Source organism: Microbacterium sp. OVT16B (assembly GCF_019969705.1).
In the GTDB taxonomy this organism is placed as follows: domain Bacteria; phylum Actinomycetota; class Actinomycetes; order Actinomycetales; family Microbacteriaceae; genus Microbacterium; species Microbacterium natoriense.
In genome coordinates, this window is sequence record NZ_JAHXZA010000001.1 from 451,588 (window position 1) to 564,628 (window position 113,041).

Consider the following 113,041-nt stretch of genomic DNA (forward strand, 5'->3'; position numbering starts at 1 on the left):
GGGGTCAGAGAATGCCGCTGCGGGGATGCCCGTGGCGGCACTCTCTGGCACCTCACCTTTGTGCGGCGGGGGCGTTTCGTCTCGCTGCGCTCGCTCAACGACCGGGGGCGAAGCGGTCGGCGATCCAGGCGGCGGCCTGCGAGGGGGCGTGCTGCGGATGCATCGTGCCGGAGTGGTGGGTCGGCCACCACGCGGAGGTCAGCGCCACGCCCGTCGCGCGGTACCGGCGCAGCAGGCGCGCGGTCAGGGGCGCGGGGGCGACCTCGTCGAATCGCGCGGCGTCGATCCGCACCGGCGCGCGCAGCCTCGTGAGCGACGCGACCTCGTTCGCACGGAAGCTCGCGGCGAGACGTGCGAACAGCTCGTCTCCCTCGCGTCCTCCGATGCGGCCGGGGGCGATGCCTCCCCATGACGTCCGGGCCGCGAGCTCCGTCAGGCACAGCTCGTCGAGGTCGGGCCAGAGCTCTGCGGCGCGAGGGCTGAGGCCGTCGGAGGCGATCAGCCCCTGCATCCGCTCGTCCGTCGTCGCGGCGCCGCGGAGCATCAGGGCGATCAGCGCCGACACCACCCCCGAGCCCGCGAAGCGCGCGCCGATCCTGCGGGACAGGCCGATGCTGAGGTCCATCCGGGTGACGGGGGCGAACGCCGCCGTGCCGACCAGCCGCGCTCCCGCGACGGGCGCGACCGAGGCGTGCAGCGCGGCCACGGCGCCCTCGGAGTGACCGGCCGCCACCCACGCGTCACCGAGGTCGGCGTCGAACGACGCGCGCGCCCGCACCATCGCGTGCATCGACTCCGCCAGGGACGCGCCGATCAGGTACGGATGGATGCCGGGTCCGCCGATGCCCTCGTAGTCGGGACGCAGCACGGCGATGCCCCGCGCGACGAGCATCCGGCACAGGGCGTCTCCCTGCGACATCCGCCGCCACTCCGGATGCTCGGGGCTTCCGATGCTCGGCGCCGACCGCGGCGAGCCGCCCGTCGTCATGTGCCCGTAGACGACGACGGGTCGGCCTCCGGCGGGCGCAGGCCCGTCTGGAACGTGTAGCAGCCCGGTCTGCTCCTGCACCGAGCCGTCGATCCCCGCGGCGGGGAAGGCGACGACGCGACCAGGGATCACCAGCGCCCCCGCGGCAGCCTCCGCCGCAGCGCCGCGGGCATGGTGCCCAGCATCCGTCCGTTCCGCCTGTCGGCGTCGTCGACGAGGTCGGCGAAGAAGCGGGCGACCGGCACCAGCTGCCCGCGGTCGATGCGCTCGATCGTGTCGGCGTCGTCGTAGAGGTAGAGGGGGCCGGAGATGAGGCTGATCGTCGGCACCCCCGAGACGAACGTGAACGAGGCGTCGGTGGGGATTCCGCCGGCGAAGAACTCCAGCATCCCCGCGCCCATGAGGCTCGTGCCGTGCAGGCGATGGCGCCGGAGGCTGCGGGCGATCCGCCACGTGAAGGCCGGGTTCACGTTCACGAAGATACCGCGCGGCTCGGTCTCGCCCGTGCTCTCGAAGCCGCCGTCGCGGCCCTCGACGGCGCGCAGCCCGATGTGCTCGATCGTGGCGTTGAGCACGATGTTCCACGGGGAGTCCGGCGACAGGACGTACCGCCGGGCGAACTCGCGGTGCGCCTGATACCCGGTGAAGTGCGTGTCGAAGGTGACGAACAGCAGCGTCTTCTCACGCACGACTCCGGATGCCGCGGCGGCGCCGTAGTGCTCGGCGAGCGCGATGACCTCGGCGGTGCCCGAGGCGTCTTCGACCGCGCCGGGGCCGATCGAGTCGTGGTGCGACTGGATCATCACGGCGTCCGACGTGTGTCCGGGGAGGACGCCGATCACGGTGCGCGACACGACCTCCTCTCGGGTGATGTCGAGGGTGAGCCGTGCCGCGGGGTGCACGGCGAGGAGCCGCCGCAGCCGCGCCCCCTCGGCGCGCGTGACCCAGGCGCCGGGGAGCGTGAACAGCGTCCGCCGGTAGTACTCATTGTGGTAATTGCGGGAGTCAGGGTAGTCGCGCAGCACCCCGATCACGCCCACGGCGCCCTCCGCGGCCGCGTCGGTGATCGTGCGGGCGAGGGACGTGACGTAGGGATTGCGGCTGCCGAGCACCTCGCGGCGCATCACCCGACGGCCGGGGTCGTGCAGGTACATGGTCAGCGGCAGCGAGTGCGCCACCGTCATGTCGAACGTGAGGTCGAACAGCACGATCGCCCCGCGCACGTCGTGGCGCCGCACCCGGTCGGCGCCGATGTCGACCACGCGGGCGTCGATGCGGTGCTCGGCCGTACCGGTCCAGTCGTGCGCGGCGAGTCCGGAGTGCAGGATCGGCGAGCAGGCCAGATCCTCGTCGCCCACGCGGATGCTGCAGGCGTCGGCCCTCCACGAGAACGAGGGCACCTCCATCACCTGCGTCTCGAGACCCGCCCCCGTGAAGCGCTCCGAGACGTACGCGGCAGCGGACTCGCCGCCCGAGGTCCCGGTGGCGCGCGGTGCCATCGCGACGAGATCCTCGATGCTCGCCATGATCGACTCTTCGCTCATACCCATGAGGTGAGGCTAGGGAGAACGACGCGATACGGGAACAGTCATGCTGAATCCTTCACTTCTCATGGGGAGATGCTTACGATTCGTCACATGGACAGTCTCCGCGACCTCGGCGAGCTCGACCTCGCCATCGTGCACGCCCTGCAGATCGACGCCAGGGCGCCCTGGACGCGCGTCGCAGCAGCGGTGGGAGCGGATGCCGCGACCGTCGCCCGGCACTGGCAGGCCCTGCGCGAGGAGTCGCTCGCGTGGCTCACGGCCTGGCCGACGCCGGAGCGCTTCTCGTCGACCACCGACGTCGCGATGGTGCTGCTCGACCCCCGCACGAGCGCCGACGCGGTCGACGGCATCGCGCGGCTCCCGTGGGTGCTGAGCGCCGACGACACCTCGGCCGGCGTGCTCGTGCTGGTCGCGGGAGCAGGAGGCCTCGCCGTGCTGGGCGACCGCGTGCGCGCCGTCGCGGAGCGGGGGGCGCGCGTGCGACGGATGGACGTGGCCGCGGCGATCGTGGCCGAGGACTCGACGTGGCGGCTGCGCGTGCTCTCGCGACAGCAGCAGCGGGCGCTGCGGGATCCGTCGCGGCCCGACGAGGCCCGCCCGCCGAGGGCGGAGATCGTCGCGGAGGTCGCCGAGGCCCTCGACGAGGACCCGCGGATGCCGGCGGCATCCGTCGCGAAGATCCTCGGCGTCTCCGAGGCCACCGCCCGCCGCACGGTCGACAGGGCGGTCGCCGCCGGGCTGCTGCGACTCGGCTGCGACCTCGCGATGCCGGCCGCCGGGTACCGTCGGGGTGCGATCCTCTGGGCGCGTTCCGCCGACGCCGAGGGGGCCGCCGCACGAGCCGCACGCCTGCCGGAGGCGCATCGCGTCGGCATCCTCGTCGGGCGCGCTCCGCTGTTCGTGGGGGTGCGCGCGCGATCGCTGACGAGCCTGCAGCAGATCGAACAGGCCTGGGGAGACGACATCGACGTCGTCGACCGCTGGACCGTGCTGCGCGGCATCAAGCGCAACGGCCACCTGCTCGACGCCTCCGGCCGATCACGTGAGCGCGTGCCGCTGCGCTGGTGACACGGAGGGGCTGTGGGGGTGCTGGGGGTGCTGGGGGTGCCGGGGGAGCCGCGTGGGGTGCGTGCGCTCGGGAGGAGAAAGCTGGTTCGGGAGGAGGGTTGAGCCGGATTGCTCCTCCCGAGCGTGAGATCTCCTCCCGAGCGGGTGGGCGTGCGGGGGTTCGTGGGAGCCGCGGGTGCCGCAGGAGCCGCGCGGGGGTGCGTGGGGCCGCGGGTGCCGCGCGGGGGTGCATACGTTCGGGAGGAGAAAGCAGGTTCGGGAGGAGAGTTCAACCCGATTGCTCCCCCGAGCATGAGATCTCCTCCCGAGCGGGTGGGCGTGCGTGGGAGCCGCGGGTGCCGCAGGAGCCGCGTGGGGTGCGTGCGTTCGGGAGGAGAAAGCAGGTTCGGGAGGAGGGTTGAGCCGGATTGCTCCTCCCGAGCGTGAGATCTCCTCCCGAGCGGGTGGGGGCTTCCGGAGTGGGACGAGCGGATGCCGCGGCGCGGGCAGGCCGTGTCAGTCAGCGTGCGGCGCGGTCAGCCTGCAGCGCAGGCAACCACGTCACGGGAAGCCCACGGCACAGGCAACCCCGGCGCGGTCAGGCGTCGGCGCGGGCCTCGGCGCGCAGGCGGGCGTCGAGGCGGTAACGCGAGAGCGGCACCAGGCTCGCGGCGCACAGGGCCGCGGGGATCACCGACACTCCCAGCACGATCGCCCACTGCGCGGCATCAGACTGGACGACCTCGTCTCCCGTTGTGGCGACGTAGCCGCCGACGCTCAGGACGAGCCCGAGCAGCGCAGGTCCGAGGGCGTAGCCGAGCAGCTCGAACCCCGACCAGACGCCCGAGATCATGCCGATGCGGTTGGTGCCGCTGCGTCTGGCGTCTTCCGCCGCGACGTCGGGCAGCATCGCGAGCGGGAAGAGCTGCGCCCCGGCGTAGCCGACGCCGACGATGCCCGAGGCGATCAGCAGAGGCAGCGGCTCACCTGATCGCGCCGTGAGCAGGGCGAGGAGCCCGACGGTCATCACGACCGTGGCGACGGCGAACCCGCCCTTCTTGCCGATCCTCCGCCCGAGCAGCGACCACGCAGGGGTCAGCACGACGGCGGGGCCCACGAAGCACACGAACGCGATCGTGGCGACGCCCGGATCGTGCACGACGTGCCGCGCGACGTAGACGACGCCGCCGAGCACCATGCCGATGGCGACCGCCTGCAGCACGTACGAGACGATCAGCGTGCGCGAGTCCTTCTCGCGCAGCACGATCGCGAGCTGTTCGAGCAGCCGCCCGCCGGCGACCTCATCGCGCGTCAGGGCGACGCGCCTCGTGCCCCACCACACCCCGATCGTGCCGACCAGGATCAGCACGGCCATCGCGCCGGCCATGATCCGGTACCCGGCGACGCCCCCGACGGCCTCGACGAGCAGGGGCGCCGTCGCGCCGGAGACGAGGATCGCGAGGGTGAACACGATCACCCGCCACGTGATGAGCCGCGTCCGCTCGGAGTAGTCGTCGGTGATCTCGGCCGACATCGCGAGGTACGGCACCTGGAAGAACGCGTACACGGTGGCCGTGGCGAGGAACAGCACGAGCACCCAGAGCGCGGCCGCGACCGGCGGTGCGGTCGGTCCGAAGAACATGGCGAGGAACGCGAGCGCGAGGAGGATGCCAGCGCGGAGGATGAACGGCCGACGTCGGTCGTGCGGATGCCGCGAGCGGTCGCTGATGCGCCCCGCGATCGGGTTGAGGAAGAAGTCCCACGCCTTCGGGGCGAACACGATCATCCCGGCGATCGCCGCCTCCACGCCGAGCAGGTCCGTGAGGAAGGGCATCAGGATGAGCCCCGGCACCGTGCCGTAGGTGCCGGAGGCGATCCCGCCGAGGGCGTAACCGGCTCTGGTCCGCCGCGAGAGGGCTGTCATGCTGCCGATCGTAGGACCGGTCGCTCATTCCGGTCCGTGTTCTGCCGTCGTTCCGTCATCCGATCCGGTCTCGCGCACGGGATCGATCAGAAGTGCATCCCGGATGCCGACGGCGGACGCGTCCGGTCCGATCGGCGCGGTCAGCGGAGAGCAGGCAGCGGACAGCGTGCCCCGGCAGCCGGCAGCCGGCAGCCGGCAGCCGGCAGCGGGCAACGGAGCGCGGAGAGCCGTGCCCCGGCAGCGCGCAGCCGGCAGCGGGCAACGGAGCGCGGAGAGCCGGGAGCCGGCACCGGGGAACGGCGAGCGCGATGCGCGCGAGCCGAGGCCAGGGGAGGGTCAGAGGTGCGGCCAGGCGGCGGGGCCGGACGAACCGGCGGGGTACTCCTCCAGCGGGGTCTCGCCCCGGGCCCACGCGTCGCGCACCGGCTGGATGATGCGCCAGCACTCCTCGGCCTCGTCGGCTCGCACCGACAGGGCGACCTCGCCGTCGAGCAGCTCGTCGAGGACCTCCTCGTAGGAGCGTCGCTGGCCCTCGCCGAGGTCGGCCGTGAGGTCTTCGTCGCGGAGGGCGAACGGGTCGTCGCCGCCGGTCATGTGCAGTCGCAGCGCCAGGGTGTCTGGACCGAGCGAGAACGTGAGGCGGCCGCCGTCCTCCGGTGTGCCGTGGAGTCCGGCCGGGATGTGCCGCACGCGCTTGAAGGTGATGACGACCTCCGACTTCTTGGCCTCCAGCGCCTTGCCGGAGCGCAGCACGAACGGCACGCCCTCCCAGCGGTCGTTCGCGACCTCGAAGGTCACCTCCGCCAGGGTCTCGGTGCCGCGCGCGGCATCCACGCCCTCCTCATCCGCGTACGCCGGCAGGTCGCGGTCCCCGACCCGCCCCGCGGTGTACCTGGCGCGGCGGGCGGCGTCGGCGATGTCCCCGCGCACGCGAGTGGCGCGCAGCACCGCGGCCTTGGCGTCGCGCAGGTCGCGCTCGCCGAGGGTCGCGGGAGGGTCCATCGCGAGCAGCGCCAGCACCTGGAGCAGGTGGCTCTGGATCATGTCGACCATCGCGCCGGCGCTGTCGTAGTACCGGGCGCGGCCCTCGAGCGCGAGCGACTCGTCGAAGCGGATGTGCACGGACTCGATGTGCTCGGCCGACCACACCGGCTCCCACATGCGGTTCGCGAGCCGCACGCCGAGCAGATTGAGCAGCGTCGACCGGCCGAGGAAGTGGTCGACCCGGAACACCTGCTGCTCGGGGACGAGCGTGGCCAGCTGCTCGTTGAGCTCTCTGGCGCTGGCCTCGTCGTCGCCGAAGGGCTTCTCCATCGCGAGGAGCGTGCCCTCGGGCAGCGACATGCCCTGCATCGCGTCGATCGCCCTGCGGGTGACGGCGGGCGGCAGGGCGAAGTAGAGGACAGTCCCCGGCTGCATTGACTCGACGATCCGGCCGACGGCGTCGCGATCGGTCACGTCGGCGGCGGCGTAGTCGCCGACCGTGACGCGATCGAGCGCGCCGGGGGAGTCGGCGAACGCGGTCGCGACGACCTGCTGCCACTTCGCAGCATCCCAGTCCTCCGTGCCCGCGCCGCGCAGGGTGATCTTCCGCTGCGGCTGGCGGGCCAGCAGGGCGGCCAGCGACGGCAGCAGCAGCCGGGAGGTCAGGTCGCCGGATGCGCCGAGGATGAACAGGGTCGTGGGAGTGCTGGCCATGGGCGCGAGGCTACCGGGCATTGCCGGGGATTCCCAGCCTGCGGCTTGACTTTCGCATCTTGGAATTAAGCGTCCGAGATGTGAGATTAGTTCTTGACGGGCGTGCGGCGCGGCTGATAGACCTGAAGAGTCCCGAAGAGGGGGCTCCTGGATCAGCAGACAGGACACAACTGAGCTGGCCCTGTGGGGCCGGCACGCGGCTCCACCGTACGGAAGGAGTCCACCATGTCGCAGCATCCGGCCAGCACCTGGCTCAAGAACCCGCTCGGCGTCCACACGGGCACGGACGCCGACGCCTCGGGCGGAATCGTCGTCGAGGGCTCGCGCATCCGCGAGCTCGTACCTGCGGGGGGAGCGCCGAGCGCCCCCGTCGACGAGGTGCTCGACGCGTCGCGGCACGTCGTGATCCCCGGCCTCATCAACACGCACCACCACTTCTACCAGACGCTCACCCGCGCCTGGACGCCCGTCGTGAGCGCCGAGCTCTTCCCCTGGCTGAAGGGGCTGTACGGGGTGTGGGCCGGGCTCACGCCGCGCGACCTGGAGCTCGCGACCACCGTGGCGCTCGCCGAGCTGCTGCTGTCGGGGTGCACCACAGCGGCCGACCACCACTACCTGTTCCCGAACGGCCTGGAGGACGGCATCGACGTGCAGGTCGACGTCGTCAAGAGGCTCGGCATGCGTGCCACGCTCACCCGCGGCTCGATGTCGCTCGGCGAGGACGACGGCGGACTCCCGCCGCAGCGCACGGTGCAGGATGCCGAGACCATCCTCGCCGACAGCGAGCGGCTCGTCGGCGCCTACCACGAGCGCGGCGACGGGGCCTTCGTGCAGATCGGACTCGCCCCGTGCTCGCCGTTCTCGGTGACCACGGGCGTGATGCGCGATACCGCCGACCTCGCCGAGCGCCTCGACGTGCGCCTGCACACGCACCTCGCCGAGACCCTCGACGAGGAGGACTTCTGCCGCGAGACGTTCGGCCTGCGCACTGTCGACTACCTGGAGAGCGTCGGCTGGCTGTCTGACCGCACCTGGCTGGCGCACGGCATCCACTTCGACGACGCCGAGATCGCGCGTCTCGGCGCAGCGGGGACCGCCGTGTCGCACTGCGCGACCTCGAACATGCGCCTCGCCTCCGGCATCGCCCGCACCCTCGAGCTCGAGGAGGCCGGCGCTCCCGTCGGACTCGGCGTCGACGGCTCCGCCTCGAACGACGGCTCGAACATGATCCAGGAGGTGCGTCAGGCGCTGTACCTGCAGCGCCTCCGCTACGGCGCGGCCGCCATCACCCCGGAGCGCGCGCTCGGCTGGGCGACCTCAGGATCCGCCCGTGCGCTCGGACGCAGCGACATCGGAGCCCTCGCCCCGGGGATGCAGGCCGACCTCGCCATGTTCACGCTCGACGAACTGCGCTTCTCCGGCAGCCACGACCCCGTCGCCGCCCTGCTCCTGTGCGGAGCCGAGCGCGCCGACCGGGTCATGGTCGGCGGGCGCTGGCGGGTGATCGACGGCCTCATCGACGGCCTCGACATCCCCCGGCTCATCGCGCAGCACAGCGAGGCGGCGCGCGGCCTCCTCGCACGGCACTCCTGACCCACCATCCGCACGACGACAGACAACCGGCAACAGACGACGAAGAGGTCGACATGAACACCACGAAGACGGCATCCCTCCGCCCGGAGGACGAGCGCCTGCCGCTCGGCTCCACCATCGCCTACGGCATCCAGCACGTGCTCACGATGTACGGCGGCATCATCGCCCCTCCGCTCATCATCGGCTCGATGGCGGGTCTCGACGGCGCCGAGATCGGCGTGCTGATCACGGCCTGCCTCTTCATGGGCGGGCTCGCCACGGTGCTGCAGACCGTCGGCATCCCGTTCTTCGGCTCGCAGCTGCCGCTCGTGCAGGGCGTCTCGTTCGCGGGAGTGGCGACGATGGGCGCGATCGTGACGAGCGGCGGCGGGCTCCCCGCCGTGTTCGGGGCGGTGATCGTGGCCTCGGTCATCGGCCTCCTCATCGCGCCGGTGTTCGCGACGATCATCCGGTTCTTCCCGCCCGTGGTGACCGGCGTCGTCATCACGACCATCGGCCTCACGCTGCTGCCGGTCGCGGCGGGGTGGGCGATGGGCGGCAACAGGGAGGCGGAGGACTTCGGCTCACCGCAGAACCTGCTCCTCGCGGCGATCACCCTGGTCATCGTGCTGGTGCTGAGCAAGGTGCCGGTGGGGGCGATCTCGCGACTGGCGATCCTGCTCGCGATCGTGATCGGCACGATCGTCGCGGCCCTCCTCGGCCGGGTCGACTTCGGCGCGGTCGGCGACGGCCCCATCTTCGCCCTGCCGAGCGTGTTCGGATTCGGGATGCCGACGTTCGAGATCGCCGGCATCATCTCGATGTTCATCGTGATCCTCGTGACGCTCACCGAGACGACCGCCGACATCCTCGCCGTCGGCGAGATCGTGGGCACGAAGGTCGACTCGAAGCGCATCGCCGCGGGACTCCGCGCCGACATGCTGTCCAGCGCCGTGTCGCCCGTGTTCGGCTCGTTCACGCAGTCGGCCTTCGCGCAGAACGTCGGCCTCGTCGCGATCACGGGAGTCAAGAGCCGTTTCGTCGTCACCGCGGGCGGCGTCGTGCTGGTCGTGCTCGGCCTCCTCCCCGTGCTCGGCAGGGTCGTGGCCGCCGTGCCGAGCCCGGTGCTGGGCGGCGCGGGCATCGTGCTCTTCGGGTCCGTCGCGGCCAGCGGCATCCGCACGCTCGCGAAGGTCGACTACCGCGGCAACATGAACCTCGTCATCGTCGCCACCGCGATCGGCATCGGCATGCTGCCCATCGCCGCGCCGACGATCTACGACCAGATGCCGGCGTGGTTCGTCACGATCTTCCACTCCGGGATCAGCTCGGCCGCGGTCGCGGCGATCCTGCTGAACCTCGTGTTCAACCACCTCGGCGCGCGTCCGAACACGGATGCGTCCGTGCTCGCTGCGGCGCCGACGCGCAGCATCCCCGTCGCGTACCTCGACGCGCTCGAAGACGGCGACTCCGTCGTCGACGGCAGGATCGTGGATCGTGAGGGCAAAGAGGTCGAGGTGGATCGCACCGACCACTGACCCGCGAGCCTCCGCGCCCGTCCCGTTCGCGCGGGGCGGGCGCGGTGGCGTTCGCGGGCGCGTCGTGACAGGCTCGGGACGTGGCTGCGCGCATCGAGGACTACGCCCTTCTGAGCAATTGCCGGACCGCGGCGCTGGTGTCGGATCAGGGGAGCATCGACTGGCTGTGCCTGCCGCGCCTCGACTCGGCGTCGGCGTTCGGCGCGATCCTCGGCGACGAGGCCCAGGGCAGGTGGGGACTGCGCCCCGCCGACCCGGATGCCGTGAGCTCCCGCCGATACGACGGCGACACGTTCGTGCTCATCACCCGCTGGGAGACCGCGGATGCCGTGGCCGAGGTGCACGACTTCATGCCGATCGGCCTCGACCCCGACGTGACCGTGGGGCGCACCGATCTCGTGCGCCGCATCGTCGGGGTACGCGGCGAGATGACGTTCGCGCAGCGGCTGAGCATCCGCCTCGACTACGCGCGCGTCATACCGTGGGTGCGTCAGACCGGCACCGAGGAGGAGCCGTGCCTGGTGGCGATCGGGGGACCGGATGCCGTCGCCCTCCGCGGTGCGCAGCTGACGGCATCCGATCACCGTCACGAGGGTGAGGTGACCGTGACGGCGGGGGAGGTGCGCGATCTGCAGCTGACGTGGTTCCCCTCGCACCGCGATCTCCCGCCCGCGCTCGACGCCGACGAGGAGGTCGAGCGCACGAAGAGCTGGTGGCAGGAGTGGGCCGACCGGATCTCGCACGACGGTGCCCGCCGGGGCGACGTCGTGCGGTCGCTGCTGATCCTGCGCGCGCTCACGAACCACGAGACCGGGGGCATCGCCGCCGCGGCGACCATGTCGCTCCCGGAGGAGATCGGCGGCGTGCGCAACTGGGACTACCGGTACGTGTGGCTGCGCGACGCGGCCCTCACCCTCGAGGCCCTGTTGGATCACGGCTTCGTCGCGGTCGCCGGGCGCTGGCGGGAGTGGCTGCTGCGCGCCGTGGCCGGAGACCCCGGAGATCTGCAGATCATGTACGGGCTCGCCGGCGAGCGCGACCTCCCCGAGCGGGTGCTGCCCGAGTTCCCCGGATACGAGGGGTCGGCGCCCGTGCGCATCGGCAACGGCGCCTCTGCCCAGTACCAGGCGGATGTCGTCGGCGAGGTGCTGGTGACGCTGTCGGCCGCCCGCGCCGCGGGCCTCGGCGAGTCGGAGTTCTCGTGGCCGCTGGAGCGCCAGCTCGTGCGCTTCGCCTCGGAGCAGATCGAGCGGCCGGACCAGGGCCTCTGGGAGATCAGGGGTGAGCCGCACCGCTTCACCCACTCGCGCGTGATGATCTGGGCGGCGTTCGACCGGGCGGTGCGCGCCGTGGAGGAGTTCGGCCTCGACGGACCGGTGGAGCGCTGGCGCGGGCTGCGCGACCGCATGAGGGAGGAGATCGACCGTGACGGTGTCGTCGACGGATGCTTCGTGCAGTACTACGGCACGACCGAGGTCGACGCGTCGCTGCTTCTCCTGCCCCAGGTCGGCTACTGCCGTCCTGACGACCCGCGGATGCTGGCCACGGTCACGCGCATCGAGCAGACGCTGATGCCCGACGGCCTGGTCCGCCGCTACCGCACGGGCACCGGGGTCGACGGGCTGACGGGCTCGGAGGGCGCGTTCCTCGCGTGCTCGTTCTGGCTGGTGGAGCAGTACGCCGTCACCGGCCGGCACGAGGAGGCCCACGACCTCATGGACCGGCTGTGCGGGATCGCGAACGACGTGGGGATGCTGTCGGAGGAGTACGACCCGGTGTCGGGTCGCCAGCTCGGCAACACCCCGCAGGCCTTCTCGCATCTCGCGCTCGTGCGCGCCGCCGACGCGCTGGCCCGTGCGGAGCACCGCCCCCGCTGACTGCTGTGCCGCGGCATCCCGTGCGCCGGTATCCCCGGCTGCAGCATCCTGGGCCCTGGCGCCCCCGGCATCCCGTGCAACGCCGACGCCCCACCTGGCTGCCGACGCCCCCTCGCAGGCGGCTGCGAGGTGGGGCGTCGACGCGCAGATGGGGCGTCGGGCGGGGTGAGCGGATGCTCAGGCGCTGAGGATGACCGTCTCGGCGATCGGGCGGCGCACGCGCGGAGCGACCTCGCGCTCCTGCAGGACCTCGGGAAGGGCCTCGACGTCGCCGAACTCGCCGACGGCGATGGCGGTGATGGCCGAGAAGCGCGGAGCCAGGTCGGCGACCTCGCGGACGACCTCGGGGTCGAAGCCGCTCATCTGGTGCACGTAGAGGCCGTCGTTGTGCGCCTGCACGGAGAAGTGCGCCACGGCCTGGCCGAGGTCGTACACGGCGTGGGTGATCGGGGTGCCGTCTTCGGTGGCGGTCTCGGCGACGGCGATGATCAGCACCGCGGCGTTGCCGGCCCAGGCCTGGTTGAAGCCCATGAGCGCGTCGACGATCTGCGCGTGCAGGGCGGTGCCGCGGCGGGCGACGATGAAGCGCCACGGCTGCGTGTTGTTGGCGGAGGGGGTCCAGCGGGCGGCCTCGAGGGCGGCGGACAGCTTGGACTCGTCGATCGCGGTCTCGGCGTCGAAGGCGCGGGGGCTCCAGCGGCCGGCGAGCACGTCGAGGACGGGGTGCTCGGTGGGGGCGGTGCGGTCGATCACGGGAGTGCTCATGGAAGTGCCTTTCAGAAGGAGCGGATCGGACTCCTTCGTCCGGGTACACGGGGGTGAACGCATGTATGTGCATGCATATTCCCCGCCGATCTCGAGAAGTCGTTGCGTGTCCGTTCGTCCTCTGTTCATCTCCGCAGGCGCCTCCGACGGAACATCCGCGGCGTCCTGTCCGTTGCCCCGAGAGAGAGGAAGAGGTCGAACATGGAGACACGAGAGCGGATGGCGCTCGAGCACCGCAATGCAGAGGGCGAGGCCGTCGGGGGAGCGCTCCTTCGAGCATCCGGACTGCTGTGGATGCTCGCCCCTCTCTGGTACGTGCTGAGCGAGGCGATCGCCGCGGCGGGATTCCGCGGGTACAGCTACGCCCAGAACTACATCAGCGACCTCGGGGTCCCCGGCACCGGTCAGCTCGACGGTCGCGACCTCGACTCGACGATGTCCGCGGTCATGAACGCGGGGTTCATCGGCGAGGGGCTCCTCGTGGTGCTCGCGGCGGTGCTGCTCTACGCGGCGCTCCCGCCGCTGCGCGGGCGCTCCGTGCTCCTCGTGCTCGTGTTCGTGCATGCGGTCGGCATCAGCATCGTCGGACTCGTGCACGGGTCTCCCGCCAACCTGGAGAACGGCCTCATGGCCGTGCACGGCCTCGGAGCCGTTCTCGCGATCGGCGCGGGCAATCTCGGGGCCATTGTCGCCGGAGCCTTCGCGCTGCGAGACGTGCTCCCGCTGCGCCTGCGCATCGCGGGCATCGTGCTGGGCGGACTGGGGTTCCTCAGCGCCTTCCTCCTGACGGCGCACCTCTTCTTCCCCGACGGCGTGACCGAGCGGGTGGCCGTGTACACCGTGATGCTGTGGCACCTGGCGCTCGGCATCGCCCTGCTCGCCCGCACTCGCACACGCCCGCTCGCGCGCCCCTGAGCGCGCGAGGGGTCAGAGAGCGCGGGGTGCGGAGGGGCGTTTCGTCTCGCGGGCGCGCGTCCTCGGTCGTCGAGCGAGGAGCGCAGCGACGAGACGAAACGGGGTCCCTGGCGTGAGGCGTCAGCCGGGGAGGATCACAGATGCCGCATCCGCCGGCTTCGGGTGATAGACGGACTGCGCTTCGACCGGGAACAGGGCGAAGTCGCCGTCGCCGTTGATCACCGTGCCGGTATCCAGGGTGATCCCTTTCGCGCGACCCCGCCCTTTCAGCACTGCGCCCCGTGCGTCGGGGTCGGGGTCGGCGTAGCTGTCGCCGCCCGCAAGGGACACATCGACAGCGGTGATGTCGCCCAGGATCTGCGAGCCGTCTTCCAGCCGGGTCGTGCCCAGGACGTCGATCCGGCCGCGAAGGCGAATGCGGTGGCCGATGGAGATCGCGGCCCCTGGCGTGTTTGCCAGGACGGCGACGGCGTGCGGTCCGAACTCGTTTTCGTCTCCGATCTCGATCGATCCGTCGTCCGCGGCATCCATGCGCGTTCCCTCGAAGAAGCGGTTCCGGTCTCCGATCGTGAGCACGCCGGCGCCGACGTCGATGCGCACGTGCGGATAGAAGATGTTGCCTGAACCGATTCGCGCCTGGCGGGAGACGAGCGCCGAGAACGGATCGATGAACACGTTCTCGGCGTCTGCGAGGAGATCGCTGACGGGCCTGTATCCGAGCGTGCTCCTGATCCGGTCCATGTGAGCGAGGAGGTCTTCGTGCATGGCGGCTCCGCTTCCGTCGTCGATCCGAAGCTCCATCCTCACCCGTCGTCGGCCTGGCCCGTCGCCGAGACCCGCGACTCGCGCCGAATCCCTCGCGGCCGGACCCACTGATCTCGCGCGGAGGGTCGTTTCGTCTCGCTGCGCTCGCGCAACGACCGGGCGCGCGTCCTCGGTCGTCGAGCGAGGAGCGCAGCGACGAGACGAAACGGGTTCCCTGGCGTGAGACGTCAGCCGGGGAGGATCACGGATGCCGCATCCGCGAGCGCGCGACGCACGGCCCTGATCGACGGCGCGTCGGCCGACACGCGCCGTGCGGACGAGAAGATCTCGCGCCGCGGCGAGCCGGGGAGCGCGCTGAGCGCCACGGTCGGGGCGTCGCCCGCCCAGACGAGCTCCGGAAGGAGACCGACGGCGAGCCCGGCCCTGATCAGCCGGATGTGCGTCGTGAGGTCGGCGACCTCGAAGTGCACGTCGGGTTCGAATCCGGCGGTGCGGCAGAGCTGCTCCGCCCATGCGCGAGACGCCGTGCCCGCCGGCTCCAGCACCCAGGGGTCATCGCGCATCGCCCACAGGGATGCCGCGGCATCCGCCCCCGACGGCTCGGAGGCCGCGTCCGCGCCTCCTGCCCGCCCGGCCAGGGCGATCGTGTCGTGGGCGAGGACGACGCGGTCGAGCTCGGCGACGATGGGCCGCGTGCGCCCCGGATACTGCTCGGCGAGCATGAGGTCGAAGTCGCGTCCCGCGACGCCCACGAGTCCGGTCTCGGGGTCGCACTCGGTGACGTCGACGCGGAGCGACGGATGCTGCGCCTGCAGTGCGAGCAGCGCCGGAGGCAGCAGCGCGTGGGCCGCGGTCTGGAACACCGCGATCCGCACGGTCCCGGTGACCTCGGCGAGGGATTCGGCCACGGCGACCTGAGCGTGTTCCAGCTGGTCGAGGATGCCGATCGCCTCGGCCACGAGCACGTCGCCCTGCGGTGTCAGCTGCACGCCGCGGCCCACCCGGCGGAGGAGCGGTACGCCGACGTCGCGCTCCAGCGCCGCGAGCTGCTGCGACACCGACGCCTTGCTGTACGAGAGGGCATCGGCGACCGCGGAGAGCGTGCCGCGGCGGCTGAACTCGACCAGCATCCGCAGTCGATGGACGTCGAGCATCCGGCCCTCCCTATTGTTCACTCTGGCTGAACGGAAATCACGCAAATCGGTTGATAGACGTAGCCTACCCGCGAGCCCGAGAATGTTCCGAGCCGCACATGATCCCGGGTGTGCGCTCCCCCTGGAAGGTTCCCCGCCAATGTCTGTCGTCGACACCACCACCCCGCGCACCGAAGAGGTCGCCGCCCTCGTGCAGCGCTGGCTCGCCGAGAGCGAGACCCACCCCGTCGAGCCCGCCGCCCAGCGCCTCTCCGAGGTGCTCAAGGACCCCAACGGCCTCGCCTTCACCGTCGGCTTCGTCGACGGCGTGATGCGTCCGGAAGACCTCAGCGTCGCCGGCCGCAAGCTCGCCGACCTGGCCGACATCACCCCGACCCTCCTGCCCGGCTACCTGCGCGCGGCGATCAAGACCGGCGGCTTCTGGGCGCCCAAGCTGCCCGGCGTCGTCGTGCCGATCTCCCGCCGCGTGCTGCGCGCCATGGTCGGCCACCTCGTGCTCGACGCGACGCCGTCGAAGCTCGGCCCCGCGATCGCGAAGCTGCGCAAGAGCGGCAACCGACTGAACCTCAACCTGCTCGGCGAGGCCGTGCTGGGCGACCGCGAGGCGGGTCGCCGCCTGAAGGGCACCTACGACTTCCTGGCCCGCGACGACGTCGACTACGTGTCGATCAAGGTGTCGAGCGTCGTCAGCCAGCTCTCGATGTGGTCGTTCGACGAGGCCGTCGCCGACGTGGTCGAGAAGCTCACCCCGCTGTACCGGCTCGCGGCCGACGCCGAGGCCAAGGGCACGGCGAAGTTCATCAACCTCGACATGGAGGAGTACCGCGACCTCGACCTCACGATCGCGGCCTTCACGAGCATCCTCGACCAGCCGGGGCTGGAGAACCTCGAGGCCGGCATCGTGCTGCAGGCCTACCTGCCCGACGCGCTCGGCGCCATGCAGCACCTGCAGGAGTGGGCGTCCGCCCGCCGCGCGAAGGGCGGCGCCCCCATCAAGGTGCGCGTCGTGAAGGGCGCGAACCTCGCGATGGAGGAGGTCGACTCGAAGATCCACGACTGGCCCCTCGCGACCTACGGCACCAAGCAGGACTCCGACACCAACTACAAGCGCGTGCTCGACTGGGCCATGACCCCCGAGCGCCTCGACGCCGTGCGCATCGGCGTCGCCGGCCACAACCTGTTCGACATCGCGTACACCTGGCTGCTCGCCACCGCCCGCGGAGTGACGGATGCCGTCGAATACGAGATGCTCCTGGGCATGGCCACCGGCCAGGCAGAGGCCGTCCGCAAGGACGTCGGCCGCCTGCTCCTCTACACGCCGGTCGTGAACCCGGCCGAGTTCGACGTCGCGATCGCCTACCTCGTGCGTCGCCTCGAAGAGAACGCGAGCCCCGAGAACTTCATGTCGGCCGTGTTCGAGCTCGCCTCCAACCCGCAGCTGCTGACGCGCGAGCGGGAGCGCTTCGAGCGCTCGCTCGCCGCCCTCGAAGCCGACCGCAGCGTGCCGGCATCCCACCGCGTCCAGGACCGCACGCGGGAGCAGGCGGATGCCGTCACCACCGGCTTCCACAACCAGCCCGACACCGACCCCGCGCTCGCCGCCAACCGCGCCTGGGGCCGCGACATCCTGCAGCGCTCCGTGTCGACCACGCTGGGCGAGGGGGCCATCTCCGCCGCCCGCATCGACACGGCCGAACAGCTCGACGACGTGTTCGCCGCCGCGACCGCCGCCGCCGCGAAGTGGGCCGCTCTCCCGGCAGCCGACCGGGCAGCCGTGCTGCACCGCGCCGGCGACGAGCTCGCCGCCCGTCGCGGCCAGCTGCTGGAGATCATGGCTCACGAGGCCGGAAAGACGATCGCCGAGGCCGACCCCGAAGTCTCCGAGGCCATCGACTTCGCGCACTACTACGCCGAGCGCGCCCTCGACCTCGAGGCCGTCGCGGGCGCCGAGTTCGTGCCGTCGAAGGTCACCGTCGTCACCCCGCCGTGGAACTTCCCGGTCGCGATCCCCGCCGGTGGCGTGCTCGCGGGCCTCGCCTCCGGTTCCGGCGTCATCATCAAGCCGGCCAAGCTCACGCAGCGCTGCGGCGCGGTGATGGTCGAGGCGCTGTGGGCCGCCGGCGTGCCGCGCGACCTGCTCGCCCTCGTCGACCTCGCTTCCCGCGACCTCGGCACGCAGCTCGTCTCGAGCCCGTCGGTCGACCGGGTCATCCTCACCGGCGCCTACGAGACGGCCCAGCTGTTCCGCTCCTTCCGCTCCGACCTGCCGCTGCTCGCCGAGACCAGCGGCAAGAACGCGATCATCGTGACGCCGTCGGCCGACCTCGATCTCGCGGCCGCCGACGTCGCCCGCAGCGCCTTCGGCCACGCGGGGCAGAAGTGCTCCGCGGCATCCCTCGTGATCCTCGTCGGATCGGTCGCCGAGTCGAAGCGGTTCGAGCGTCAGCTCGTGGATGCCGTGCGCTCCATGCGCGTGGGCCTTCCCGACGACCCCGCCACGCAGATGGGGCCGATCATCGAGCCCGCATCCGGCAAGCTGCTGAAGGCGCTCACCACGCTCGACAAGGGCGAGCGCTGGCTCGTCGAGCCGAAGAAGCTGGACGCCGACGGAAAGCAGTGGACGCCCGGTGTGAAGACCGGTGTCGCCGCCGGATCGACGACCCACCTGACGGAGTTCTTCGGCCCCGTGCTCGGCATCATGCGCGCGAAGGACCTCGACGAGGCCATCCGCCTGCAGAACGCCGTCGACTACGGCCTCACCGCCGGCCTTCACTCCCTCGACTCCGACGAGGTCGCCACCTGGCTCGACCGGGTCGAGGCGGGCAACCTCTACGTGAACCGCGGCATCACCGGCGCGATCGTGCAGCGTCAGCCGTTCGGCGGCTGGAAGCGCTCCGCGGTGGGCGCGGGCGCAAAGGCCGGCGGGCCGAACTACCTGTTCGGTCTGGGCGAGTGGGCCTCGGCCGAGCTCCCGGCCGCCGCCGCGGGCGCCGCGGTGACCCCGGCCGTCGAGGCGCTGCTGAAGGCGGCATCCGCCGACCTCGACGCCGTCGAGATCGAGTGGCTGCACCGTGCGGCCGCATCCGATGAGCAGGCGTGGACCGGCGAGTTCGGCATCGTGACCGACAAGTCCGGCCTCGGCGTCGAGCGCAACGTCTTCCGCTACCGCCCGGTCTCGGTCGACGTGCGCATCGCCGAGCAGGCTCCTCTGGTCGACGGCATCCGCGTGCTCGCGGCCGCGCTGCGCAGCGGCAGCCCGTTCACGGTGTCCGCCCCCGCGCTCCCGTCCTCGGTCGAGAAGGCGCTGCGCGCCCACGGCGTGACGGTGAAGCACGAGAAGGACGCCGCCTGGGTCAAGGGCTACGCGAAGGCGCAGGCCAAGGCCGAGCACAGCTGGAACCGCGTCCGTCTCGTCGGCGGAGACGCCTCGGCGCTGTTCGAGGCTCTCGGCGGCACCCCCGACGTCGCGGTCTGGTCGCACGCGGTGACCGGCGCCGGCCGCGTCGAGATCCTGCCGTTCCTGCACGAGCAGGCCGTGTCGATCACGAACCACCGCTTCGGCAACCCCACCACCCTCTCCGAGGGTGTGATCTGACCCCCACGACACCCGGTCCCCACGGGTTCCCCGGATAGCGCCGAGTCTCCCCGCTCGGCGCAGAAGACCCCGCCTGCTGGTATCCGCAGGCGGGGTCTTGTTCTTCGCCCTTCGGGAGCACGGGCACCGGTTCGGAGCGGAGCCGCGGGCACAGGTTCGGAGCGGCGAGGATGACACGCCGCAGGAACGACGGATGCCGCGGCCTGTCGGCCGCGGCATCCGAAGCTGTGCCCGATCGAAGGGCAGGGGTCCGATTCGAGGAGTCGGGACGCGGGGTCAGCCGCGCAGCGCCTCCGCGAGCTTGACGCGCGTGCCCATGCGCAGCAGCGAGTTCTCGTAGATCTTCGCGCCGATCAGGATCGCCGCCACGCACGAGGCGAGCAGGATCACCAGGCTCACCAGCGGCTCCCACCACTGGGCCTCTCCGACGAACAGGCGCATCGGCATCCCGACCGGGGCCGAGAACGGCACGTACGACATGATCGTCAGCACCAGCGGGTTGTCGTTGAAGAAGATGACCAGGAAGTACGGGGCCATCACGAGCAGCATGATCGGCGTGGTGGTCGAGCCGATGTCCTCCATGCGCGAGACCATCGACGCGGCCGCGGCGTACAGCGCCGCCAGCAGCACGAACCCGAACAGGAAGAACACCGCGAACCAGATGATCGGGGCGCCGAGGCTCGACAGCACCTCCTTCTGACCCGTCACGATGAGTCCGACCGTGGCTATCGCGGCGAGGGCGATGATCTGCGCCATCGCGAGCACCGTGTTGCCGATCACCTTGCCGGCGAGGAGGGTGCGCGGCGAGATCGACGACAGCAGCACCTCGACCACACGCGTCTGCTTCTCTTCGACGACGCTCTGCGCGATGGTGGCGCCGAACGTCGACGCGGCCATGAAGAACACCAGTCCGAAGCCGATCGCGATGAAGTACCGCAGCAGCGGGTTCGTCGTCGCCGGGTCCAGGATCTCGACGGACGGCGACACCGACAGGCCGCTCACGATCGAGCCCGGCGCGTCCTTGAGAGCGACGACCGTGTACCCGGTGGGGCCGTCGCCGGGCAGCACGGCCGCCTCGACCTTCTCGGAGCGCAGCAGCTCCTCGGCCTCGTCACGGCCGGTCACCTCGGTGACCTTGACGTTCGGCAGGGCCTCGACGACGGATGCCGTCTCGCTGGTCACCGCGACGGTCGTGGCCTCGGGGTTCTTGCTGGTGAAGCCGCCGATGAGGATGCCGACGAGCGCGAGCAGCAGCAGGATGCCCGTCGAGATCATGAAGGCCTTGCTGCGCAGCTTCGAGGAGATCTCGCGTTCGGCGACGAGCCAGATGCCGTTGGTCGCGCGGGCGGTGGCTGACGTGCTCACTGGATGACCTCCTTGAAGATCTGTGCGAGGGACGGATGCTTCGGGGCGAAGCTCGCGACGTCGCCGCGCTCCACGGCGGCGCGCAGCACACGCTGCGCGGTCTCGGGACCGTCGGCGTCGAACAGGGCGTAGCCGCCCTCGAAGTCGAGCACCGTGACGCCGGGCTCGGTGCGCAGCCAGCCGGCGTCGCCGGCGGAGACGAGCTCGTAGCGATCGCTCGCGTGCTCGGCGCGCAGCGCGTCGCGGGACCCGGAGGCGCGGATGGTGCCCCCGGCGAGGATGACGAGGTCGTCGCAGAGACGCTCGACCACGTCGAGCTGGTGCGAGGAGAACAGGATCGATGCGCCCTTCGCGGCGCTCGACTGCAGCACCCCCGCGACCACATCGACCGCGAGCGGGTCGAGGCCGGAGAACGGCTCGTCGAGGATCAGCACCTCGGGGTCGTGCACGAGCGACGCGGCGATCTGCGCGCGCTGCTGGTTGCCGAGCGACAGCGACTCGATCGTGTCGCCGAGGCGGGCCTCGAGCCCGAGCTCGGTGAGGAGCGCGGTGGCACGGGCCGTGGCATCCGCCTTGCTGAAGCCGTGCAGCCGGGCGAGGTAGACGATCTGCTCGAGCACCTTCATCTTCGGGTACAGTCCGCGCTCCTCCGGCATGTAGCCGAAGTGACGGCGGTCGTCGGCGGTGAGGAGGGAGCCGTTGAGCTCCACGCGACCTCCATCGGCCGAGAGCAGCCCCAGCACGATCCGCATGGTCGTGGTCTTCCCCGCGCCGTTGCCGCCGACGAAGCCCGTGAGGCGCCCGGGGGCGACCTCGAAGGACACGTCGTCGAGCACACGCCGCGAGCCGTAGCTCTTGGTGATGCCGCTCAGTTCGAGCTTTCCTGTCGTCACTTCGCCTTACTCCGTTCGCTCAGCACATCGCATGCCTCTCACGCTACGGACGGCGGCGGCCCGGGGCATCCCCCGCGCGGCGGACTCGGCCGGGTCCACCGCGGGGAGGACCGGGGAGTGCGCGCCGTCGCTGCTCCAGAACTCCGGGAATCCGGGCTGGTCCGTCGCCGAGGGTCCCGGGACAGGCGGATCCCCGCGCACAACTCCTCAAGAACTCCGGACTTCTGGCGGCTGCGGCCCCTGTTCGGCGCTCAGGGGCCGATTCTTGAGGAGTTGTGAACCGCGACGGCGAGCGCGGGAGACGGGTCAGCGTCGGGCGTGCAGCACCGTCCGCACCAGGAGGCCGGCGACGAGCGCCCAGAACGCGGCGCTCACGCCGAGCACGGAGATCCCGGATGCGGCGACCAGGAAAGTCACCACCGCGGGGAGGCGCTCGCCCGGGTCGTCGATCGCCTGCTGCACGGCCGACCCGAACGCCGCGAACAGGGCGAGGCCGGCGACCGCGGGGATGACGGCATCCGGCGCGAGGAGGACGAGCGTCGCGAAAGCGGCCGAGGCGCCGCCGAGCACGAGGTAGGACGCGCCCGTCGAGACCCCGGCGACCCAGCGCCGTGCCGGGTTCGGGTCGGCGTCGGGAGAGGCCGCCAGCGCCGCGCTGATCGCGGCGAGGTTGATCGCGTGTCCTCCGGCCGGAGCGCCCAGTGCGGTGCCGATGCCCGTCACCAGCATCGCCGGACGCCAGGGCACCTCGTAGCCGAAGCTGCGCATGATCGCGATGCCCGGCACGTTCTGCGAGGCCATCGTCACGATGAACAGCGGCAGGGCGATGCCGACCGCCGCGCCGAGGGTGAAGGTCGGGGCGGTGAGCTCGATCCGCGGCAGCAGCAGGGCAGGATCCACCGGCGCCCCGTCCTGCACGAGCGAGACGGCGACGACGATCGATGCCGTGACGAAGGCCAGCGGCACGGCCCACCGCGGCGCGAACCGCGCGCACACCAGCCACGTGAGGACGACGGGGACGACGCCCCACGGGTTCGCGACGAGCCCGGTGATCGGCGCGAGACACAGCGGCAGCAGGACGCCGGCGAGCATCGCCTGGGCGATCGACGGAGGGATGCGGGCGATCAGCGCGCCGAGCGCCGGCCACAGCGCGGTCAGCAGGATCAGCGCGGATGCCAGGAGGAAGGCGCCCACCGCGGCGGGCCAGCCGCCGTCGACGGCGCCGGTCGCGGCGAGCAGCGCCGCCCCCGGGGTGGACCAGGCTGCGGTGATCGGCATCCGGTACCGCCACGCGAGGACGATGCACGCGAGCCCCATCGTCAGGCTCACCGCGAGCAGGCCGCTCGCCGCCTGGGCGGGGTTCGCGCCGACCGCGGCGAGTCCGGTCAGCACGACCGCGAACGAGCTCGTGAAGCCGACGAGGGCCGTGACGACGCCCGCGAGGATCGGTCGGGAGAGCGGTGCGGCCTCGGGCATGACTCAGAGGCTATCGTGCGGGCGGCGCGTGCCCGGTGTCAGGCGAGGCCTCTCCGGTGGGCGATCACGACGGCCTGCACGCGGTCGCGGGCGCCCAGCTTCTGCAGGATCCGCGAGACGTGGGTCTTCACGGTGGCCTCGCCGATGAAGAGCGCCGTCGCGATCTCGGCGTTGCTGCGCGCGTCGGCGAGCAGCACCAGGACCTCCGCCTCGCGCTCGGTCAGCGGCTCGGCCAGCGGAGCAGGCGCCGTTGCCTCCGGCCCTCGGGCGATGGTGTTCGCGCTCGGGGCGGATGCCGCGGCCGGTGCTGCGGACGAGAAGCGCGCGAGCACCCTCCGTGTGACCTCGGGCGACAGCATCCCGTCTCCGGCGGCCAGCGCGCGCACCGCGGTGATGAGGTCTTCGGGGCCCGCGTTCTTCAGCAGGAAGCCGGCGGCTCCGGCGTCCAGCGCCTGGTGCAGGTAGTCGTCGCGGTCGAAGGTCGTCACGATCGCGATCGCCGCGGCCACCGCGGGGTCGGCGACGATCCGCCTGGTCGCTTCGATGCCGTCCATATCGGGCATCTGCACGTCCATCGTGATGACGTCGGGGAGCAGAGCGGATGCCGCGGCCACAGCCTCGGCGCCGGTGCCGGCCTCGCCGACCACCGCGATGTCGGGCTGGCTCTCCAGGATCGTGCGGAACCCGGCACGCAGCATGGCGTGGTCGTCGACCAGCAGCACCCGGATCATGAGACGTCCGCCGTCGCGGGGGTGAGCGGCACGCGGGCGCGCACGCGCAGTCCGCCGAGCGCGCGGGGCGTCACCTCGAGGGTGCCTCCGGATGCGGCTGCGCGCTCGCGCATGCCGAGCTGACCGAGCCCGGGGCGCAGCTGGGCGACGTTGCGGCCGGTGTTCACGATCTCCAGCTCCACGCCCTCGTCGTCGTAGCGGACCCGCACGTCGGCGGTGGCGCCGACGCCCGCGTGGCGGCGTGCGTTCGTGAGCGACTCCTGGGCGATCCGGTAGAGGTTGACGGCGACCATCGGGGGCACGGGCACCGGGTCGCCGATGACGGAGTAGTCGGACGGCAGGCCGGCCTCGGTCGAGGCGGCCACGAGCGACTCGATGTCGGCGAGTCCGAGGGTGGAGGCGGCATCCGTCGTCTCCCCTCCCGGCGTGCGCAGCGTCTCGAGGAGCTGGTGCAGTTCGCGGATCGCGTCGCGCGCCGAGGTCTCGATGCCGGTGAGGAGGTTCTTCGAGGCGTTCGGGTCCTGCTCGATCATGAGCCGGGCGGCGCCGGCCTGCACGCCCATCACCGACACGTGGTGCGCGACGACGTCGTGCAGCTCTCGGGCGATGCGCACGCGGTCGAGCGCCACGGCCTGCGCCGCGGTGACCTCGCGCTCGCGCTCGAGCTCGATCGTGCGCTCCTCGAGGACCGACCTCTGGGCCGCGGCGAGCCAGGAGCGCTCGCCGAAGTAGTAGGCGCCGCCGAAGTAGAGGATGTTCAGCAGCAGCTGGATCATCATGTAGGCGACGTAGGGCGAGAACGCGCCCGCGGCGACGTCGGCCTTGTCGGCCTCGCTGATCGCGTCGCGGTACATCGTGATGAGCAGCCACACGAACATGCCGACGATGATGCCGATCCGCACGATCAGCGCGCGGCGGCGGTCGTTCATCCAGGCGCCGACCGTGTAGAGCCCGACGAACATGGCGATGTTGCCGACGTAGATCTCGGGGATCTTCAGCGTGACCGCCGTGAAGTAGGCCAGGGCGACGAGGACGGCGACGGTGGCGGGCCAGCGTCGGCGCACGGCGAGGGGAACCGAGATCACGACGGCGTAGACGAGCGCGGTCCACAGCTCCTGCGCGTCGCCGCCGTAGACCTGCGCGATCGACGACAGCGCAGCGCTGAGCACGGCGCCGACGAACATGACGACGGCGAGCACCAGATCGCCGCGGTATTCGCGCTCGGTGGGCGTGCGGATGAAGGGCATGCTCCCCACGGTACGGGCAGGGGGATGCCGCGGCATCCCCCGTACGGCGGATGGGGTCCTGACGTCGGGGCAACTTGCTATTGACAAGCCTGCTTGTTTTTAACAAGCTATCTGCGTGAGGTCGGCGCCGCCGGCCGGCATCCGACAGAAAGACCGACAAGGGAGTCATCATGACCAAGGTGTTCGTCAACCTTCCCACCACCGACCTCGAGCGCTCGAAGGCCTTCTACACGGCCCTCGGCTGCGAGATCAACCCGCTGTTCACCGACGAGAACGCGGCGTGCATCGTCTGGAGCGACGATGTGTTCTTCATGGTCCTCAAGCGCGAGTTCTTCTCCACCTTCACCGACAAGCCGATCGCCGACCCCAACGAGGTCGTCCAGGTCTCGGTGTCGTTCTCGAAGGACTCCCGCGAGGAGGTCGACGCGCTGCTCGAGAAGGGCCTCGCCGCCGGTGGCGCCGAGCCCAAGCCCGCGCAGGACTACGGCTTCATGTACTCGCGCGACCTCGACGACCCCGACGGCAACTCGCTCGGCTTCCTGTACATGACGCCTGAGGCCGTCGAGAACGGCCCGGAGCACGTCGCCGAACAGGGCTGACATGGCCGCGCGCAGTTACGGCCAGTACTGCGGTGTGACGACGGCCGTCGAGCTGATCGGGGAGCGGTGGGCGCTGCTCATCGTCCGCGATCTGCTCGTCGGCCCTCGTCGGTACACCGACCTCAAGCTGGGTCTGCCGCGCATCCCCACCAACATCCTCTCGACGCGTCTGAAGGAGCTGCAGGAGGGCGGGGTGGTGCGCCGAGTGCCCCTGCACAACTGCGGACTCGTGTACGAGCTGACCCCGTACGGCAGGGCGCTCGAGCCGATCGTGCTCGCGCTCGGCCGCTGGGGCTTCCAGACCATGGGCGACCCGCAGGAGGGCGACGTGGTGACGGCCGATTCGCTGACGATGGCCCTGCGGACCGCGTTCAGACCGGATGCCGCCTCCGATGCCGAGTACGAGCTCCACGTGGGAGATGTCGCGCTGCGAGCCTCGGTGCGCTCGGGGGTGCTGGCCGTCACCCAGCTCGCTCCGCCCGCGCCCCCCGTGGGCGGCCGCCCTCCGGAGGGCGAACCGGATGCCGTCATCGTCGCGGGTCCCGGCATCCGCCGTCTGATCGCGGGGGAGATCACCCCCGATGAGGCGATCGCGCAGGACGTGCTCGCCGTGGTGCGCGGCGACGCGGGCGTGCTCGAACCTTTCGCCCGCACGTTCCACATCGCCCGGCTGCCGGAGGCGCTGACCCTCTGACGATCGACGGTTCTCGCACGGAGCACTCCTCTTATTAGTTGCGCGAGATGCGAGTTTCTTACATTCGGGTTTATCCAGGGTTTTGATATTGCGGTGGCTCCCAGCGGACGCATAGCTTTCGTCTGTGAATCCTCTTTCCTTCCGCTCTCCGGCTGCCTCTGTGCGTCGTGAGGGGCGTCCGTCGTTCTCCGTGGTGACGAGTCGTGGGCTTCGCGCCGGCCTGGGTGTCGTGTGCGCGGTGGCTGTCGTGGTGGGTGGGGGCGCGGTGTCCGCGTCGGCCGCACCCGTGTCGCCGGTGGTGGGGAAGGTGTCCCCGGTGGGGGTGTCGTTGCGTGAGGTGCAGAAGGCGCAGGTCGCTCAGGCGCAGGCGGTGGCGTCGGCGGAGGCGGTCGCGACCGGTGAGCCGGTGGTGGTGGATGTGTTGACGTCGCCGACGCAGCTGACCAGTGCGTTGCCGGACGGGACGATGCAGCTGGAGGTGTCGACGGTCCCGGTGCGGGTGGAGCAGGGTGAGACCTGGGTGCCCGTGGACACGTCGCTCGTCCCGGTCGGGGAGTGGTGGGAGCCGGCCGCGTCGGCCGCGCCGGTGCGGTTCTCCCCGGGAGGGTCGGACCAGCTCGCGCAGGTGCAGACGGCGTCCGGGGAGTGGGTGACGGAGACCTGGCCATACGGGGTGCTCCCCGCCCCGACCGTCGACGGGGACACGGCCACGTATGCGGAGGTCCTCCCCGGGGTGGACCTGAAGATGGTCGCCACGACGACCGGTCAGGCATCGATCTACGTCGTGAAGACGGAGAAGGCCGCCCAGTCGACGAAGCTCGACGACCTGCACGTGGTGATCGACGGCGCGGACCTGACGAAGACGTCCACCGGCGCGGTGGAGGCCGAGGCCGCGGACGGGTCGGGGATCGTGGCGGGGCAGCCGCTGTGGTGGGACTCCTCCGACGGGGCCACGTACCGGGAGCCCGGGGAGGAGACTCCGTCGCCGGTGACGCACGACGTCGAGGCCGATCGGATCGCGATGGACGTCGGCGCGTCGGTCGCGAAGGAGGAGAAACGCACCGGTGACGACGTCACCTACCCGATCTACGTCGACCCGGACTGGGCGGTGGGAGTCAACGGCTCCTGGTACACGGATGCCGCGTATCCGAACCAGTCGTACCTGAACGCCAGTGCGTCCGACGTGCTCCGCATGGGCCGGTATGAGCAGTTCCGGGGCAACATCTTCTTCGAGTTCCGGATCGCGTCGCTGGCAGGCAAGGACATCGTGGCCGCGCAGCTCGCGGCCACGCAGATCAAGTGGGCGTCCTGCCCGAACAGCCCCGTGCAGGTGCGCACGTACGGGCCGCAGATGTGGGGCTTCACCTGGAACCAGCAGAACCACTCGGCGTGGGGCCCCGTTCTGGACACCCAGAACCCCGGCTACTGCAATGGCCCCGCTGTCGCCGTCGGATGGAACGTGACGATGGGGGTTCGCGACAAGATCGGCGCTGTCGACATTCAGCTCGGGCTCGCCCCCCAAGACGAGAACGTCGTCTCGCGCCGCCACTTCAGCCGCGCCGCGACCCTCTACGTCACCTACAACACCCGCCCCGACGTCCCCGTCAACCCCGTCTTCACCTCCCCCTCGAGGCAGTGCGGGACCGCCGCCGCACCGGCGATGCTCGGCCAGAAGGACGTCACGGTGCAGGTCACCCAGACCGATCCCGACGGCGGCAACGTCGACACGAACTTCCACCTCATGAAGGCCTCCAACCTCAATGCCGCGATTCAGGATCGGCCGAGCGGTGTGCTCGCGCAGGGCACGAGATCCGTGACCTTCACCAACCTCACCGATGGCGAGACCTATGCCTGGCGGGCCTGGGGCAGTGACCATCGTATGGACAGCGCCGGCCCCAGTTCCTGGTGTTATTTCACGGTGGATACGACGAAGCCTGCGGTGCCGACCGTGACGGCGGCGCCCGGTTCGACGTACACCGTTGGTCAGCCTGTGGCATTGTCGGCGACGGGGGCGACCGATGTCGCCGGCTATGTGAGCTGGATCACTCCGACGCGGCTCACGACCCCGGCCCCTTCGGTCCCTGTGGAGGGAACCGTCAGTGTGGCATCGGCTCTTCCGAATTGTGGCGCTGGCGTCGGATCGACCGTGCGCTGGACGTGTGCGAGCGGATCGACGCCTGCAGCGATGACCGTTGCACCCATCGACTCCTTGTCAACGCTCTGGGTCTCGGCGTATGACAGGGCGGGCAACCAGAGCGCAGCCAAGGGCTTCCCGCTGTACCCGAACGGCAACGATACGACGCCAGCGGCTTCTGTGAACGTCGATGCCGGGCACGCCTGGCAGCTGTCGTCGATGACGACCCCGCTTCCGGAGACGATTCCCGATTCCAACCCGTGGATCGGGGCGAATGGCATCGACCTCCTGATTCCCGAGACCAGTTCGCGGACATCGACGGACCTCCCGGATCCGCCGCTCGAATCGCCTGTGCTCTCCACCGCGGGGGGAACCGCGTTCGAGGTGAGCACGATGACAGCTCCGGTCAACGCCATGAACAGCTTCACGTTCAGCGTCTGGCTGAAGGGCGGGTACAACGGCCTCAACGGCGCATCGCAGAAGATCGTGATGCAAGGAGGCGGTATGACCGGCAGCATTCAGCTTCAGGTCACTCCGGCCGGCGTGTACGCCTTCTGCGTCGGCGACTACAACGTGACCTCCGCAAGCACCGACAGAGCGAGCAACTGCGCCACAGGCTCCTCCATGTCCCACCAGTGGCAGCTCGTCACAGGAGTGTGGGATGCGGTGAACCAGCAGCTACGGCTACATGTGGGCAACGCCATGAATCCTGTGGCGGTGAACGGACATGTCGTGGGTGCCGGTGACCGTTCGGCGACGGGCCCACTGGTGTTCGGCCCAGCGCCGATGACGGGGCGGTGGGAGGGCCTGTTCACCAATCCGGTGATGGTTCCCGGTGTCATCGATCACATTCAGCTCGAGCGACTCGCGGCGTTCGAACTCCCGTTCTCCGATTGACCGAGAGGCTCATCATGTCGCATTCGATCCGACGCCGGATGGCATCCGTCGCCACCGTGATGGTGCTCGCCTCCGGTGTGCTGGTCTCCGCACCTGGTATGGCGGTCGCGGCATCGACGCCGACCGTTCCGATCGTGGATCTCGGCGATCCCGTACCCGGTGCACCGCTCGGCGAGGTGGGTGCGGGAGACGATACGGGGTCATCGACGAACGCGGCGACCCCAGAGGCGCCCGTGCTGCCGAAGCTCGACAGCACGGAGGTGGCGCTCACTCCCTCCGACGCCGTCGGGGTGACCACGGAGGGTGAGAAGAAGAGCACCTCGGCGACGGTCGTCGGTGAGTGGAGCGCTCTCGCCGAGACCGGCATCGAGCTCGCGCCCGCGGGGGAGAAGCCGGAGAAGAAGGACGAGAAGAAGGAAGAGAAGGACGAGGATGCCGTGCCGCCGGCATCCGTCACCGTCGACGTCCTCGACGAGAAGGCTGCAGGCAAGAAGGGGTTCGAGGGACTCGTCGTCTCGATGTCCCAGGCGGACGCTCCCGAGAGCGGAGCGCCGGTTGCGGTCAGGCTGCCGGAGGCTCTGCTGGCCGGTGCGTTCGGCGCCGACGTCGCGAGCCGTACCGAGTGGGTGCAGGTGCCTGCGTCTACCAAACCGGAGGACATCGCCGCGAAGGCGGTGCCCGTGGCGACCGCACGCACCGACGAGGGACTCGTGCTCACCCCGATGGTGTCGCGTGAGCCTATGCTGCTGGCTGCCGTGTCGGGCGCGAGCTCGGCGAACGGAACCGGTTCCTACGCGGCGACTCCGCTGAAGTCCTCGTCCTCGTGGGACGTCGCGGAGCAGACCGGTGCATTCACCTGGTCGTACGACATGGCGGTGCCCTCTCCCGCCGCGGGGCCTGCGCCGAAGGTCGGGCTCTCCTACAACTCCCAGTCCGTCGACGGACTGACGGCATCGACGAACAACCAGCCCTCCGCCGTCGGTGAAGGCTGGGATCTCTCGGCATCCGGCTTCATCGAGCGCAGTTACATCCCGTGCGCGAAGGACGACGGGGCGAGCGGCGCGGTGACGACCTCCGGCGACCTCTGCTGGCGGACCGACAACGCCACGGTGTCGATGGCCGGGCACTCCGGAGCGCTCATCAAGGACTCGGCGTCCGGCGCCTGGCGTCTGCAGAACGACGACGGCACCCGCTTCGAGCACCTCGTGGGCACCGCGCAGGGCTGTGCCGCGAACGGCACGGTGAACACCGACTGCTGGCGCATGACGACATCCGACGGCACCCAGTACTACTTCGGTCTCAACCAGCTGCCCGGCTGGTCGTCGGGCAAGGCGACGACGAACTCCACCTGGACCGTTCCCGTGTTCGGCAACGACGTCGGAGAGCCGTGCCACGCGGCGTCCTTCGCAGCCTCCTCGTGCTCGCAGGCGTGGCGCTGGAACCTCGACTACATCGTCGACGTGCACGGCAACGCGCAGACGCTCTACTACACGGCCGAGACGAACAAGTACGCCAAGGGCGGCTCGGGGGCGACCGCCTACCAGCGCGGTGGCGCACTGGCGCGCATCGAGTACGGCCTGCGCGCTGCGGACGTGTACGCGTCGAAGGCGGCCGGCTACCGCGTGCTCTTCACCTACGACGCGAAGGGCCGCTGCAACGACGCCTCCGGCGTGAACTGCACGACGGCGGCGCTCGACAGCGCGGTCATGCCGTCGCAGCCGACGGCCTACCCCGATGTGCCGTTCGACCAGCTCTGCACGGGCGCATCCTGCAGCGCCTCGCAGATCGCTCCGTCGTTCTTCACCAACGCGAGCCTCACCAAGGTCGAGTCGCAGGCGAAGGTGTCGGGCGAGTACTCGACGGTGGACTCGTGGGCGCTCTCGCACTCGTACCCCGACCCGGGTGACGGCGCCTCGGCCGCTCTCTGGCTCACGCAGGTCCAGCGCACCGGAACGGCCGCAGGGCAGGCGGCCATCGTCGAGCCGGCGACCGTGTTCTCCGGCGTGACGCTGCAGAACCGCGTGTGGGTCGTCGATGGCCTCGCGCCTCTCGACAAGTGGCGGCTCAGCTCGATCAAGACCAGCCTCGGCGCCGTCATCAGCGTCAACTACCAGGCCGCGCAGTGCACAGCGGCGCAGGCCTCCGGCATCCTCGCCGACCTGCCCAACAACACTCGCTGGTGCTTCCCCGAGTGGTGGGTGCCGCAGTCGACGATCCCGTTGGGCGGTCGCCAGGACCTGTTCCACAAGTACCCCGTGTCGTCGATCCAGGTGGATCCCAAGACTGGCGGCCCCCTGAGCAAGGTGCAGCAGACCCAGTACTTCTACGGCACGCCGCGGTGGCGCTACAACGACTCGCCGCTCACGATCGCGAACTCGAGGACGTGGAACGTCTTCTCCGGCGTCGACACGGTCGAGGTCCGCGAGGGCGATCCCGCGGCGCCCGCTGCGCAGAAGGTGACGAAGTACACCTACTACCAGGGCATGAACGGCGACAGGGCCACTGCGAGCGGCGGTGCGAAGACCGTGAACGTCGCGGGGACCAGCATCCCCGACGACCAGTGGTTCGCCGGCCAGCTCTACCGGCAGCAGACGCTCAACGGCGTCGGCGGCGCGGTCGTCACCGACCAGACGAGCACCCCGTGGGCGTCAGGTGTGACCTCCAACGACGGTGCGCGCCAGGCGCGGTTGACGGGCGTGCAGAAGACGATCGTCACCGAGCCGCTCTCGACCGGCGGGAACCGCACGCTCGAGACGCGCACGACCTTCGACAGCACCTACGGCTACCCCCTGACCGTGTCGACGATCCCGTCCGATGCGACGGGCAAGTGCGTCACGACCACCTATGCACCGGCGAACACCTCGGCCTGGATCGTCGGTCTGCCCAGCGAGGTGCGCACGGTCAACGCGACCTGTGCCGACCTCGGCGGTGCGCAGTTCCCGCGCGACCTGGTCAGCGACGTCAAGACGACCTACGACGGTCTCGCCTGGAACGCGGCGGCGACCAAGGGACTCGCCACGTCGACGCAGGTCGTCGATGCCTATGCCGGCGGTGCGCCGCACTGGGTGACGGCGGGGTCGGTGACCTACGACGCTCTCGGCCGCCCGCTGGCGAAGACGGATGCTCTGGGGCGCACCAGCTCGACCGCGTACACCCCGGCGGCGACCCAGCCGCTGCTGAGCACCGTCGACACCAACACGGCCCCGTTCTCGTGGCAGACCACGACCACCTACGAGCCGACCACGGGAACGAAGTCGAAGGTGGTCGACCCCAACGGCGCGACCACCACGTTGACCGTCGATGGTCTGGGGCGTACGACGGGCGTATGGCTGCCGCTGCAGACGCAGGCCGCGAACCCGGCAGCGCCGTCGCTCGCCTTCTCCTACACGCTGTCGCAGACCGCGCCCAACGCCATCAAGACCAGCACGTTGACCGGAGGCGGCATCGTCGAGAAGTTCGAGCTGTTCGACGGTCTGGCGCGCGCGACGCAGACGCAGTCTCTCGCGAGCGGCGGCGGAACAGTGGTCAAGACGACGAACTACGACGACCAGGGACGTGTCTACTTCGTCGACAACGACTACTGGACCACGTCGATCACCCCGGGAACGGCGTTCTTCACGCCGACCACGGAGAACAACATCCCGTCACAGGTGATCACCGCCTACGACGCGGTCGGCCGCGCCCTCACCTCGACGCTCAACACGACGGGAACGGTGCACTCCCAGACGATCACGGCCTACCCCGGTGCGGATCGCGTCGACAGCACGCCCCCGGCGGGCGGCACCGCGACGAGCACGTACACGAACTCGCTCGGGCAGAAGACGAAACTCGTGCAGTACCTCACCGGCGCCATCAGCGGCACCGGCCAGACGACGAGCTTCGCCTACGACGGCGCCGACCGCATGACGAAGATGACCGACCCGGCTGGCAATGACTGGACGTGGACCTTCGACCTGCTCGGCAACCGGACGGGTCAGGACGACGCCGACTCCGGGGTCTCGACCGCCACGTATGACCTGGTCGGCAACATGACGTCGACCACGGACGCCCGCGGGACGACCGTCACGACCACGTATGACGAGCTCAACCGCAAGAAGGCCACCTATGCGGGCACGGCATCGGGCTCGATGCTCTCGTCCTGGACGTACGACACCGTGAAGAAGGGTCTGGTCACGACGTCGACCGCGTACACGGGATCGACTCCCGGCAGTCCTGGTCTCGGCTACGCGACCACGGTGGGTTCGTACGACGCGGCGGGCAACCCGCTCGACTCGACGCTCTCCGTGCCGACCGGAGCCCCGGCGTTCGGAGGCACGAGCTACAAGACGACGTTCTACTACAACGTCGATTCGTCGCCGCAGGCCAAGCAGACGCCGGCGATGGGCGGACTGCCGTCGGAGCTCATCCGCTACAGCTATGACGCGTGGGGTCGCCTCAGCGGCGTGCGCGGGTCGTCGATCATCCTCGGCAGCACGACCTACACGCCGATCGGACAGCTGTCGCAGTTCAACCGCATCAACGGCTCGTCATCCACTGCGTACTCGACATATGCCTACGATCAGGCGACTGGCGCCCTGACGACCATTCAAGACCTCGCAGTGTTCGGAGGTGTCGGGCACAGCGTCGCTGATCGCTTCTACACGAGGGATGCCGTGGGCAACGTCACATCCGTGACGGCGAACTCCGTGCTGCCGACGGCGGGCACGCAGAAGGTCTGCTACACCTACGACGGGCTGCGTCAGCTGACGAGGGCGTGGACGCCGAACGCGGCGACCACCTGCGCGGCCGCACCGTCATCGGCGTCGATGGGCGGGCTGGAGCCGTACTGGCACGAGTACACCTACGACACGAAGACGGGCAACCGGACGTCGCTGGTGAAGCGCTCGACGACGGGCGTCGTGTCGACGGCCGCGTACACCTATCCCGCGGCGGGGGCGGATCGTCCGCATGCGGTGGGCACGGTGACGGGGCCGGCGTCGATGGGGCCGGGGTCGTACGCGTACGATGCGGCGGGCAATATGACGTCGCGGCCGGGGCAGACGATCACGTTCAACGAGGTCGGGAAGGTCTCGAAGATTGTGGCGGGGTCGGTGACGCAGGACATGGTGTACAACGTCGATGGCAGCATCCTGTTGCGTTCGAGCACGGTGGAGGGGTCGACGCTGTTCGTGGGAGACACGGTGTTGACGCAGGCTCCGGGCTCTTCGGTGATCTCGGGGTCGCGGACGTACAGTGGAGCAGAGGGCAAGCCGATCGCGGAGAGGTCGGCGAAGACCGGCACGACGGGGACGACCATGACGTGGTTGTTCTCGAATTTGGAGGGCACGGTGGATACGCAGACGGTCGCGAACAGCACGGGTGCGACCACCCGGATGCTGCGTGATCCGTATGGTGCGCCGATCGGGTCGTCGGGGGTGTGGGGTTCGGGTACCGGGTACATGAACAAGCCGGTGACGGCATCCACGGGTCTGACGACGGTGGGTGCGCGGACGTACGATCCGGTGCTGGGCAAGTTCCTCTCCGTCGATCCCGTGATCGACACGAACCTGCCCCAACAGAACACCGGGTACACCTACTCCGGCAACAACCCCACCACGAACTCCGACCCGACTGGGCTGAAGTTCCAGATCGATTGCCCGTCGTGCAAGGGTGGCGTCTTGAAGACGAAGAACTCGTACTCCCCACCTACGATCAAGCCAGGAGCGTCGTCACAAGTCGTGATTCGGCGGCTTCCCATGGCGGATTCCAACCAGAAGCCGAAATTCACAGAATGGCCTGGCGCCGGGACGCTGTACCTGCAGAGCAAGAGCACGTCGACCGCATGGCAGGGTAGCCCTTCTGGTCAGACGAAGCCTGAAACGCGGTCACCGTGGGCACCTCGAGGTGGCGGATACATCGAGATCAACCCCAAATGGCATATGCCGGAGCCGGAGGCTGGCTGGTCGGCCGGCGTATGCTTCCTGCTCTGCGTTGAATATCAGCGTGGAATTCGTGGCAGCCAAGCCGTAACCGTGTCTGCCGGGTTGCGAATCGAAGCTTCTGCGGGCGTTGGTGTATCCGCCGAAGACTCCGATGGCTTAGTTTCTCCCTTCGTGGTCGGAACCTGTTCCGCTGAGGCCGGAGTAGGGGCGACTGCAAGCTTCGGTCTCGGGCTAGTGCATGACCCGTATTATTCAAAAGACGGCTGGGGGCTAGCAGGTACGAGTTCTGGAGGGGTGAGATTCGGCGGCGGCGGCGGATGTTCCCTTGGCGTTCAATTTCCATTTTGAATACGAGGATAAATGTTTCCTGAGATTGTCATAGGCCCGATACTGATTACCTTCGGCGTATTAATGATAGTTCGGCGGCGCAAGATTGAAGATATCGTGCATAAGGGTCTTGAAATGACGCACGGAGATCCGGTGGCGGATATGTTGTCATCCGGAAAGCGGGCACGAGCTGGGTATGCGATAGGTGGCGCCTTGGCAATTGTTATGGGGGCAGTCGAGATAGTTTTGGCATTCATCCACTGAGGCATGATGTAAGACGTGGGCGGGGGAGTATCTTTGTGTCGAGCACGGCGGAGGGCAGGCCCGATCACCCAGTGGGTAGCCAGCGGGTGACCCTCGATCGGATGCCGGTTTAGTCTCAAGACCAACGCGGATGCCAACTTGAGTTGATTCAGAATTGCATTGCAAACGGGGTACCACGGTCGGCGATGCGTTCCTCACTAACGACGTCAGCAAGGCAGAAGCTCTGGACGGGTCTGCGGCATCAGAGGCTTTGCTCTCATGAGTCGAGGCATGCTTCGCAGTGGGCAGCCTACGGAAAACATCTTGTATCCGGTTCTCTATTCGGGTGAGATGCTCAAGTCGTGGGCTTCCACGGGAACGTACGGTTGCGCGAACTGGTTTGAGTTCGACGCGGGGCTCCAAGAAGGTAGATATAGGTCATGCTGACCAGATCTGCGCGAAGGCTCGTCATCGCCGGGGTCGTGCTGTCCTCTGTACTGGTCACAACAGGGTGCGTGGGCGGGCTCCCTTTCCCCTCTCGCCCCGCTCTCCATGAACCGGTGAGTATCACTGTTGTGGGCGATCGGATCTCGTGGGTCCAATGCCTCGGCCGCGACCTCACGGTGAACTACGTCTCGACTCGGCTCCGCGAGCAGTCCGGTGCGGAACGAGAGTGGGCTCTCTACACTGCCGAGGGAGATCCTGATGAGCTGATCGAGATTCCTTCGGGGGTCCCGGTCAACCTCGCTGAGAGCTTCAAGGGCCTGCCAGTGCTTCACGAGAATGACATCGCCGTATCCAAAGTAGATGGACCGGTCACCGTGTACCTTCGACTTCTCGGCCCGGAGGATGGAGTGGAGATGGCTTTTAGGAGCATCGATACCACATCACTCGTCGAGGGCAAGTACATCTACTACTCCGGCGAGATGAGCGACGAGCCTTGCGGAATGGAGCGGGAATGAGCCCACCCACCCCGGTAGATCCCCGGCAGGTGCGCGGCTACCTCTCGCCAGTGCGCCGCGAGGGCGCGGGGATGACCGTTCCCCTGAGTATTGTCGTGACGTCGCCCCGGACTCTGGTCCGGGGCTGGACATCTAAGCCGAGCCGATCGCGTGGAGCGAGGCCGTGACGTGGTGACGTGGTCGGCACGGTGGATGCTGTCCGTCGCCGTGATCGCGTCTGCGCTGACTCTGACGGGGTGCGCTCTGCGGAACATCGCCTACGACGTCGATGAGCGCGAACTGGTGGGAGCCTGGGGGCAGGAGTCTGGAGATCACGCCATGAGTCTCGTCATATCGGCGGATGGGACGTTCGTGGCTTCGTCGTGGCCCCGGAATCTCGTCTGCTCGGCGAGATCTGCAGACACCGTTGAGGATCTGAACGGGGACGATCTCGTCGATTTCGGTGGCTCATGGCGAAGCCTCAGCCCGGATCTCGGCTATTCGTTGGTCTTCTCGATCGAAAGTGGCGACTGTGCGCGCACAGGCTGGTCGTCTGACGTCTGGGACAGCGGGTCGGGGGAACTGGAGTTGAAGATCTTCCTCGACTCCGTGATGGACCCGGACAGTGCGACCGACAGTCAGATCTTCTGGATGCGTAAGGAGACGCGTGTCTCCTGAGGTCATCATCGGTCCGATCATCGTGTTCGGCGCCTTCATCACCGGAATCGGGCCCTTCGGCGAATGAACACCGTACCGGGAGATTCCAGCTTGTCGATGAGTACGCGCTTGATGTGGGTATTGGTCGCGATTGCGTTGGCCGCGAGCGCGGCGGTGATCGCGGTCATCGTGATCGTCGGCTTCACGCGTAGCGGGCCCGGAGAACAACTGGTGTTCCCGATCAGATGGACGGCCGCGACTCCTGAGAAAGGCGTGCCGTGGGAGAAGTCGACGATCGACTTGCGTGAAGACGGTTCGGCTCGCGTTGCAGACCTGCTCGTCGGGGAGATCGGCGAAGGGGATGCCGGGGATCGCTGCGTCGCCGCAGATCCGACGACCTTCTCGGGAACGGGGCGATGGGCGATGGATACGGATGGTCATCTGAGAATCGACACGGACGCGGGCGTGGCCCTCTTCGCACCGTGGCCGGGGCGATTCGACGGCGTCGATTGGGGGAGCATCCATGAAGAACTCTGCGATGGCGCGCCAGCAGACTTCGCCGCTCGGACTCCGAGCAGGTGACCTGAGGAAGGATGCGGAGCCATGTCGGCGAGACCTGGTCAATCCTGTGCACGATTTGCGAGCATCCTTCCCGCCCTGATCTCGCCTACTCGATGGGTTGGCAACTCAGTATTGAATGAGAGTGGTATGAGAAAGATCGTTCAGAGATCCGCTGCAGTCTCGGTCGTCGCGACGTTGGCTGTTCTTGTTGTGGGATGCGCTGCCGAATCTCCGCTGGAAAGCAGGCTCGAGTTTCCAGTCGTTTACTCTCCTGCCAACTCGAATGAAATGCGAGATTTCGCTTCTTCGAATCTCAGTTTGCGCCAAGACGGTACAGCTGAGCTGAACGACTTCCCCGTAGGGGAGCCACGACCCGGTACGTCGCCGTCGTGCATGGAGGTCGGGGGGCGCAGCTATTCTGGCGAAGGTGAATGGAAGTTGCTGAGCGAGGCAAAGCTTGAGCTGCAGACTCCCGACGGCGTCGCACTTCTCTATGCATCGAATGGAAAGTTCGGAAGCGTCGACTGGTTGGATGTGTCTCTATACCGCTGTGACGGTGTCGAGCTCACATTCGGTCTCAGTTCGCAACTGAAGATGCCGGAATCCTAGTCCTGGATTCAAGCTCTTCGTCTGGCTCATGGCGGGCCGCGCGAGTACTTGGGGAGCTTCTAAGAGCTCTGCGATGGCACGCCAGCGGACTTCGCCGCCCGCACTCCGACCACACGATGATGTCGTGACCGGGCGGGACCCTTCGGTGGATTTCCAGCAGACTCAGGGGTGCCTCTCGGCAGTGTGCCGTGAGGCTGAGGTGATGACCGTTTCGCTGAGATCCGCTGATGACTTCGCACGGGGCAGAGACGACGCCGCCGTCTCCATTCCGCCCGTCGATGCGGGAGTCCGAGGGTGAACCCGCGACGGATGCCGTTCACCTCGATGCTGCGTCAGGTCGGGCTCACGCTGGCGATCGGGGCTGTCGTGCTCGTTCTCGATACGTGGATCTTCGGGAGCATCCCTTGGCAGGATGTCCCGGCACGGAATCTCTCTGCGCTGCGGGGCTGCATCGGGGTCGTAGGTATCGGTGCTGTCCTCACGCTGGCGTTCGCACTGGTCGTGCAGGGGTGGAGCCCGGCGACCCCGAGGGCGGCGCTCTCCGCCTGGCTTGTCAGCGGCGCGCTCGTGAGCCTGACCCCGACGGCGGTCTGGCTGGCCGTCGCTCCCGGCTATCTCGGCTCGGAGGGATGGACGGTGAGCTCACTGATGCTGACCGTCCTCCCGCCGGTCGTCGCGACATCGGCATTCATCGCCCTCATCGCCTGCGGTCTCGTCGCCCGAAGGCGGGGGATCTGATGGCCTACGCTTCCGATCAGCGCAGCCGAGCATTCGCCGTCGTCATCGTCACGCTCGTCGCGCTCCTCGCGGGGATCGTCGTCGCGTCATCGATAGCAACCGGGGCGTCCAGAAGTCGCATCGAGGAGCTGGCAGGAGTTCCGGTCGAGTTGGCGCCGGAGGACTCCGGCGGTGCCGCAGGCGGGGCGACCGGGCGTCTCACGCTCGACGATGGCGGCGTCGCCGTTCTGCAGGGGTTCCCCGTCGGCTCCACGCGAACGACAGACGGAGACACGTGCGTGGAGTGGGACGGGTCTTCCGTCTACAGCGGTCGGGCGACGTGGCGGCAGATGAAAGGCCAGATGATGCTGGTCGACACCCCTGACGGCGTGGTCGTGATCGGGCCGTACCTGCCGCCGAACAGCGACGCGGTCTGGTACCGGTTCGGGGTTCCCCTGTGTGACGGCGACCCGCTGTGGTACCGGCCTTCGCCCGGATAGAGGCCCGTCTCCCATCCCGCCGAGATTGCTCGCGAGCATCACACGCTCTCGCGGATGGGCACTTCTCCCCATTCAGGATCGTGCGTGCGGGTCGATAGTCTCGACGGTGAGACCGGGGGGAACGGCATGAGCGCACAGGACGTCATCATCGACTACGACCTGCTCGACGGCATCCGCTCGTCGATCAGGACGGCGATCGGCGAGTTGGAGGATGCACCGGAGCGCAGTGCCGACATCGCCGGTGCGATCGACCTGCCCTACGACATGGCCGAGCTGAGTGCGGCCGCCGCTGACTTCTGCGGGGCGTGGGAGCCGAAGCGCGAAGACCTGATCGCGACGCTCGAAGACATCTCGACGTACATCTCCGACGTCATCGACTCCTACATCGGCCTGGACAGGTGGTTCTGACATGGGAGGTCAGCAGGTCGCACCGGGTACTGCGGGCGTGGCTCCGGGGCTCGGCGAGGAGATCCGCTCGATGGCGGGCGAACCCGCGACCGTCTTCTCGAGCGGGCGCAAGATGGCCGACCACGGCAACGTGATGAGTCAGCTCGCCACCCGGCTGCGCGCGATCAAGGACTCCGAGATGTCGCAGTGGCGGATCACGGGGCAGGCGGCGGAGAAACTCCGCTCGTCGATCGGCGACACCGCCGATCGGATCGCGGTCGCGGGCGCCATCTACGGACCGGTCGGCCTCGCGCTCGTCAGCTACGGTTCGCAGACCGCCGACTGTCAGGAGAGCCTCGACGCTCTCGCCGTGCAATGCCAGGAGCGCTGGAAGGCGCTGAAAGAACTTCAGGGCGACTACGCCGACGGCGAGGCGCCCGTCGAGGGCTCCGACGACTACGACACGGAGCTCGCGAAACGGCAGCAGCTGGAGGCCGACATCTGGGCGGCGCGCGAGGCGTGGAACGAGGTCGCGACCCAGTGGAACAACAAGGTCGTCGACTGGCGCTCCACGTATGACGAGGCCGTGGCCGCCCTCTCCTCGCCCGATCTCGATGCGATCCGGTCGGGGGAGAAGCTCCCGGGTGACGGATCCTCGAGCCTGTTCCCGAACGGCCAGCCAGAGCCCGGCGACGTCCACCAGGGAGGGGCGGGCGACTGCTACCTGCTCGCTGTGCTCGCCGGTCTTGCCGACGGCGACCCGCAGAAGATCAAGGACATGATCACCGTCAACCCCGACGGCACCTACACGGTGCACTTCGCCGACGGCGACATCACGGTCAGCAGCGACCAGTTCCTCGACAACAGCCAGGCCGACTGGGTGCGCGTCATCGAGGCGGCCTACGTCATCCACGAGGGCAGCTACAAGGAGTTCGAGGGCGGCTGGCCGCAGGACGTCATGGAGGACATCTTCGGGCACGGAGCCGACACCAAAGACGACGACGCCGGATTCTGGGACTTCGTGACCGGAGGCAACGACATCGATGACAGCTTCGGCGAGATGAAGGACGCGCTCGGGAACCACCGACCCGTCGCAGCCTGTGCGACCAACGGCCAGCTCGGTTTCGAGGGCGGCGGCCATGCACTGACCGTGACCAAGGCGTACGAGGTCGACGGCACGCAGTACGTGGTGATCCGCAATCCGTGGGGTCACAACGCCGGGCACGAGTCGGCGATCACCGATGCCGGAGGCGTGCTGAACAACCCCGACGATGGAAGTTTCACGATGAGCATGGAAGACTTCGCGAAGTCCTTCTCCGACGTGGCGATCGCGAACCGATGAGAAAGTCCCCGTGGCAGGGCCTCGTGGCGGTCATCGCCGCGCTGGTGGTCCTCACCGCGTGCAGTCCAGATCCTGAGGAGGACGCAATGCCCACCCCGCAGCCGTCGACGACGCAGTCCGTCTCCGCACCGAACCCGGCCGAGACCATCACCGAGCTGGTCGCGGGAGCCGACGCGATCCTGTTCGGCACCGTCGAGTCGGTCGACCACGCGGTCACGGATGCAGACGGCGCCGACTTCCCCGCGCAGACCGCCATCGTCCGCGTCTCGGACAGTCTGAAGGGTGACGCAGCGGCGACGATCACGGTGACCAAGCCGGCCGGCACCGCGTACTACCTCACCGAGCAGACGGAGTTCTCTTACGACGCCCGTCACGAGGGGATCTTCGTGCTCACGGGCGCGGGCGACGAGGGATACGAACTCCTCGGCTACCTCGGGGTGCACGACGACTGGGGTGACTGGCAGAAGTTCGAACGGGTCCTCGCCGGCCTCCCCGAGGCGGCTCCGGCCGCGACCGCGGAGGAACTGGCCGCATGGACGGACCAGGCCGACATCGTCGTGTTCGCGAGTGCGCGAGGCGACGAGGACGACATCGTGCTGCACACGTCTCGGGCCGACTATGCGGCGTCGGCGACCCTCTCGCCCATCGAGGTGCTCAAGGGAGAGATGCCGGAACCGCTCGACGTGGTGCAGGGGCCGCAGCCGGACGTGGTCGGTGGCACCTGGGCGTTCCCCGTGACCGACAAGGGCCAGACCGGCGTGTTCTTCATCGACCTGTCCAGCGGCACGCCGACCGTGATCAACACCGTCAACCCGACCTCGATCAGCACGAACAGAGTGCCGCTGGGCTGAGAGGCCGGAAGCGTCGAGGTCGGCGTCAGCCGAGCATCCGCTCGATCACCCGCGCCACCCCGTCCTCGTCGTTGGACCGTGCGACCTCGTCTGCTGCGTCTCGCACGACATCGTCAGCGCCGGCCATCGCGACCCCGTGACCGGCCCAGCGGAGCATCTCGACGTCGTTGAGCGCGTCGCCGAAGGCGATGACGTCGGACCGTGCGACGCCGAGATGCGCGCACAGGCGCGCGAGCCCCGTCGCCTTGGTCACGCCCTCGGCCATGACCTCGACGAACGGGGCACCGGACAGCGTGGCCTCGAAGCCGCTCAACCCGAGGTCGCGGAGGGTGTCGTACAGCACGGTCGGCGTGAGCTCGGGATGCCGGATCACGAGCTTGAGCGTCGGCGCGGCCAGGACGTGGTCGAGCGGCACGCCGCCCATCGTGAGAGGGTCGCGCTTGTGGTCGGAGTAGTCGGCCACCTCCGCGTAGCCGTGCTGGGCGACGAAGGTCTCGCCGCCCTCGCGCACGCTGGCGAACAGCAGCCCGGGGATGCTGGAGCGAAGAGCCTCCGCGAGCGTGCGGATCGTGTCGGGCGGCAGCTCCTCGGCGAACAGCATCCGTCCGTCGGCGAGATGGATCGCGTAGGCCCCGTTGCCGCACAGCGCCCAGCCGTCGAAGCCGGCGTCGGCCGCGATGGCCCGCAGACCGATCGGCTGCCGGGCGGTCACGGGCACGACGTGGATGCCGCGGGCTCGGGCCGCATCGAGAGCCGCGCGCGTGCGCGGAGTGACCGCGGGCGAGGAGTCGAGCAGCGTGCCGTCGAGATCGGTCGCGATCAGTCGGATGGTCATGGACGTCCTTCCTGTCAGCGTGCGCCGTCTCTGCGTTTCGTCTCTGCGTTTCGTCTCGCTTCGCTCGCTCAACGACCGTCGCTCGCTCAACGACCGGGTTGCGAGTCTCGCTCAACGACCGGTGTCAGCGACGACCGGGCAGGTCAGGAGAAGATCATCGGCAGGTCGTCGTCTTCATCGGCCGAGCCGAAGTCGAGGTCGACGACCACCGGGACGTGGTCGCTGGGCTGCTCGCCCTTGCGCTCGTCGCGGTGGATGGAGGCCCCGGTGACGGCATCCGCCAGGGTCTTCGATCCGAGGATGAAGTCGATGCGGATGCCCTCGTTGCGGGGGAACTTGAGGCGCTGGTAGTCCCAGTACGTGTACCCCTCGGGCAGCAGCGGCCGCACGACGTCGGAGACGCCGGCATCCGCCATCGCGAAGAACGCGTCGCGCTCCTGAGGGGAGACGTGCGTCGAACGGCCGACGACGATGTCGGGGTCTCCGTTGTCGGCGTCGAAGGGGATGATGTTGAAGTCGCCCACGAGCGCCAGCGGCAGCGCCGGATTCGCCTGCAGCTCGGCGGCGGTGGACTTCTTCAGCTCCTCCAGCCAGTGCAGCTTGTAGGCGTAGTGCGGGTCGTCGAGCGCGCGTCCGTTGGGCACGTAGAGGCTCCACACGCGCACCCCGTCGACCATCACGCCGAGCGCGCGGGCTTCGAGCGGAGCATCCGGACCCTCGTGCCCCTTCGCGAAACCGGGCATCCCGTCGAACGCTGTGCGGACGTCGGTGACGGGCAGGCGGCTCGCGATGGCGACGCCGTTCCACTGGTTCAGGCCGTGGACCTCGACGTGGTACCCGGCCTCTTCGAACGGCCCGTACGGGAACTGCTCGGGCTTGCACTTGATCTCCTGCATCGCCAGCACGTCGATGTCTTCGCGGACGGCGAACTCGACGGTGCGGGTGACACGGGTGCGGATGGAGTTGACGTTCCAGGTGGCCAAGCGCATGAGAACAGCCTATGGGGGAGCGCCGACAATGACGGCACTCCCCGCGGCTCAGGCCTGCTCGGCCTTCTTCTCGCGACGCAGACCGTGCAGCAGCGGCTCGGTGTAGCCGCTCGGCTGGGCGGCCCCCTCGACGATCAGGCGGCGGGCCGCCGTGAACGCGATGCCCGGCTCCGCGTCCTCGGCGAACGCCAGCGGCTCGTAGTTCGGGTCTCCGGCGTTCTGCGCGTCGACGACGGGCGCCAGTCGGCGCAGGCTGTCGTCGATCTGCTCCTCGGTGATCACGCCGTGGGCGAGCCAGTTGGCGAGCAGCTGGCTGGAGATCCGCAGCGTCGCGCGGTCCTCCATGAGGCCGACGCCGTTGATGTCCGGCACCTTCGAGACGCCGATGCCCTGATCGATCCACCGCACCACGTAGCCGAGGATCGACTGCACGTTGTTGTCGATCTCGTTCGCGACGATCTCCGGGGTGAGGTCGCCATCGCCCGCCAGCGGCGGGACCAGTAGGGCGTCCAGCGCGCTCTCGCCCACGGCGGGCAGCGTCGGGCGCACGGCGAACGCATCGACCCGGTGGTAGTGCAGGGCGTGCAGGGTCGCGGCGGTCGGAGACGGCACCCAGGCGGTGGATGCTCCCGACTGCGGGTGCGCGATCTTCTTCACGAGCATGTCGTGCATGAGGTCGGGCTCCGCCCACATGCCCTTGCCGATCTGCGCGCGCCCGTCGAGACCGGAGGCCAGGCCGATCGCCACGTTGCGGTCTTCGTAGGCCTTCATGAACGGCTGCGCCTTGATCGCGGCCTTCGGCAGGAACGGCCCTGCATGCAGCGAGGTGTGGATCTCGTCGCCGGTGCGGTCGAGGAATCCGGTGTTGATGAACACCACCCGATCGGATGCCGCGGCGATCGAGGCCGCGAGGTTCGCCGAGGTGCGGCGCTCCTCGTCCATGATCCCGACCTTCATCGTGAGGGCGGGCAGCCCGAGCAGCTCCTCCACCCGGCCGAAGAGCTCGGCGGCGAAGGCGACCTCCTCCGGCCCGTGCATCTTGGGCTTCACGATGTACATCGACCCGGTGCGGGAGTTGCGTCCGGCATCCGCTCCCTCGAGCTCGGGGAGGGAGCCGAGCGCGGTCATGATCGCGTCGAGGATGCCCTCGAAGATGGGGCCGCCGTCGCGGTCCAGCACGGCATCCGTGCGCATGAGGTGACCGACGTTGCGGACGAACAGCACCGAGCGGCCGGGAAGCGTGACCTCGCCGCCGTCGGCGGTGCGATACGTGCGGTCGGCGGCGAGCGTCCTGGTGAATGTGCGTCCGCCCTTGGTGACGGTCTCGGACAGCGTGCCGTCCATGAAGCCGCGCCAGTTGCGGTAACCGAGCGCCTTGTCGTCGGCGTCCACGGCGGCGACCGAGTCCTCCAGGTCGAGGATCGCGGTCAGAGCGGACTCCAGGATGATGTCCTGCACACCAGCGCCGTCGGTGCGGCCGATGCGTCCGATGTGGTCGATCACGATCTCGGCGTGCAGGCCGTTGTGCACCAGCAGCACGGCGGTGGGCGCATCCGCGTCGCCGGTGTGCCCGACGAAGGCCGCGGACGATGCCAGGCGGCGATCACCGGATGCCGTCTGCACGATCAGTCCGTCGGCGTCGACGCGATAGCCGGTCGCATCGCGGTGCGAGCCGGTCTCCAGCGGGGCGATCTCGTCGAGGAGCTCGCGGCCGAACGAGACGACGGCGGCGGCGCGGGTGAAGTTGAACTCCGCACCGGGCGCGAGGTCCCCGGTCTGATCGATCGCGTCGGTGCCGTACAGCGCGTCGTAGAGGGAGCCCCAGCGGGCGTTGGCGGCGTTGATCGCGAAGCGCGCGTTCAGGAGAGGGACGACCAGCTGAGGGCCGGCGATGGTCGCGATCTCGGGATCCACGTCCACCGTGGTGACCGTGACCTCGGAAGGCACGGGGACCAGGTAGCCGATCTCCGTGAGGAGCGCGCGGTACGCATCGCGGTCGGGCACGCCGGGATTCGAGCGGTGGAACTCGTCGATGCGCTGCTGCAGTTCGTCGCGCGTGCGCAGGAGCGCGGCGTTGCGGGGGACGAGGTCGTGCACGATCGCACTCGCCCCGGACCAGAACGCATCGACGTCGCGTCCGGCATCGGAGAGCGACGCCTCGGCGAACTCCACGATCGGGGCGGCCACCGAGAGGTCGGCGCGGGTGAGGTACTCGGTCATGATTCCATTCCTTCTACTCGTGCGCCGAGGCGCCTCAGAGTCTCGAGTGCGATGTCCGCATCCTGGGCGGGGCTGCCGCCGGCGACGCCGAGCCCGCCGACGAGGTCGTCGCCGAAGAAGATCGGCACGCCTCCGTCGATCGTGGTCAGCGCTCCGCCTGTGCCCAGCGGCAGGGTCGTCGAGAGCGCGTCGGGGATCCGCCCGGTCCGACGGCGCGTGGACGCCGAGGTCGCGGCCTTGCGGCGGCTGGTCTCCGAGCTGTGCGGCGTCGCCCCGTCGGCCATGCCGTACGCGATCAGGGTCATCGACGGGTCGGCGACCGAGACCACGGTCTTCACTCCGTGCCGCTCACCGACCTCCATCGCGATGGACACGGCGCGCACGGCCGTCTCGTAGGTGATGGCGACGATCTGGCGGTGGGTAGACATCGGCGTCTCCTCGTGTCGGGCAGGTCGGGGCGTGCGTTCTGATTCTTCACATAGCGAATATTTGATTTCGCATGATGGAATCATATGACATGACACCGAGTCCTGTCCAGACGCGCGCCGCAGCACCGCCCTGCAGCATCGCGTCGGGGGCGGATGCCGGTCGTTCAGCGCTCCGACGGGTCGGCCGTCCCCACGAGGACGCCCCGGGCCAGTGTGTGGAAGTGGCGGTGGAAGCCGAGGGTCCCCGGGGTCTCGTCGCCGGTGAGGTCGAGGTGATCGACATCGAGCGCGTCCACCACGAAGAAGTAGCGGTGCACTCCGGTGCCCGCAGGGGGAGCGGCGCCGATGAAGCGCTGCAGCCGAGCCTCGTTCGGCATGACCTTGGCGCGGGTCGGAAGGCTCGCCGCCGTCCCGTCGATCGAGTCGAGCTCGGTCAGATCGGCGGGGAGGTCGAAGGCCGCCCAGTGCCAGAACCCCGAGCCCGTCGGCGCATCGGGGTCGAAGCAGGAGATCGCGATGCTCTTCGTCCCCGCAGGGGGAGTCGACCACTGCAGCCGCGGCGTGAGGTCCGCGCCGCCGCGCTCCGACGACCAGGCGAGGACGGGCAGTGCGCCTCCGCCCGCGAAGTCGGGGCTGGACAGTTCCAGGACGGCGGTCGGACGCAGCTCGGCGAGGGCGGCGTAGGGGTCGTATGCGAACACGGAGTCTCCTTCGAGTCGGTCACGGCCACGATAGGCGGATGCCGCCGGCGAATCCATACCCGCCGCATGCGGTTCTCGGCTCCGCTCCTTCTACACTGGATGCCGTGACCGCACTCGACGCAGACCGCCAGACACTTCTCGACCTGATCACGGACGAGGCGGTGTTCCACGGCGACTTCACCCTCTCCAGCGGCAAGAAGGCGACGTACTACGTCGACATGCGCAAGCTCACCCTCGATCACAGGGCCGCGCCCGCGATCGGCCGCATCATGCTCGATCTGATCGGCGACCTCGACGTCGTGGCTGTCGGCGGACTGACCCTCGGCGCCGACCCGATCGCGAACTCGGTGCTGCACGCGTCGGTCGCCGCCGGAACGCCGCTCGACGCCTTCGTCGTGCGCAAGGAACCCAAGGACCACGGCCGCGGCCGGCAGATCGAGGGCGCCGACGTCAAGGGCAAGCGCGTGGTCGTGCTGGAAGACACCTCGACCACCGGGCAGTCCGCCCTCAAGGCGGTCGAGGCGCTGCGCAAGGAGGGCGCCGAGATCGTGGCCGTCGCCGTCATCGTCGACCGCAAGACCGGTGCGCAGGCCGCGATCGAGGCCGAGAGCCTGGAGTGGCGCGCGGCGTTCGATCTCGACGACCTCGGACTCGACCCCCAGTGACTCGCTACGCGCTGGCCGTCGATGTCGGCGGCACGAAGATGGAGGCCGCCCTCGTCGGCGAGGACGGCACTCTGGTCGACGGCAGCCGCAGCCGTCAGGCGACGGGGCGAGAGGCCACGTTCGCCTCGCTCACGGATGCCGTCTCCGCGATCGTCTCGCATGCGCTCGCCGCACTCCCCGCAGGCGCCGAGCTCGTGGGCGCGGGCGTCGGCAGCGCCGGCCCCATCGACCGCGCAGCGGGGGCGATCATGCCGGTGAACATGCCGCTCGCCCGAGGCTTCGGACTCGCGGAGGCCGTGCACGTCGCGGCATCCCGAGTGCTCGGACGTGAGGTTCCGACCGTGCTCGGGCACGACGGAGGAGCGCTCGCGCTCGCCGAGTCGTGGCTGGGAGCGACCCAGGACGCTGGTGCGTCTCTGTCGATCGTGGTCTCGACCGGGGTCGGCGGGGGGTTCGTCGCGAACGGCGCGTACATCCCCGGGGCCACCGGCAACGCCGGTCATCTCGGTCAGGTGCGCCGCGAGGGCGGGCTCACGCTCGAGGAGATCGCCTCCGGGCCGGCGAGCGCCGCATGGGCGCAGCAGCAGGGCTGGACCGGCGCGACCGGCGAAGACCTCGCCAGGGACGCCGCGGCCGGCGACGCCATCGCGCGCGCGGCGATCGAGCGCTCGGCGCGCGCCGTGGGCGAGGCGCTGGCGGATGCCGCGACCCTCGTCGACCTCGACACGATCGCGATCGGCGGAGGCTTCTCCCGCGTCTCCGCGGACTACATCGACCTCGTACAGCAGGCCCTCACCGCGAGCGCGGCACACGAGTACTCACGTCGCGCGCGGGTCGTGCGCTCGGGTCTCGGCGACGAGGGTCCACTCATCGGCGCCGCGGCTCTCGTTCTGCGCTAGCGGCTCGCTCGCCGCCGAAGGTTCCGGCTCAGCGGCCTGCGACGACGAGGTGCCGTGGCGGGCCTTCGAGGCGCGCGACGGCGATCTTCACCTCGACGACATCGCTCGCGAGCGCATCGATGCGTGCGGTGAGTGTGGTTTCGACGTCGTCGATGCCTGCGGTGAGTTTGGTTTCGACGTCGTCGATGCGTGCGGTGAGTTTGCTCTCGACGTCGTCGATGCGTGCGGTGAGTTTGCTCTCGACGCCGTCGATGCGGTGGGTGAGTTTGCTCTCGACCCCGTCGATGCGGCGGACGATCCATCCCGCGCCGGCGAACATGCTGGCGCCGATGCTCACCACCGCACCTACGGCGCCAATGAGGACAGTCAGGGTGTCGAGGGACATCTTCGCCTCCGTTTCGAGATGGGTGGACGAGGACGAATCTACGGATCCGCGACTCCAGCATCCCTCCGTCTCGCGCCTTCGTCCACGATCTGGGGAGAGATCCGTCAGATCGATCGCTGAGGACGACAGGTCTCCTCGGCCGGCGGCGGACGATTCCGTACGCTCTCCTTACAAATTCGTCGTACCCTCGTAGAAGACCCCGGAAGGAAGCGCATGCGCGTACTCGGCCTGCTCTCTGGCACCTCTCATGACGGCATCGACGTCGCCGTCGTCGACTTCGCCGACGCAGACGGCGCGCTGCACGGCACCGTGCTGCACGAGGACAGTGTTCCGTACAGCCCCGACCTCCGTGCCCGACTCGTCGCCGCGCTCCCACCCGCGCCCACCACGCTGGCGGAGGTGTGCGAGCTCGACACCCTGATCGGGCAGGAGTTCGCAGAGGTCGCGGCATCCGCTGCGGCATCCGTCGGCGGAGTCGACGCCGTGTGCACGCACGGCCAGACGGTCTTCCACTGGGTGGATGCCGGCCACGCCCTCGGCACCCTGCAGATCGGCCAGCCCGCCTGGATCGCAGAGCGCGTCGGGGCGCCGGTCGTCTCCGACGTGCGGATCCGCGACATCACCGCGGGCGGGCACGGCGCGCCCCTCGTGTCGTTCCTCGACGAGCTGCTCCTGCGCGGCCGCCCCGGCGTCTCGGCCGCCGTCAACCTCGGCGGCATCGCGAACATCACCATCACGGGGCCCTCGGGTCTCGTCGCCTACGACATCGGCCCCGCGAACGCCCTGGTCGATGCGGTCGTCGTCGCCGAGGGCTTGAACGAGCGCGGCTACGATGCGGATGCCGAGATCGCCCTCGCCGGCACCGTCGACGAGACCCTCCTGGCCGCCCTCCTCGATGATCCGTACTACGCGCTTCCCACCCCGAAGAGCACCGGCAAGGAGCACTTCCACCTCGACTACGTGCGTGCGCACGTCGGCGACAGGGACATCGCGGACGCCGATCTCGTGCGCACCCTCACGGAGCTGACCGTCCGCACCGTGGCGCACGACGTCAGGGCCGCGGGCATCGGCTACCTCGCGGTGTCGGGCGGCGGGTGCCACAACCCGCTGATCATGAGAGGCCTGCGCGACGCGCTGCCCGGAGTGGAGGTCGTCCTCGCGGACGAGCTCGGGGCATCGGCTGACAGCAAGGAGGCGATCCTCTTCGCACTGATCGGCTGGTGCACCATGCACGGGGTCGCCGCGGTGATCCCCGGCGGCACGGGGGCGCGGGAGCCGCGCATCCTCGGAACGATCACGCCGGGCGCAGGCCCGCTGCGGATGCCGGAGCCGGTCGCCCGCGTGGAGAGCCTGACCCTGAGCTGATCGGCCCGCTCCGGATCAGCGTCGTCGGTCGTCGTCGTCCCAGGGGCCTTCCCACCAGCCGGCGCGGCCGTCGTCCGACCCTCCGCGTCGTCGCGACCGCGCGAACTGCACGATGATCACCACGAGCGAGGTCACGAGGATCAGCGTGACCACGAGGAACAGCAGATCGCTCTGATTCACGGTCGCCTCCCTTCTGCGGCATCGGCCACGATCTTCGCGATCCGGGCGCGACGGGTCTCGTCCCGCTTGGCCATCGCGATGTTCGTGAGCCCGAGCTTCTTCACCGACTTCGGGAACGCGTCCCAGTTCTCCCTGGCGGCGGGCACGGCGTCCAGCGCCTGAGTGAGCTCGGGCGGCTCGATCCCGGCCTCCGGGCCGTCGAGCACGCTCCACGAGCCGTTCGCCTTCGCCGCCTCCAGCACGCGGATGCCGGCGGGGGCGAGGAGCCCCTCGGCCTCGAGCTCTGCGATGCGCGCCTTGTTCGTCGCCGCCCAGCCGCTCGACGGCCGTCGCGGAGAGAACCACTGGCCGACGGTCCGATCGTCGAAGGTCCGCACGGGCCCGTCGATCCAGCCGAAGCAGAGCGCCTGGCGCACCGCGTCCTCATAGCCGACGCCGACGTCGTTGTTGCCCCGCACGCTCAGCAGCCAGACGCCCGCCGCGCGCTCGTGGTTCTCCTGGAGCCACGCGCGCCAGACGACGGCATCGGCTGCGGTGACGCGCTCACCTTCGTCGAGGACGCCCATCGCTCACTTCTTCGTCTTGACCGTCGTGATCGTCTCGGTGATGCGCGGGAGCAGGTCGGCCACCGACTGCACGATCTCATCCGGACGGAACGGGTACTTCTCGATCTCGACCTGGTCGCTGATACCCGTGAGCACCAGCACCGTGTGCAGCCCCGCCTCGATGCCGGCGACGACATCGGTGTCCATGCGGTCGCCGATCATGCCGGTGCGCTTGGAGTGCGCCCCGATCTTGTTCAGCGCCGAGCGGAACATCATGGGGTTCGGCTTGCCGACGACGTAGGGCTCCTTGCCGGTCGCCTTGGTGATGAGCGCGGCGATCGCCCCGGTCGCCGGCAGCGGTCCGTCGGCGCTGGGGCCCGTGGCATCCGGATTCGTGACGATGAAGCGCGCACCGTCGTTGATGAGTCGGATCGCCTTGGTGATCGCCTCGAAGGAGTAGTTGCGCGTCTCGCCGACGACGACGAAGTCGGGGTTGGTCTCGGTCATGATGAACCCCGCGTCGTGCAGGGCGGTGAGGATGCCGGCCTCGCCGATCACGAAGGCGGACCCGCCGGGCAGCTGCTGCTTCAGGAAGTCGGCGGTCGCGAGGGCGGACGTCCAGATGCGGTCCTCCGGCACGTTCAGGCCGCTGGTGCGCAGCCGCGCGGAGAGGTCGCGGGCCGTGAAGATCGAGTTGTTGGTCAGCACGAGGTAGGGGATGCCCGAGCTCTCCCATCCGGCGAGCAGTTCGGACGCGCCCGGGATGGCGTCGTTCTCATGGACGAGCACGCCGTCCATGTCGGTGAGCCAGCATTCGATGTCGTCGCGTTGGGCCATGTGCACAGCCTATTGGGCGCGTGTGTCGCGCAGGTGACGAGGTCTGCCGCATCGGGTCGGGGGAGTGCGCGGCGCCCGATGGTCGAAGGCCGCCCTCCGGGGGAGCGGAGGACGGCCTTCGTCGGGGAGGTGCGACGGCGGGCCGGGGTCGGCCGTCGCACCGGCTCAGTCGGCCCTGTTGCGGCGGTGGCGGGCAGCGGCGGCGACCGCTGCTGCTGCGGCGCCGGCGGCGAGGAGTCCTCCGCCGATCAGCAGGGCAGCGGTGGGCGCGGTCCCACCCGTCGTCGCCAGAGCGCCGTCACGGGAGGGCGACGAACCGCCGGCGCCCGTCGCCGGGCCTGCGGGACCCGCGGGATCGACCGGGTCGACCGGATCGACGGGGTCGACGGGGTCGATCGGATCCACCGGGGCGGCGGCGGCGACGGGAAGGCTCTCCACCGCGGCTGCGTCCAGCGCGGTGACGACCCAGGTCTCTCCGGCGGCGGCCGCGACGGTCGGCGGAAGGTCGTAGCCCAGCTCGGCGGACCCTCCGGCCCAGAACGTGTCGACGAGCGTGCCGCCGGTCGCGACGACCTGCGCGGGAGTCCCGGTGCCGCGGTAGATCGCGTACTGGCGTGCCTCCGCGGCGTCCCCGGCCTTCCAGGTGATCCGCCCGTCCTTCAGCGTCACGTCGGTCGGGGCGGCGACGACGCCGTCCGACAGCCAGGGCTTGGCGGGGACGATCGTCGGCCGCGCGAAGGCCTCGGACTTCAGCAGGGCGATCGCATCGTTCTTCGCCTGGTTGCGCGGCTGCTGATCGGCCGGGAGCGCGGCGACGGCGCTCGGCTTCATGTCGTTGTAGCTGAAGAGCACGCTGCCGTCGATCCCGTCGAGGGTCTGGTTGAACCGGATCTGGTTGGGGACCTCTTCGGGGTTCATCCATGCGGGGTCGAAGCCCCCGTTGCTCACGTGCTTGTACAGGGCGTGGCCGGTGTAGATCTGCGTGCGGCTGTCGGCGGTGGTGTTGCTCCACCACTGCGCGAGCTCTCCGTAAGGGGCCGCCGCCTGGTCGAAGCTCCAGTAGATCTGCGGGGTGAGGTAGTCGACGAGCTCGTCTTGCACCCAGCCGCGGGTGTCCGCGAAGATCGACTTGCTGTAGCTCTGGGACGAGCCGGTCGGGGTGTGAGACCCCGCGGGGTCGAGAGCGCTGTGCTCCCAGATCCCGAACGGGCTGACACCGAACTGCACGGCGGTGCCGTCCTGGTCGTTGTGGTCGTCGATCGCATCCCCGACCTCGGTGATCAGCGCCGTGACGTTGTCGCGTCGCCACTGCTCGACGCCGGCGACGGTGTCCGCGTAGCCGGCGGCCAGGCCGTACTGCTCGAACGTCGCCCTGTCCTCCCCGGCGTCGCCGAAGAACACGTTCGCTCCGTTGACGCTGATCCGATACGGATAGAAGTAGTCGTCGAAGTGGATCGCATCGACGTCGTAGTTCGCGACGATCTCCGCCACGGATGCCGTGACGTAGTCCCGGACCTCCGGTCGCCCCGGATTCAGGAAGAGTTTCTCGTCGAACGACAGCACGAGGTCGGGGTGCTGCACGGCGAAGTTGTCATCGGCCAGGACTCCGGCCGCGTTGAGGGCGGCGATGTACTCGGTCGTCGTGAGCGCCTTGACCTGATCCGCCGTCAGCTTCAGCGCCGACAGGATGCTCGCCGCCGTCATCTTGGTGTTCGTCACGCGGTAGGGGTTGAGCCAGGCGTGGTACTCCATGCCGCGGGCGTGGGTCGCCTCGACCATCCGGGCCAGCGGGTCGTAGCCGGGATCCGTGCCCTGAGCGCCCGAGACGAACTCGGACCAGGGGTTGATCTCCGAGGGGTAGTACGCATCGAGGAGCGGGCGCACCTGGAAGATCACGGCGTTCATGTTCCACGCCTCGAAGTCGTCGAGCACCGCGTCGTACTTCGCGTCGAAGTCGGCTGCGCTCGTCGGCTTGCCGAAGTTCAGGTTGCCGATCGTCGCGACCCACGCGCTGGAGAAGCGACGGTTCTCCGGGGCGAGGGCGGCGGGAACCGCGACCTGGGCGCCGGAGCCCGGATACGTGTACACCGGCTTGTCGCCGTAGCCGTATGTGCCGTCGGCGTTCTTGACGTAGGAGTAAAGGAGTTCCGTGTCGGGGGCTGCCGCCGCCATGGCAGCGGGCGCTCCGACCATCAGCAGCGCGGCTGTCGCGGCGACGAGGGGGCGTCTCTTCATCGAGTCCTCTTTCGAGCAGGGTGATAATTGTTTTCAGAGTCTTGCACAAAAGTGGAAACAATTGACACCCCCTGACCTGACGGTACGCGGGGTTCTCGGGCGTGGTCTCAGGACGTGAGCCAGATCACATCGGCCGCGTGGGCGATCTCGGCCTCCGTGCCGTCGACGGAGAAGCCGCCGGCGGTCACCGACACCTCGACCCCCACCGCGACGCCCGCGGCCTCGACCGCGCGCAGGATCTCCGGGTCCTGGTCGCTGACCCGGAGGACGCGACCGACGTGGCCCTCGACGGCATCCGCGAGCAGGACGAACGGTTCGCGGATGACCGCGCCGTCGGCATCCGGGATCGCGTCGCCGTGCGGATCGAACCGCGGGCGTCCGAGCCGCGCATCGATGCCCTCGAGCAGCCGGTCGCTGATCGTGTGCTCGAGCACCTCGGCCTCGTCGTGGACCTCGTCCCAGCCGTAGCCGAACTCCCGCACCAGCCAGGTCTCGATCAGCCGGTGCCTGCGGATGATCGACAGGGCGCGTGCGGTGCCGGCATCGGTCAGCCGCACCGCTCCGTAGGGCACGTGCGAGACGAGGCCCGCCGCCGCGAGCTTCTTGACCATCTCGGTGACGGACGAGGGGGCGATCCCGAGCTTCGCGGCCAGCACCGACGGCGTGATGGGAGCATCCTGCCATTCGGTGTGCGCGTAGACGGTCTTCAGATAGTCGTCAGCTGCCGGGGATGCCACGGTCTCAGCCTACGCGTCGGCGGTCAGTTCGCGACGTCGACGAGGATGCCGAACGCGACCTGTCCGGCGAAGAACACCACGAGGAATCCGAGCAGTGCGGCCGCGAGCGACAGGCGGCCGTCGAAGCCCTCGATGTCGGCGATGCCGATCTTGCGCGCGCGGAACGCCAGCACGAGGGTCGCGATGCCGAGTCCGAGCTGCACCCACGGGCCGCCGACCGGGAGCATCTTCGGGAAGGCGATGAGGAGTCCTCCGGCCAGGCCGGTCGCGATGCCGATCCAGGTGAGCAGGCGGACCTTGGCTTCGGCAGTCATGGCTTCGAGCCTAACCGCCGAGCGCGAGCCGGACTTACGCCCCCGTGAGCACCAGCCAGAGCAGGGCGCCGTTCAGCGCGATCAGGAGCACGGATGCCGCGACCCCCGCGACCGTCGTCCACACGCGGTTGGCCCACGGGCCGAGGGTGCGCCGCTGCGCGGTGAGCGCCACCAGGGGGATGAGCGCGAACGGGATGCCGAACGACAGCACCACCTGGCTCAGCACCAGCGCGAGCGTCGGGTCGACCCCCGCCCACAGGATGGCGAGCGCGGGGATGAGCGTGACGAGCCGTCGGGCGAGCAGCGGCACGCGCACGTGCAGCAGGCCGTGCATGATCTCCGCGCCCGCATAGGCGCCGACCGAGGTAGAGGCGAGACCGGAGGCGAGGAGCCCGACGGCGAAGAACGTCGCGACGACGGGGCCGAGGCTCGCGGCGAGGGCGGCGTGCGCTCCCTCGAGGGAGTCGGTTCCCGCGACGCCCGCGAGGTTGGCCGCGGCGAGGAGGAGGATGCCGAGGTTCACGGAGCCGGCGATCACCATCGCGATCGACACGTCCCAGCGGGTGGCGGTGAGCAGCCGGCGGATGCGGGAGGTCTCGGTCCGGACCGCCTCGGTCTCGGCGTGCGACGCCGCGGAGCCGAATCGGTCGCGGGCGAGGGAGGAGTGCGCGTAGATCGCGTGCGGCATGATCGTCGCGCCGAGGATGGATGCCGCGAGGAGCACCGAACCCGTGCCCTCGAACCGGGGGACCAGTCCGCCCACGACCCCCGTCGGGCCCGGGGGTGCGACGAACACGCCGGCGACGAAGCCGATGGTGATGATCGCCATGAGGCCGATGATCACGAACTCGAAGTGGCGGGGCCCTCGACGGCTCTGCACCGCGAGCAGGACCATCGAGACCGCGCCGGTGATGAGGCCGCCGAGCAGCAGCGGCACGTTGAACAGGAGGTTCAGCGCCACCGCCCCGCCGATGACCTCGGCGAGATCGGTCGCCATCGCCACGAGCTCGGCCTGCAGCCAGTACGCGCGCCGCGCCCACGGTCGACGCAGGCGGGCCCCCAGCATCTCGGGGAGGCTCTGCCCCGTGACGACGCCGAGCTTGGCGGATAAGTACTGGATGAGCCACGCCATCACGTTGCCTGCGATCACGACCCAGACCAGCAGGTACCCGTACTGGGCGCCGGCGGTCATGTTGCTCGCGACGTTGCCGGGGTCGAGGTACGCGACTCCGGCGACGAGCGCCGGCCCGAGGAGCCAGAGGCTGCGCGGAGCGGTGGTCCGTACGGCGGGGGCGTCGTCGATCGCGGAATTTTTAGGCATGCCGAAATCGTAGCGGATTTTTCGGTCTACCTAAATAGTCGGTCGCCGCGGGACGTCGACGGCCTCAGTGCCGGATAACCTGGCGGGATGGACGAGCAGAGTGCCGAGACGCCGACAGGATCGGCGACGCAGCCGGGATACGGCGTCGGGCCCTGGCCGGGTGGTGAATCGGCGTGGCCGGCGGGGGAGCAGTACGACCCCGAGCTGCTGGCCGTCGGCGACACCCGCAACGTCGTCGACCGCTACCGCTACTGGCGCATGGAGGCGATCGTCGCCGACCTCGACACGCACCGGCATCCGTTCCACGTCGCGATCGAGAACTGGCAGCACGACATGAACATCGGCTCGATCGTGCGCAGCGCCAACGCCTTCCTCGCAGACACCGTGCACATCATCGGACGCCGTCGCTGGAACCGGCGCGGAGCCATGGTCACCGACCGGTACCAGCACGTCGTGCATCACGAGGATGTGCAGGCCTTCACCGCCTGGACCGAGGCCGAGGGCCTCCCGATCATCGCCGTCGACAACGTCGACGGCGCCCTGCCCGTCGACCACGCCGAACTTCCCGAGCGGTGCGTGCTGCTCTTCGGGCAGGAGGGGCCGGGGCTCTCCGCCGAGGCGCTCGCCGCAGCGTCCGCGCACATCGAGATCACCCAGTACGGCTCGACGAGATCGATCAACGCGAGCGCCGCGGCCGCCGTGATCATGTACGAGTGGTGCCGGAGGTACGCGGGCTGAGGCGCCTCGCCGGAATCAGTCGCGGTCGATGCCGAAGGTGTTCTTCATGAGCGAGTTGACATCACGGTCGAGGGTGCGGATATCGCCGCGCAGGGAGGCGATGTCGCCCTTCACCTCGGCGCGGAGTTCGTTCATGTCACCGCGGATCTCGGCGCGGAGTTCGTTCATGTCACCGCGGATCTCGCTGCGGAGTCCGCCGATCTCGGTGCGGATGATGCGGACGAACATCGTGGACATGATCGTCAGCATCCCGAACAGTCCGGCGGCGAAGACGCCGATCAGCGTCCAGACCTGAGGTTCGTTCATCGCGAGCACCCTCCCATTCTGTTGCGCTCACGACGAGCGTGCCAGGGATGCGCGGTACACAGATGTGACGGATTCCGGACATCCGCAAGCGTGTGGAGAAGTCGTGCGTCGGCCCCGGCTGTGGGCGAGGAGTCGGGGCCTCAGGCGTCCACCGTGACCCAGCGCCCCGACCGCACCCGCCAGCCCAGCGTGCCGAGGCGGGCGAGGAGGTAGACGCCGAAGAAGGCGACCGAGAGCCAGACGAGCCCGGCGCTGCCGTCGACACCGCTCGCCGAGATGATCCACAGCGCGGGGAGGAAGGGCACGAGGTTGAGGCCGCCCGCGACCGCCAGATACCTGGCGTCGCCGGCGCCCATCAGCACGCCGTCGAGGACGAAGACCACCCCGGCGATCGGCTGTGCGACGGCGAGCACGATGAGGGCGGGCTGGACCAGGGACGCGACCTCCGGGTCGCCGGTGAACAGGATCCCGAGCACACCGGACAGCGCGCCGATCACGGCGCCGACGATCACGCCGAACCAGGCGCCCCACGCGACGGTGCGCGCGAGCACGCGATGCACCCTGCGCTCGTCTCCGGCGCCGAGCTCCTTGCCGATCAGTGCCTGAGCGGCGATCGCGAGCGCATCGAGAGCGAAGGCCGCGGCCGAGAAGATCGTGAAGACGATCTGCCAGCCGGCGAGCTCCGTGGTGCCGATGCCCGTCGCGATGCCCACGGTGGCGAGCAGGGCCACCCGCAGGCTCACCGTGCGCAGGAACAGCCAGCCTCCCGACCTGGCCGTGCCGCGGATGCCGTCGCGCTGCGCCCGCAGGGAGGCGCTGTGCCTCGTCGCGAGGCGCCGCACGACCAGCACGTAGGCGGCGACCATCCCCCACTGCGCGGTCACCGTGCCGACGGCCGATCCTGCGATGCCCCAGTTGAAGCCGTAGATGAAGAGGACGTTCAGCAGGGCGTTGGCGCCGAACCCGAGCCCCGCGATCCACAGCGGCGTCACCGTGTCCTGCATGCCGCGCAGCAGCCCGGTCGCGGCGAACACGATCAGCATCGCCGGCAGACCCCACATCGAGATGCGGAGGTAGTCGTCGGCCTGAGCCGCGACGGCGTCGCTCGCCCCGAACAGGGACACCAGCCAGGGCGACGACACGGCGCCGATCACGGCGAGCACGGCTCCGAGTCCGAGGGCCAGCCACATGCCGTTCACGCCCACCGAGACGGCGTCTCCCGGCGCACCAGCGCCGAACCTCCGGGCGACGGCGGGGGTGGTCGAGTAGGCGAGGAAGACCATGAGCCCGACGATCGTCTGCAGGACGGCTCCCGCGATGCCGAGCCCGGCGAGCGGTGTGGTGCCGAGGTGGCCGACGAGGGCGGCGTCGACGATGAGGAAGGCCGGCTCGGCGATCAGCGCGCCCAGCGCGGGCACCGCGAGCCGCAGGATGTCGCGGTTCAGAGAGGCGGGCCTGGTCACCCTCAGAGCCTAGGCGCTGGCGGGGACACCGCGTCTCCGCGCCCTGACTGCGCGGCCGTCGTACGCTGGAGAGCAGTCGGAGGTGCACATGAGCGATCCACGAGAAGCGGCAGCGAGATATCGAGCGCGTCAGCAGAGCGGCGAGGCGGACGCGGATGCCGAGGCTGACACCGGGACGCCACCCGGAGCCGCCGCGGCGGTCGACCGGGCCGCCTACATCGAGAGCGCGATCCAGGTCGCGATCCGTCGGGGCGACTTCGACGACCTCCCCGGCGCGGGGAAGCCGATCGAGGGCCTCGGCGACCACCACGATCCGGACTGGTGGATCCGCCGGAAGATCGAGACCGAGAACCTCACGGGGCTCGGCCCTCCCGCCATCCTCCTCCGCGCCGAGGACCGCGAGCTGGACGATCAGCTCGACCTCCTCGGCCGCGAGGCCGATGTGCGCGACGTGCTCGCGGACTTCAACCGCCGGGTGCTGGAGGCGAGACGGCAGCTGCAGGGCGGCCCGCCCGTGGTCACGCAGCCGCGGGACATCGATGCGGAGGTCGTCGCGTGGGCGGACCGAAGGGCGGCGCGCCCGATCCCCCAGGCTCCCGCGATGCCGAAGCGCCGCCGCTTCGGCATCCGACGCAGGGGCTGAGCGCTCAGTCCGGGTCCCGTCGAGAGGCGTTCTGACGTCTCCGCCACCAGCCGTCGACCCCGAACCGTCCCGCCGCCGGCAGCACGAGCACGAGCGCCGACAGCAGCACCATCACGGGATACTGGGCGATCAGCTGGTCTGACGCCCAGTAGAGCATCAGCGTCCCGATCGACGCCAGCGCGACGGGTCTCGTCATCAGGCCGACGAGGAGAAGCGCGCCGAGCAGCGTCTCGAGCGCCGGTATCACCACCCCGAAGAGGCCCGCCGCGCTGTCCATCGCGCCGCCGAGGGGCGCGAACCACCAGGGCGTCCTGCTGTTGCCTGCGGTGCTCCTGGCGACGAGCTCGATATCGGCCGCGCCGAACCCCGCGCGGTACTTCAGGATCCCCTCCAGAAGCCAGAGCACCCCGACGGCGACCCTCGCCGCGCCGCCGAGCAGCGACGAGGCGAGGGCGGGGGTTCGCCCGGTGCCGCTCATGACAGCTTCGCGGCGCCGAACACCGCCTTGGCCTTGTCGCAGTGGATCACGACGTAGGTGTAGTCGGCGATGTCGGCGTCCTTCAGGGTGAAGGTCTGCGATGCGGTGTCGAAGGACACCGCGTCGACCATCACCCCTGCCGAGACGGCGGCCTCGTCGGTCCCGTTCGTCAGGTAGACGTGCAGGTCGGGTCCCTCGTCGGAGGAGAAGTCAGACAGGACGAGCATCCCGTCTGACACCGACACCGAGCCCTTCACGGTCTTGTCGTTGAGGCCGGCGAAGTCTCCGGTCCGCTCCATCCCCATGGAGGCGCTCTGCGACGTCGAGGGCTCCGGCTTCGTTCCGCTGTCGGCGCCTGGCGAGCTGCAGGCGCTGAGCGAGAGGGCGAGGGCGAGTGCCGCTGTGGCGGCGAGAGCGGTCGTGCGCATGGGATTCTCCTGTTCGCTGTACGGCGGGTGCCGCGGCTGATTGCACTGCCGAGCACGCTACGGAGCGGGGCCGCGCGAAAGGGGAGTCCTTTCAGGATCGTAAGGAACGGGCTGGCCGTGCTCGCCCCGCGACTAGTGTCGACCGCATGGATGAGGCCGCCCGCGTCGTCGTCGTGGAGGACGACCCGACCGTCAGAGGAGCGGTCGACGCCTACCTGCGCGCCAACGGGTACGCCGTCGCCGCCTACGGCGACGGGATCGCCGCGAGGAGGGCCATCTCGGCCGGCCCTCCCGACCTCGTGATCGTCGATCGGATGCTGCCGGGCATCAGCGGCGACGAGCTCTGCCGTGAGATCCGCTCGATCTCCGACGTTCCGATCATGATGCTGACGGCGCTGGGGCAGGTGGAGGACCGCATCGACGGGCTCGAGGCCGGCGCCGACGACTACCTCGCGAAGCCGTTCTCCCTGCGCGAGCTGCTGCTGCGTGTCGGCGCGCTCGTGCGTCGCGCTCGCGTCGCGGGGTCGGCGGCGGAGATCATCGCCGGGGAATTCCGGGTGGACCCCGTGCGCCGTCGCGTGTGGCTGCGCGGGGTCGAGGTCGTCCTCACGGCGCGCGAGCACGACCTCCTCGTGTTCCTCGTCCGCAACCCGGACCGCGTGATCGGTCGCGACGAGATCCTGCGCGAGGTGTGGGGGTGGACCGTCGGCGACGGCGCCACCGTCACCGTGCACGTGCGGCGCCTCAGGGAGAAGATCGAAACCGATCCGCAGAGTCCGCAGCACCTGCACACCGAGTGGGGCGTCGGCTACTTCTTCTCGCCGCAGGGGAGGGCGGGATGATGGCGCTCGCGGCGGGAGACGTCGCCCTCATCGTGATGACGAGCATCCTGTGCGCGGCCGTCGTGGCCGCCGTCGCGCTCCTGGCGCTCCGACTGCTGCGTCGCCGCACCACGACCGCCCAGTTCCTCGTGGTGGCGTGCGCGGGCACGGCGGCGATGACGGCATCCGTCCTCGCGATCTCGATCGAGATGTACATCTCCGTGCACGACCTGACGGTGCTCGTCGTCGTCCTCGGCGTCTCCCTCGCACTCGCGCTCGCCGTGGGATGGATCGTCGCCCGCGCGGCGCGGTCGTCGCTCGGCAGGTTCGCCGCGTCGCTCGATCGCGTGGGCGGCGGCGACGTGGTGGAGGCGGAGCCGTCGGGGTGGAGCGAGATCGACGATCTCTCCGCCCAGCTCGCGGCCGTCTCGGCGAAGGTGGAGGCTGCGCGCACGGAGCTGGAGCAGCTGGACTCGGCGCGGCGACGGTTCTTCGCATGGATCTCGCACGATCTGCGCACGCCGCTGACGGCCGTCCGCGCGCTCGCGGAGTCTGTCGAGGCGGGGGCCGCCGATGCGCCGGAGCGCTTCGCCGGAGAGGTGAGGGCGCAGGTGGAGACGATGAGCCGCATGGTCGACGATCTCTTCGAGCTGTCGAAGCTGACGGCGGGCGCGGTGCAATTGCGCACCGAGCAGGTGGGACTCCTGGACATCGTGTCGGATGCCGTCGCCGATGTCCGCGCGGCGGCCGAGCGTCGAGGGCTGCGCATCGTCGAGCGGGGGATCGCCGGTCAGGTGCTGTGGGCGGATCCGCACCAGCTGGGGCGGATCATCGGCAATCTGCTCACGAACGCGGTCGCCCACGCCCCCGCAGGGACCGACATCGTCATCACGGGGTCGGAGGGTGCCGGCCGCGGCCTGGTGCTCGGGATCCTCGACCACGGGGCGGGGGTGGCCGTCGAGGATCTGGACCGGATGTTCGACATCGGCTGGCGTGCGGATGCCTCGCGCACGACGTCCGGCGACGGTCTCGTGTCGTCGGGGTCGGGGATCGGGCTCTCGATCGCCCGCGGTCTCGCCCGCGCCCACGGCGGGGACGTCGTCGCCGAGCTGACCGCGGACGGGTTCCGCATGAACGTGCTGCTGCCGTACGGGGCGGCGCAGGAGCGGGACTGAACGGCGCCCGATGTCGGCGTCGCCGCATAGGCTGTTCGCATGACAGACGTCCTCCCCTCTGGCCTGGCCACCGAAGAGTTCAGCTCCGACATCCGTCCGCAGGATGACCTGTACCGCCACGTCAACGGCGCGTGGCTGTCCCGCACCGAGATCCCGGGCGACAAGGCGCGGTGGGGGTCCTTCCACCTCCTCGCCGAGCAGGCCGAGAAAGACGTCAGGGCCATCATCGAAGAGTCGCAGGATGCCGCCGACGGCACCCTCGCACGCAAGATCGGCGACCTGTTCGCGAGCTTCATGGACACCGACCGCATCGCCGCGGCGGGTGTGACCCCGCTTGCCGACACCCTCGCCGAGATCGACGCGATCGACGGCATCCCCGCGTTCCTGCGCGTCGCGGGCGCGTACGACCGCGACGGTCGCGCCCACCTGATCGGACTGTACGTCGACGGCGACCCCGGCGACCCCGAGCGCTACGTCCCCGTGCTGCTGCAGGGTGGTCTGTCGCTGCCCGACGAGAGCTACTACCGCCTCGACACCTTCGAAGACACGCGGGCGAAGTACCGCGAGCACCTCGAGCGCCTGCTCGCTCTCGCCGGCGTCTCCGACGCAGCGTCCGAGGCGGAGCGCTCCATCGCCCTCGAGACCGAGCTCGCGGGGCACCACTGGGACAACGTGCGCAGCCGCGATGCCGTGGAGACCTACAACCTCAAGACCTGGGCCGAGCTGCAGGAGCTCGTTGGCGTCGATCTCGGCGCGTGGCGAGACGCGGTCAGCCCGTCCAACCCGGTCGCGCTCGCCGAGGCGGTCGTCTCGCAGCCCAGCTTCTTCGAGGGACTCGGCACGCTGCTGACCGATGAGCGCCTCGACGACTGGAAGGCGTGGCTGCGTGCGCAGGTCGTGCACGCGGCCGCCCCATACCTGACCGACGACCTCGTGCAGGAGAACTTCTCGTTCTACGGCACCGAGTTGTCCGGCGTCCCGACGATCCGCGAGCGCTGGAAGCGCGGAGTGTCCGTCACCGAGGGCGCGCTGGGCGAGGCCATCGGCAAGGTCTACGTCGAGCGGCACTACCCGCCGACGGCCAAGGCCGCGATGGACGAGCTGGTCGACAACCTGATCGAGGCGTACCGGCAGAGCATCGCCGAGCTCGAGTGGATGACCGCCGAGACCCGCGAGCGCGCCCTCGCCAAGCTCGACGCCTTCACCCCGAAGATCGGACACCCCGAGGTGTGGCGCGACTACTCCTCCCTCGCGATCGACCGCGCAGACCTGTTCGGCAACGTCCGCCGCGCCGCGATCTTCGAGCACGACCGCCACATCGACAAGGTCGGCACGCCGATCGACCGCACCGAGTGGCACATGCCTCCGCAGATGGTGAACGCGTACTACAACCCGTCGATGAACGAGATCGTGTTCCCCGCGGCGATCCTGCAGTACCCCTTCTTCGACGCCTCGCGCGACGCGGCGGCGAACTACGGCGGCATCGGCGCGGTCATCGGCCACGAGATCGGCCACGGGTTCGACGACCAGGGCAGCCGCTACGACGGCGACGGCAAGCTCGAGGACTGGTGGACGGATGCCGACCGCTCGGCGTTCGAGGAGCGCACCAAGGCCCTCATCGCGCAGTACGACGCGCTCGTCCCCGAGGGACTCGACGCCGAGCACCACGTCAACGGGGCGCTCACGATCGGCGAGAACATCGGCGACCTGGGCGGACTCGGCATCGCGCTGAAGGCGTACGAGCTCTCGCTCGGGGGTGCCGAGGCGCCCGTCATCGACGGCTATACCGGCGTGCAGCGACTGCTGCTGTCGTGGGGCCAGGTGTGGCAGCAGAAGAGCCGCGAGGCGGAGACGCTGCGCCTGCTCACGATCGACCCGCACTCGCCGAACGAGTTCCGCTGCAATCAGATCGTGCGCAACATCGACGCGTTCTACGAGGCGTTCGGGGTCACCTCCGACGACGCCCTGTGGCTGCCCGAGGGCGACCGCGTCACCATCTGGTGAACGCCCGCGTGCGCAGCGTCACAGACTTCTGACGCTGCGCACGCCGCGCATGTGACGATCTGATGACCAATCTCCGGAGTTTGTGAGGGTTCCTCACTCGCGGGGGTTACGATATCCGTGCTGCGGGGGAGTGCATCCCGCGGCTTCCCGCCAATCCACCCCCCGTAAGGATCACGCGTGGGCGCTCCCGAGCCTGTCGAAGGGCCGTCGCAGGCGATGCTGCGCCGCTCTCAGCGCACCAGTCGGCGCCTGCCGCGTCGTGCCGCCGCCGGTCGGCGGTCGTTCACCTCGACGCTGCGCGCGCTGGAGGCGCTGGCGGATGCCGGGGCGCAGGTGTCGGTGCACGTCGTCGACCTCGACAGCCACGTGCACGTCCTCTCCGGAGACGACCATGTGACGATGCCCGTGGCCGGGCTGGGCGTGGTGCCCCTGCTGATCGAGGTCGCCGCGGGGTTCGAGGCCGGAACGCTCGACCCGCTCGAGATCGTCGATCGCACCGCGGTGGATCAGGTGTCGACATCGGGGCTGTGGCGTCATCTGCACGCCCCCGCGCTGCCGCTGGAAGACCTCGCCGTGCTCGCCGCCACGGCCGGTGACCCGATCGCCGTGAACGCGCTCCTGCAGAAGGTCGGACACGATCGGGTGCGCGAGCGCATCGAATCGCTGGGGCTGCGCCGCACGGCGCTGCTCGACCGGTTCCGTGATGAGCGGGGCCCCGATGACGCCCCGCATGTCTCCGTCGGCTCGGCACGCGAGCTCGCCGGGCTCTTCTCGGCTCTCGTGAACTCCCAGGTGGTCGATGCGGCTGTCAGCGCTCAGGTGTCGGAGTGGCTCAGCCTCAACCAGGACCTCAGTCTCGTCGCCGCATCGACGGGCCTCGACCCGTTCGCCCATGACCACGACGCGCACGGCCTGCTCTTCATCAACAAGACCGGGCGCGATCGCGGCGTCCGCGCCGAGGCCGGAGTCCTCGCGGGGCCCCGCGCCGGCGTCGCGTACTCGCTCATCGTCTGCTTCGACGATCTCTCGATCGCGCACCGGCTGAGGGCGCACGACGCCTTCCGCGTGCTCGGCGTCGAGCTCATGGAGTACACGCACTGACGTTCGGCCGGCCACGGCATCCGGCGGTTAGCATCGGGAGATGCCCTACACAGACTGGACCCCGCACCGCCGCGACGACGGCGAGCTCCTCGGATGGATCCACCCCGAGGGAGACGACTGGGTCGCCGTCGACGTGCTGGGGCGCACGGCATCCGATCCCGTCGAATGGCTGGACGCCGAAGTCGCGCTGGAGGACCGGGGGATCGCCTGGCTCGCGGACCCGTGGATGCTGGAGGGCGAAGCCGACCGCCCGCTGCGGGTGCGGATCCTCGAGGTGACACCCGACGAGGTGGGCGCTCCGGGGCGGATCGTCGTGAAGATCGACGACTTCGGCGACATGACCCGTCCGGCGACGGCGCAGTTCACGCTGGCGTGGCCGATCCCCGATCGGCTGCGTCCACCGCGCGACGGCGACCCCGACCCGCGCACGATCGGCTGATCACCGACGCACGGCAGGATCCGTTCAGCCGGGAAGCGACGGATGCCGCTCTGCCGCGCGCTGCCGCGGGATGAACAGGGAGAGCACGACGGCCACGGCTCCGGCGGCGATCGCGAGCCAGAAGCAGACGTCGAAGGCCGCGCGGGTCGGCACCGCGACGCCGTCGACCTGCACGCTCATCGCGGCGAGCACTCCGCCCATCACCGCCGAGGCGCTGGACGTGCCGACCGAGCGGAACAGCGCGTTCAGTCCGTTCGAGGCGCCGGTCTCGTTGGCGGGCACGGAGCGCATGATGATCATCGGCATGGCTGCGAACGTGAAGCCGATGCCCACGCCGATGAGGATGTTCGCGACGAAGATGTGCCAGACCTCGCTCGACCACAGCAGCACGAAGAGGTAGGCGAGCATGATCGCGACGGCGCCGACGGTGAAGAGCGGGCGAGGTCCGACGGTGCGTTCGAGCCAGCCGGACAGCGGGGAGATGACCATCATCACGAGACCGGCCGGCATGATCACGAGAGACGCCGCCACCATGTCGAGCCCGAACCCTGAGCCGGAGCCGACCGGCATCTCGAGGAGCTGGGGGAACGTCACGTTCGAGGCGAACAGCGCGAAGCCCATGCCGATCGCGGCGATGTTCGTGAACAGCACCGCCGGGCGGGCGGCGACGCGGAGGTCGAGCAGCGGATCCTTCGTGCGCAGCTGGTACCAGCCCCAGAGGAGCAGAACCAGGATGCCCCCGATGATGCAGGTGAGGGTGAGCGGCGCCGTCCATCCCCACTGCGCGCCGCGGGAGACGAAGAGGAGGATGCCGGTCAAACCGATCGCGAGCCCGACGGCGCCGAGGACGTCGAGCCGACCGGGGAAGCGGAGCACGTCCTGGGGGACCGTGACGAGGACGAGCACGAGGCCGATGGCGCCGAGCGCGGCGGCGAGCCAGAACAGCCAGTGCCAGTCGGCGTTCTCGGCGAGGACCGCGGCGACGGGCATCCCGATCGCGCCGCCCACTCCCATCGTCGCGCTCATCAGAGCCACGGCGGTGCCGAGTCGCTCGGGTGGCAGCGCATCCCGCATGACGGCGATGCCGAGCGGGACGACCCCTGTCACTGCGCCCTGCAGGGCGCGGCCGATGATGACTCCGACGATCGATCCGGACAGGGCGGCGATCGTGGAGCCCGCGATGAGGAGGGCGAGCAGCACGACGATGACCCGACGCTTGCCGTACATGTCGCCCAGGCGGCCGGAGATCGGCGTGGCGACGGCGGCGACCAGCAGCGTGATCGTGACGACCCACGTGGTGTCCTCGCGAGAGGAGTTCAGCAGGTGCGGAAGCTCGGCCTGCAGCGGGACGACGAGCGTGAACATGAACGACGAGCAGAGTCCGGCGAAAGCCAGCACCGCGACGATCGCCCACTTGGGCGGTGTGCGGGAGAGCCGTTTTCGCGCGCGGTCGTCGTTCTCTCCCATCGGCTCAGGCTATCGGCGTTCGACGGGGGCGAGGCGCGTCGTGAGCGAATCCGTCGCGGTCATTCCGGAAGCACGAACGCCCCGGTCTCGCCGGGGTTGACCGCGATCTCCCAGCGGAAGCCGTCGGGGTCGGTGAAGTACCCGGAGTAGCCGCCCCACACCCGCTGCTGCCCGCGGCTCACCGGGGCGCCGAGAAGCGCGGCCTCGGCGAGCACGTCGTCGACCTCAGCGGGCGTGGCGAGGTTGTGCGCGAGGGTGATCGGGGCGACCCCCGCGGCCGGTGCCTCGCCGATCTCGGCGGTGAAGCCCTCGACCGACCACAGCGAGAGGATCACCTTCTCCGCGACCGGGAACATGAGGACGTCGTCTCCGGCGAAGATCGGCTCCCAGCCGAGCCCGTCGACGTAGAACGCCCTGCTGCGGGCGAGATCGGCGACGGCGAGGGTGATGAAACTGACGCGCTGTTGCATGACACGAGTGTCGCACCGGCATCCGACATCCGCCTGTCGTGTGCAGCGACCGGCTCGACGGCGTGCTTGCATGTGGGGATGAGCGCAGACATCGAGCAGCATCCCGCGGACACCCCCTTCCACCGGCGCCTCGTCTACGGCGAGCGGCCGGACGGATCGTGGATGACGCAGGGCCCGGCCGGTGCCTACGAGTCCGTCGTCATGCGCCCGCTCGAGCCGATGCTCGTTCCCGAGAAGCCGCGCAGCGGCGAGCTCGATCCGGAGAACTGCGGGAGCTGCAAGGCAGACGAGCACACGATCTGGCACGACGACCTGTGGCAGGTGCGCGCGGGCTGGGAGCCGGGTGGTCTGCCGTTCATCGGCGCCATCTCTCCGCGCGATCACTGGCTGCTGGAGGACGCCCCCGTCGAGGTGCTCGCCGCGCTCGGGCCTCTCCTGCAGCGCATCTCAGAGGCCGTCAAGAGCATCCCCGGTGTCGCGCGGTGCCACTTCAGCCGCTTCAACGACGGCTCGGCGCATCTCCACCTGTGGGCGTTCGCCCGACCGGCGGGCATGATGCAGGGGCGCGGCGCCGTGCTCTCGTACTGGGACGGCATGCTCCCGGAGATGAGCGTCGAGATGATGGAGGAGTTCCTCGACATCGTCTCGGAGTCCCTTGCGGCGGGCGGCGGCGCCGCGTTCCCACGGGGCGCGGTTCCGCGAACCGCGTGAGAGGGGGCAGACTGGACCCGTGCGCAGCATCCGTGATCTCGACACCGTTGAACTCATCATCGACGCCCAGGGCCTGCTGGACTCCATCAGGGGCCCCGAACGCGTCGTCGACGCGGGCACTCTGCGTGCCCTGCAGCAGTCCGGCAACTACGTCGTCGGCCTCTTCGACGGCGACGGCGACGAGGAGCGCATGGTCGGAGCATCCATCGCCTTCTTCGGCGAGCCCGGTCGGCGCGCGATGCACTCCCACATCACGGCGCTCGTTCCGGAGTACCGCGGTCGTGGGTGGGGGCGCGAGCTCAAGGAGCATCAGCGCCAGTGGGCCTTCTCGCGCGATGTGGGCCGCATCACCTGGACGTTCGATCCGCTGGTCGCGCGCAACGCGCACTTCTTCCTGACCGTCCTCGGCGCCCGCGCGACCGGGTACTCGGTCAACGTGTACGGCATCTTCGGCGGAGGAGACGCGGGCGACGAGAGCGACCGCCTCGACGTCGAGTGGGCGCTCGCCGACATCGCCCGGCCGCCGGCCGCCGAGACGGTCGTCGAGACGCTGGCGATCCCCGCCGACATCGAGGGACTGCGAGAGTCAGACCCCGCCGCGGCGCACGAGTGGCGCCTGCGTCTGCGCACCGAGATGGAGGCTCTGCTCGGCCGTGGCCTGCGCCTTGCGGGCTTCGACGTCGAGCGCGGCTACCTCTTCACCGCATGAGGGGGTCGTGCTTGACGGTGGGCACGACGCTCGATACCGTGCACGCGGGGGAATAACAAAAACGATCGGAGAAATCATGCGAAGCAAAATCGGGGGATTTGTCGCAGCAGTGGCGCTGGCGGCAGGAGCATTCGTCTTGACAGGACCAGTCGGTCCGGCGGCGGCTGCCACCTGCGATGTCACAGGCTCCTACACGGGAACCACGTCAAGCTACGCGCGCACCGGAGGCACGTGTTCACAGGCGAGGGCCTTCATCTCTCGGCTGAACTCGTCGACAGGAGTCGTGTCGACGTACTACGGCTCGTGGCGGGCGAGTGGGTACTCGACGGTGAGCGCCTCGAATGGCTACCCGTACAACGGCGGATTCCAGATCCGGTGACATTCGCACCATCACTTCTGCGTGGACTGACGCTCGCCCTCATCTTCATGGGGGCGGGCGTCAGCCTCGCCGCATGCGCTCCCGCGGACGACGTTGGCAACGATCGAGTAGACCGCGTGGTCAGCGGGTACGACGGCGTCGAACTGTCGGAGTTCGAATCTGGTGTCCTCGAGGACGGGACGGTTACGCAGGCGGAGTACGACGAGGCGTTCGCAGCGTGGAAGACCTGTGTGGAGGGGCGCGGCCTCACCGCCACCGACGAGCGCGACGAGTTCGGCATCTATCGTCAGGCGATCAACCGCCCCAAGGAACAGGCGACCGAAGAGCAGATTCGGGCTGACGGCGAGGTCGCAGGCGACTGCGGGAAGGGCACTCTCCTGATCGTCGACGCGGTCTATCGGGATCAGGTCATGAACCCTGCATCGCGCGACTGGGACCAAGGCGTCGTCGACTGTTTGATCCACGAGAAGGTCGTGGAACCGGATTTCAACACCGAAGACCTTCTGTCGGGCCAACCACCACTGCCCGAAGCCGCATACGCCACGACGTGTCTGGACAATCCCTTCGGCGTCAGGGCCGGGTCGTAGGGCGGGATCGATGAGAGCGAGCAAGTCGTCTTACGCTGTCGTCGCGGCGGCGCTTCTCTGCCTGGGGGCCGCTGCAGGCATGCTCGCGGTCACCCTGCCGAAACCTGCATCGCTGGAGGCACCCGCGGAGACCACGGTGCTACCGGTGTCAGAGCGGTCCTTCTCAGATGAGCGCGCAGTCGGCGTCGCCGTCGAGTACGGCCCGGCTCGTGCTCTGACAAGCGGCCGCACGGGAATCGTCACAGCATCCACCTGTGAAAAGGGCGCGGCGCTCACCTCGGGGTCGGCCCCCTTCTCTGTCGATGGCTCACCGGTGATCGCACTGGCGACGAGCGTTCCGCTCTGGCGTGATCTCGCGATCGGGGCGAAAGGCTCCGATGTCGTGGCGCTCCGCACTGAACTCGCCCGTCTCGGCGCAGGCGTCGAGCCCGGCGACACAGTGAATCGCGCCACCCTTCTGGCCTTCCGTCAGTTGGTCGTGAATGCCGGGGGCACTGCGGCGGGCGTCGAATCGATCTCGCTCGGCGCAGTCACGTGGCTGCCTGCGCCGTCGATCATCGCCACGGAATGCCCTGTCGCCGTGGGCAGTCAGGTGGGTCAGGGCGGCGCTCTCGCGGGCCTTCCGTCGCTCGTGCTGGGTGCACGGGTGTCGCCGCTCCCGGATGATCTGGCGGAGGGGCAGCGTCTCGTCAGAATCGACGACCAGGAGTTCGCGGTCGACGCGGAAGGCGCCTTCGCACCCGTCGACCTGGACCGCCTCGCAGCCACTCCTGCATATGCGGCCGCACGGCAGGTGTCCGACGCGGAGAAGATCAAGGCATCGTTGCTGCTGACCGAACCCGTGCAGGTGTACCCGGTGCCGCCGCGCGCGATCATCGAGGCGGGAGGTTCTTTCTGCGTCATCGACGGAGGATCCCCGACGAAGGTTGATGTGCTGGCGTCTCAACTCGGACAGTCCTTCGTCCGTCCGACCGGCGAAGGTGCCGCATTGTCGGAGATAGCCCTCGATCCGCCCTCGAAGACGACATGCGGTTGACGGCGACGGGTCTCGGTCACCGGTTCGGGGAGCAGCCGTTCCTCTTCCGTGGGCTGGATCTCGATCTTCGGAGCGGCCGGACTTACGCCGTCACCGGACCTTCCGGATCGGGCAAGACCACGTTGCTCAGCATCCTGGCCGGATGGGTCGCCCCGGCTGAGGGAGAAGTCGATCGGGGAGAGGCCGGTACCGTCGGATGGGTCTTCCAGAACCCGCATGGCGTGCATCAGCGCTCCGCGCTCGATCACGTGGTGCTTCCCTTTCTCGCGAGAGGGGCGACCCGGTCGGATGCCGAAGCGCGGGCAGCGGTGCTCCTCGACGATTTCGGGCTCGCGCACCGCGCGGAGACGTCCTTCTCGGCCCTGTCCGGCGGTGAAGCGCAGCGGCTTCTGCTCGCGAGAGGACTCGCGGCTGCGCCCGCTCTGCTTCTCGTGGATGAACCGACGGCACAGCTGGACCCGGCCACCTCGGCGACGGTGAACGACGCGCTGGGGGCGGCAGCGGGACGCGACAGCATCGTCGTCGTCGCAACCCATGATGTCGGCACTCGCGACGCGTGCACTGATCACATCGACATGGCCCGGTTCGCGGTGGCGTCGCCGTCATGACCCGAGTTCGAGGATCGATGCGCATGCGTGAAGCGGTGCGCGAGGCGCTTCGGAACCTGCGCGCGGGAGTCGGGGGGAGTCCCTGGCTCGCTACTGTGCTCGTGGTGATCCTTGCCGCCGCGGTGATTCTGCCGCAGCTTGCGCTCCTCGACGCCGATCGTCGCGCGCGGGACTTCCGTGAGTCGGGGGCGGCGACGCTGGTCATACAGGCGCCGGGGCGGATCGATGGAGCCCAGTGCGATTCGTTCGGCAACCTCCCGAACGTCGTGGCCGCCGGAGCCGTGCGCGAGTTGTCCGATGGTGTGCGGCTCACTCTGCTCCCGAGCACCTCCGCCCGCTTCTACGAGAGCACGCCTGGCTTCGCCGGCGTTCTCGGCGCTGACGTCACGGGAACGGGAGTTCTTCTGTCCACGGAAGTGGTCGATGCCCTCGGCTGGCGATCCGGGCAGGCTGCTCTCATCGCCGGAGGTCGAGTTCCGGTCGCTGGCTCGTTCTCTTACCCCGATGACGGCAGGCGCCCTGGGTTCGGCTTCTCCGTGGTTGCGGAAACGCTCGCCGATCAGGGCCCGTTCGATGAATGCTGGGTCACCGTGTGGCCTCAGACGTCAGACGTGGAGTCCCTAACGGGGCTTGTCGTCATGGCGGCGCCCGGGTCGGACGACGCGGATTCGGGTCCGAAGCTTCTCCGGGTGAACACGTCATTCGGAACGACGTTCGACACGGGACCCGTCGCGTACGTCTGGGAGTACGCTGCGGTCGCCGGTCTCGTGCTCGGTGCGATCGCAGCGGTCACGTTCGTGCGTGGGCGACGCCTTGAGCTCGCCTCCGCGCGCCATGTGGGGGTGCAGCGGGCGGACCAGCTGGCGATGCTCCTGTCGGAGATGATCATCGTGACTCTCATCGCCGCCCTGGTGGTTGCGCCGTTCGCGGTGCACCTCGCCGTCATGGCGGAGCCGACCGCAACAGAGTCCCTTGCTCTGTACGCGCTCCGCGGTCTGTGCGCGACGCTCGCAGGGGTCGTCGCCGGGACGATCCTCGCCTGGTCGGGCATTCGCGAACGACACCTGTTCCGCTACTTCCGGGAGCGCTGAGCGAGCTCCGCGCTGAGCGGAGTCGGAGCGGCTGCTCCCGCCGACATCACCGCGTAGGGCTCAGCTGACGCCCTTCATGAGTCGCAGCACGGGCTTCACCGCGAGCAGCAGTCCGAGTCCGACGACGATCGCGATGCCGCCGAGGATCGAGAAGTAGGGCACCTCGTCGCTCGGGTCGTAGAACTGCACGAGCCATCCCGAGATCGCCGTGCCCAGCGCGATCGACAGGAAGAACAGCGCGACCATCTGCGTGTGAAACGCCGCAGGGGCGAGCTTGGTGGCCACCGAGAGCCCGACGGGCGAGATCAGCAGTTCCGCAACGGTGAACACGAACAGGATGCCGACGATCGCGAGCAGCGGCGTGGAGTTCTCGCCGCCCCCGGCGAACGGGAGGAACAGCAGGAACGCGGCGCCCATCACGATCGCCCCGAGCGCGAACTTCACGGGCGTGGAGGGCTGGCGGCTGCCGAGGCGCGTCCAGATCACGGCGAAGACGCCGGACAGGATGATGATGAACACCGGGTTGATCGACTGCACCCATGACACCGGCATCTCCCAGCCGAAGAGCGAGCGGTCGAGCCTCTTGTCGGAGTACACCGTGAGCACCGTGAACTGCTGCTGGTACAGCGACCAGAAGGCGACGCTCGTGACGAAGAGGGGGAGGAACGCCCAGACGCGCGACCGCTCCGTCCCGTCGATGCGGCGGCTGCCGAGGATCACGGCGAAGTACGCGACCGCGGCGATGATCGTGCCGAAGATCACGATCGTCGCGAGGTTGTCCGGCCGGATCGCGCCCACCAGCACCAGCACGACGACGAGCAGGATGCCGGCGCCGCCGATGATCCACATCAGCGGGTAGCGCGAGGCGGGGAGCGGGTTCGGCACGCGCCTGGCCGCGTCGGGGAGCTTCCGGCGCCCGAAGGAGTACTGCACGAGACCGAGGGTCATGCCGATGGCCGCGAGGCCGAAGCCGAAGTGGAAGCCGAGCGACGACTGCAGGATGCCGGTGAGGATCGGCCCCATGAAGGCGCCCAGGTTGATGCCCAGGTAGAACAGGGAGAACCCGGCATCCCGTCGGGGATCCTCCGCGCTGTACAGGCTGCCGACGACCGAGGTGGCGTTCGCCTTGAGCCCGCCGGAGCCGAGCGCGACGAGGACGAGGCCGACCCCCACACCGAGCACGCCGGGGAGCACGGCGAGGGCGATGTGTCCGGCGACGATGACGATCGCGCTGAGGAACAGCACGCGCTCGGAGCCGAGCAGGCGGTCGGCGACCCAGGCGCCGAGGATCGTCGACAGGTAGACCGATCCCCCGTAGGCGCCGACGATGCCGCCGGCGACCGCCTCGGGGATGCCGAGACCGCCCTGCGTCGCCGAGTAGTACAGGTAGATGAGCAGGATGCCCTGCATGCCGTAGAAGCTGAAGCGCTCCCACATCTCCACGCCGAAGATGTGCACCAGCGCCCAGGGCTGGCCGAAGAAGCGGGTGTCCTCACGGCTGTTCTCGCCGGTCTGCTCTGCGGTGCTCATCCCTCGACGGTACTCCGAGCGCGGAAGCGAGTGCACGCCCGAGGCCGCGAACACGTACGGATGGAGCGACGAACACGCACGGATAGAATGGAGTGCCCGTGTTCACGGGCGTCCTCCCGCATCCGACCATTGGAGCCACCGTGGCCGAACAGTCCCGTCTTGACAAGGTCATCGCCCTCGCCCGCCACCGCGGGTTCGTCTTCCAGGCGGGTGAGATCTACGGCGGTTCGCGTTCCGCGTGGGACTACGGACCCCTCGGCACGGAGCTGAAGGAGAACATCCGCCGGCAGTGGTGGCAGACCTTCGTGCGCGGCCGCGGCGACATGGTCGGTCTCGACTCCAGCATCATCCTGCCCAAGCGCGTGTGGGAGGCCTCCGGCCACGTCGCGACCTTCACCGACCCGCTGGTCGAGTGCCTCAGCTGCCACAAGCGTTTCCGTGCCGACAACCTCATCGAGGACTTCGAGGCGCGCAAGGGCCGCAAGGCCGAGAACGGCCTCGCCGACGTGCCCTGCCCCAACTGCGGCACCAAGGGGCAGTACACCGAGCCCAAGTCGTTCTCGGGCCTCGTGAAGACCTACCTCGGCGTCGTGGACGACGAGTCGGGCCTGCACTTCCTGCGCCCCGAGACTGCGCAGGGTATCTTCGTGAACTTCTCGAACGTGCTCACCGCATCGCGCAAGAAGCCGCCGTTCGGCATCGGCCAGGTGGGCAAGGCGTTCCGCAACGAGATCACACCCGGCAACTTCATCTTCCGCACGCGGGAGTTCGAGCAGATGGAGATCGAGTACTTCACGCCGCCCGCCGAGGCGCAGGAGTGGTTCGAGCACTGGGTCGAGGCCTGCTGGGACTGGTTCATCGATCTGGGCATCGACGCCGACAACATGCGCCGTTTCGACGTGCCCGAGGAGGACCGCGCGCACTACTCCGCCGGCACCATCGACGTCGAGTACCGCTTCGGCTTCCAGGGCAAGGAGTGGGGCGAGCTCATGGGCGTCGCCAACCGCACCGACTACGACCTGTCGAGCCACAGCGAGGCCTCGGGTTCGTCGCTGTCGTACTTCGACCAGGCGTCCGGCGAGCGGTACACCCCGTACGTCATCGAGCCGTCGTTCGGTCTCACCCGCGCGATGATGGCCTTCCTCGTCGACGCCTACGTCGAAGAGGAGGTGCCGAACGCCAAGGGCGGCACCGATGTGCGCACCGTGCTGCGCCTCGACCCTCGCCTGGCTCCGGTCAAGGTCGCCGTGCTGCCGCTGAGCCGCAACGAGAACCTGTCGCCGCTGGCCCGCGAGGTCGCCGCGACGCTGCGCAGCTCCTGGTCGGTCGACTTCGACGACGCCGGCGCCATCGGCCGCCGCTACCGTCGACAGGACGAGATCGGCACGCCGTTCTGCGTCACGATCGACTTCGACTCCCTCGACGACCGTGCCGTCACGGTGCGCGACCGCGACACCATGGCGCAGGAGCGCATCTCGATCGACGAGCTGCACCAGTACCTCGCGGAGCGCCTCAAGGGCGCCTGAGCATCCTCGTCGGGGTCGCCGCGACCCCCGCCCGTCTCGAGACCCCCGCCTGCGCTCACCGCAGGCGGGGGTCTCGTCGTCACGCCGGGGCGTCGACGGCAGGCGGCTTCGGAGAACCCGCGACCGCACGGGCGTAGCGCTCCGAGAGCAGCTGGAGGCGCGGGATCAGCTCCGGCGGGCTCTCGACCGTGAAGTCCATCATCAGCATCCCGATGTAGGTCGCGACCGTGTCGAGGCTGTCGGCGCCGGTGACGAGGATGCAGTGGCTGTCGTCGACCGGCTCCACGACGCCGACCGCGGCGTGGATGCGGTCGAGCACCGCCTCGGCCGGCGCGTCGATGCGGAGTCGGGCGTGCACGATCCAGCCGCTCACCGCGATGGTGCGCATCGCGAACGCGGTGTAGTCGCCGCCGGGCAGCGGCTGTGGGGAGAAGCGGCGGTGCGTCGCCATCCGCAGGCGCATCCGGTCGACGCGATACGTGCTCCACTCGCCCGACTGCGGATCGCGCGCCACGAGGTACCAGCGCCGGTGCCAGGTGAGCAGGCGGTAGGGCTCGACCAGGACCGGCGTGTCGTCGAGGTCGAAGCGCAGCCACTCCTCGTCGCGGATCGCGCGGGCGATGGCCTGCAGCGCCGCGGCGTCGACCTCGGGGTCGGGAGCATCCGTGTCGTTGTTCTCCGGCGCCCTGTCGACGCTCGACCGCAGCGCATCGACGGTCGGGCGCAGGTGCGAGGGCAGTACCTGCTCGAGCTTGGCCAGCGCGCGGGCGCCGGACTCCGCGACCCCGGCGATCCCGGCTGCCGCGCGCAGCCCCACGGTCACCGCGACGGCCTCCTCGTCGTCGAGCAGCAGCGGGGGGAGCTTGCCGCCGGCGCCGAGCCGGTATCCGCCCAGGGAGCCGCGCGTCGCATCGACGGGATATCCGAGCTCGCGCAGACGATCGATGTCGTGACGGATGGTGCGCGTGGAGACGCCGAGCCGGGAGGCGAGCGTGCGTCCGGAGCGCTCCGGCTCGGCCTGCAGCAGGGCCAGGAGTGCGAGCAGACGGGCGGTCGGATCGGCCACAGAGATCCTCCGAAAAGAAGTTCTTCCATTAGGAACGAATCCAGCCTAATGCGTTCCTACAGTCGAGATATGGAAAACAACACCCTCTCCCTCAGCCCCTTCACCGTCACCGTCTCCGCCGCCGAGGTGGCCGATCTCCACGACCGGCTCTCCCGCACGCGCCTTCCCCAGCCGTCGCCCACGGACGACTGGGACGCAGGAACCCCCAACTCCTACCTCCGCGACGCCGTCGCCGCCTGGCGGGCGTTCGACTGGGAGGCCGCGCAGGAGCGGATCAACTCCTTCCCGCACTTCACGACCGAGATCGACGGACAGCGCATCCACTTCATCCACGTCCGCTCCGCTCACGAGGGCGCGACCCCGCTCCTCCTCGCGCACACCTACCCCGGCTCCGCCGTCGACTACCTCGAGCTGATCGACCTGCTCGTCGACCCGGCCGCTCACGGCGGACGCGCCGAGGACGCGTTCGACGTCGTCATCCCGGACGCCCCCGGATACGGGTTCTCCCAGCCGCTGTCCGCCGCCGGCTGGACGACGGCGCGGGTCGCCGCGGCCTACGACACGCTCATGCGCGCCCTCGGCTACGACAGCTACGGCATCCACGGCTCGGACAACGGGGCGATGGTCGCCCGCGAGCTCGGCCTGCTGAACCCCGAGGGCTTCCTCGGACTCCACGTGCTGCAGCTGTTCTCCTTCCCCTCCGGCGATCCGAGCGAGTTCGAGCGTCTGGAGCCGCAGGACTACGCGGGGCTCGAGCACATGCAGTGGTTCCAGTCGGTCGGCGGCTACAACACCATGAACTCGTCCCGTCCGCAGACGGTGTCGGTCGGCATCAGCGACTCGCCCGTCGGTCTGCTCGCCTACAGCGAGCTGTTCAACTCCTTCGGCAACGGCACCTCCCTCGTGCCGCTGGAGAAGATCCTGCTCGAAGTCAGCGTGAACTGGTTCGCCAACGCGGCATCCGGCATGTCCCGCAGCTACCTGGAGAACGCGCGCGCCGAGGCATCGGATGCCGTCAACGCGGCGCCGACCGGAGTCGCGGTGTTCGCCGACGACTTCCAGACGATCCGGGTGTTCGCCGAGCGCGACAACTCGAACATCGTGCACTGGAGCCGCTTCGACGAGGGCGGGCACTTCGCAGCCCTGGAGCGTCCGGACGTGCTGGCCGGAGACATCCGCGCCTTCTTCGCAGGACTGCGCTGATCATCGGCATCTGCCTTTCCGCGCCTCGAGACCCCTGCTTCTCGCCGTGGCCCCCGATACATCAGGGAGCCGCGGCGAGAAGCAGGGGTCTGCACGTCGCCCGAGAGCGGGCGGATGCTCGGTCCGATAAGGCCGATACGGTGAGGTCATGACAGACGAAGCCCGACAGCGTCGCCGCACCTGGGTGAGTGGCGGCATCCTGCTCATGCTCTCCGCGCTGGTCGGATTCGTCGCCCGATTCGAGCTCTCATGGGTCAGCTCGGCAGGCGAGGTGCTGTGGGTCCTCGGGGTGCTCGTCTTCGTCATAGGTCTCGGCCGGGCAGGAAGCGTCACACGCCGACGTCCCGTCGCCACGACCGTCGTCCTGTCGCAGTTGGTGCTCGCGAGTACTCCGATGCGGATGGCTCTCAACTCCCTCGTGCCGGAGATCCCGGGCAACCCGAACGCCGAAGAGGATGCGTGGGGAGCCGTCATGTTCCCTTACTATGTGGTGCTGTTCGCGATCACGATCCTCGCCGTCCTGCTCATCGGTTTCGTGGATGCGCTGCCGCGGCCGTGGGGCTGGGCTCCTGCCTGGGTGTTCGTCGGATCGGGTGTCGCCATGGTGGCCTCGATGATGATGCCCTTCGATGATCAGGCGGTCGTACTGCGGAGGATCCTCTTCGACGTCCCTGGCGCAGGGATCCTGTTGCTCGGGGTGCTGGCGATCATCCTCGGCATGAGGACGGCGCGCGTGGAGGAGATCGACCCGCTCAGCCGGTGACGGTGAGCTGCACCTCGGGGGTGCCGCCCGCCTCGACCCACGCGAGCGAGCGCTCGAGGATGCCGCGGAGCACGTCGAGGTCGATCTGCTCGAGGTCCTTGATGTAGAGGCAGCCGGCGCCGGTCGTATGCGGTCCGAGCGCGGCGAGGGCCTCGGTGTGCGCGGCGACGCCGTCGAACAGGTAGATCGTCGTCGCGGCCTTGCGCGGAGCGAAGCCGAGCAGTCCGCTGTCGCCCTCCGTGCCGGTCGGGTAGCGGTAGTGACAGGAACCGAAGCCGATGATCGTGCCCCAGGTCGCAGGTTCCCGCCCGGTGATCTCCTGCATCAGCGCGGTGAGGGTCTCGGCATCCCTCCGGCGGATCGCCGGACTGGACCGCGCGATGAGACCGGCGACGTCGTCGCCTGTCGGCTTCACTTCTCCGCCTTCGCGGCCGCCTTCATCGCCTTCTTGTGCTCGCGGACCTTCGTCAGCGACTCGGGCGAGACGATGTCGGCGACGCTGCGGTACGAGCCCTCCTCGCCGTACGGAGCCGACGCCTCGCGCCAGCCGTCGCCGGTGAAGCCGTACTGCTTGCCGAGCAGGGCGAGGAAGATCTTCGCCTTCTGCTCGCCGAAGCCCGGCAGGGTCTTCAGGCGCTTCAGCACCTCGGCGCCCGAAGGGTCTCCTTCGGTCCACAGGGCGGCGGCGTCGCCGCCCCAGTGGTCCACGAGCTCCTGGCACAGGGTCTGCACGCGTGCGGCCATCGAACCGGGGAACCGGTGCACGGCGGGTGTCTGCTTGAACGCCTCGAGGAACTCGTCGGGGTTCAGATGCGCGATGGCGGCGGCATCCGTCGCCCCGGTGCGCTGCTCGATCTTGAGGGGGCCTGCGAACGCGGTCTCCATCGGAACCTGCTGATCCAGCAGCATCCCGACCAGCAGTGCCAGGGGGTTCTCGGTGAGCAGGGTGTCGGCGGCGGTGTCTCCGGTGATGTGAAGGGCCATGAACCCATCATCCCTCACGGCGGCCGTCGTGGTCAGAGCCGCTGCAGTCGGGTCAGCGGACCCTCGAGTCGCGCGATGGAGAGCTTCAGGTCGCTCAGCTGACTCTCCAGCTCCTGGAATCGAGCGTCGATCTTCTCGAACCGCGCGTCGACCTTCTCGAACCGTTCATCGATCTTGTCGAACCGCAGGTCGATCTTCTCGAACCGCGCTTCCAGCTCTCGCGACTGCCGCGCGAGCAGTCCGGCCACTCCGCCGAGCACCGTCAGGGTGAAGGCGAAGAGAGCGATGATCATTCCGATCACGTCCGGGGACACGAGCATCCTCCCATCCTGCGCCGATGACGCGGCGCTGTCACGCATCCGACCGTAGGACCGGCAGGGGTGGGGGAGGAGCGGCGGGTGCCGGGAGGCAGCGACTCTGTGGAGAACCGGTGCTCTCCCGGTTCCTGTGGAGAGCGGGTGGAGCTCAGGCGCTCGCCGCGTCGGCGATGTCGTCCTGCGCCGGCTCGATGCCGTACAGGGCGGCGAGAGCCGACGTGAACTCGTCGGCCTTGCCCGATGCGGCGAGCTCGTGGGCGCGCACGGTCGGCGTGTGCAGTAGCACCCCGGCGAGATGGCGCAGCGCCTGCTCGACTCTGCCGTCCTCGTCGCCGCGGGCGCGGGCTCGGTCGATCTCGGTGTCGAGCAGGGAGAAGATGTGCGAGCGGAGGGCGACGACCGCCGGAGTCACGCTCTGACGGGAGCCCACGACGTGGAAGGTCTCCGCCGCCTCGCGCACGACGCTGCGCGCGGCATCCGTCGCCTGCAGCTCCTCGAGAGGGGCGTGCAGGCGGATGGTCTCGAGGTCGAGCAGGGCGACGCCCTCGAGCGTCGCGACGGCGGGGTCGACGTTGCGCGGCATGCCGAGGTCGACCACGAGCCGGCTGTGCGAGCCGACAGGGCATCCGACCGCTGCGGCGCCGACCGGCAGCTGCAGGTGCTCGGGGCCGAGGACGGGCTCCGTCGCGGTCGTGCAGGTGATGAGGAGGCTGGAGCGTGCGGCCGTGCGCGCGTAGTCGTCGGCCGACACGGCGCGGATGCCGTGCTTCGCGGCGAAGATCTCGGCGCGCCCCGACGGCGAGTAGACGGAGATGTTCTCGGCGCCGCGCTCACGGAGCGTGGCCAGGGTGACGGCGGCGTAGGCCCCGGTGCCGACGAGCAGCACGCGCTCGGCCGACCAATCGGCGATGCGGCTGTCGGCGAGCTCCAGAGCGAGGCGGACGAGCGAACGCCCTGCACGGCCCAGGGCGGTGACGTTCTTGACCTTGCGCTGAGCCTGGCTGGCGCGCTGGAACAGGCGCTCGAGCTCGGGAGAGGTCGTGCCGTCCTTGCGGGCAGACTTCAGTGCGCGGCGCACCTGGCCGGCGATCTCGCCCTCGCCGGACACAACGGATTCGAGTCCGGATGCCACGGAGAAGAGGTGCTCGGCGACGCGACGGCCCGAGTGCACGGCGTAGGCGCCGTCGAGTTCGGAGGCGGGAACACCGGTCGCGGACTCGACCGCTTCCAGCACGGCTTCCACGCCGACGGCTCCGGCCGCAGTGACCGGCTCGTCGATCTCCACGTACGCCTCGAACCGGTTGCACGTCGCGAGAACGACCGCACCCTGCACGCACGGCGTCAGCCCCACGAGGGTGGGTGCGACGTCGTCGGGGGTGCGGCTCAGGCGTTCGAGCAGGTCGAAGGAGGCGGTCTTGTGACTCGCCGTCACACACAGCAGCACACGACGATTCTACCCGAGCCGCGGTGGGCCGGGTTCGGCGGTCCTTTCGCGGTTCTCGGCCGGGGTCGCGCCAGAACTCCGGAGAACCGCCCGCCCGTACGCCGGACAGCTCCGGGCAGGCGCGGGATCATGCGCCCACCCGGGCAGGCGCGGCCTCAGATCTCCGGAGTTCTGGAGCGCAGCCGGCCCATAGATCCCGGATGGGAGGATGGACGCATGGCCCTCTCTGACGCTCCGCTGCTGCGCGCCCTCGCCGGACACCGACCCGAGCAGACCCCGGTCTGGTTCATGCGACAGGCGGGTCGGTCCCTGCCCGAATACCGCGATCTCCGCGTCGGCACGAGGATGCTCGACGCCTGCCTCACTCCGGAGCTCGCGGCGGAGATCACGCTGCAGCCGGTGCGCAGGCACGGCGTCGACGCGGCGGTCTTCTTCAGTGACATCGTCATCCCGCTGCGCCTCGCCGGCGTCGAGGTGGAGATCGAGCCTGGGCGCGGTCCGGTGTTCGCCAACCCGGTCAGGACCGCGGCCGACGTCGAGCGGATCACCGCGATCGACCCCGCCGACCTCGACGGATCCGCCATCGCCGCCGCCGTGGGGATCGTCACGGACGAGCTCGGCGACACCCCCCTGATCGGGTTCGCGGGGGCCCCGTTCACCCTCGCCGCCTACCTCGTGGAGGGCGGGCCGTCGAAGGAGCATCTGCGCGCCAGGGCGATGATGCACGCCGATCCCGAGTCCTGGAACCGCCTCGCCGGCTGGCTCGCCCGGGTCTCGCGCCGCTTCCTGGAGATCCAGAGGGATGCCGGAGCCTCCGTCGTCCAGCTGTTCGACTCGTGGGCGGGGTCGCTCAGCCCGGCGGACTACCGTGCCTTCGTCGCTCCGCACTCGCACGCGGCGCTGGCCGGCATCGGCATCCCGACCATCCACTTCGGCGTCGGCACCGGTCCGTTCCTCGCCGACATGCGCCTGGGCGGCATCGCCGACGGCGTAGGAGTCGACTGGCGCCAGCCGCTCGACGAGGCCGCGGCGATCCTCGGCGACGGCGTCACCGTGCAGGGCAACATCGACCCCGCGCTGCTGAGCGCCCCGTGGCCGGTGCTGGAGGCGCACGTGCGGGAGGTCCTCGAGCGGGGCCGCGCGGCCCGCGCGCACATCCTCAACCTCGGTCACGGCGTGCCTCCGGAGACGGATCCCGACCAGCTCACCCGCATCGTCGAACTGGTGCACGCGGTCTGAGGGGCTCCGCCCCGGTTTTCCCGCATCGTCGAACTGGTGCGCGCGGTCTGAGGGGCTCCGCCCCGGTTTTCCCCACGTCTCCCCGCTGCGCGCAGGTGCGGAGGAGTTCGCACGTTCGGGAGCACCTCGCGCGTTCGGGAGCACTTCGCGCGTTCGGGAGGAGTTCGCACGCTCGGGAGCACCTCGCGCGTTCGGGAGCACCTCGCGCGTTCGGGAGGAGTTCGCACGCTCGGGAGGAGCCCTGCGCGTGATTCCTCAGTCCGAACGCGCTTTCTCCTCCCGAACGGCGGCGCGGCGGGGGATCGGCGCGGCGGGGGGCCGGAACGGCGGCGCGGCGGGGGATCGGCGCGGCGGGGGGCCGGAACGGCGGCACGGCGGGGGTCGGCACGGCGGCGCGACAGAGGTTCAGCACGGCCACGCGACAGAGGATCGGCACGGCGGCGCGACGGAGATCAGCGGCGGCGGGGGAGTGCGATCCTCAGGTCGCTCAGCCCGAACCGGCCCTCCGGGAGCGCGGCGCGGATCCGCTCGTCGGTGAACCCGCGTGACGGACGGATGCCCACGGGCGGCTCCGGTGCCGGCGGAGCGGCCTCGCTCACGCCCTCCGCGAGCATCCGGGCCTGCGCTCTCGCCACGAGCGGCACGACCATGAGCCGCTCCGTGATCCGCGCGAGGAGGCGGATGGTCCACACCGGCACGGGGAGGTAGGCGGGGCTGCGATCGGCGACGCGGGCGATGCGGCGGATCGCCTCGCCCAGAGTCACCTCGTCGACTCCCATCACGGCCACCGTGGGGTCGGGGATGCGGCCTTCGAGGGCGGCGACAAGGACGTCGACCGCGTCGTCCACGGGGACGGGGCGTGCGGTGCGCTCGCGGAAGCCCACGGTCCAGAAGAACGGCAGCGTCCGCACGGCCTTCGTGACGTGGTCGACCATGTGGTCGCCGGGTCCGTAGATCATGCCGGACTTGAGGATCGTGTGCGGGATGCCGGAGCCGCGGACGATCTCCTCCGCCTCCCACTTCGACTCGTGATAGCCGGAGCCGCAGTCGGGGCGCGCCCGCAGGAAGCTGACCATCACGATGCGGCCGACCCCTGCTCGCCGCGCGGCCTCGACGACCGCGCGGGTCCCTTCGACGTGCACGCGGCGGAAGGTCTGGTCGCCGATCTCGCGATTGATGCCCGCGCAGTGCGCGACGGCGTCGCACCCGCGGAACGCCTCGGTGAGCGCATCGACGTCGGTGACGTCGACGCCGTTGCGACGGGAGACGACGACCGCATCCTCGAGGCGTGCGGCGAGGTTCCTCCCGACGAAGCCGGTGCCTCCGGTGATGGCGACGCGCATCTTCACTCCTTCGCTTGTTAGCTATCTGGCTAAACAGTAGTCATCACGCGTCCGGACGGCAAGAGGGAACTGTTTCCGACGGGCGGCAGCTCTCGTGACGCGCTCGCGATGAGCGAGGATGGAAGGCATGACCGCACGCCCTGAAGACCTCGCCGCCCTCGCCGCAGAGAAGCACGTCATCGTGATCGGCGGCGGCATCGGCGGGCTGATCGCGGCGCGCGAGTGCGTGAAGGTCGGCATGCGCGTGACGGTGCTGGAGGCGGCGGATGCCGTCGGCGGCGCGATCCGTCGGGCTGACCTCGGAGGCGTCGCGGTCGACGCTGGCGCGGAGAGCTTCGCGACGAGGGGCGGGCACGTCAGGGCGCTGCTCGACGACCTCGGCCTCGCCGACCGCATCGTCGCCCCCGCAGCGGGCGGGGCCTGGCTGGCCGGCATCCCCGGTGTGGGAGCGGCGCCGCTGCCGGTAGGCGGCATCCTCGGCATCCCCGCGAACCCGTTCCAGGACGACGTGCGCCGCATCATCGGCTGGTCCGGCGTCTGGCGCGCCTACCTCGACCGCGTGCGCCCGCCGCTGACGATCGGCCACAACCACAGCCTCGGCAAGCTGGTCTCCTCCCGCATGGGCGCGAAGGTGCGCGACCGCCTGGTCGCCCCGGTGACGACAGGGGTGTACTCGGCGCTCCCCGAAGACGTCGACGTCGACATCGCCGCCCCCGGCCTCAACGCCGCGCTCACCAGCGTCGGCTCGCTCTCGGGCGCCGTGCAGGCGCTGCGCGACGAGGGCGCCGCCCGTTCGGCGAAAGCGCCGGGGTCCGCGGTCGAGGGTCTCGACGGCGGCATGTCAGGGCTGGTCGATGCGCTCGTCGCCGACATCGAGAGCCTCGGTGGGGTGGTCCGCACCGGCGCGGAGGTCTCCGGCGTCTCGCGGTCGGATGCGACGTGGACGGTGACGGCCGAGATCGCTGCGGCTGATACGGACGCGCTCGCCGCACCCGCCGACGGCACGAGCGAGGAGCCCGCCCCCGAGGAGCTCGTCCTCACCGCGGATGCCGTGATCGTCGCGACTCCGGAGGCGACGGCCCGTGAGCTCCTCGCGTCCTCGGCCCCCGCGCTCTCGCGCACCGACGCGGCGACCGCCCCCGAGATCGAGATCGTGACTCTGCTGCTCGATGCCGCAGAGCTCGCCTCCGCGCCGCGGGGCACCGGGGTGCTGACGGTGCCAGGCTCGCACACCGCGAAGGCGCTCACCCACTCGAGTGCGAAGTGGCGGTGGGTGCGTGAGGCGGCCCGCGAGCGGCAGGTCGTCCGGGTGTCGTTCGGCGCCCAGGGCGAGCCCGCGGCGACGTCGGCGCTGGACGACGCGGATGCGGCGAGGCTCGCGCTGCGTGAGGCATCCGCCCTTCTCGGAGTCCCCCTGGACGAGAGCGCCCTCGTGGCCTCGCATCGCGCCCGGTTCGTGCAGTCGCAGCCGGCGTCGATCATCGGATCGGGCGATCGTCGTGCCGCCGCCCGTGCGGCTGTGCAGGCGGTGCCCGGCCTCGCCGCCGTCGGCGCGTGGCTCGCGGGGACCGGCCTCGCCCAGGTGATCCCCGATGCGAAGGAGGAGGCGGACCGCCTCCGCCGCGCGCTGCTGTGGGGCTGATCGCCCTCCGATGAGGACGTCTTTCGTCATCTGCTTGTCAACCCCCTCACGTGTAGATGCCGAAATCGGCATATGGGGTTACGCTGGGTACCTGGTCGGCGGTTCCGAATCGCCGGTTCGCCTCAGGCGTCCACACCGGAACTACGTAGAGGAGACCCCATGAAGGGGAAGATCGGACTCGTCGTCGGACTCGGCGTCGGATACGTCCTCGGCACGCGAGCCGGGCGCGAGCGCTACGAGCAGATCAAGACGCAGTGGCTCAAGGTCTGGCACCTCGACCCCGTCCAGGAGCAGGTCACCAAGGTCAAGTCCTACGTGGGCGACAAGGCTGCGGCCGTCCCCGGCGCGATCTGGACCGGCGTCGTCAAGATCGCGAAGTCCGCCAGCGGCAACGGCACTCCCGGCCAGCGGCTCGACTCGGCGATCGCCACCGGCAAGGACGCGGCAGACGACCTCGCCAAGGCGACGGAGGATGCGGTGGCCGAGGCCAAGCGCCGAGCGGAGCACGACGCGAAGAGCACGACAGCGAAGAAGCCTGCCGCGGCGAAGAAGCCCGCGGCTCCGAAGAAGGCCGACGACTGACATGCCCCGCGGATATCGGGATCGTGCGGACGACAGTCTGCTGACCCTCATCGGCGACCTCCCCGACCTGGTCACGAACCTCGTCAAGGCCGAGATCGACGCGGCCAAGGCGTGGGTCGCGAAGACCTCGAAGGATGCCGGCATCGGCTCCGTGTGGTTCCTGGTCGCCCTGTTCTTCCTGTTCTGGGCCGTGCCCGTGGTCCTGGTGTTCGCCATCGCCGGGCTCTCGTCCTGGTGGCCGGTCTGGCTCTCGGCCATCGCCGTGTTCGGCATCCTGATCCTGGCGGTGCTGTTCTTCGCACTGCTCGGCATCCTGAAGTTCCGCAAGGTGCTGGCGCGGGAGAACCCTGCTCAGGCGGTTGCCGCCGACATCAAGATCGCGAAGGGCTCAGGCGATGACGAACTCTGACAGCACCGGCTCGCTGCCGAAGACCGCGGTCCCGGCCGGCATCGTCGATCCCGTGGCCTCGGCGAGGGCCGAGCTCAAGGCGGCGCTCGCCGCGATCGAGGTCAAGGGCAACTTCCCCCGGCGCATCGAGAAGGCCTCGGTGCGCGCAGCGGCGAAGGCGCGGCGATTCGCCGACCGCAACCCGGTCGGGGCGATCGCGGGAGCAGTCGCCCTCGCCGCCGTCGTGGGCAGCCTCGTGTGGGTCATCGCGCGCGCAGCCTCGCGCTGAGCATCCTTCCCGCGTCCACGGGGGTCGGGTTCCTCCGCGGGTTCGCACCCGTCCCGCAAAGGGGGCAGACTGGGTGCATGTCCGAAGAGCGCGAAGAGAACCCGTCCGGCTTCACCCTCTGGGCGGTCTGGCGACGCAATCCCGACGTCCCGGTGACCGAATCCGACTCCACTGAGCTCGAGACGATCGTCTCGTACATCGAAGACTCCGGCGTGACCGTGCGGGGCTTCTACGACGTCTCCGGCCTCAAGGCCGACGCCGACCTGATGGTGTGGCTCCACGGCGACACCGCCGAAGACCTGCAGAAGGCGCTGCGTCGTCTTCGTCGCACCGAACTGCTGCGCACCCTCCTGCCCGTGTGGAACGTCATGGGCGTGCACCGCGACGCCGAGTTCAACCGTCAGCACGTGCCCGGGTTCCTCCGCGGCATCGAGCCCAAGGACTGGCTCTGCCTCTACCCGTTCGTGCGCACCCCGGAGTGGTACCTCGCCCCGGAGGAGGAGCGTCGGAAGATGCTCGCCGATCACGGCCGCAAGGGCGCCGCGTTCACCGGGGTCATCGCGAACACGGTCGCCGCGTTCGCCCTCGGCGACTACGAGTGGCTCCTTCCCCTCGAGGCCGACGACGTCACCGAGCTCGTCGACCTGATGCGCGACCTGCGCTACACCGACGCGCGTCTGTACGTGAAGGAGGAGGTGCCCTTCTACACGGGGCGCCGACTGCGGTTCGACGAGATCGCGGACGTGCTGCAGTAGGCCCCGCCATGAGCACCCCGATCAGGTTGGGCACCCGCCGCAGCGCGCTCGCGCAGGCGCAGTCCGGTCATGTCGCCGCCGCCCTCGAGAAGGTCGCCGGCCGTCCTGTCGAGCTCGTTCCGATCACCAGCGAGGGCGACACCAACCGTGCGTCCCTGTCGGAGATCGGCGGCCAGGGCATCTTCGCCACCCGTCTTCGTGAGGCCCTCCTCGCCGGGGAGTGCGATCTCCTCGTGCACTCGCTGAAGGACCTGCCGACGGCGATCCCCGAGGGCCTCGTCATCGCAGCCACGCCGGTGCGTGAGGACGCCCGCGACGTCGCGATCACGCGCGACGGCATCCCCCTGCACGAGCTGCCGCCGGGAAGCCTCATCGGCACAGGGTCCCCGCGTCGCATCGCGCAGGTGCGACGGCGGGCCCCGCACGCCAGGGTGGTCGACATCCGCGGCAACGTCGACTCGCGTCTGCAGCGTGTGGCGACGGAGGAGCTGGATGCCGTCATCCTCGCCGCTGCCGGTCTGTCCCGCCTCGGAGCGGATTCGCCCCTGCGGCGCGAGGAGCTCGGGCTCGCCGAGTGGCCGACCGCCCCCGGGCAGGGGTCGCTCGCCGTCGAGACGCGTACGGATGCCGCTCCCGCGCTGCTCGCGGCACTCGCGGAGCTGGACGACGAGGCGACCCGTGTGGCGGTCACCGTCGAACGCGCGATCCTCGAAGGGCTGGACGCCGGATGCCAGGCGCCGATGGCCGCCCACGCGGTCGTCTCCGGCGCCTCGGTGCGCGTCAGAACGGTCGTCTACGCGGCCGACGGAGGCAGGAGAATCGGCCTCGACGTCACGGAAGACCTGAACGGGGAGTATATTCATCGGAACGGCAGTGGCAATGGAGCGGATGCTGCCGATGGTGCAGACCCGATGCACGCAGCGCGCGAGCTCGGGTTGACTGTTGCCCGTCGGCTGCTCGATCAAGGGGCGGCTGACCTCGTCTCCCGAGAGCATTCCTCATGACTGATTCAAAGCAGGACCGACCGCTGGACGGCTGGCGCATCCTCGTACCCCGCGGCGGACCGTGGGGCGACGGCGTCGCCGCGAGTCTGCGTTCCCAGGGCGCGGTGCCCGTCGTCGCGCCCCTCATCAACTTCGCCCCCACGACCGACCAGGCCGCGCTCGACGTGGCGCTGGAGCAGCTGGCAGCGGGTGCGTACGACTGGCTGACGATCACGAGTGCGACGACCGTCGACGTGATGTTCGCGCATCGCGCCGTCGTCCCCCGCACGACGAGGATCGCCGCGGTCGGCGAGACGACCGCCGCGGCTCTGCAGGCCGTGGGCTACGAGGTCGCGCTGGTGCCCGACGAGGACAACTCCGCCGAGGGCATGGCCGAGCAGCTGATCGGGCTGGAGACGGAGCCCCGTCGCATCCTGGCGCTGCGCAGCGAGATCGCGAAGCCGGTGCTGAGCAAGCTGCTGGAGAAGGCCGGACACGACGTCGACAGCGTGGTGGCGTACCGTACCGTCGGAGTCCCTGTGACCGATCGCATCATGCGCGATGTGCAGAACGGCCGCATCAACGCGATCCTGATCACCAGCGGCTCCGTCGCTCAGCAGGTGCGCGAGCAGTTCCCCGACATCCCCGACGAAACGCTGCTGGCTGCGATCGGGCCCCGTACCGCCCACGACGCCCGTAAGGCGGGGCTGCCGATCACGGTGGTCGCCGACCGGCAGACGGTGGATGCCCTCATCGACGCGGTGTCGCACTTCACGCTTCCGCACGCGGCCGACGAGTTCGCGCCGTGAGCTTCCCCGAGACCCGCCTCCGTCGGCTGAGGCAGTCGCCCGCCGTGCGCGACCTCGTACGCGAGACGTCCCTCGAACCCCGTCAGCTCGTGCTGCCGCTGTTCGTCAGGGAGGGCATCTCCGAGGCCTCTCCGATCGGCTCCATGCCCGGCGTCCTGCAGCACTCCCTCGACTCCCTGCGGGCAGCCGCCGTGGACGCGGCCGAGGCCGGAGTCGGCGGAGTGATGCTGTTCGGCGTGCCCGCGGTGCGCGATGCACGCGGCTCCGGGTCCGACGATCCCGCCGGCATCCTGAACGTCGCGACCGAGGCGCTGGCTGCCGAGGTGGGCGACGCCCTCGTGGTGCAGACCGATCTGTGTCTCGACGAGTTCACCGACCACGGCCACTGCGGCGTGCTCGCGGCTGACGGCTCGGTGGACAACGACGCGACCCTGGAGCGGTACACCGCGATGGCGCTCGCGCAGGCGCGAGCGGGCTCCCAGCTGCTCGGACTGTCGGGGATGATGGACGGCCAGGTCGCCGTCATCCGCGCGGCGCTCGACGCCGAGGGCTTCCACTCGACGCTGCTGCTCGCCTACGCCGCGAAGTACGCGAGCGCGTTCTACGGGCCGTTCCGCGAGGCGGTGGACTCTCAGCTCACCGGCGATCGCCGCACTTACCAGCTCGACCCCGGCAACCGCCGGGAGGGCGTGCGCGAGGCCGTCGTCGACGAGGCCGAGGGCGCCGACATCGTCATGGTGAAGCCGGCCATGTCCTTCCTCGACGTGCTCAGGGAGGTGCGCGACACCGTGCATATTCCGGTCTGGGCATATCAGGTGTCCGGCGAGTACGCGATGATCGAGGCCGCCGCCGCGAACGGCTGGATCGATCGTCGGGCCGCCGTGCTGGAGTCGCTGCTGTCGATCCGCCGCGCCGGAGCCGACGCCGTGCTGACCTACTGGGCGACCGAGGCCGCGCGCTGGCTGCGCGGCTGATCGCCCCTTCGCCATCCGGAGGAGTTCTCATGACCGACCGCAATGACGATCTGTTCGCCGCCGCCCGCGCGGTGACCCCCGGCGGAGTGAACTCTCCCGTGCGGGCCTATGGCTCGGTGGGGGGCACTCCGCGTTTCCTGGCCTCGGCCAAGGGGGCGAGGGTGACGGATGCCGCCGGCATCGAGTACGTCGACCTCGTCGCCTCGTGGGGGCCCGCTCTGCTCGGTCACGCGCACCCGGAGGTCGTCGCGGCGGTGCAGGAGGCTGCGACGCGCGGTCTGTCGTTCGGCGCTCCGACGGAGGGCGAGGTGGAGCTCGCGACGCTGATCGCCGACCGCGTGCGGTTCGCCGAGGCGCGCCCGGTCGAGCGCGTCCGTCTCGTGTCGACGGGCACCGAGGCGACGATGACCGCGATCCGCCTGGCGCGCGGGGCGACCGGTCGCGACCTGCTCGTGAAGTTCGCCGGCCATTACCACGGCCACTCCGACGGCCTGCTGGCGGAGGCCGGATCGGGGATCGCGACGCTCGCGCTCCCCGGATCCGCGGGCGTCCCCGCCCCGATCGCCGCGCAGACGCTCGTCATCGGCTACAACGATCCCGACGCGCTGGCGGCGGTCTTCGCCGAGCACGGCGACCGCATCGCGGCCGTGATCGTCGAGGCGTCGGCCGCCAACATGGGCGTGGTGGCGCCGGTTCCCGGTTTCAACCGCCTGATCGCCGACACCGCGCACGAGCACGGCGCCCTGATGATCCTCGACGAGGTGCTCACCGGATTCCGCGTGCACCCCGCGGGCTTCTGGGGCCTGCAGGCCGCGGCGGGCGAGGACTACCTCCCCGACATCATCACCTTCGGCAAGGTCGTCGGCGGGGGGATGCCGCTGGCGGCCCTCGGCGGACGCGCCGAGATCATGGACCTCCTCGCGCCCCTCGGCCCGGTGTACCAGGCGGGAACCCTGTCGGGGAACCCGCTCTCGGTCGCCGCGGGGCTCGCGACGCTGCGCCTCGCGACGCCGGAGGTGTACGAGACGGTGGACGCGGCATCCGCTCGCCTGGTCGCGGCTCTCGAGGGCGCGCTGACGGAGGCCGGGGTCACCCACTCCGTGGCGAAGGCGGGGAACCTGTTCAACGCTTCGTTCCGAGCCTCGGCGCCGCGCGACTACGCGGAGGCCCAGGCGCAGGAGTCGTTCCGGTACGCGCCGTTCTTCCATTCCATGCGCGAGCAGGGAGTGGCGCTCCCGCCGAGCGTGTTCGAGGCCTGGTTCCTCACCGCCGCTCACGGCGACGAGGAGCTCGAACTCATCGAGCAGGCGCTCCCGGCTGCGGCTGCGGCTGCGGCGGCGGCTCGCGCGACTCGCTCCTGACGACGGCTCCCTCCGCGCGCCTCGGCGGTCTCCGGACCCACCGAGACTCGAGTATAGTACATATATTCGAATCTCGGCGTGCGGGAAGGGGAGAAGTGGATCAACACGACAAGGGATCGTTGCGTTCCTGTGAGCAAGACCCAGACAACTGGGGGGATGCCGCTGGCAGACTGGTGGCATGGTGACGTTGCTGCTGGACCAGACGCAACTCGAGATCGTGCTCTCGCCGATCGAGCGCGCCGCGAGCTTCCACCGCGACAACATCCGCATCGAGCGCGAGACCATCGCCAAGGTGCAGCTCACCGATGACGCGTGGACGTGGCTCCGTGGAGTGCCGAACCCCGGCACGCACATCCCGGGAGTGCTCGCCGCGGGAACCTGGAAGACCGCGGGCAGCCTCGACTTCGTCCTGATCCGCAGGCGGCGACCGAGCGTCGTCATCGATCTCGACGGAGACCACGAGTACCGCCGGCTCATCCTGACGACGAGCCACGGTCTCGCGCTGACCCAGGCGCTCCGTCTGGACGTGTCCGACGAGCCCGCCGACGTCGAGGAGATCGTCGCGACCGCTCCGGTCCCGGTGTCCAAGGGGAGTCGCCGTCCCGTGATCCGTCCGCGGCCCGCCTGACCTCGTCAGAGACTCCGCTTCACACGACGAACCCCTCCGTGCCCGCAGGCAGGAGGGGTTCGTCGTGTCAGCGGCGTTCAGCCGTGGTGGTGGTCGTGGTGCTCACCGTCGTGGCGCTCGTGGTGCTCACCGTCGTGGCGCTCAGCCTCGTGGTGCTCGCCCTCGTGGTGCTCACCTTCGGGGTGCTCACCTTCGTGCTCGTGGCCCTCGTGCTCGTGGTGGTCGGAGGCCTGGTCGCCCTCGGCGGGATTCCCCGCGTCATGCGCAGCCTCTTCGGCGGAGCTTCCGTCCTGAGAGGTCGGAACAGTGTCGATCACTCCGGTCGTGGCGACCGACCAGTGCGCGCCCTCGTCCTGCCCCTGCTCATCGCTCGTCGGCGCGTGCTCATCGCCCGTGGGCGCCTCGCCGAAGGGGTAGTCCTTCGGCTCATCCTCGTAGTAGGCGCGAGCCGCGGCTGCGAGCATCGACGAGACGGCTGCCGCCCGAGGGTCGGCATCCTCTTCGCTCGCGGTTTCCGACGCTTCGTCGCCTACGGTCTCTGACGCTTCGTCGCCGGCGGTCTCCGACGCTTCGTCGCCCGCGGTCTCCGACGCTTCGGATTCTGTTGTTTCGGTGTCGGATGCCTCGGTGTCGGATGCCTCGGACGCCTCGGACGACTCGGGCTCGGACGCTGCGGTCGTCTCCTCCGAGGAGTCGAGGCCCTCGAAGACCTCGAGGCCGGAGTGCTCGGCGTCCTCGCCGGCATCGTGCGGCTCGGTGGCCGTCTCGCCGGTGTCGGCCGACGCGGTGCCGAACAGGATCTCGTCGAACGAGGGTCCTCCGGCGGGGTCTGCAGCGGGGGCCTCTTCGGTCTCGGTCGACTCGGCGACCTCGCCCGACGCCTCTGCGGTGCCGGTGTCAGCGTCGTCGTCTGTCGCGTCGTCAGCCGCATCGGCCGTGTCCTCGGCATCCGCTGCGTCTGCGGCGTACCCGAGCTCAGCGGCGGCGTGATCGACATCGGCCGCGGCATCCTCGGCGTCCGCTGCGGCGTCGACCGCGTCGGAGGCGGCATCGGCCGCATCCTCCGCAGAGGAGGCCTCGGCGATCGCCGCTCCCGCGCCGGCGGTCAGCACGGCGGCGGCCAGCGGGTCTCCGGGAACGGACTCGGCTTCCAGCGGCAGCACGTCCTCGGCGGCGGGCGCGTCATCGAGGGGGGCTTCGTCGGTGGACTCCTCCTCGACGGGGGTCTCCTCGACGGAGGCTTCCTCGACCGGGGCTTCCTCGGCGGCGTCGTCCGCGGCCGACGCGGGCGCCTCGGGGAGCACGAGCTGCGAGGCGACGGCCTCGGCGTGCGGCGCGAGCTTGCCTCCGCGCACGAGCTCGATGAACACATCCTCCAGCGTCGGTCCTCGCTGCACGAGGGTGCTCAGCGCGACGCCGGCGGCCGCTGCGACCGATCCGACGGTCTTGGCGTCTCCGCCGCGCACGGTGAGACCCGAGCGCAGCACCTCGACCTCGAACCCTGCGGCGGCGAGGGCGGAGGTGAGAGCGGCGCGATCCGCGGCATCCACCACCACCGAACCGGCTGCGGGGTCGGCGAGGCTCTCGATGCCGCTGGACAGGACCAGCCGGCCCTTCGACAGCACGAGCACGTGATCGGCGACCTGCTCGACCTCGCTCAGCACGTGCGAGGAGACGAGGACGGTGCGCCCCTCATCGGCCAGACGGCGCATCAGCAGGCGCATCCAGCGGATGCCCTCGGGGTCGAGGCCGTTGGCCGGCTCGTCGAAGACGAGGGTTCCGGCGTCGCCGAGCAGGGCGTGCGCGACGCTGAGGCGCTGCCGCATCCCGAGGGAGAAGCTGCCGATACGGCCCTCGCCCTCACCGTCGAGGCCCACGAGCGCGAGCACCTCGTCGACACGGGAGAGGGGGATGCCGTTGGCCTTCGCGGCGATGGTCAGCTGCCTGGCCGCGGTGCGCCGAGGGCGGTAGACCGTCTCCTCGAGCACCGAGCCGATCGTGCGCAACGGGGTGCGCAGGTCTGCATAGGGCACGCCGCCGATCGTGGCCGTACCGCTGGTCGGGCGCACCTGGCCGAGCAGGATGCGCAGCGAGGTCGTCTTGCCGGCTCCGTTCGGGCCGAGGAAAGCGGTCACGACACCGGGCTCGACCCGAGCGGAGAAGTCGGACACCGCCGTCACATCGTTGAAACGCTTCGTGACGCGCGTGAACTCGAGCACCTGTCCGTCGGGCATCCGCGACCTCTCCTTGCATGGGCAGTTCTGTCTATCCTGCCGGAAAAGCCGCAGGATCGCGCATTTCCCGGTGAAAAGGGCGCCTCGGAAACGGGAGTAGCCTGGCTCTCGTGACCGATCCCACCGTTGCTCCGCGCGTTCTCGTCCGCACCGAAGGAGCCCTCGGGCGGCTCACGCTCAACCGCCCTGAGGCGATCAACGCCCTCGACCACGACATGATCGTGCAGCTGACGGCGGCCCTCGACGCCTGGCGCGACGACACCGATGTGCAGATCGTCGTCCTGGACGGCGAAGGCGAGCGGGGCCTGTGCGCCGGAGGGGACGTCCGTGCGCTGCACGCGCAGATCGTCGCGGGGAAGGCGGAGGAGACCGCGCAGTTCTTCCGGGCCGAGTACGCCCTGAACGCGATGATCGCCGAGTACCCCAAGCCGGTCGTGGCGATCGCCGACGGCATCACGATGGGCGGCGGCATCGGCCTCGCCGGTCACGCGGCGATCCGCATCGTCACCGAGCGCTCGACCCTGGCGATGCCGGAGACCCGCATCGGATTCACTCCCGATGTCGGCGGCACCTGGCTGCTCGGGCGCGCCCCCGGCCGCTTCGGGGAGTACTTCGGCCTCACCGGCGGCACCATGAACGCCGCGGATGCCGTCTACCTCGGCTTCGCCGACCACTTCGTGCCCTCCGACCGGCTGGAGGCGCTGCGCGAGGCCCTCGCCTACCGTGCCGATCCGACCGGGCCGGCGGAGATCGTGCTGCTCTTCGACGAGACACCAGAGCCGTCGGCCCTGCCCGCATCGCGCGAGTGGATCGACGAGGCGTTCTCCGCACCGTCGGTCGCCGAGATCGTCGAGCGTCTGAAGGCGCAGGGCACAACGGATGCCGCAGCGATCGCCGACCTGCTGGAGGGCCTCGCCCCCACCGGTCTCGCCGTCACGCTCGACGCGGTCCGCGAGGCCAGGGACCTCCCCGGTCTGCGCGCGGCGCTGGAGGGCGAGTACCGCAGGGTGCTGTGGTTCGTGAACGAGCACCCCGACCTCGTGGAGGGCATCCGCGCGCAGCTGGTCGACAAGGACCGCAACCCGAAGTGGAACCCGCCGACCATCGCCGAACTGGCACCGGATGCCGGAGCCGACGCGCGGGCGTACGTGCCGGAGCACCCCCTGTTCTGAATCGGTCCCGTTGTTCTCCCGAGTGCACAAACCGCAGACCGCAGCGAAATAAGGTTCGCTGTGAGCGAAGGTCCCCCCTCAGGGGGATGCGAATGTCCGTGGCACGTGACAATCTGTGATGCGGCTGATTGTCGGTCGGCATCCGCCAGCCGAGAAATCCGCTGTTCCAACCCCTCAAGGAAGTCCGCCTGTGCTGGGAAAAATCCTCGTCCGCTATCTCTCCCGATATCGATGGCTGCTCGTCGGCGTCCTGGTGTTCCAGTTCGCCAGCGCCCTCGCGTCGCTGTACCTGCCGAACCTGAACAAAGACCTCATCGACCAGGGCGTCGCCCAGGGCGACACCGCGTACATCTGGCGCACCGGCCTGTTCATGCTCGTCGTCTCGCTCGGCCAGATCGTCGCGTCCGTCATCGCGACCTACTTCGCCGCCAGGGCCGCCATGGGGGCCGGCCGTGACATCCGCGCCGACGTCTTCGCCAAGGTGAGCGGATTCTCCGAGCGCGAGGTCTCGCAGTTCGGCGCCGGCTCACTGATCACCCGCAACACGAACGACGTGCAGCAGGTCCAGATGCTCGCCATGATGGGCGCGACGATGTTCGTCACCGCGCCTCTGCTCGCCATCGGCGGCATCATCATGGCCGTCGTGACGAACGCCAGCCTGAGCTGGCTGATCGCCGTCTCCGTCCCGGTCATGCTGATCATCGCCCTCCTGATCATCAGCCGCATGGTGCCGCTGTTCCGGAGCATGCAGAAGAAGATCGACAACGTCAACCGCATCATGCGCGAGCAGCTCACCGGCGTCCGCGTCGTGCGCGCCTTCGTGCGCGAGGAGATCGAAGAGGAGCGCTTCCGCGGCGCGAACACCGACATCATGGTGGTCGGCCGCAAGATCGGCTCCCTCTTCGTGCTCCTGTTCCCGCTGTTCATGCTCGTGCTCAACGTCACGGTCGTCGCGGTGATCTGGTTCGGCGGCATCGAGGTCAACTCGGGCACCGTCGAGATCGGCACGCTCTTCGCGTTCATGCAGTACATCGGCCAGATCATGATGGGTGTCATCATGTCGAGCTTCATGGCGATGATGATCCCGCGCGCCGCCGTCTCGGCCGAGCGCGTCGGCGAGGTCCTCGACTCGACGTCGAGCATGACGCGCCCCGAGCACGGCGTCAGCGACTTCCCCGTCCCCGGAGCCGTGGCCTTCGACGCCGTCGAGTTCACCTACCCCGGTGCGGAGTCGCCTGTCCTGCACGGCATCAGCTTCGCCGCGGAACCGGGGGAGACCGTCGCGATCGTCGGATCCACCGGTGCGGGCAAGACGACGCTCGTCTCCCTGATCCCTCGGCTCTTCGACGTCACCGGAGGCGCCGCCTTCGTGGGTGGGACCGACGTGCGCGAAGCCGACGTCGACGCGCTGTGGCAGAGCATCGGCCTGGTGCCCCAGCGTCCGTTCCTCTTCACGGGCACCGTGGCGTCGAACCTTCGCTACGGCCGTGAGGACGCCACCGATGAAGAGCTCTGGCATGCGCTGGAGATCGCACAGGGGCGCGACTTCGTCGAGGAGATGCCCGATGGGCTGAACTCGCGCATCGCCCAGGGTGGCACGAACGTCTCGGGCGGTCAGCGCCAGCGTCTCGCCATCGCCCGTGCGATCGTGCACCAGCCGCAGATCCTCGTCTTCGACGACTCGTTCTCGGCGCTCGATCTCACCACAGACGCTCGCCTGAGGCAGGCGCTGTGGCGGGAGCTCCCGCACGTCACGAAGATCGTCGTCGCGCAGCGCGTCTCGACGATCACGGATGCCGATCGCATCGTCGTCCTTGAAGGAGGAACCATGGTCGGCGTGGGCACCCACGAGGAGCTGCTCGAGACCAACGACACGTACCGCGAGATCGTCGAGTCGCAGCTGGGGGTGGACGCATGAGCGCGCAGAACCCGTCGACTCCCGAGAAGCCGCAGAGCCGTCGGGAGCGCATGGCGGCGGCCAAGGCCGCCGCGACCGTCGAGCCCGAGCTCACCGAGGAGGAGAAGTACGAGGCCGAGCTCGCCGAGCAGGCCCGTCAGAACTCGGGGGACTGGGACAGCGTCGCGCCGGGCAAGGCCGACAACTTCGGCCCGAGCTTCAAGCGGATGATCGGGCTCCTCAAGCCCTCCGCCGTCTGGTTCGTGTTCGTGTCGATCCTCGGCGCCATCGGCGTCTTCCTCTCCGTGGCGGCCCCGAAGGTCCTCGCCGAGGCGACCAACCTCGTCTACGCGGGCTTCTTCTCCAACGAACTGGGACGCAAGACCGACACGTTCCCCGGGTTCCCCGCAGGGACACCGAAGAGCGAGGTCGTGGAGCAGCTGCGCCAGTTCGGCCAGGACGACTTCGCCAACCAGGTCGCCGCGATGCGCGACTTCAAGGTCGGCGACGGCATCGACTTCGAGGCCATGCGCTGGATCATCCTCGCGGTGCTGGCGATCTACGTGCTCGCCGCGCTCCTCAGCTGGATCCAGGGCTACGTCATCAACGTCATCATGGTCCGCACCATGTGGCGCCTGCGCGAAGACGTCGAGGCGAAGATCAACCGTCTGCCCCTGTCGTACTTCGACAAGGTGCAGCGAGGTGAACTGATCTCGCGGGTCACGAACGACATCGACAACATCACGCAGACCATGCAGCAGTCGCTGTCCGGCGCCCTCACCTCCGTGCTCACGGTGGTCGGCGTGCTGATCATGATGTTCTCGATCTCGTGGCAGCTCGCGCTCGTCGCCCTGATCGCGCTCCCGCTGATGGGCGTCATCTTCGGCGTCATCGGTCCGCGTTCGCAGAAGGCCTTCGGCCAGCAGTGGCGCAAGGTCGGACGCCTGAACGCCCGCGTCGAGGAGGCCTTCTCCGGCCACGCACTGGTCAAGGTCTTCGGACGCGAGCAGGACGCTCTCGACAAGTTCCAGGTCGAGAACGAGGAGCTGTTCCAGTCGGCGTTCAAGGCGCAGTTCCTCTCGGGCATCATCATGCCCGCGATGACCTTCGTCGGCAGCCTCAGCTACGCCGCCCTCGCGGTGCTGGGTGGCCTCATGGTCGCCAACGGCCAGCTGCGCCTCGGCGACGTGCAGGCGTTCATCCAGTACTCGCAGCAGTTCTCCCAGCCGCTGGCAGAGCTCGGCGGCATGGCAGCGGTCGTGCAGTCGGGAACCGCCTCCGCGGAGCGCGTCTTCCAGCTGCTCGACGAAGACGAGCAGGAGCCGGATGCCGACGACGCCCCCACGGTCGTCGACGGCAAGGGCGTCATCGAGTTCGAGAACGTCGCGTTCTCCTACTCGGAGGACCGTCCGCTCATCACCGACCTGTCGTTCCAGGTCGAGCCAGGGCAGACCGTCGCGATCGTCGGCCCGACCGGCGCGGGAAAGACCACGCTGGTCAACCTGATCATGCGGTTCTACGAGCTCAGCGGCGGACGCATCCTGCTCGACGGGCAGGACATCGCGGACATGACACGCGACGACCTGCGCTCGCGCACCGGAATGGTGCTGCAGGATCCGTGGCTGTTCGCCGGGAGCATCCGCGAGAACATCCGCTACGGCCGCTCCACGGCGACCGACGACGAGGTGCTCGCCGCCGCGAAGGCGACGTACGTCGACCGGTTCGTGCACGCTCTCCCCGAGGGCTACGACACGGTCCTCGACGAAGACGCGTCGAACGTCTCGGCGGGCGAACGCCAGCTCATCACCATCGCCAGGGCGTTCGTCGCGCAGCCGTCGATCCTCATCCTCGATGAGGCGACATCGGCGGTCGACACCCGCACCGAGCTGCTGCTGCAGCACGCGATGGCGGCGCTCCGAGAAGGACGCACGTCCTTCGTCATCGCGCACCGCCTGTCGACCATCCGTGACGCCGACCTCATCCTCGTGATGGAGCACGGCGACATCGTGGAGAAGGGCACGCACGACGAGCTCATCGCCGCGCAGGGCGCCTACTGGCGTCTGTACCAGTCGCAGTTCGAGCAGGCCGCGGCCGACATCGACGCCGAAGAGGCGCTCACCGGAACGACCCCCGTGGTCGTCACCGGCGACGCCGAGGCCGAGGCGGATGCCGCGCGCGTCGGCGCCTCGGTCGGCGCGCAGAGCCCGGCAGCGGAGGTCGCCTCGGCGGAGTCGCTCATCGAGCGTTCGGACTCCGGCGACAACAGGGCCTGAGCTCACCGCGAAAGCCTCGCCCCGGTCACTCGGGGCGGGGCTTTCGCGTGCGCTGGGCCGTGTCCCCGGGAGTTGTGCGCCTGGGCGCCCGCGTGCTCAGGGGTCGTGCGCCCTGGGGCCGTGCGCCCGGGGGCTATGCGCCTGGCTCCGGCTAGCGTTTGTCGGAGGTCAGGCCGAAGAGCTCCAGGGGGTGGGTGAGACGCCACCAGGCGCTGGGCCCCTCGAGCTTCTTCTTCAGAGTGAGTGGAGTCGTCGCCGTGTCGAGGGGGCCGGCGACGGTCAACGTGCCGACCTCGGCGCCCGCCTTGCTCTTCTCGCCCAGATCGAACTCGGGCGTCGCCTCCGCCGCGGCGGAGTCCCACAGCACGACGTCGGCGTCGGCATCCGTCACGATCTCGGTGGATGCACCCCACAGGGTGTCCACCTCTCCGACGACGGTTCCCTTCGCCACCGCGGGGGTCTCGGCCTGCAGCGCGTCCTCGACCTGCGAGAACAGAGACCGCGTCGACGCGAGACGCATGTCGTCATCGGCCTGCGTGAGCACCGAGGCGTAGAGATGCACGGTCGTGCCGTCGACGACCACGTCCTTCGCGGTGAGCAGATTCCAGCTCTCGTGAAGGGTGCCGGTCTTGATGCCGACCACACCGGAGTCCGACAGCATCCCGTTCGTGTTCTTCACGAGTCCGGCGCCCGGCAGCTCGACCGAGGGCGTGCCGACGATCCCCGCGAACACGGGGTTCTGCATCGCCCGCTCCGCCACGGCGATCAGCGCCTCGGGGGTCGCCGTGTTGCGCTCGTCGAACCCGGAGGGCGAGAGGATCGTGATGCCCTGGATGCCGCGATCTCTGAGCCAGGTCGCCGCGGCGTCTGCGAAGGCCTTGTCCGAGCCCCAGATCTCCTTCGCGAGGCGGTCGATGTAGTTGTTCGCCGAGCCGAGCAGGATGCCTTGCAGCATCTGGAACTCCGTCAGGGAACCCCCGACGGGCACGTCGAGCGCCGACTGGTCGCTGCGCTTGTACGCGAGATACGACTGGCTGTCGGCCTTGGTGAACGAGAAGGACGGGCCCTGCTCGCCGACGGCGAGCGGCATCTGATCCAGCACCATGAGCACGCTGACCACCTTGGTGATGCTCGCGATGACGGCCGGATCCGGCGAAGAGGCGACCGTTCCGATGCCCTGGATGCCGACCGCCGCGCTGCCCTGCGTCGGCCACGTGATGGCCGCTGCCGGAGCGGCCGTCGCCTGGAACTCCGCCGTCTTCACGGTCGGCGCGACCTCGTGCAGCGGCCACAGCAGGGTCGTGCCCGCGTAGGAGGCGGCCAGTGCGGCGAGGATGCCGATCGGCACGAGCACGCCTGGACCCGCCGCGGCGGGGCGCAGCCGGGCGCCCGTCCAGAGCGCGGCCCCTGGTTCGCGCACCTGATCGCCGTCGAGCGTCGCCGTCGGGGAGTGGTCGGCGACGGATGCCGCATCCACCCAGGTGAGTGCGGTCGCCGCTCCGCCCTCGCTCGCCCACTGAGCGGCGGGGGCCTCTGCGTCCGCGACCAGCTGCTCCAGTTCGGAGTCGTGAGCCGAAGCATCCGGGATCGCGGGGACCCGGTCGAGCTCCGCGTCGATGGCCGACGTGTCCGCGTCTGCGGCGGCGTCGATCGGGGCATCGCCCAGGGGAGCGGTGGCCTCGGCGGAGTCAGGAGCGGTCACCTGCTTACGGTACCGAACTCTCCCGTGAGAACCGCGGTGCCGCAACAGGGGAGCGCGGAGTGTCGGCACTGGGTATGATCGAGAGCACAACCACGGGAGTCCGGCGAGCCGGGCTGAGAGGGAGCGAATCGCGCTTCGACCGTCGAACCTGATCCGGATCATGCCGGCGCAGGGAGGAGTTCAGATGAGTACGTCCACGCACCGGTCGAGCACCGAAGCGGCATCCACGGCCACAGGCCTGCGCAACGCCCAGCTCTGGCGCTGGCGCGTCGTCGACATCGTCGTGGCCAGCGTCGTCGCCGTCGCCTGCGCGGCGATCTTCTTGCTGTGGAACGTCGGATACGTGACCCCGAGCGGGGCCCTCGAGGCGCTGCTCCCCGGCGTCCAGGGACTGCTCGCCGGTCCGTGGCTGATCGCCGGCGTCCTCGGCGGGCTGATCGTCCGCAAGCCCGGCGCCGCGCTCTACACCGAGCTGGTCGCCGCGATCATCTCGGCGCTGATCGGCAACGCGTGGGGGCCGCTGACCATCGTCTCCGGACTCGTGCAGGGCATCGGCGCCGAGCTGATCTTCCTCGTGTTCCTGTACGGCGTCTGGCGTCTGCCCGTCGCGATGCTGGCCGGCGCCGGCGCGGGGCTCGCGTGCGGCATCAACGACCGCATCCTCTGGTACCCGGGGGTGGACACGCTCTTCACCGCCGTCTACATCTCCTCGACGACCATCTCCGGTGCGGTGATCGCCGGGCTCGGCGCCTGGCTGATCGCCCGCGGACTCGCCGCCACCGGCGCCCTGAGCCGGTTCGCGGCCGGCCGCGAGGTCACCGCACGAGTGTGACCGCCCGGGTGAACCCCGCCGCGCTCGATGCGCGCGGCTGGGGATGGCGCTACGCCACCCGGCTGCGCTGGGCCGTGCGCGAGGTCGAACTGCGAATCGAGCCGGGGGAGCGGGTGCTTCTGCTCGGCGCCTCCGGCTCGGGCAAGTCCACGCTGCTGCAGGGCTTCGGCGGCGTGCTCGGCGGCGCCGACGAGGGGGAGACGCACGGAGCGCTCCTCGTCGACGGCGTTCCCGCGACGGAGAGCCGGGGCCGCGTGGGGATGGTGCTGCAGGACCCCGACACGCAGACCATGCTCGCCAGGGTCGGCGACGACATCGCCTTCGGATGCGAGAACCTCGGCGTGCCCCGCGAGGAGATCTGGCCGCGGGTGCGCGAGGCGATGGATGCCGTCGAGCTCGACGTGCCCCTCGACCGCTCGACAGCGGCGCTCTCGGGAGGGCAGAAGCAGCGGCTGGCGCTGGCGGGCGTGATCGCCATGCGCCCCGGAGCGATCCTGCTCGACGAGCCGACCGCCAACCTCGACCCCGAGGGGGTGCGGGATGTGCGGGATGCGGTCGCCGCCGCCCTCGACGCGACCGGGGCGACCCTCGTCGTGATCGAGCACCGCATCGACGCGTGGCTGCCCCTGGTCGACCGGGTCATCGTGCTCGGCGCGGAGCCCGAAGGCACCGTCGTCCTGGCGGACGGGACTCCCGACGAGGTGCTCGGCACGCGCGGCGCCGAGCTCGCCGCATCCGGGGTCTGGGTGCCCGGTCATCCGCCGGCTGTTCCCCCTCCGCCGGCGTACGGACCGGGTGAGGTCCTGCTGCGGGCGCACGCCCTGACCGTGGCGCGCAGCCGCGGCATCCCGGTCGCCGGTCCCTTCGACCTCGACGTGCACGCGGGGGAGGCGATCGGCATCACCGGCCCCAACGGGGCGGGCAAGTCGACCTTCGGGCTCACGCTCGCGGGTCTCATCCCGGCGGAGAGCGGGCGGGTCGTCGCCTCGGCAGCGCTGTCGTCGGGGTCGGGAGACGACCCCTTCCGCTGGACGTCCCGCGCGCTGCTCACCCGCATCGCGACGGTGCTGCAGACCCCCGAGCACCAGCTCCTCGCGAAGACCGTTCGGGAGGAGCTCGCCGTGGGCCCCCGCGCTCTGCGGCTGGACGAGGCGGAGATCGCCCGACGTGCCGACGAGCTGCTGGAGCGTCTGCGGCTGACCGCGCTCGCCGAGGCGAACCCGTACACGCTGTCCGGAGGGGAGAAGCGTCGTCTCACGGTGGCCGCCGCTCTCGCCACTCGCCCGCAGATGATCTTGCTCGACGAGCCGACGTTCGGGCAGGACGCCACGACCTGGGCCGAGCTCGTCGCGATCATCGCCGGTCTGAGAGACGACGGCGCCGCGATCGTCGCGATCAGCCACGATGAGGCCGTGCTGCGCGCCCTGCACGCCCGCAGGCTCGAGGTGGGCGCATGATCGACCCGCTCACCGCCCGCATCGAGCGCCGCGGCCCCATCGCTCCGCGCTCGGCGCTCGCCAAGCTCGCCGCGGCGCTGCTCATCGCGGTTCCGCTCATCCTCTCGATCGACGTGGTGTCGGCATCCGTCGCCCTGGTCCTGGAGATCCCGCTGCTGCTGCTCGCGGGCCTCGGCGCACGCGAGTTCTGGACCCGCACCGCCGTGCTCTGGATCGCGGCGCCGCTGAGCGCGGTCACGATCGCCCTGTACGGAGCGCAGAGCGGCGAGGTGCACTTCGAGTGGCTGCTGATGAGGGTGAGCGACGGATCGCTCGCGCTCGCCGCCGCCACCGCGGTGCGCGTGCTGGCGATCGGCCTGCCCTCCGTGGTGCTCTTCGTCACGGTCGATCCCACCGACCTCGCCGACGATCTGGCGCAGCGGCTCCGGCTGCCCGCGCGCTTCGTCGTCGGAGCCCTCGCCGGAATGCGGATGCTCGGACTCCTCGCCGACGACTGGCGGGCTCTCGCGCTCGCCAGGAGGGCGCGGGGCGTCGCCGATCAGGGTCGTATCCGCCGCACCCTCGGCATGGCGTTCGCGCTGTTCGTGCTCGCGATCCGCCGCGGCTCCTCGCTCGCCACGGCGATGGAGGCCAGGGGATTCGGGGGAACCGGTCCGCGGTCGTGGGCGCGGGAATCAGTGTGGACCCGGCGCGACACCGCGCTCCTGCTCGCGTGCGCGGTGATCCCGCTCGTCGCGATCGCCGCCGCCGTCGCGACCGGCTCCTGGAACTTCGTCATCGGCGCGGGCGGGGCGTCGTGACTCAGGTCCTGTTCCACAGCCGCCGGTAGTAGGCGAGCCGTTCACGGTCGGGCTCCACGCCGTACGCCTCGATGAGGGTGTCGGTCCAGCCCGGGCCGGCGTTCCACTTCGTGCTCATCGCGGCGACGGCGATGTCCGCCCAACGGTCGGCGACTCCGATCGCGGCGAGGTCGACGTGCGCGACGGGGCGGCCCGCATCGTCCAGCAGCGTGTTGGGCATGCAGGCGTCGCCGTGGCACACCACGAGCCTGTCGACCGGAGGGTGCGTCCGCAGCTTCTCCGGCACGATCACGCCGCGCGCGGCGGCGCCGCTGATGCGACCTGCGACGCTCCACTCCCACGGGCACTCGTCGACGGGAAGGCTCTCATGCAGCATCCGGAGGCCCTCGCCGACCGCGCGCACGGCCCGTTCCGGATCGTCATGCCAGCGGGGATCCACGGCGCTGCGTGCATCGAGCGCCACCGTGACGAGCCACTCGTGCTCGGCATCCTGCCCCTGCTCGATCACCTCGGGGACGGTGATCCACCGGCGTGCCCAGCGCATCCGCTCGGCCTCGTCCCGCATGTTCGCCTCGGTGTCGTGCGGTCCCCACTTGATGTAGCGGTCGTCGTCGGTGCGGAAGGTCAGCCCGCCGATGCCGTTCACCCACACCGGTTCGAGACCGGCGCCGCCCGCGAGCTCGCGGACCCGTGCGGGTACGGGGAGATCGAGGGAGGGGATGCTCACGTTTCCATCCTGCCGTGCGCCCGCAGCGCCTCCTCCAGCACGACGGCGTGGTTGTGCACCGGGTCGTGCGCCGCGTACACGAGGGTGACGACCGGATGCGGGCGCAGAGCGGCGGCGAGCTCGCGCAGCGCCTCCGCAGACTCGTGCGCGAGCTGCGCGCGGTACCGGTCGGCGTAGACGTCCCACTCGTCGTCGGGGGCCGCGTGCCAGTCGCGGCGGAGGTCGGGGCTCGGCGCGGTGTCCTTCGCCCACAGATCGACGGCGGCGCGCTCCTTCGAGACGCCTCGGGGCCACAGCCGATCGACGAGCACGCGGAAGCCGTCGTCGGCCGAGGCGGTGTCGTAGGCTCGCTTGCGACGCAGTTCCATGCGTCCAGCACACACCACCCACGGTCGCTTCGGCAAGGACGCCGACGACGGATGCCGTGACACTACGAGTCACGTACACTGAGACCGCGTATCACCAGCGGTTGCAACGACGTTCGAAGGAGAACTCCAGATGCAGATCACCGGACAGGGCGCGCTCATCACGGGCGGAGCCTCGGGTCTCGGCCTCGCGACGGCACGGCGCCTCGCCGCGGCCGGCGCCCACGTCACCATCGTCGACCTCGCCTCCTCGAAGGGCGCGGAGCTGGCGGAGGAGCTCGGCGGGCTGTTCGTCGCGGCCGACGTCACGAGCGCCGATGAGGTGCAGGCCGCTGTCGCCGCCGCGCAGGCCGCTGCGCCGCTGCGCATCGTCGTGAACTGCGCGGGCATCGCGCCGCCGGCCAAGGTGCTCGACCGCGAGGGCAACCCCGCCGTCCTCGCCGACTTCGAGCGGGTCGTCCGCATCAACCTCGTCGGCACGTTCAACGTGCTGTCGCAGGCATCCGCGGTCATCGCGAAGAACGAGCCCACCGAGTCCGGAGACCGCGGCGTCATCATCAACACCGCGAGCGTCGCCGCGTTCGACGGCCAGATCGGCCAGCCCGCCTACTCGGCGTCGAAGGGCGGCGTCCACGCGATGACCATCCCGGTCGCCCGCGAGCTCGCCCGCTACGGCATCCGCGTCTGCACCATCGCCCCCGGGATCATGGAGACCCCCATGCTGATGGGCCTGCCGCAGGCCGCGCAGGACTCGCTCGGCCAGCAGGTGCCGTTCCCCTCGCGGCTGGGCCGCCCCGACGAGTACGCCGCCCTCGCGCAGCAGATCGTCGAGAACGGCTACCTCAACGGCGAGACGATCCGCCTCGACGGCGCGATCCGGATGGCGCCGAAGTAAACACCCCCAGAAGAGCTGTGCCGGTCGCGAAACCGGTCGACGTTCCTCCGGAACGTCGACCGGGTCTGCGACCGGAATCAGGAATCGAGGAGAGACATGAGCACACTGGCAGGAAAGACCATCCTGATGTCGGGCGGCAGCCGCGGCATCGGGCTCGCCATCGCGCTGAAGGCCGCGGCGGACGGCGCGAACATCGCGATGCTCGCGAAGACCGACACCCCGCACCCGAAGCTCGAGGGCACCGTGCACACGGCGGCGGAGCAGATCCGCGCCGCGGGCGGCCAGGCGCTGCCGATCGTCGGCGACGTGCGCGACGACGACGACATCACCGAGGCGGTGCTGAAGGCGCAGGGCGAGTTCGGCGGCATCGACATCGTCATCAACAACGCCAGCGTCATCGACCTGTCGCGCTCGCTCGACCTGAGCGCGAAGAAGTACGACCTCATGCAGGACGTCAACGTGCGCGGCACGTTCATGCTGTCCCGTGCGGCGGTGCCCGTCCTGAAGGACGCCGCGAACCCCCACATCCTCTCCCTCTCGCCGCCCCTGAACCCGACGCCCAAGTGGCTCGGCGCGCACACCGGCTACACGCTCGCGAAGTTCGGCATGACGATGGTCACGCTCGGACTGGCCGCGGAGTTCGCCCGCGACGGCATCGCCGCGAACACGCTGTGGCCGCGCACGACCATCGCCACCGCCGCGGTGCAGAACCTGCTCGGCGGCGACAAGGTCATGGCCGCCAGCCGCACGGCCGACATCTACGCGGATGCCGCGTACGCGGTGCTGCTCAAGCCCGCGGCCGAGTGCACCGGACAGACGCTCGTGGTCGAAGACGTGCTGGAGGCGGAGGGCATCACCGACTTCTCGGGCTACGCCGCGGTCCCGGGCACTCCGGACGACCGTCTGTTCCCCGACATCTTCCTCTGAGCGTCGCGCTCGAGTGCGGGCGGGCGCGGGCGCGTTAGAACAGCAGGTACACGGAGCCGACGACCGTCAGCGCGATCACGAGGCGGTCGAACAGCGCCTGCGGAATGCGCCGCGCGATGCGGAGTCCGACCAGCGCGCCGACCACGACCAGCGGCGCGAGGATCAGATCCATCAGCAGCACGGATGGCGTGAAGAGTCCGAGACCCGCGAGGAACGGCACCTTCACGAGGTTCACGATCGCGAAGAACCACGCGGAGGTGCCGAGGAACACCTGCACCTGGGTGCGCGTGGCCAGGAAGTACATCGACATCACCGGGCCGCCCGCGTTCGCGACCATCGTCGTGAAGCCGCCGAGCGCGCCGTAGGTCGATGAGAGCAGGATGCCGCTGCGCGGGGCGGCGGCGGCATCCCGGCGGTCCTCCCGCCGACGGCGCCACAGCGTGATCGCGATCATGACCAGCAGGATCACTCCGACGGCCCTGCGCACGAGGCCGTCGCCGGCCAGCGCGAGGAACGCGAAGCCGACGAGGAGGCCGGCGATCACCGCGGGGGCGAGGCGCAGCAGCGTCGGCCAGTGCGCGTGCCGGCGGTAGGCGATCAGCGCGAAGACGTCGCCGACGATGAAGAGCAGCAGCATCGCCGCCGTGGAGGTGCGTGCGGGCAGCACTGCGGCGAACAGCACGACGGCCAGGGTGGAGCCGCCGGGGATCGCCGCCTTCGAGAGGCCGGTGATGACCGCGGCGAGGCCGAGCGCGGCCCAGGCCCACGCGCTGAGGTCGGTCACCGGTCGATCTCGGCGACGATCGCGTCGTAGCCGCGGGAGGCGGCGAGGTCGCGGGGGAGCACGCCGTCGCCGTCGCGGATCGACACGTCGGCGCCGCCGTCGATGAGCGCCCGCACGACTTCGGCGTAGCGCGCAGAGCCGTCGCCGAGCACGATCGCCTCGTGCAGTGCCGTCCAGTTCAGGTCGTTGACGTGGTTCGGGTCGACCCCCGCGTCGAGCAGGATCTCGACGGTGCGGAGCAGCCCGCGCTCGGACGCGGGGATGAGCGCCGTGCCGCCGAAGCGGTTGGTGCTGCCCAGGTCGGCGCCGTTCTCCAGGGTCAGCTGCAGGATCTCGTCGTGTCCGCGGGCGCCGGCGTAGAGGTAGGCCGAGTCCTGGATGTCGTCTGCGGCGTTCACGTCGGCGCCGGCGTCGATGAGCGCACGGGCGGCCTCCACGTGGTTCTTCTTGGTCGCCGCGACGAGCGCGGTCATGCCGCCGTCGCCGCGGGCCTCGATCTCGGCTCCCGCATCGAGGGCGGCCTGCACGGCGTCGGCATCCCCCTCGGAGGCGGCGGCGAGGAGGTCGTGGGTGGCGGCGGTCATGGCGGATCCTTCGGCGTGCGTCGTGGACGGCGGAGCGGATGCCGTGCACGCCGTCGCGCCGAGGAGTGTCACCGCGGCGATCGTGAACGCCTGCAGCATCCGTCCGGTTCTCATGCTTCTGGTATACCAAATGAAGCTGACGGTGTTACCGTCCGGGAGTCCACGCCTCGATCGCGTCCTTGGCCTCCTTGAGGCCGACCCCGGTGTGCTCGCGGAGAGCCTTGATCGCGGTGATCTTCGCGCCCTCGGCGAGGAGCCTGTCGATGTCCGCCGCGACCGACGCGGGCAGAGAGGCGCGGATCGACGACGGCGTGATCGAGGTGCGGGCCGCGTTCGCGTGCGAGACGGCGGCGGCGTGCGGCGCGGTGGTGCTGATCGACCAGTGGTCGATGCGGTCCTTCGCCTCCTTCAGGCCGACGCCGGTGCTCTGGCGGTAGAGCTTGATCGCCTGGATCTTCTGGTCGGACGCGACGAGCCGGTCGATGTCCGCCACGACCTGCGGAGTGAGGCCCGACGTCGGGCTCATCGACGAGGTCGCGGGGGCCGTGCGCGCCGTGGTCGGCGAGGGGCGGTACACCTGCGCCTCCGGCTCCTTCGGGCGCATGCCGCGCAGGGCGGCGGCGACGATGACGATGCCCACCACGACGACGGCCGCGACGACGATGACGACGATGATGGAGTCCACGGGCTCAGTCTATGCAGGCGAGTCTCGCGGCCCCAGGGCCTTCCCACCCGCCACCGCGTACCCTTGAGTCCATGACCGATACTCCCCGCACGCGCCAGACGCGACCGGCATCCGCGTCCCCGCAGGGAGGCATCCGAGAGACGAAGGCTCCGCAGGTGCGCCCCGCGACCGAGGGATGGACCCAGCAGAAGGATGCCGAGGGGCGTCCGCTGCTGCAGTTCGCGAGCCCCAAGCGCGGCAAGCCGCCTGTGCACCTCGCCGACCTCACGCCCGAGGAGCGCGTCGAGAAGGTCAAGGGGCTGGGGCTCCCCGGCTTCCGCGCGAAGCAGCTGGCGACCCACTACTTCCGCCACTACACCTCGGATGCCGAGCAGATGACCGACCTGCCCGCCGGCATCCGCGGCGACCTCGTCGCGGGCATGCTGCCGCCGCTGCTCACCGAGGTGCGCCGCCTGGAGACCGACCGCGGCGACACGATCAAGTTCCTGTGGCGCCTGCACGACGGCGCGCTCGTCGAGTCGGTGCTCATGCGCTACCCGGGCCGCATCACGCTGTGCGTGTCGAGCCAGGCCGGCTGCGGCATGAACTGCCCGTTCTGCGCCACCGGTCAGGCCGGACTCACGCGCAACATGTCGACCGCCGAGATCATCGAGCAGATCGTGCGCGCCAACCGTCTGATCGCCGAGGGCGGCCTCGGCGGCAAGAAGGCCGACGACCACTCGATGGAGCGCGTCTCGAACATCGTCTTCATGGGCATGGGGGAGCCGCTCGCGAACTACAAGCGGGTGATGGACGCCGTGCGCATCATGGTCGCGCCGCAGCCCGACGGCCTGGGCATGAGCGCTCGCGGCATCACGGTCTCGACCGTCGGCCTCGTCCCGGCGATCAAGAAGCTCGCCGACGAGGGCATCCCCGTGACGTTCGCGCTCTCGCTGCACGCGCCCGACGACCACCTGCGCGACGAGCTCATCCCGGTGAACTCCCGCTGGAAGGTCGACGAGGCGCTCGACGCCGCCTATGAGTACTACGCCAAGACCGGTCGTCGCGTCTCGATCGAGTACGCGCTCATCAAGGACATGAACGACCACGCGTGGCGTGCCGACCTGCTCGCAGACAAGCTCAACGAGCGCGGTCGCGGCTGGGTGCACGTCAACCCGATCCCGCTGAACCCGACGCCCGGTTCGATCTGGACGTCGTCCGAGCCGTCGGTGCAGAACGAGTTCGTGCGGCGACTCAACGACGCCGGCATCCCGACGACCCTCCGCGACACCCGCGGCAAGGAGATCGACGGCGCCTGCGGTCAGCTCGTCGCGACCACGGAGGACGAGGCCGCGTCGGCCGCGATGGCCTGAGCCACGCGGCATCCTTCCCAGGTGTGCCGACTTCGCATGCAGTTGGCGAGTGCACGGGTCGTGTGCGTCAGGATGCCGTGGGGTCGGCGAGTTCGCGTGAACTCGGCGCCGGCCTCGTCGTCTCGCCGGTGAGAGGTTCACAACTCCTCAAGAATGGGCCGGATCCTCGCGGATCCGGCCCATTCTGCGCTCGCACGGCGGAACTATGAGGAGTTGTGAACCTCTGAGCGTCGTGTCGACGTCAGGATGCCGTGCTCTCGGCCAGAGCGGGTGGCGTCATCGCCGGGATCGTGCCCTGGGCCCGCGCCGATGTGCGGGCGCCGTCGCGGCGGCCGAGGGCTGAGGCCCGGTCGAGCCAGGCGGAGATGCGGGCGGGAGTCGCGTCCTTGACCCCGAGCATCCGGTGCGTCCGCACCGAGCGGATGCCGCAGAACCGCATCGTGCCGCGGGCGACGTGGGTCTGCGCGGGGAGCCCGGTGAACGGTGCGAGGTACCACGGGGTGTCCGCGAGGAGGAACAGCCGCCCGGACGAGGCGTCGAGCAGCCCCTCCGGCAGGCCGAGCCGCGTGTACCGGTACTCCTGTTGGGGCAGCAGCGCGCGGTCGAAGAAGCCCTTGAGGATCGCGGGGACGGACCCCCACCACAGCGGGGTGAACACCACGATCGTCTCCGCCTCGTGCAGCGCCTGCTTGGCGTCGACGAGATCGGGCTCGAGGGTCATGCGCTCCCGGTATCCGTAGCG

Annotated in this window: 104 protein-coding genes and 1 riboswitch (1 of these 105 cut by a window edge); of the genes, 58 read left to right on the forward strand and 46 right to left on the reverse strand. The window is 69.8% G+C overall.

Annotation, left to right across the window (positions count from 1 at the left end; genetic code table 11):
- Positions 1 to 94: 94 nt before the first annotated feature.
- A complete protein-coding gene (locus LC438_RS02145) occupies positions 95 to 1,120 on the reverse strand; it encodes a S9 family peptidase (protein ID WP_223585695.1) in 1,026 nt (341 codons plus the stop codon).
- Complete coding sequence (locus LC438_RS02150; RefSeq protein WP_223585696.1) at positions 1,117 to 2,538, reverse strand: M28 family peptidase; 1,422 nt, start codon at positions 2,536 to 2,538, stop codon at positions 1,117 to 1,119. The genes LC438_RS02145 and LC438_RS02150 overlap by 4 nt, the downstream gene beginning before the upstream one ends.
- Positions 2,539 to 2,625: 87 nt before the next feature.
- On the opposite strand from LC438_RS02150, the gene LC438_RS02155 reads away from it, so the two are divergent.
- The gene (locus tag LC438_RS02155; RefSeq protein ID WP_181155947.1) at positions 2,626 to 3,603 is read left to right on the forward strand and encodes an AsnC family transcriptional regulator; all 978 of its coding nucleotides are present in this window, start codon (positions 2,626 to 2,628) and stop codon (positions 3,601 to 3,603) included.
- Between the two features lie 577 nt (positions 3,604 to 4,180).
- On the opposite strand, the gene LC438_RS02160 is transcribed toward LC438_RS02155, so the two are convergent.
- Both LC438_RS02160 and LC438_RS02165 read right to left on the reverse strand, forming a co-directional pair.
- Positions 4,181 to 5,506 carry an MFS transporter gene (locus LC438_RS02160; protein ID WP_223585697.1) on the reverse strand — a complete coding sequence of 442 codons (1,326 nt, stop codon included), beginning with the start codon at positions 5,504 to 5,506 and terminating at the stop codon, positions 4,181 to 4,183.
- A 336-nt stretch (positions 5,507 to 5,842) separates the two neighbouring features.
- Entirely contained in the window at positions 5,843 to 7,204 is a 1,362-nt protein-coding gene (locus LC438_RS02165) for a glucose-6-phosphate dehydrogenase (RefSeq protein WP_223585698.1), read from the reverse strand.
- A 225-nt stretch (positions 7,205 to 7,429) separates the two neighbouring features.
- On the opposite strand from LC438_RS02165, the gene LC438_RS02170 reads away from it, so the two are divergent.
- From LC438_RS02170 to LC438_RS02180, 3 genes are all read left to right on the forward strand, one after another.
- Positions 7,430 to 8,797, forward strand: coding sequence for an 8-oxoguanine deaminase (locus tag LC438_RS02170; RefSeq protein WP_223585699.1), 1,368 nt, complete (start codon positions 7,430 to 7,432; stop codon positions 8,795 to 8,797).
- 53 nt (positions 8,798 to 8,850) lie between these two features.
- Positions 8,851 to 10,314: a nucleobase:cation symporter-2 family protein gene (locus LC438_RS02175; RefSeq protein WP_223585700.1), complete on the forward strand. Its 1,464-nt coding sequence runs from the start codon at positions 8,851 to 8,853 to the stop codon at positions 10,312 to 10,314.
- An 80-nt stretch (positions 10,315 to 10,394) separates the two neighbouring features.
- Entirely contained in the window at positions 10,395 to 12,191 is a 1,797-nt protein-coding gene (locus tag LC438_RS02180) for a glycoside hydrolase family 15 protein (RefSeq protein WP_223585701.1), read from the forward strand.
- Positions 12,192 to 12,368: 177 nt separating this feature from the next.
- Here LC438_RS02180 and LC438_RS02185 read toward each other — a convergent pair whose 3' ends face one another.
- Positions 12,369 to 12,956 carry a nitroreductase family protein gene (locus LC438_RS02185; protein ID WP_105677248.1) on the reverse strand — a complete coding sequence of 196 codons (588 nt, stop codon included), beginning with the start codon at positions 12,954 to 12,956 and terminating at the stop codon, positions 12,369 to 12,371.
- A gap of 201 nt (positions 12,957 to 13,157) precedes the next feature.
- On the opposite strand from LC438_RS02185, the gene LC438_RS02190 reads away from it, so the two are divergent.
- Entirely contained in the window at positions 13,158 to 13,871 is a 714-nt protein-coding gene (locus tag LC438_RS02190) for a DUF998 domain-containing protein (protein ID WP_223585702.1), read from the forward strand.
- A gap of 120 nt (positions 13,872 to 13,991) precedes the next feature.
- Here LC438_RS02190 and LC438_RS02195 read toward each other — a convergent pair whose 3' ends face one another.
- Both LC438_RS02195 and LC438_RS02200 read right to left on the reverse strand, forming a co-directional pair.
- Positions 13,992 to 14,636, reverse strand: a complete 645-nt coding sequence (locus LC438_RS02195; protein ID WP_223585703.1) for a hypothetical protein — start codon at positions 14,634 to 14,636, stop codon at positions 13,992 to 13,994.
- 227 nt (positions 14,637 to 14,863) lie between these two features.
- Complete coding sequence (locus tag LC438_RS02200; protein WP_105677252.1) at positions 14,864 to 15,790, reverse strand: LysR family transcriptional regulator; 927 nt, start codon at positions 15,788 to 15,790, stop codon at positions 14,864 to 14,866.
- Between the two features lie 139 nt (positions 15,791 to 15,929).
- On the opposite strand from LC438_RS02200, the gene LC438_RS02205 reads away from it, so the two are divergent.
- Positions 15,930 to 19,385: a bifunctional proline dehydrogenase/L-glutamate gamma-semialdehyde dehydrogenase gene (locus tag LC438_RS02205; protein ID WP_105677254.1), complete on the forward strand. Its 3,456-nt coding sequence runs from the start codon at positions 15,930 to 15,932 to the stop codon at positions 19,383 to 19,385.
- Positions 19,386 to 19,661: 276 nt separating this feature from the next.
- On the opposite strand, the gene LC438_RS02210 is transcribed toward LC438_RS02205, so the two are convergent.
- The 5 genes from LC438_RS02210 to LC438_RS02230 all read right to left on the reverse strand — a co-directional run bounded on the left by LC438_RS02210 (position 19,662) and on the right by LC438_RS02230 (position 25,097).
- Entirely contained in the window at positions 19,662 to 20,750 is a 1,089-nt protein-coding gene (locus LC438_RS02210) for an ABC transporter permease (RefSeq protein ID WP_223585704.1), read from the reverse strand.
- On the reverse strand, positions 20,747 to 21,643 hold the full coding sequence (locus LC438_RS02215) for an ABC transporter ATP-binding protein (RefSeq protein ID WP_105677256.1): 897 nt from the start codon (positions 21,641 to 21,643) through the stop codon (positions 20,747 to 20,749). Before LC438_RS02215 ends, LC438_RS02210 begins: the two co-directional genes overlap by 4 nt.
- A gap of 306 nt (positions 21,644 to 21,949) precedes the next feature.
- Positions 21,950 to 23,119, reverse strand: coding sequence for a benzoate/H(+) symporter BenE family transporter (locus LC438_RS02220; RefSeq protein ID WP_223585705.1), 1,170 nt, complete (start codon positions 23,117 to 23,119; stop codon positions 21,950 to 21,952).
- Positions 23,120 to 23,157: 38 nt separating this feature from the next.
- On the reverse strand, positions 23,158 to 23,850 hold the full coding sequence (locus tag LC438_RS02225) for a response regulator transcription factor (protein ID WP_223585706.1): 693 nt from the start codon (positions 23,848 to 23,850) through the stop codon (positions 23,158 to 23,160).
- The gene (locus LC438_RS02230; RefSeq protein WP_223585707.1) at positions 23,847 to 25,097 is read right to left on the reverse strand and encodes a sensor histidine kinase; all 1,251 of its coding nucleotides are present in this window, start codon (positions 25,095 to 25,097) and stop codon (positions 23,847 to 23,849) included. The genes LC438_RS02225 and LC438_RS02230 overlap by 4 nt, the downstream gene beginning before the upstream one ends.
- 170 nt (positions 25,098 to 25,267) lie before the next feature.
- On the opposite strand from LC438_RS02230, the gene LC438_RS02235 reads away from it, so the two are divergent.
- The 13 genes from LC438_RS02235 (at position 25,268) to LC438_RS02295 (ending at position 42,477) form a co-directional block, all read left to right on the forward strand.
- The gene (locus LC438_RS02235; RefSeq protein ID WP_181155997.1) at positions 25,268 to 25,696 is read left to right on the forward strand and encodes a VOC family protein; all 429 of its coding nucleotides are present in this window, start codon (positions 25,268 to 25,270) and stop codon (positions 25,694 to 25,696) included.
- A 1-nt stretch (position 25,697) separates the two neighbouring features.
- Entirely contained in the window at positions 25,698 to 26,390 is a 693-nt protein-coding gene (locus LC438_RS02240) for a helix-turn-helix domain-containing protein (protein WP_223585708.1), read from the forward strand.
- Between the two features lie 124 nt (positions 26,391 to 26,514).
- The gene (locus LC438_RS02245; RefSeq protein WP_223585709.1) at positions 26,515 to 29,421 is read left to right on the forward strand and encodes a hypothetical protein; all 2,907 of its coding nucleotides are present in this window, start codon (positions 26,515 to 26,517) and stop codon (positions 29,419 to 29,421) included.
- Positions 29,422 to 29,435: 14 nt separating this feature from the next.
- On the forward strand, positions 29,436 to 35,690 hold the full coding sequence (locus tag LC438_RS02250) for an RHS repeat domain-containing protein (protein ID WP_223585710.1): 6,255 nt from the start codon (positions 29,436 to 29,438) through the stop codon (positions 35,688 to 35,690).
- Between the two features lie 662 nt (positions 35,691 to 36,352).
- Positions 36,353 to 36,874: a hypothetical protein gene (locus LC438_RS02255; protein WP_146114404.1), complete on the forward strand. Its 522-nt coding sequence runs from the start codon at positions 36,353 to 36,355 to the stop codon at positions 36,872 to 36,874.
- A gap of 192 nt (positions 36,875 to 37,066) precedes the next feature.
- Positions 37,067 to 37,531, forward strand: a complete 465-nt coding sequence (locus tag LC438_RS02260; protein ID WP_223585711.1) for a hypothetical protein — start codon at positions 37,067 to 37,069, stop codon at positions 37,529 to 37,531.
- A gap of 63 nt (positions 37,532 to 37,594) precedes the next feature.
- Positions 37,595 to 38,092 carry a hypothetical protein gene (locus LC438_RS02265; protein ID WP_223585712.1) on the forward strand — a complete coding sequence of 166 codons (498 nt, stop codon included), beginning with the start codon at positions 37,595 to 37,597 and terminating at the stop codon, positions 38,090 to 38,092.
- A 126-nt stretch (positions 38,093 to 38,218) separates the two neighbouring features.
- The gene (locus tag LC438_RS02270) at positions 38,219 to 38,680 is read left to right on the forward strand and encodes a hypothetical protein (RefSeq protein ID WP_223585713.1); all 462 of its coding nucleotides are present in this window, start codon (positions 38,219 to 38,221) and stop codon (positions 38,678 to 38,680) included.
- A 309-nt stretch (positions 38,681 to 38,989) separates the two neighbouring features.
- On the forward strand, positions 38,990 to 39,418 hold the full coding sequence (locus LC438_RS02275; protein WP_105674356.1) for a hypothetical protein: 429 nt from the start codon (positions 38,990 to 38,992) through the stop codon (positions 39,416 to 39,418).
- Positions 39,418 to 39,897, forward strand: a complete 480-nt coding sequence (locus LC438_RS02280; RefSeq protein WP_223585714.1) for a hypothetical protein — start codon at positions 39,418 to 39,420, stop codon at positions 39,895 to 39,897. The genes LC438_RS02275 and LC438_RS02280 overlap by 1 nt, the downstream gene beginning before the upstream one ends.
- Before the next feature lie 126 nt (positions 39,898 to 40,023).
- Positions 40,024 to 40,305, forward strand: coding sequence for a hypothetical protein (locus tag LC438_RS02285; RefSeq protein ID WP_105674352.1), 282 nt, complete (start codon positions 40,024 to 40,026; stop codon positions 40,303 to 40,305).
- 1 nt (position 40,306) lies between these two features.
- On the forward strand, positions 40,307 to 41,626 hold the full coding sequence (locus tag LC438_RS02290) for a C2 family cysteine protease (RefSeq protein WP_105674350.1): 1,320 nt from the start codon (positions 40,307 to 40,309) through the stop codon (positions 41,624 to 41,626).
- Positions 41,627 to 41,712: 86 nt separating this feature from the next.
- On the forward strand, positions 41,713 to 42,477 hold the full coding sequence (locus LC438_RS02295) for a hypothetical protein (RefSeq protein ID WP_223585715.1): 765 nt from the start codon (positions 41,713 to 41,715) through the stop codon (positions 42,475 to 42,477).
- 25 nt (positions 42,478 to 42,502) lie between these two features.
- Here the strand turns inward: LC438_RS02295 and LC438_RS02300 are convergent, their stop codons facing one another.
- From LC438_RS02300 to LC438_RS02320, 5 genes are all read right to left on the reverse strand, one after another.
- Complete coding sequence (locus LC438_RS02300) at positions 42,503 to 43,312, reverse strand: HAD family hydrolase (RefSeq protein ID WP_223585716.1); 810 nt, start codon at positions 43,310 to 43,312, stop codon at positions 42,503 to 42,505.
- Positions 43,313 to 43,455: 143 nt separating this feature from the next.
- Positions 43,456 to 44,301: an exodeoxyribonuclease III gene (locus LC438_RS02305; RefSeq protein ID WP_223585717.1), complete on the reverse strand. Its 846-nt coding sequence runs from the start codon at positions 44,299 to 44,301 to the stop codon at positions 43,456 to 43,458.
- A 48-nt stretch (positions 44,302 to 44,349) separates the two neighbouring features.
- On the reverse strand, positions 44,350 to 46,521 hold the full coding sequence (locus LC438_RS02310) for a malate synthase G (RefSeq protein ID WP_223585718.1): 2,172 nt from the start codon (positions 46,519 to 46,521) through the stop codon (positions 44,350 to 44,352).
- Positions 46,518 to 46,949: a heme-binding protein gene (locus LC438_RS02315; RefSeq protein WP_181155887.1), complete on the reverse strand. Its 432-nt coding sequence runs from the start codon at positions 46,947 to 46,949 to the stop codon at positions 46,518 to 46,520. The genes LC438_RS02310 and LC438_RS02315 overlap by 4 nt, the downstream gene beginning before the upstream one ends.
- Before the next feature lie 164 nt (positions 46,950 to 47,113).
- Positions 47,114 to 47,650 carry a YbhB/YbcL family Raf kinase inhibitor-like protein gene (locus LC438_RS02320; RefSeq protein ID WP_223585719.1) on the reverse strand — a complete coding sequence of 179 codons (537 nt, stop codon included), beginning with the start codon at positions 47,648 to 47,650 and terminating at the stop codon, positions 47,114 to 47,116.
- Between the two features lie 104 nt (positions 47,651 to 47,754).
- Here LC438_RS02320 and pyrE point away from each other — a divergent pair, with 104 nt between their 5' ends.
- Together pyrE and LC438_RS02330 are read left to right on the forward strand one after the other, a co-directional pair.
- Complete coding sequence (pyrE, locus tag LC438_RS02325; RefSeq protein WP_223585720.1) at positions 47,755 to 48,315, forward strand: orotate phosphoribosyltransferase; 561 nt, start codon at positions 47,755 to 47,757, stop codon at positions 48,313 to 48,315.
- Positions 48,312 to 49,214, forward strand: coding sequence for an ROK family protein (locus LC438_RS02330; RefSeq protein WP_223585721.1), 903 nt, complete (start codon positions 48,312 to 48,314; stop codon positions 49,212 to 49,214). Before pyrE ends, LC438_RS02330 begins: the two co-directional genes overlap by 4 nt.
- 28 nt (positions 49,215 to 49,242) lie before the next feature.
- Here the strand turns inward: LC438_RS02330 and LC438_RS02335 are convergent, their stop codons facing one another.
- Positions 49,243 to 49,599, reverse strand: coding sequence for an apolipoprotein A1/A4/E family protein (locus tag LC438_RS02335; RefSeq protein WP_223585722.1), 357 nt, complete (start codon positions 49,597 to 49,599; stop codon positions 49,243 to 49,245).
- A 213-nt stretch (positions 49,600 to 49,812) separates the two neighbouring features.
- On the opposite strand from LC438_RS02335, the gene LC438_RS02340 reads away from it, so the two are divergent.
- Positions 49,813 to 50,964: an anhydro-N-acetylmuramic acid kinase gene (locus LC438_RS02340; RefSeq protein WP_105674331.1), complete on the forward strand. Its 1,152-nt coding sequence runs from the start codon at positions 49,813 to 49,815 to the stop codon at positions 50,962 to 50,964.
- A 15-nt stretch (positions 50,965 to 50,979) separates the two neighbouring features.
- Here the strand turns inward: LC438_RS02340 and LC438_RS02345 are convergent, their stop codons facing one another.
- From LC438_RS02345 to LC438_RS02380, 7 genes are all read right to left on the reverse strand, one after another.
- Positions 50,980 to 51,144 carry a hypothetical protein gene (locus tag LC438_RS02345; protein WP_181155886.1) on the reverse strand — a complete coding sequence of 55 codons (165 nt, stop codon included), beginning with the start codon at positions 51,142 to 51,144 and terminating at the stop codon, positions 50,980 to 50,982.
- Positions 51,141 to 51,710, reverse strand: coding sequence for a YdeI family protein (locus LC438_RS02350; protein WP_105674328.1), 570 nt, complete (start codon positions 51,708 to 51,710; stop codon positions 51,141 to 51,143). The genes LC438_RS02345 and LC438_RS02350 overlap by 4 nt, the downstream gene beginning before the upstream one ends.
- Positions 51,711 to 51,713: 3 nt before the next feature.
- Positions 51,714 to 52,526, reverse strand: a complete 813-nt coding sequence (locus LC438_RS02355; RefSeq protein ID WP_105674326.1) for an HAD-IIA family hydrolase — start codon at positions 52,524 to 52,526, stop codon at positions 51,714 to 51,716.
- A gap of 165 nt (positions 52,527 to 52,691) precedes the next feature.
- Complete coding sequence (locus tag LC438_RS18410) at positions 52,692 to 54,761, reverse strand: glycoside hydrolase family 10 protein (protein WP_263294794.1); 2,070 nt, start codon at positions 54,759 to 54,761, stop codon at positions 52,692 to 52,694.
- A gap of 107 nt (positions 54,762 to 54,868) precedes the next feature.
- Positions 54,869 to 55,498 carry a metal-dependent transcriptional regulator gene (locus tag LC438_RS02370; RefSeq protein WP_105674322.1) on the reverse strand — a complete coding sequence of 210 codons (630 nt, stop codon included), beginning with the start codon at positions 55,496 to 55,498 and terminating at the stop codon, positions 54,869 to 54,871.
- A gap of 23 nt (positions 55,499 to 55,521) precedes the next feature.
- A complete protein-coding gene (locus tag LC438_RS02375) occupies positions 55,522 to 55,812 on the reverse strand; it encodes a hypothetical protein (RefSeq protein ID WP_223585723.1) in 291 nt (96 codons plus the stop codon).
- 34 nt (positions 55,813 to 55,846) lie between these two features.
- Complete coding sequence (locus LC438_RS02380; protein WP_223585724.1) at positions 55,847 to 57,133, reverse strand: Nramp family divalent metal transporter; 1,287 nt, start codon at positions 57,131 to 57,133, stop codon at positions 55,847 to 55,849.
- An 87-nt stretch (positions 57,134 to 57,220) separates the two neighbouring features.
- Here LC438_RS02380 and LC438_RS02385 point away from each other — a divergent pair, with 87 nt between their 5' ends.
- A complete protein-coding gene (locus LC438_RS02385; protein WP_223585725.1) occupies positions 57,221 to 57,871 on the forward strand; it encodes a TrmH family RNA methyltransferase in 651 nt (216 codons plus the stop codon).
- A 15-nt stretch (positions 57,872 to 57,886) separates the two neighbouring features.
- On the opposite strand, the gene LC438_RS02390 is transcribed toward LC438_RS02385, so the two are convergent.
- The gene (locus LC438_RS02390; protein WP_223585726.1) at positions 57,887 to 58,177 is read right to left on the reverse strand and encodes a DUF2730 domain-containing protein; all 291 of its coding nucleotides are present in this window, start codon (positions 58,175 to 58,177) and stop codon (positions 57,887 to 57,889) included.
- A 140-nt stretch (positions 58,178 to 58,317) separates the two neighbouring features.
- Entirely contained in the window at positions 58,318 to 59,640 is a 1,323-nt protein-coding gene (locus LC438_RS02395; protein ID WP_223585727.1) for an MATE family efflux transporter, read from the reverse strand.
- Between the two features lie 88 nt (positions 59,641 to 59,728).
- On the opposite strand from LC438_RS02395, the gene LC438_RS02400 reads away from it, so the two are divergent.
- Complete coding sequence (locus tag LC438_RS02400; protein WP_223585728.1) at positions 59,729 to 60,283, forward strand: DUF1992 domain-containing protein; 555 nt, start codon at positions 59,729 to 59,731, stop codon at positions 60,281 to 60,283.
- A gap of 4 nt (positions 60,284 to 60,287) precedes the next feature.
- On the opposite strand, the gene LC438_RS02405 is transcribed toward LC438_RS02400, so the two are convergent.
- Positions 60,288 to 60,761, reverse strand: a complete 474-nt coding sequence (locus LC438_RS02405; RefSeq protein WP_223585729.1) for a TQO small subunit DoxD — start codon at positions 60,759 to 60,761, stop codon at positions 60,288 to 60,290.
- The gene (locus tag LC438_RS02410; RefSeq protein ID WP_223585730.1) at positions 60,758 to 61,189 is read right to left on the reverse strand and encodes a DM13 domain-containing protein; all 432 of its coding nucleotides are present in this window, start codon (positions 61,187 to 61,189) and stop codon (positions 60,758 to 60,760) included. The genes LC438_RS02405 and LC438_RS02410 overlap by 4 nt, the downstream gene beginning before the upstream one ends.
- Before the next feature lie 146 nt (positions 61,190 to 61,335).
- On the opposite strand from LC438_RS02410, the gene LC438_RS02415 reads away from it, so the two are divergent.
- From LC438_RS02415 to LC438_RS02435, 5 genes are all read left to right on the forward strand, one after another.
- Positions 61,336 to 62,031 (forward strand): response regulator transcription factor, encoded by a 696-nt coding sequence (locus LC438_RS02415; RefSeq protein ID WP_223585731.1) that lies wholly within the window; start codon positions 61,336 to 61,338, stop codon positions 62,029 to 62,031.
- On the forward strand, positions 62,028 to 63,185 hold the full coding sequence (locus tag LC438_RS02420) for a sensor histidine kinase KdpD (protein WP_223585732.1): 1,158 nt from the start codon (positions 62,028 to 62,030) through the stop codon (positions 63,183 to 63,185). Before LC438_RS02415 ends, LC438_RS02420 begins: the two co-directional genes overlap by 4 nt.
- A 39-nt stretch (positions 63,186 to 63,224) precedes the next feature.
- Positions 63,225 to 65,189 carry a M13 family metallopeptidase gene (locus tag LC438_RS02425; protein ID WP_223585733.1) on the forward strand — a complete coding sequence of 655 codons (1,965 nt, stop codon included), beginning with the start codon at positions 63,225 to 63,227 and terminating at the stop codon, positions 65,187 to 65,189.
- Positions 65,190 to 65,405: 216 nt separating this feature from the next.
- Entirely contained in the window at positions 65,406 to 66,290 is an 885-nt protein-coding gene (locus tag LC438_RS02430) for a serine hydrolase (RefSeq protein ID WP_105674378.1), read from the forward strand.
- A gap of 40 nt (positions 66,291 to 66,330) precedes the next feature.
- A complete protein-coding gene (locus LC438_RS02435; protein WP_223585734.1) occupies positions 66,331 to 66,729 on the forward strand; it encodes a hypothetical protein in 399 nt (132 codons plus the stop codon).
- A gap of 24 nt (positions 66,730 to 66,753) precedes the next feature.
- On the opposite strand, the gene LC438_RS02440 is transcribed toward LC438_RS02435, so the two are convergent.
- Positions 66,754 to 68,196 carry an MFS transporter gene (locus tag LC438_RS02440; protein ID WP_223585735.1) on the reverse strand — a complete coding sequence of 481 codons (1,443 nt, stop codon included), beginning with the start codon at positions 68,194 to 68,196 and terminating at the stop codon, positions 66,754 to 66,756.
- A 59-nt stretch (positions 68,197 to 68,255) separates the two neighbouring features.
- Positions 68,256 to 68,666 carry a VOC family protein gene (locus LC438_RS02445; protein WP_105674296.1) on the reverse strand — a complete coding sequence of 137 codons (411 nt, stop codon included), beginning with the start codon at positions 68,664 to 68,666 and terminating at the stop codon, positions 68,256 to 68,258.
- A gap of 78 nt (positions 68,667 to 68,744) precedes the next feature.
- Between LC438_RS02445 and LC438_RS02450 the strand changes: the two genes are divergently transcribed.
- The 6 genes from LC438_RS02450 to LC438_RS02475 all read left to right on the forward strand — a co-directional run bounded on the left by LC438_RS02450 (position 68,745) and on the right by LC438_RS02475 (position 73,787).
- Positions 68,745 to 69,377, forward strand: a complete 633-nt coding sequence (locus LC438_RS02450; protein WP_223585736.1) for a hypothetical protein — start codon at positions 68,745 to 68,747, stop codon at positions 69,375 to 69,377.
- Positions 69,378 to 69,396: 19 nt separating this feature from the next.
- Positions 69,397 to 70,086, forward strand: coding sequence for a GNAT family N-acetyltransferase (locus LC438_RS02455; RefSeq protein ID WP_105674292.1), 690 nt, complete (start codon positions 69,397 to 69,399; stop codon positions 70,084 to 70,086).
- A 231-nt stretch (positions 70,087 to 70,317) separates the two neighbouring features.
- Positions 70,318 to 71,052 carry a hypothetical protein gene (locus LC438_RS02460; protein ID WP_146114306.1) on the forward strand — a complete coding sequence of 245 codons (735 nt, stop codon included), beginning with the start codon at positions 70,318 to 70,320 and terminating at the stop codon, positions 71,050 to 71,052.
- A gap of 79 nt (positions 71,053 to 71,131) precedes the next feature.
- The gene (locus LC438_RS02465; protein WP_223585737.1) at positions 71,132 to 72,088 is read left to right on the forward strand and encodes a hypothetical protein; all 957 of its coding nucleotides are present in this window, start codon (positions 71,132 to 71,134) and stop codon (positions 72,086 to 72,088) included.
- Complete coding sequence (locus LC438_RS02470) at positions 72,079 to 72,696, forward strand: ATP-binding cassette domain-containing protein (protein ID WP_223585738.1); 618 nt, start codon at positions 72,079 to 72,081, stop codon at positions 72,694 to 72,696. Before LC438_RS02465 ends, LC438_RS02470 begins: the two co-directional genes overlap by 10 nt.
- Before the next feature lie 23 nt (positions 72,697 to 72,719).
- A complete protein-coding gene (locus tag LC438_RS02475) occupies positions 72,720 to 73,787 on the forward strand; it encodes a hypothetical protein (RefSeq protein WP_223585739.1) in 1,068 nt (355 codons plus the stop codon).
- Between the two features lie 60 nt (positions 73,788 to 73,847).
- Here the strand turns inward: LC438_RS02475 and LC438_RS02480 are convergent, their stop codons facing one another.
- Complete coding sequence (locus LC438_RS02480; protein ID WP_105674282.1) at positions 73,848 to 75,317, reverse strand: peptide MFS transporter; 1,470 nt, start codon at positions 75,315 to 75,317, stop codon at positions 73,848 to 73,850.
- A gap of 140 nt (positions 75,318 to 75,457) precedes the next feature.
- Between LC438_RS02480 and LC438_RS02485 the strand changes: the two genes are divergently transcribed.
- Entirely contained in the window at positions 75,458 to 76,843 is a 1,386-nt protein-coding gene (locus LC438_RS02485; RefSeq protein WP_105674376.1) for a glycine--tRNA ligase, read from the forward strand.
- Positions 76,844 to 76,922: 79 nt separating this feature from the next.
- Here the strand turns inward: LC438_RS02485 and LC438_RS02490 are convergent, their stop codons facing one another.
- Positions 76,923 to 77,909, reverse strand: a complete 987-nt coding sequence (locus LC438_RS02490) for a YafY family protein (RefSeq protein ID WP_223585740.1) — start codon at positions 77,907 to 77,909, stop codon at positions 76,923 to 76,925.
- Between the two features lie 69 nt (positions 77,910 to 77,978).
- Between LC438_RS02490 and LC438_RS02495 the strand changes: the two genes are divergently transcribed.
- Together LC438_RS02495 and LC438_RS02500 are read left to right on the forward strand one after the other, a co-directional pair.
- Positions 77,979 to 79,112 (forward strand): epoxide hydrolase family protein, encoded by a 1,134-nt coding sequence (locus LC438_RS02495; RefSeq protein WP_223585741.1) that lies wholly within the window; start codon positions 77,979 to 77,981, stop codon positions 79,110 to 79,112.
- A 148-nt stretch (positions 79,113 to 79,260) separates the two neighbouring features.
- Positions 79,261 to 79,875: a hypothetical protein gene (locus LC438_RS02500; RefSeq protein ID WP_223585742.1), complete on the forward strand. Its 615-nt coding sequence runs from the start codon at positions 79,261 to 79,263 to the stop codon at positions 79,873 to 79,875.
- On the opposite strand, the gene LC438_RS02505 is transcribed toward LC438_RS02500, so the two are convergent.
- From LC438_RS02505 to LC438_RS02520, 4 genes are all read right to left on the reverse strand, one after another.
- Positions 79,865 to 80,290 (reverse strand): DUF1801 domain-containing protein, encoded by a 426-nt coding sequence (locus LC438_RS02505; RefSeq protein WP_223585743.1) that lies wholly within the window; start codon positions 80,288 to 80,290, stop codon positions 79,865 to 79,867. The genes LC438_RS02500 and LC438_RS02505 overlap by 11 nt on opposite strands.
- Positions 80,287 to 80,859, reverse strand: coding sequence for an HhH-GPD-type base excision DNA repair protein (locus LC438_RS02510; protein ID WP_105674274.1), 573 nt, complete (start codon positions 80,857 to 80,859; stop codon positions 80,287 to 80,289). Before LC438_RS02510 ends, LC438_RS02505 begins: the two co-directional genes overlap by 4 nt.
- A gap of 32 nt (positions 80,860 to 80,891) precedes the next feature.
- A complete protein-coding gene (locus LC438_RS02515; RefSeq protein WP_223585744.1) occupies positions 80,892 to 81,179 on the reverse strand; it encodes a hypothetical protein in 288 nt (95 codons plus the stop codon).
- Between the two features lie 145 nt (positions 81,180 to 81,324).
- Positions 81,325 to 82,620 carry a glutamyl-tRNA reductase gene (locus LC438_RS02520; protein ID WP_223585745.1) on the reverse strand — a complete coding sequence of 432 codons (1,296 nt, stop codon included), beginning with the start codon at positions 82,618 to 82,620 and terminating at the stop codon, positions 81,325 to 81,327.
- A 216-nt stretch (positions 82,621 to 82,836) separates the two neighbouring features.
- Between LC438_RS02520 and hemE the strand changes: the two genes are divergently transcribed.
- Positions 82,837 to 83,859 carry a uroporphyrinogen decarboxylase gene (hemE, locus tag LC438_RS02525; protein ID WP_105674268.1) on the forward strand — a complete coding sequence of 341 codons (1,023 nt, stop codon included), beginning with the start codon at positions 82,837 to 82,839 and terminating at the stop codon, positions 83,857 to 83,859.
- Between the two features lie 452 nt (positions 83,860 to 84,311).
- Here hemE and LC438_RS02530 read toward each other — a convergent pair whose 3' ends face one another.
- Positions 84,312 to 85,202 carry an NAD(P)H-binding protein gene (locus tag LC438_RS02530; protein WP_105674266.1) on the reverse strand — a complete coding sequence of 297 codons (891 nt, stop codon included), beginning with the start codon at positions 85,200 to 85,202 and terminating at the stop codon, positions 84,312 to 84,314.
- 127 nt (positions 85,203 to 85,329) lie between these two features.
- On the opposite strand from LC438_RS02530, the gene LC438_RS02535 reads away from it, so the two are divergent.
- The 10 genes from LC438_RS02535 (at position 85,330) to LC438_RS02580 (ending at position 93,613) form a co-directional block, all read left to right on the forward strand.
- Positions 85,330 to 86,844, forward strand: coding sequence for an NAD(P)/FAD-dependent oxidoreductase (locus LC438_RS02535; protein WP_223585746.1), 1,515 nt, complete (start codon positions 85,330 to 85,332; stop codon positions 86,842 to 86,844).
- A gap of 159 nt (positions 86,845 to 87,003) precedes the next feature.
- Positions 87,004 to 87,426: a hypothetical protein gene (locus LC438_RS02540; RefSeq protein ID WP_105674264.1), complete on the forward strand. Its 423-nt coding sequence runs from the start codon at positions 87,004 to 87,006 to the stop codon at positions 87,424 to 87,426.
- Position 87,427: 1 nt separating this feature from the next.
- Complete coding sequence (locus LC438_RS02545; RefSeq protein WP_105674262.1) at positions 87,428 to 87,835, forward strand: phage holin family protein; 408 nt, start codon at positions 87,428 to 87,430, stop codon at positions 87,833 to 87,835.
- Positions 87,822 to 88,103 carry a hypothetical protein gene (locus tag LC438_RS02550; RefSeq protein WP_105674260.1) on the forward strand — a complete coding sequence of 94 codons (282 nt, stop codon included), beginning with the start codon at positions 87,822 to 87,824 and terminating at the stop codon, positions 88,101 to 88,103. The genes LC438_RS02545 and LC438_RS02550 overlap by 14 nt, the downstream gene beginning before the upstream one ends.
- Before the next feature lie 77 nt (positions 88,104 to 88,180).
- On the forward strand, positions 88,181 to 88,858 hold the full coding sequence (hemQ, locus tag LC438_RS02555) for a hydrogen peroxide-dependent heme synthase (protein ID WP_105674258.1): 678 nt from the start codon (positions 88,181 to 88,183) through the stop codon (positions 88,856 to 88,858).
- 8 nt (positions 88,859 to 88,866) lie between these two features.
- On the forward strand, positions 88,867 to 89,862 hold the full coding sequence (hemC, locus tag LC438_RS02560) for a hydroxymethylbilane synthase (protein WP_105674256.1): 996 nt from the start codon (positions 88,867 to 88,869) through the stop codon (positions 89,860 to 89,862).
- Positions 89,859 to 90,650, forward strand: coding sequence for a uroporphyrinogen-III synthase (locus tag LC438_RS02565; protein WP_105674254.1), 792 nt, complete (start codon positions 89,859 to 89,861; stop codon positions 90,648 to 90,650). The genes hemC and LC438_RS02565 overlap by 4 nt, the downstream gene beginning before the upstream one ends.
- On the forward strand, positions 90,647 to 91,624 hold the full coding sequence (gene hemB / locus LC438_RS02570) for a porphobilinogen synthase (RefSeq protein ID WP_105674252.1): 978 nt from the start codon (positions 90,647 to 90,649) through the stop codon (positions 91,622 to 91,624). Before LC438_RS02565 ends, hemB begins: the two co-directional genes overlap by 4 nt.
- 29 nt (positions 91,625 to 91,653) lie before the next feature.
- Positions 91,654 to 92,985: a glutamate-1-semialdehyde 2,1-aminomutase gene (locus LC438_RS02575; protein WP_223585747.1), complete on the forward strand. Its 1,332-nt coding sequence runs from the start codon at positions 91,654 to 91,656 to the stop codon at positions 92,983 to 92,985.
- 178 nt (positions 92,986 to 93,163) lie between these two features.
- Entirely contained in the window at positions 93,164 to 93,613 is a 450-nt protein-coding gene (locus LC438_RS02580) for a hypothetical protein (RefSeq protein WP_105674248.1), read from the forward strand.
- Positions 93,614 to 93,690: 77 nt separating this feature from the next.
- Here the strand turns inward: LC438_RS02580 and LC438_RS02585 are convergent, their stop codons facing one another.
- On the reverse strand, positions 93,691 to 95,847 hold the full coding sequence (locus LC438_RS02585; protein WP_223585748.1) for an ATP-binding cassette domain-containing protein: 2,157 nt from the start codon (positions 95,845 to 95,847) through the stop codon (positions 93,691 to 93,693).
- A 110-nt stretch (positions 95,848 to 95,957) separates the two neighbouring features.
- On the opposite strand from LC438_RS02585, the gene LC438_RS02590 reads away from it, so the two are divergent.
- The 3 genes from LC438_RS02590 (at position 95,958) to LC438_RS02600 (ending at position 101,189) form a co-directional block, all read left to right on the forward strand.
- Entirely contained in the window at positions 95,958 to 97,019 is a 1,062-nt protein-coding gene (locus tag LC438_RS02590) for an enoyl-CoA hydratase/isomerase family protein (RefSeq protein ID WP_105674245.1), read from the forward strand.
- Positions 97,020 to 97,209: 190 nt separating this feature from the next.
- Entirely contained in the window at positions 97,210 to 98,937 is a 1,728-nt protein-coding gene (locus LC438_RS02595) for an ABC transporter ATP-binding protein (protein WP_105674243.1), read from the forward strand.
- A 50-nt stretch (positions 98,938 to 98,987) separates the two neighbouring features.
- Complete coding sequence (locus LC438_RS02600) at positions 98,988 to 101,189, forward strand: ABC transporter ATP-binding protein (RefSeq protein ID WP_223587441.1); 2,202 nt, start codon at positions 98,988 to 98,990, stop codon at positions 101,187 to 101,189.
- A 151-nt stretch (positions 101,190 to 101,340) separates the two neighbouring features.
- Here the strand turns inward: LC438_RS02600 and LC438_RS02605 are convergent, their stop codons facing one another.
- Positions 101,341 to 102,891 carry a D-alanyl-D-alanine carboxypeptidase gene (locus LC438_RS02605; protein ID WP_223585749.1) on the reverse strand — a complete coding sequence of 517 codons (1,551 nt, stop codon included), beginning with the start codon at positions 102,889 to 102,891 and terminating at the stop codon, positions 101,341 to 101,343.
- An 82-nt stretch (positions 102,892 to 102,973) separates the two neighbouring features.
- Positions 102,974 to 103,085: riboswitch (TPP riboswitch) on the forward strand.
- On the opposite strand from LC438_RS02605, the gene LC438_RS02610 reads away from it, so the two are divergent.
- The 3 genes from LC438_RS02610 (at position 103,076) to LC438_RS02620 (ending at position 105,980) form a co-directional block, all read left to right on the forward strand.
- Positions 103,076 to 103,723, forward strand: a complete 648-nt coding sequence (locus LC438_RS02610; RefSeq protein ID WP_105674239.1) for an ECF transporter S component — start codon at positions 103,076 to 103,078, stop codon at positions 103,721 to 103,723. Its footprint overlaps the riboswitch before it by 10 nt.
- On the forward strand, positions 103,720 to 105,180 hold the full coding sequence (locus LC438_RS02615; protein ID WP_223585750.1) for an ABC transporter ATP-binding protein: 1,461 nt from the start codon (positions 103,720 to 103,722) through the stop codon (positions 105,178 to 105,180). Before LC438_RS02610 ends, LC438_RS02615 begins: the two co-directional genes overlap by 4 nt.
- The gene (locus tag LC438_RS02620) at positions 105,177 to 105,980 is read left to right on the forward strand and encodes an energy-coupling factor transporter transmembrane protein EcfT (RefSeq protein ID WP_105674237.1); all 804 of its coding nucleotides are present in this window, start codon (positions 105,177 to 105,179) and stop codon (positions 105,978 to 105,980) included. Before LC438_RS02615 ends, LC438_RS02620 begins: the two co-directional genes overlap by 4 nt.
- 1 nt (position 105,981) lies before the next feature.
- Here LC438_RS02620 and LC438_RS02625 read toward each other — a convergent pair whose 3' ends face one another.
- Entirely contained in the window at positions 105,982 to 106,707 is a 726-nt protein-coding gene (locus LC438_RS02625) for an aminoglycoside 3'-phosphotransferase (protein WP_105674236.1), read from the reverse strand.
- Positions 106,704 to 107,075 carry a DUF488 domain-containing protein gene (locus LC438_RS02630; RefSeq protein ID WP_105674234.1) on the reverse strand — a complete coding sequence of 124 codons (372 nt, stop codon included), beginning with the start codon at positions 107,073 to 107,075 and terminating at the stop codon, positions 106,704 to 106,706. Before LC438_RS02630 ends, LC438_RS02625 begins: the two co-directional genes overlap by 4 nt.
- A gap of 130 nt (positions 107,076 to 107,205) precedes the next feature.
- On the opposite strand from LC438_RS02630, the gene LC438_RS02635 reads away from it, so the two are divergent.
- A complete protein-coding gene (locus LC438_RS02635; RefSeq protein ID WP_105674232.1) occupies positions 107,206 to 107,967 on the forward strand; it encodes an SDR family NAD(P)-dependent oxidoreductase in 762 nt (253 codons plus the stop codon).
- 96 nt (positions 107,968 to 108,063) lie between these two features.
- Entirely contained in the window at positions 108,064 to 108,894 is an 831-nt protein-coding gene (locus LC438_RS02640; RefSeq protein WP_223585751.1) for an NAD(P)-dependent oxidoreductase, read from the forward strand.
- A 34-nt stretch (positions 108,895 to 108,928) separates the two neighbouring features.
- On the opposite strand, the gene LC438_RS02645 is transcribed toward LC438_RS02640, so the two are convergent.
- The 3 genes from LC438_RS02645 to LC438_RS02655 are packed head-to-tail and all read right to left on the reverse strand — an operon-like array spanning position 108,929 to position 110,947.
- Positions 108,929 to 109,678 carry a sulfite exporter TauE/SafE family protein gene (locus LC438_RS02645; protein WP_223585752.1) on the reverse strand — a complete coding sequence of 250 codons (750 nt, stop codon included), beginning with the start codon at positions 109,676 to 109,678 and terminating at the stop codon, positions 108,929 to 108,931.
- The gene (locus LC438_RS02650) at positions 109,675 to 110,376 is read right to left on the reverse strand and encodes an ankyrin repeat domain-containing protein (RefSeq protein ID WP_223585753.1); all 702 of its coding nucleotides are present in this window, start codon (positions 110,374 to 110,376) and stop codon (positions 109,675 to 109,677) included. The genes LC438_RS02645 and LC438_RS02650 overlap by 4 nt, the downstream gene beginning before the upstream one ends.
- A 31-nt stretch (positions 110,377 to 110,407) precedes the next feature.
- Positions 110,408 to 110,947 carry a ribosomal protein L7/L12 gene (locus LC438_RS02655; RefSeq protein WP_223585754.1) on the reverse strand — a complete coding sequence of 180 codons (540 nt, stop codon included), beginning with the start codon at positions 110,945 to 110,947 and terminating at the stop codon, positions 110,408 to 110,410.
- A 71-nt stretch (positions 110,948 to 111,018) separates the two neighbouring features.
- Here LC438_RS02655 and rlmN point away from each other — a divergent pair, with 71 nt between their 5' ends.
- Entirely contained in the window at positions 111,019 to 112,299 is a 1,281-nt protein-coding gene (gene rlmN, locus LC438_RS02660) for a 23S rRNA (adenine(2503)-C(2))-methyltransferase RlmN (protein WP_223585755.1), read from the forward strand.
- A 241-nt stretch (positions 112,300 to 112,540) separates the two neighbouring features.
- Here the strand turns inward: rlmN and LC438_RS02665 are convergent, their stop codons facing one another.
- On the reverse strand, positions 112,541 to 113,041 hold the 3' portion of the coding sequence (locus tag LC438_RS02665; RefSeq protein ID WP_223585756.1) for an NAD(P)H-dependent oxidoreductase. Its footprint extends 135 nt past the window's final position; the window shows 501 of its 636 coding nt (coding positions 136-636); its start codon lies beyond the right edge, outside the window — the gene reads right to left on this strand; its stop codon occupies positions 112,541 to 112,543.

What these genes read in the sequence shown, in the direction of transcription:
- LC438_RS02530 (WP_105674266.1), bottom strand. Translation starts at nt 85,202, where the DNA reads ATGCGCGTCGCCATCACCGGAGGCACCGGCTTCGTCGGGAGGAACCTC.
- LC438_RS02475 (WP_223585739.1), top strand. Translation starts at nt 72,720, where the DNA reads ATGCGTGAAGCGGTGCGCGAGGCGCTTCGGAACCTGCGCGCGGGAGTC.
- LC438_RS02465 (WP_223585737.1), top strand. Translation starts at nt 71,132, where the DNA reads ATGCTCGCGGTCACCCTGCCGAAACCTGCATCGCTGGAGGCACCCGCG.
- LC438_RS02205 (WP_105677254.1), top strand. Translation starts at nt 15,930, where the DNA reads ATGTCTGTCGTCGACACCACCACCCCGCGCACCGAAGAGGTCGCCGCC.
- LC438_RS02265 (WP_223585712.1), top strand. Translation starts at nt 37,595, where the DNA reads ATGAACACCGTACCGGGAGATTCCAGCTTGTCGATGAGTACGCGCTTG.
- LC438_RS02185 (WP_105677248.1), bottom strand. Translation starts at nt 12,956, where the DNA reads ATGAGCACTCCCGTGATCGACCGCACCGCCCCCACCGAGCACCCCGTC.
- LC438_RS02315 (WP_181155887.1), bottom strand. Translation starts at nt 46,949, where the DNA reads ATGTCTACCCACCGCCAGATCGTCGCCATCACCTACGAGACGGCCGTG.
- LC438_RS02385 (WP_223585725.1), top strand. Translation starts at nt 57,221, where the DNA reads ATGGACGAGCAGAGTGCCGAGACGCCGACAGGATCGGCGACGCAGCCG.
- LC438_RS02285 (WP_105674352.1), top strand. Translation starts at nt 40,024, where the DNA reads ATGAGCGCACAGGACGTCATCATCGACTACGACCTGCTCGACGGCATC.
- LC438_RS02620 (WP_105674237.1), top strand. Translation starts at nt 105,177, where the DNA reads ATGATCGACCCGCTCACCGCCCGCATCGAGCGCCGCGGCCCCATCGCT.
- hemQ (WP_105674258.1), top strand. Translation starts at nt 88,181, where the DNA reads ATGTCCGAAGAGCGCGAAGAGAACCCGTCCGGCTTCACCCTCTGGGCG.
- LC438_RS02195 (WP_223585703.1), bottom strand. Translation starts at nt 14,636, where the DNA reads ATGCACGAAGACCTCCTCGCTCACATGGACCGGATCAGGAGCACGCTC.
- LC438_RS02445 (WP_105674296.1), bottom strand. Translation starts at nt 68,666, where the DNA reads ATGCAACAGCGCGTCAGTTTCATCACCCTCGCCGTCGCCGATCTCGCC.
- LC438_RS02435 (WP_223585734.1), top strand. Translation starts at nt 66,331, where the DNA reads ATGCCCTACACAGACTGGACCCCGCACCGCCGCGACGACGGCGAGCTC.
- LC438_RS02480 (WP_105674282.1), bottom strand. Translation starts at nt 75,317, where the DNA reads ATGAGCACCGCAGAGCAGACCGGCGAGAACAGCCGTGAGGACACCCGC.
- hemE (WP_105674268.1), top strand. Translation starts at nt 82,837, where the DNA reads ATGGCCCTCTCTGACGCTCCGCTGCTGCGCGCCCTCGCCGGACACCGA.
- LC438_RS02635 (WP_105674232.1), top strand. Translation starts at nt 107,206, where the DNA reads ATGCAGATCACCGGACAGGGCGCGCTCATCACGGGCGGAGCCTCGGGT.
- LC438_RS02280 (WP_223585714.1), top strand. Translation starts at nt 39,418, where the DNA reads ATGGCCTACGCTTCCGATCAGCGCAGCCGAGCATTCGCCGTCGTCATC.
- LC438_RS02305 (WP_223585717.1), bottom strand. Translation starts at nt 44,301, where the DNA reads ATGCGCTTGGCCACCTGGAACGTCAACTCCATCCGCACCCGTGTCACC.
- LC438_RS02275 (WP_105674356.1), top strand. Translation starts at nt 38,990, where the DNA reads ATGCCGTTCACCTCGATGCTGCGTCAGGTCGGGCTCACGCTGGCGATC.
- LC438_RS02240 (WP_223585708.1), top strand. Translation starts at nt 25,698, where the DNA reads ATGGCCGCGCGCAGTTACGGCCAGTACTGCGGTGTGACGACGGCCGTC.
- LC438_RS02565 (WP_105674254.1), top strand. Translation starts at nt 89,859, where the DNA reads ATGACTGATTCAAAGCAGGACCGACCGCTGGACGGCTGGCGCATCCTC.
- LC438_RS02200 (WP_105677252.1), bottom strand. Translation starts at nt 15,790, where the DNA reads ATGCTCGACGTCCATCGACTGCGGATGCTGGTCGAGTTCAGCCGCCGC.
- LC438_RS02155 (WP_181155947.1), top strand. Translation starts at nt 2,626, where the DNA reads ATGGACAGTCTCCGCGACCTCGGCGAGCTCGACCTCGCCATCGTGCAC.
- LC438_RS02190 (WP_223585702.1), top strand. Translation starts at nt 13,158, where the DNA reads ATGGAGACACGAGAGCGGATGGCGCTCGAGCACCGCAATGCAGAGGGC.
- LC438_RS02295 (WP_223585715.1), top strand. Translation starts at nt 41,713, where the DNA reads ATGCCCACCCCGCAGCCGTCGACGACGCAGTCCGTCTCCGCACCGAAC.
- LC438_RS02545 (WP_105674262.1), top strand. Translation starts at nt 87,428, where the DNA reads ATGCCCCGCGGATATCGGGATCGTGCGGACGACAGTCTGCTGACCCTC.
- LC438_RS02340 (WP_105674331.1), top strand. Translation starts at nt 49,813, where the DNA reads ATGCGCGTACTCGGCCTGCTCTCTGGCACCTCTCATGACGGCATCGAC.
- LC438_RS02300 (WP_223585716.1), bottom strand. Translation starts at nt 43,312, where the DNA reads ATGACCATCCGACTGATCGCGACCGATCTCGACGGCACGCTGCTCGAC.
- LC438_RS02610 (WP_105674239.1), top strand. Translation starts at nt 103,076, where the DNA reads ATGAGTACGTCCACGCACCGGTCGAGCACCGAAGCGGCATCCACGGCC.
- LC438_RS02175 (WP_223585700.1), top strand. Translation starts at nt 8,851, where the DNA reads ATGAACACCACGAAGACGGCATCCCTCCGCCCGGAGGACGAGCGCCTG.
- LC438_RS02540 (WP_105674264.1), top strand. Translation starts at nt 87,004, where the DNA reads ATGAAGGGGAAGATCGGACTCGTCGTCGGACTCGGCGTCGGATACGTC.
- LC438_RS02575 (WP_223585747.1), top strand. Translation starts at nt 91,654, where the DNA reads ATGACCGACCGCAATGACGATCTGTTCGCCGCCGCCCGCGCGGTGACC.
- hemC (WP_105674256.1), top strand. Translation starts at nt 88,867, where the DNA reads ATGAGCACCCCGATCAGGTTGGGCACCCGCCGCAGCGCGCTCGCGCAG.
- LC438_RS02255 (WP_146114404.1), top strand. Translation starts at nt 36,353, where the DNA reads ATGCTGACCAGATCTGCGCGAAGGCTCGTCATCGCCGGGGTCGTGCTG.
- LC438_RS02420 (WP_223585732.1), top strand. Translation starts at nt 62,028, where the DNA reads ATGATGGCGCTCGCGGCGGGAGACGTCGCCCTCATCGTGATGACGAGC.
- LC438_RS02500 (WP_223585742.1), top strand. Translation starts at nt 79,261, where the DNA reads ATGACAGACGAAGCCCGACAGCGTCGCCGCACCTGGGTGAGTGGCGGC.
- LC438_RS02405 (WP_223585729.1), bottom strand. Translation starts at nt 60,761, where the DNA reads ATGAGCGGCACCGGGCGAACCCCCGCCCTCGCCTCGTCGCTGCTCGGC.
- LC438_RS18410 (WP_263294794.1), bottom strand. Translation starts at nt 54,761, where the DNA reads ATGAAGAGACGCCCCCTCGTCGCCGCGACAGCCGCGCTGCTGATGGTC.
- LC438_RS02335 (WP_223585722.1), bottom strand. Translation starts at nt 49,599, where the DNA reads ATGTCCCTCGACACCCTGACTGTCCTCATTGGCGCCGTAGGTGCGGTG.
- LC438_RS02495 (WP_223585741.1), top strand. Translation starts at nt 77,979, where the DNA reads ATGGAAAACAACACCCTCTCCCTCAGCCCCTTCACCGTCACCGTCTCC.
- LC438_RS02650 (WP_223585753.1), bottom strand. Translation starts at nt 110,376, where the DNA reads ATGAGAACCGGACGGATGCTGCAGGCGTTCACGATCGCCGCGGTGACA.
- LC438_RS02630 (WP_105674234.1), bottom strand. Translation starts at nt 107,075, where the DNA reads ATGGAACTGCGTCGCAAGCGAGCCTACGACACCGCCTCGGCCGACGAC.
- LC438_RS02225 (WP_223585706.1), bottom strand. Translation starts at nt 23,850, where the DNA reads ATGATCCGGGTGCTGCTGGTCGACGACCACGCCATGCTGCGTGCCGGG.
- LC438_RS02290 (WP_105674350.1), top strand. Translation starts at nt 40,307, where the DNA reads ATGGGAGGTCAGCAGGTCGCACCGGGTACTGCGGGCGTGGCTCCGGGG.
- LC438_RS02585 (WP_223585748.1), bottom strand. Translation starts at nt 95,847, where the DNA reads ATGCCCGACGGACAGGTGCTCGAGTTCACGCGCGTCACGAAGCGTTTC.
- LC438_RS02425 (WP_223585733.1), top strand. Translation starts at nt 63,225, where the DNA reads ATGACAGACGTCCTCCCCTCTGGCCTGGCCACCGAAGAGTTCAGCTCC.
- LC438_RS02410 (WP_223585730.1), bottom strand. Translation starts at nt 61,189, where the DNA reads ATGCGCACGACCGCTCTCGCCGCCACAGCGGCACTCGCCCTCGCCCTC.
- LC438_RS02270 (WP_223585713.1), top strand. Translation starts at nt 38,219, where the DNA reads ATGAGAAAGATCGTTCAGAGATCCGCTGCAGTCTCGGTCGTCGCGACG.
- LC438_RS02580 (WP_105674248.1), top strand. Translation starts at nt 93,164, where the DNA reads ATGGTGACGTTGCTGCTGGACCAGACGCAACTCGAGATCGTGCTCTCG.
- LC438_RS02400 (WP_223585728.1), top strand. Translation starts at nt 59,729, where the DNA reads ATGAGCGATCCACGAGAAGCGGCAGCGAGATATCGAGCGCGTCAGCAG.
- rlmN (WP_223585755.1), top strand. Translation starts at nt 111,019, where the DNA reads ATGACCGATACTCCCCGCACGCGCCAGACGCGACCGGCATCCGCGTCC.
- LC438_RS02515 (WP_223585744.1), bottom strand. Translation starts at nt 81,179, where the DNA reads ATGCTCGTGTCCCCGGACGTGATCGGAATGATCATCGCTCTCTTCGCC.
- LC438_RS02550 (WP_105674260.1), top strand. Translation starts at nt 87,822, where the DNA reads ATGACGAACTCTGACAGCACCGGCTCGCTGCCGAAGACCGCGGTCCCG.
- LC438_RS02450 (WP_223585736.1), top strand. Translation starts at nt 68,745, where the DNA reads ATGAGCGCAGACATCGAGCAGCATCCCGCGGACACCCCCTTCCACCGG.
- LC438_RS02160 (WP_223585697.1), bottom strand. Translation starts at nt 5,506, where the DNA reads ATGACAGCCCTCTCGCGGCGGACCAGAGCCGGTTACGCCCTCGGCGGG.
- LC438_RS02470 (WP_223585738.1), top strand. Translation starts at nt 72,079, where the DNA reads ATGCGGTTGACGGCGACGGGTCTCGGTCACCGGTTCGGGGAGCAGCCG.
- LC438_RS02170 (WP_223585699.1), top strand. Translation starts at nt 7,430, where the DNA reads ATGTCGCAGCATCCGGCCAGCACCTGGCTCAAGAACCCGCTCGGCGTC.
- LC438_RS02235 (WP_181155997.1), top strand. Translation starts at nt 25,268, where the DNA reads ATGACCAAGGTGTTCGTCAACCTTCCCACCACCGACCTCGAGCGCTCG.
- LC438_RS02390 (WP_223585726.1), bottom strand. Translation starts at nt 58,177, where the DNA reads ATGAACGAACCTCAGGTCTGGACGCTGATCGGCGTCTTCGCCGCCGGA.
- LC438_RS02415 (WP_223585731.1), top strand. Translation starts at nt 61,336, where the DNA reads ATGGATGAGGCCGCCCGCGTCGTCGTCGTGGAGGACGACCCGACCGTC.
- LC438_RS02230 (WP_223585707.1), bottom strand. Translation starts at nt 25,097, where the DNA reads ATGCCCTTCATCCGCACGCCCACCGAGCGCGAATACCGCGGCGATCTG.
- LC438_RS02440 (WP_223585735.1), bottom strand. Translation starts at nt 68,196, where the DNA reads ATGGGAGAGAACGACGACCGCGCGCGAAAACGGCTCTCCCGCACACCG.
- LC438_RS02430 (WP_105674378.1), top strand. Translation starts at nt 65,406, where the DNA reads ATGCTGCGCCGCTCTCAGCGCACCAGTCGGCGCCTGCCGCGTCGTGCC.
- LC438_RS02350 (WP_105674328.1), bottom strand. Translation starts at nt 51,710, where the DNA reads ATGGGCGTCCTCGACGAAGGTGAGCGCGTCACCGCAGCCGATGCCGTC.
- LC438_RS02640 (WP_223585751.1), top strand. Translation starts at nt 108,064, where the DNA reads ATGAGCACACTGGCAGGAAAGACCATCCTGATGTCGGGCGGCAGCCGC.
- LC438_RS02380 (WP_223585724.1), bottom strand. Translation starts at nt 57,133, where the DNA reads ATGCCTAAAAATTCCGCGATCGACGACGCCCCCGCCGTACGGACCACC.
- LC438_RS02165 (WP_223585698.1), bottom strand. Translation starts at nt 7,204, where the DNA reads ATGGCCAGCACTCCCACGACCCTGTTCATCCTCGGCGCATCCGGCGAC.
- LC438_RS02535 (WP_223585746.1), top strand. Translation starts at nt 85,330, where the DNA reads ATGACCGCACGCCCTGAAGACCTCGCCGCCCTCGCCGCAGAGAAGCAC.
- LC438_RS02250 (WP_223585710.1), top strand. Translation starts at nt 29,436, where the DNA reads ATGTCGCATTCGATCCGACGCCGGATGGCATCCGTCGCCACCGTGATG.
- LC438_RS02510 (WP_105674274.1), bottom strand. Translation starts at nt 80,859, where the DNA reads ATGGCCCTTCACATCACCGGAGACACCGCCGCCGACACCCTGCTCACC.
- LC438_RS02375 (WP_223585723.1), bottom strand. Translation starts at nt 55,812, where the DNA reads ATGACTGCCGAAGCCAAGGTCCGCCTGCTCACCTGGATCGGCATCGCG.
- LC438_RS02150 (WP_223585696.1), bottom strand. Translation starts at nt 2,538, where the DNA reads ATGGGTATGAGCGAAGAGTCGATCATGGCGAGCATCGAGGATCTCGTC.
- LC438_RS02310 (WP_223585718.1), bottom strand. Translation starts at nt 46,521, where the DNA reads ATGACCGAGTACCTCACCCGCGCCGACCTCTCGGTGGCCGCCCCGATC.
- LC438_RS02220 (WP_223585705.1), bottom strand. Translation starts at nt 23,119, where the DNA reads ATGCCCGAGGCCGCACCGCTCTCCCGACCGATCCTCGCGGGCGTCGTC.
- LC438_RS02600 (WP_223587441.1), top strand. Translation starts at nt 98,988, where the DNA reads ATGGCGGCGGCCAAGGCCGCCGCGACCGTCGAGCCCGAGCTCACCGAG.
- LC438_RS02355 (WP_105674326.1), bottom strand. Translation starts at nt 52,526, where the DNA reads ATGGCCCAACGCGACGACATCGAATGCTGGCTCACCGACATGGACGGC.
- LC438_RS02260 (WP_223585711.1), top strand. Translation starts at nt 37,067, where the DNA reads ATGCTGTCCGTCGCCGTGATCGCGTCTGCGCTGACTCTGACGGGGTGC.